General features: G+C 72.8%; 105 protein-coding genes and 1 pseudogene (1 of these 106 running past the window's edge). 56 read left to right on the top strand and 50 right to left on the bottom strand.

Annotated elements, in window-relative coordinates:
• The 5 genes in view from DV20_RS16830 to DV20_RS16810 are tightly spaced (at most 20 nt apart) and all read right to left on the bottom strand, a layout consistent with a single transcriptional unit that may run on beyond the window.
• On the bottom strand, positions 1 to 9 hold the 5' portion of the coding sequence (locus tag DV20_RS16830) for an LLM class F420-dependent oxidoreductase (RefSeq protein ID WP_043781226.1). The gene continues 942 nt to the left of window position 1, outside the view; the window shows 9 of its 951 coding nt (coding positions 1-9); the start codon lies at positions 7 to 9; the stop codon falls past the left edge of the window.
• Positions 6 to 2105 (bottom strand): S9 family peptidase, encoded by a 2100-nt coding sequence (locus DV20_RS16825; RefSeq protein WP_043781273.1) that lies wholly within the window; start codon positions 2103 to 2105, stop codon positions 6 to 8. Before DV20_RS16825 ends, DV20_RS16830 begins: the two co-directional genes overlap by 4 nt.
• Before the next feature lie 20 nt (positions 2106 to 2125).
• Positions 2126 to 2965: a PPK2 family polyphosphate kinase gene (locus tag DV20_RS16820; RefSeq protein ID WP_043781224.1), complete on the bottom strand. Its 840-nt coding sequence runs from the start codon at positions 2963 to 2965 to the stop codon at positions 2126 to 2128.
• Between the two features lie 17 nt (positions 2966 to 2982).
• The gene (locus DV20_RS16815; protein ID WP_043781221.1) at positions 2983 to 3450 is read right to left on the bottom strand and encodes an SRPBCC family protein; all 468 of its coding nucleotides are present in this window, start codon (positions 3448 to 3450) and stop codon (positions 2983 to 2985) included.
• Positions 3447 to 3767 (bottom strand): ArsR/SmtB family transcription factor, encoded by a 321-nt coding sequence (locus tag DV20_RS16810; RefSeq protein ID WP_043781220.1) that lies wholly within the window; start codon positions 3765 to 3767, stop codon positions 3447 to 3449. The genes DV20_RS16815 and DV20_RS16810 overlap by 4 nt, the downstream gene beginning before the upstream one ends.
• A gap of 144 nt (positions 3768 to 3911) precedes the next feature.
• On the opposite strand from DV20_RS16810, the gene rocD reads away from it, so the two are divergent.
• The 4 genes from rocD to DV20_RS16790 all read left to right on the top strand — a co-directional run bounded on the left by rocD (position 3912) and on the right by DV20_RS16790 (position 8750).
• Positions 3912 to 5144 (top strand): ornithine--oxo-acid transaminase, encoded by a 1233-nt coding sequence (rocD, locus tag DV20_RS16805; RefSeq protein ID WP_043781217.1) that lies wholly within the window; start codon positions 3912 to 3914, stop codon positions 5142 to 5144.
• A gap of 81 nt (positions 5145 to 5225) precedes the next feature.
• Entirely contained in the window at positions 5226 to 6584 is a 1359-nt protein-coding gene (locus tag DV20_RS16800) for a DUF2252 domain-containing protein (protein WP_043781215.1), read from the top strand.
• Positions 6585 to 6668: 84 nt separating this feature from the next.
• Positions 6669 to 7973 carry a glycoside hydrolase 5 family protein gene (locus DV20_RS16795; protein ID WP_043781212.1) on the top strand — a complete coding sequence of 435 codons (1305 nt, stop codon included), beginning with the start codon at positions 6669 to 6671 and terminating at the stop codon, positions 7971 to 7973.
• A gap of 210 nt (positions 7974 to 8183) precedes the next feature.
• Complete coding sequence (locus DV20_RS16790; protein WP_235190860.1) at positions 8184 to 8750, top strand: phosphatase PAP2 family protein; 567 nt, start codon at positions 8184 to 8186, stop codon at positions 8748 to 8750.
• Here the strand turns inward: DV20_RS16790 and zapE are convergent.
• On the bottom strand, positions 8704 to 9723 hold the full coding sequence (zapE, locus tag DV20_RS16785; protein WP_043781205.1) for a cell division protein ZapE: 1020 nt from the start codon (positions 9721 to 9723) through the stop codon (positions 8704 to 8706). The genes DV20_RS16790 and zapE overlap by 47 nt on opposite strands.
• 151 nt (positions 9724 to 9874) lie before the next feature.
• On the opposite strand from zapE, the gene DV20_RS16780 reads away from it, so the two are divergent.
• The 11 genes from DV20_RS16780 (at position 9875) to DV20_RS16730 (ending at position 16962) form a co-directional block, all read left to right on the top strand.
• Complete coding sequence (locus tag DV20_RS16780) at positions 9875 to 10615, top strand: pyrimidine reductase family protein (protein WP_043781204.1); 741 nt, start codon at positions 9875 to 9877, stop codon at positions 10613 to 10615.
• Positions 10612 to 11166: an RNA polymerase sigma factor gene (locus tag DV20_RS16775; RefSeq protein WP_043781202.1), complete on the top strand. Its 555-nt coding sequence runs from the start codon at positions 10612 to 10614 to the stop codon at positions 11164 to 11166. Before DV20_RS16780 ends, DV20_RS16775 begins: the two co-directional genes overlap by 4 nt.
• Complete coding sequence (locus tag DV20_RS16770) at positions 11166 to 11567, top strand: hypothetical protein (protein ID WP_043781201.1); 402 nt, start codon at positions 11166 to 11168, stop codon at positions 11565 to 11567. The genes DV20_RS16775 and DV20_RS16770 overlap by 1 nt, the downstream gene beginning before the upstream one ends.
• Before the next feature lie 87 nt (positions 11568 to 11654).
• A complete protein-coding gene (locus tag DV20_RS16765) occupies positions 11655 to 12092 on the top strand; it encodes an Asp23/Gls24 family envelope stress response protein (protein WP_043781199.1) in 438 nt (145 codons plus the stop codon).
• On the top strand, positions 12089 to 12502 hold the full coding sequence (locus DV20_RS16760; RefSeq protein ID WP_043781198.1) for a hypothetical protein: 414 nt from the start codon (positions 12089 to 12091) through the stop codon (positions 12500 to 12502). Before DV20_RS16765 ends, DV20_RS16760 begins: the two co-directional genes overlap by 4 nt.
• Positions 12503 to 12528: 26 nt before the next feature.
• A complete protein-coding gene (locus tag DV20_RS16755) occupies positions 12529 to 12705 on the top strand; it encodes a hypothetical protein (protein ID WP_043781197.1) in 177 nt (58 codons plus the stop codon).
• On the top strand, positions 12702 to 13052 hold the full coding sequence (locus DV20_RS16750) for an Asp23/Gls24 family envelope stress response protein (RefSeq protein ID WP_043781196.1): 351 nt from the start codon (positions 12702 to 12704) through the stop codon (positions 13050 to 13052). Before DV20_RS16755 ends, DV20_RS16750 begins: the two co-directional genes overlap by 4 nt.
• Before the next feature lie 2 nt (positions 13053 to 13054).
• Positions 13055 to 13591, top strand: a complete 537-nt coding sequence (locus tag DV20_RS16745; RefSeq protein ID WP_043781195.1) for a DUF6286 domain-containing protein — start codon at positions 13055 to 13057, stop codon at positions 13589 to 13591.
• Positions 13588 to 14187, top strand: a complete 600-nt coding sequence (locus DV20_RS16740) for a hypothetical protein (RefSeq protein ID WP_043781194.1) — start codon at positions 13588 to 13590, stop codon at positions 14185 to 14187. The genes DV20_RS16745 and DV20_RS16740 overlap by 4 nt, the downstream gene beginning before the upstream one ends.
• Positions 14188 to 14261: 74 nt before the next feature.
• Complete coding sequence (locus DV20_RS16735) at positions 14262 to 15341, top strand: ATP-dependent DNA ligase (protein ID WP_043781192.1); 1080 nt, start codon at positions 14262 to 14264, stop codon at positions 15339 to 15341.
• Positions 15342 to 15411: 70 nt separating this feature from the next.
• Positions 15412 to 16962 (top strand): alpha/beta hydrolase, encoded by a 1551-nt coding sequence (locus tag DV20_RS16730; RefSeq protein ID WP_043781190.1) that lies wholly within the window; start codon positions 15412 to 15414, stop codon positions 16960 to 16962.
• A gap of 148 nt (positions 16963 to 17110) precedes the next feature.
• Here the strand turns inward: DV20_RS16730 and DV20_RS16725 are convergent, their stop codons facing one another.
• From DV20_RS16725 to DV20_RS16715, 3 genes are all read right to left on the bottom strand, one after another.
• Positions 17111 to 18250, bottom strand: a complete 1140-nt coding sequence (locus DV20_RS16725; RefSeq protein ID WP_043781189.1) for an RNA polymerase sigma factor — start codon at positions 18248 to 18250, stop codon at positions 17111 to 17113.
• A gap of 41 nt (positions 18251 to 18291) precedes the next feature.
• Positions 18292 to 18702 carry a YciI family protein gene (locus tag DV20_RS16720; RefSeq protein WP_043781186.1) on the bottom strand — a complete coding sequence of 137 codons (411 nt, stop codon included), beginning with the start codon at positions 18700 to 18702 and terminating at the stop codon, positions 18292 to 18294.
• Positions 18703 to 18838: 136 nt separating this feature from the next.
• A complete protein-coding gene (locus DV20_RS16715; RefSeq protein WP_043781184.1) occupies positions 18839 to 19081 on the bottom strand; it encodes a DUF2630 family protein in 243 nt (80 codons plus the stop codon).
• An 85-nt stretch (positions 19082 to 19166) separates the two neighbouring features.
• Here DV20_RS16715 and DV20_RS16710 point away from each other — a divergent pair, with 85 nt between their 5' ends.
• Positions 19167 to 19538: a thioredoxin family protein gene (locus tag DV20_RS16710; protein WP_043781181.1), complete on the top strand. Its 372-nt coding sequence runs from the start codon at positions 19167 to 19169 to the stop codon at positions 19536 to 19538.
• 55 nt (positions 19539 to 19593) lie between these two features.
• On the opposite strand, the gene DV20_RS16705 is transcribed toward DV20_RS16710, so the two are convergent.
• Together DV20_RS16705 and pruA are read right to left on the bottom strand one after the other, a co-directional pair.
• On the bottom strand, positions 19594 to 20523 hold the full coding sequence (locus DV20_RS16705) for a proline dehydrogenase family protein (RefSeq protein WP_043781179.1): 930 nt from the start codon (positions 20521 to 20523) through the stop codon (positions 19594 to 19596).
• Between the two features lie 13 nt (positions 20524 to 20536).
• The gene (gene pruA, locus DV20_RS16700) at positions 20537 to 22165 is read right to left on the bottom strand and encodes an L-glutamate gamma-semialdehyde dehydrogenase (RefSeq protein WP_043781176.1); all 1629 of its coding nucleotides are present in this window, start codon (positions 22163 to 22165) and stop codon (positions 20537 to 20539) included.
• A 117-nt stretch (positions 22166 to 22282) separates the two neighbouring features.
• Here pruA and DV20_RS16695 point away from each other — a divergent pair, with 117 nt between their 5' ends.
• Genes DV20_RS16695 through DV20_RS16685 form a run of 3 tightly spaced genes read left to right on the top strand, consistent with a single transcriptional unit; the run spans position 22283 to position 25168 of the window.
• Positions 22283 to 23890 (top strand): PucR family transcriptional regulator, encoded by a 1608-nt coding sequence (locus DV20_RS16695; RefSeq protein WP_043781174.1) that lies wholly within the window; start codon positions 22283 to 22285, stop codon positions 23888 to 23890.
• Positions 23891 to 23909: 19 nt separating this feature from the next.
• The gene (locus tag DV20_RS16690; RefSeq protein ID WP_043781172.1) at positions 23910 to 24566 is read left to right on the top strand and encodes a maleylpyruvate isomerase N-terminal domain-containing protein; all 657 of its coding nucleotides are present in this window, start codon (positions 23910 to 23912) and stop codon (positions 24564 to 24566) included.
• Positions 24563 to 25168, top strand: coding sequence for an AAA family ATPase (locus DV20_RS16685; protein WP_063607812.1), 606 nt, complete (start codon positions 24563 to 24565; stop codon positions 25166 to 25168). The genes DV20_RS16690 and DV20_RS16685 overlap by 4 nt, the downstream gene beginning before the upstream one ends.
• Here DV20_RS16685 and DV20_RS16680 read toward each other — a convergent pair.
• The 3 genes from DV20_RS16680 to DV20_RS16670 form a co-directional block, all read right to left on the bottom strand.
• Positions 25099 to 26097, bottom strand: coding sequence for an LLM class flavin-dependent oxidoreductase (locus tag DV20_RS16680; protein WP_043781171.1), 999 nt, complete (start codon positions 26095 to 26097; stop codon positions 25099 to 25101). The two genes, DV20_RS16685 and DV20_RS16680, sit on opposite strands and share 70 nt — an antisense overlap.
• Before the next feature lie 36 nt (positions 26098 to 26133).
• Positions 26134 to 26526 (bottom strand): DUF6221 family protein, encoded by a 393-nt coding sequence (locus DV20_RS16675; protein ID WP_043781168.1) that lies wholly within the window; start codon positions 26524 to 26526, stop codon positions 26134 to 26136.
• Positions 26527 to 26728: 202 nt separating this feature from the next.
• Complete coding sequence (locus tag DV20_RS16670) at positions 26729 to 27745, bottom strand: DNA polymerase domain-containing protein (RefSeq protein ID WP_043781166.1); 1017 nt, start codon at positions 27743 to 27745, stop codon at positions 26729 to 26731.
• Positions 27746 to 27874: 129 nt separating this feature from the next.
• Here DV20_RS16670 and DV20_RS16665 point away from each other — a divergent pair, with 129 nt between their 5' ends.
• The 8 genes from DV20_RS16665 (at position 27875) to DV20_RS16630 (ending at position 34349) form a co-directional block, all read left to right on the top strand.
• Entirely contained in the window at positions 27875 to 28537 is a 663-nt protein-coding gene (locus DV20_RS16665; protein WP_043781165.1) for a TVP38/TMEM64 family protein, read from the top strand.
• 119 nt (positions 28538 to 28656) lie between these two features.
• Positions 28657 to 30318: a serine/threonine-protein kinase gene (locus DV20_RS16660; protein ID WP_200876445.1), complete on the top strand. Its 1662-nt coding sequence runs from the start codon at positions 28657 to 28659 to the stop codon at positions 30316 to 30318.
• 54 nt (positions 30319 to 30372) lie between these two features.
• Positions 30373 to 30678 (top strand): hypothetical protein, encoded by a 306-nt coding sequence (locus DV20_RS16655; protein WP_043781162.1) that lies wholly within the window; start codon positions 30373 to 30375, stop codon positions 30676 to 30678.
• Positions 30679 to 30697: 19 nt separating this feature from the next.
• On the top strand, positions 30698 to 31120 hold the full coding sequence (msrB, locus tag DV20_RS16650; RefSeq protein ID WP_043781159.1) for a peptide-methionine (R)-S-oxide reductase MsrB: 423 nt from the start codon (positions 30698 to 30700) through the stop codon (positions 31118 to 31120).
• Between the two features lie 86 nt (positions 31121 to 31206).
• Complete coding sequence (locus DV20_RS16645) at positions 31207 to 32124, top strand: TIGR04222 domain-containing membrane protein (protein ID WP_043781158.1); 918 nt, start codon at positions 31207 to 31209, stop codon at positions 32122 to 32124.
• Between the two features lie 66 nt (positions 32125 to 32190).
• The gene (locus tag DV20_RS16640; RefSeq protein ID WP_043781157.1) at positions 32191 to 33114 is read left to right on the top strand and encodes a TIGR04222 domain-containing membrane protein; all 924 of its coding nucleotides are present in this window, start codon (positions 32191 to 32193) and stop codon (positions 33112 to 33114) included.
• Positions 33107 to 33907, top strand: coding sequence for a DUF692 domain-containing protein (locus DV20_RS16635; RefSeq protein ID WP_043781156.1), 801 nt, complete (start codon positions 33107 to 33109; stop codon positions 33905 to 33907). The genes DV20_RS16640 and DV20_RS16635 overlap by 8 nt, the downstream gene beginning before the upstream one ends.
• A gap of 103 nt (positions 33908 to 34010) precedes the next feature.
• Positions 34011 to 34349 (top strand): hypothetical protein, encoded by a 339-nt coding sequence (locus tag DV20_RS16630; RefSeq protein ID WP_043781154.1) that lies wholly within the window; start codon positions 34011 to 34013, stop codon positions 34347 to 34349.
• A gap of 107 nt (positions 34350 to 34456) precedes the next feature.
• On the opposite strand, the gene DV20_RS16625 is transcribed toward DV20_RS16630, so the two are convergent.
• The 4 genes from DV20_RS16625 to hemE are packed head-to-tail and all read right to left on the bottom strand — an operon-like array spanning position 34457 to position 39013.
• On the bottom strand, positions 34457 to 35797 hold the full coding sequence (locus DV20_RS16625; RefSeq protein WP_043781151.1) for a CoA transferase: 1341 nt from the start codon (positions 35795 to 35797) through the stop codon (positions 34457 to 34459).
• Entirely contained in the window at positions 35797 to 36489 is a 693-nt protein-coding gene (gene hemQ / locus DV20_RS16620; RefSeq protein WP_043781149.1) for a hydrogen peroxide-dependent heme synthase, read from the bottom strand. Before hemQ ends, DV20_RS16625 begins: the two co-directional genes overlap by 1 nt.
• 56 nt (positions 36490 to 36545) lie before the next feature.
• Positions 36546 to 37946 (bottom strand): protoporphyrinogen oxidase, encoded by a 1401-nt coding sequence (hemG, locus tag DV20_RS16615; RefSeq protein WP_043781148.1) that lies wholly within the window; start codon positions 37944 to 37946, stop codon positions 36546 to 36548.
• Complete coding sequence (hemE, locus tag DV20_RS16610; protein ID WP_084093517.1) at positions 37943 to 39013, bottom strand: uroporphyrinogen decarboxylase; 1071 nt, start codon at positions 39011 to 39013, stop codon at positions 37943 to 37945. The genes hemG and hemE overlap by 4 nt, the downstream gene beginning before the upstream one ends.
• A gap of 88 nt (positions 39014 to 39101) precedes the next feature.
• On the opposite strand from hemE, the gene DV20_RS16605 reads away from it, so the two are divergent.
• The 4 genes and pseudogenes from DV20_RS16605 (at position 39102) to DV20_RS16590 (ending at position 43750) form a co-directional block, all read left to right on the top strand.
• Positions 39102 to 39665, top strand: coding sequence for a DUF3000 domain-containing protein (locus DV20_RS16605; RefSeq protein ID WP_043781145.1), 564 nt, complete (start codon positions 39102 to 39104; stop codon positions 39663 to 39665).
• Between the two features lie 723 nt (positions 39666 to 40388).
• A pseudogene (locus DV20_RS16600) lies at positions 40389 to 41128 on the top strand (response regulator transcription factor).
• Positions 41129 to 41226: 98 nt separating this feature from the next.
• Complete coding sequence (locus DV20_RS16595; RefSeq protein WP_043781141.1) at positions 41227 to 42450, top strand: ribonuclease D; 1224 nt, start codon at positions 41227 to 41229, stop codon at positions 42448 to 42450.
• A 121-nt stretch (positions 42451 to 42571) separates the two neighbouring features.
• On the top strand, positions 42572 to 43750 hold the full coding sequence (locus DV20_RS16590) for a toll/interleukin-1 receptor domain-containing protein (protein WP_043781139.1): 1179 nt from the start codon (positions 42572 to 42574) through the stop codon (positions 43748 to 43750).
• On the opposite strand, the gene DV20_RS45545 is transcribed toward DV20_RS16590, so the two are convergent.
• The 3 genes from DV20_RS45545 to DV20_RS16580 all read right to left on the bottom strand — a co-directional run bounded on the left by DV20_RS45545 (position 43701) and on the right by DV20_RS16580 (position 44999).
• Positions 43701 to 43859 carry a tetratricopeptide repeat protein gene (locus DV20_RS45545; protein ID WP_160169734.1) on the bottom strand — a complete coding sequence of 53 codons (159 nt, stop codon included), beginning with the start codon at positions 43857 to 43859 and terminating at the stop codon, positions 43701 to 43703. The two genes, DV20_RS16590 and DV20_RS45545, sit on opposite strands and share 50 nt — an antisense overlap.
• A gap of 14 nt (positions 43860 to 43873) precedes the next feature.
• Complete coding sequence (locus DV20_RS45540; RefSeq protein ID WP_160169733.1) at positions 43874 to 44191, bottom strand: tetratricopeptide repeat protein; 318 nt, start codon at positions 44189 to 44191, stop codon at positions 43874 to 43876.
• A 142-nt stretch (positions 44192 to 44333) separates the two neighbouring features.
• On the bottom strand, positions 44334 to 44999 hold the full coding sequence (locus DV20_RS16580) for a TetR/AcrR family transcriptional regulator (protein ID WP_043781134.1): 666 nt from the start codon (positions 44997 to 44999) through the stop codon (positions 44334 to 44336).
• 175 nt (positions 45000 to 45174) lie between these two features.
• Here DV20_RS16580 and DV20_RS16575 point away from each other — a divergent pair, with 175 nt between their 5' ends.
• The 9 genes from DV20_RS16575 (at position 45175) to DV20_RS16535 (ending at position 58689) form a co-directional block, all read left to right on the top strand.
• Positions 45175 to 46644 (top strand): amino acid permease, encoded by a 1470-nt coding sequence (locus tag DV20_RS16575; protein ID WP_043781132.1) that lies wholly within the window; start codon positions 45175 to 45177, stop codon positions 46642 to 46644.
• A gap of 12 nt (positions 46645 to 46656) precedes the next feature.
• On the top strand, positions 46657 to 47490 hold the full coding sequence (locus tag DV20_RS16570) for an urea amidolyase associated protein UAAP1 (RefSeq protein WP_043781129.1): 834 nt from the start codon (positions 46657 to 46659) through the stop codon (positions 47488 to 47490).
• A complete protein-coding gene (locus tag DV20_RS16565) occupies positions 47487 to 48122 on the top strand; it encodes an urea amidolyase associated protein UAAP2 (protein WP_043781127.1) in 636 nt (211 codons plus the stop codon). Before DV20_RS16570 ends, DV20_RS16565 begins: the two co-directional genes overlap by 4 nt.
• Positions 48119 to 51652 carry an urea carboxylase gene (gene uca, locus DV20_RS16560; protein ID WP_043781125.1) on the top strand — a complete coding sequence of 1178 codons (3534 nt, stop codon included), beginning with the start codon at positions 48119 to 48121 and terminating at the stop codon, positions 51650 to 51652. Before DV20_RS16565 ends, uca begins: the two co-directional genes overlap by 4 nt.
• Positions 51649 to 53250 carry an allophanate hydrolase gene (locus DV20_RS16555; protein WP_043781124.1) on the top strand — a complete coding sequence of 534 codons (1602 nt, stop codon included), beginning with the start codon at positions 51649 to 51651 and terminating at the stop codon, positions 53248 to 53250. The genes uca and DV20_RS16555 overlap by 4 nt, the downstream gene beginning before the upstream one ends.
• 31 nt (positions 53251 to 53281) lie before the next feature.
• On the top strand, positions 53282 to 54505 hold the full coding sequence (locus DV20_RS46600) for a hypothetical protein (protein ID WP_235190858.1): 1224 nt from the start codon (positions 53282 to 53284) through the stop codon (positions 54503 to 54505).
• Between the two features lie 59 nt (positions 54506 to 54564).
• Entirely contained in the window at positions 54565 to 55194 is a 630-nt protein-coding gene (locus DV20_RS16545; protein ID WP_043781122.1) for a DUF998 domain-containing protein, read from the top strand.
• A 184-nt stretch (positions 55195 to 55378) separates the two neighbouring features.
• Entirely contained in the window at positions 55379 to 56578 is a 1200-nt protein-coding gene (locus DV20_RS16540; RefSeq protein ID WP_043781121.1) for a thiolase family protein, read from the top strand.
• Complete coding sequence (locus tag DV20_RS16535; RefSeq protein ID WP_043781119.1) at positions 56578 to 58689, top strand: 3-hydroxyacyl-CoA dehydrogenase NAD-binding domain-containing protein; 2112 nt, start codon at positions 56578 to 56580, stop codon at positions 58687 to 58689. The genes DV20_RS16540 and DV20_RS16535 overlap by 1 nt, the downstream gene beginning before the upstream one ends.
• Here DV20_RS16535 and DV20_RS16530 read toward each other — a convergent pair whose 3' ends face one another.
• Entirely contained in the window at positions 58690 to 59118 is a 429-nt protein-coding gene (locus tag DV20_RS16530; protein ID WP_235190857.1) for a hypothetical protein, read from the bottom strand.
• 69 nt (positions 59119 to 59187) lie between these two features.
• On the opposite strand from DV20_RS16530, the gene DV20_RS16525 reads away from it, so the two are divergent.
• Positions 59188 to 60747: a PHP domain-containing protein gene (locus DV20_RS16525; RefSeq protein WP_043781116.1), complete on the top strand. Its 1560-nt coding sequence runs from the start codon at positions 59188 to 59190 to the stop codon at positions 60745 to 60747.
• 149 nt (positions 60748 to 60896) lie between these two features.
• Here DV20_RS16525 and DV20_RS16520 read toward each other — a convergent pair whose 3' ends face one another.
• The 3 genes from DV20_RS16520 to DV20_RS16510 are packed head-to-tail and all read right to left on the bottom strand — an operon-like array spanning position 60897 to position 64185.
• Entirely contained in the window at positions 60897 to 62021 is a 1125-nt protein-coding gene (locus tag DV20_RS16520) for a sensor histidine kinase (RefSeq protein WP_043781114.1), read from the bottom strand.
• Entirely contained in the window at positions 62018 to 62698 is a 681-nt protein-coding gene (locus DV20_RS16515) for a response regulator transcription factor (RefSeq protein WP_043781112.1), read from the bottom strand. The genes DV20_RS16520 and DV20_RS16515 overlap by 4 nt, the downstream gene beginning before the upstream one ends.
• Positions 62699 to 62733: 35 nt before the next feature.
• Positions 62734 to 64185 (bottom strand): PucR family transcriptional regulator, encoded by a 1452-nt coding sequence (locus DV20_RS16510; RefSeq protein WP_043781111.1) that lies wholly within the window; start codon positions 64183 to 64185, stop codon positions 62734 to 62736.
• Positions 64186 to 64337: 152 nt separating this feature from the next.
• On the opposite strand from DV20_RS16510, the gene DV20_RS16505 reads away from it, so the two are divergent.
• Genes DV20_RS16505 through DV20_RS16490 form a run of 4 tightly spaced genes read left to right on the top strand, consistent with a single transcriptional unit; the run spans position 64338 to position 69772 of the window.
• Positions 64338 to 65840, top strand: coding sequence for a sodium:solute symporter (locus tag DV20_RS16505; RefSeq protein ID WP_235190856.1), 1503 nt, complete (start codon positions 64338 to 64340; stop codon positions 65838 to 65840).
• Positions 65833 to 66777, top strand: a complete 945-nt coding sequence (gene speB, locus DV20_RS16500; RefSeq protein WP_043781109.1) for an agmatinase — start codon at positions 65833 to 65835, stop codon at positions 66775 to 66777. Before DV20_RS16505 ends, speB begins: the two co-directional genes overlap by 8 nt.
• On the top strand, positions 66774 to 68417 hold the full coding sequence (locus DV20_RS16495; protein ID WP_043781108.1) for a thiamine pyrophosphate-binding protein: 1644 nt from the start codon (positions 66774 to 66776) through the stop codon (positions 68415 to 68417). Before speB ends, DV20_RS16495 begins: the two co-directional genes overlap by 4 nt.
• Entirely contained in the window at positions 68414 to 69772 is a 1359-nt protein-coding gene (locus DV20_RS16490; RefSeq protein WP_043781106.1) for an aminobutyraldehyde dehydrogenase, read from the top strand. Before DV20_RS16495 ends, DV20_RS16490 begins: the two co-directional genes overlap by 4 nt.
• Before the next feature lie 251 nt (positions 69773 to 70023).
• Here the strand turns inward: DV20_RS16490 and DV20_RS44945 are convergent, their stop codons facing one another.
• Positions 70024 to 70185 (bottom strand): tetratricopeptide repeat protein, encoded by a 162-nt coding sequence (locus tag DV20_RS44945; protein WP_152603728.1) that lies wholly within the window; start codon positions 70183 to 70185, stop codon positions 70024 to 70026.
• Positions 70186 to 70266: 81 nt separating this feature from the next.
• Positions 70267 to 72177 carry a 1-deoxy-D-xylulose-5-phosphate synthase gene (dxs, locus tag DV20_RS16485; protein ID WP_043781104.1) on the bottom strand — a complete coding sequence of 637 codons (1911 nt, stop codon included), beginning with the start codon at positions 72175 to 72177 and terminating at the stop codon, positions 70267 to 70269.
• Between the two features lie 175 nt (positions 72178 to 72352).
• Between dxs and DV20_RS16480 the strand changes: the two genes are divergently transcribed.
• Positions 72353 to 73822 (top strand): aldehyde dehydrogenase family protein, encoded by a 1470-nt coding sequence (locus DV20_RS16480; RefSeq protein WP_043781102.1) that lies wholly within the window; start codon positions 72353 to 72355, stop codon positions 73820 to 73822.
• Between the two features lie 395 nt (positions 73823 to 74217).
• On the opposite strand, the gene DV20_RS16475 is transcribed toward DV20_RS16480, so the two are convergent.
• The 3 genes from DV20_RS16475 to DV20_RS16465 are packed head-to-tail and all read right to left on the bottom strand — an operon-like array spanning position 74218 to position 78052.
• Positions 74218 to 74781: a TIGR03086 family metal-binding protein gene (locus DV20_RS16475; RefSeq protein WP_043781101.1), complete on the bottom strand. Its 564-nt coding sequence runs from the start codon at positions 74779 to 74781 to the stop codon at positions 74218 to 74220.
• A 53-nt stretch (positions 74782 to 74834) separates the two neighbouring features.
• Positions 74835 to 76022, bottom strand: coding sequence for a class I SAM-dependent RNA methyltransferase (locus tag DV20_RS16470; protein ID WP_043781099.1), 1188 nt, complete (start codon positions 76020 to 76022; stop codon positions 74835 to 74837).
• Positions 76019 to 78052, bottom strand: a complete 2034-nt coding sequence (locus tag DV20_RS16465) for an APC family permease (protein ID WP_200876442.1) — start codon at positions 78050 to 78052, stop codon at positions 76019 to 76021. The genes DV20_RS16470 and DV20_RS16465 overlap by 4 nt, the downstream gene beginning before the upstream one ends.
• Positions 78053 to 78145: 93 nt before the next feature.
• On the opposite strand from DV20_RS16465, the gene DV20_RS16460 reads away from it, so the two are divergent.
• Positions 78146 to 78811, top strand: coding sequence for a potassium channel family protein (locus tag DV20_RS16460; RefSeq protein WP_043781095.1), 666 nt, complete (start codon positions 78146 to 78148; stop codon positions 78809 to 78811).
• Positions 78808 to 79464: a potassium channel family protein gene (locus tag DV20_RS16455; RefSeq protein ID WP_043781093.1), complete on the top strand. Its 657-nt coding sequence runs from the start codon at positions 78808 to 78810 to the stop codon at positions 79462 to 79464. The genes DV20_RS16460 and DV20_RS16455 overlap by 4 nt, the downstream gene beginning before the upstream one ends.
• Positions 79465 to 79581: 117 nt before the next feature.
• Here DV20_RS16455 and DV20_RS16450 read toward each other — a convergent pair whose 3' ends face one another.
• Together DV20_RS16450 and DV20_RS16445 are read right to left on the bottom strand one after the other, a co-directional pair.
• Positions 79582 to 80301 carry a DUF3159 domain-containing protein gene (locus DV20_RS16450; RefSeq protein WP_043781091.1) on the bottom strand — a complete coding sequence of 240 codons (720 nt, stop codon included), beginning with the start codon at positions 80299 to 80301 and terminating at the stop codon, positions 79582 to 79584.
• Between the two features lie 9 nt (positions 80302 to 80310).
• Positions 80311 to 80691 carry an OB-fold nucleic acid binding domain-containing protein gene (locus DV20_RS16445; protein ID WP_003074944.1) on the bottom strand — a complete coding sequence of 127 codons (381 nt, stop codon included), beginning with the start codon at positions 80689 to 80691 and terminating at the stop codon, positions 80311 to 80313.
• Positions 80692 to 80798: 107 nt separating this feature from the next.
• Between DV20_RS16445 and DV20_RS16440 the strand changes: the two genes are divergently transcribed.
• Complete coding sequence (locus DV20_RS16440) at positions 80799 to 81512, top strand: alpha/beta fold hydrolase (RefSeq protein ID WP_200876441.1); 714 nt, start codon at positions 80799 to 80801, stop codon at positions 81510 to 81512.
• Between the two features lie 48 nt (positions 81513 to 81560).
• On the opposite strand, the gene DV20_RS16435 is transcribed toward DV20_RS16440, so the two are convergent.
• Both DV20_RS16435 and dut read right to left on the bottom strand, forming a co-directional pair.
• Positions 81561 to 82223 (bottom strand): DUF3710 domain-containing protein, encoded by a 663-nt coding sequence (locus DV20_RS16435; RefSeq protein ID WP_043781088.1) that lies wholly within the window; start codon positions 82221 to 82223, stop codon positions 81561 to 81563.
• Positions 82223 to 82726: a dUTP diphosphatase gene (gene dut / locus DV20_RS16430; RefSeq protein ID WP_043781087.1), complete on the bottom strand. Its 504-nt coding sequence runs from the start codon at positions 82724 to 82726 to the stop codon at positions 82223 to 82225. Before dut ends, DV20_RS16435 begins: the two co-directional genes overlap by 1 nt.
• 24 nt (positions 82727 to 82750) lie before the next feature.
• Here dut and DV20_RS16425 point away from each other — a divergent pair, with 24 nt between their 5' ends.
• The gene (locus DV20_RS16425) at positions 82751 to 83233 is read left to right on the top strand and encodes a DUF3093 domain-containing protein (RefSeq protein ID WP_043781085.1); all 483 of its coding nucleotides are present in this window, start codon (positions 82751 to 82753) and stop codon (positions 83231 to 83233) included.
• A gap of 142 nt (positions 83234 to 83375) precedes the next feature.
• Here the strand turns inward: DV20_RS16425 and DV20_RS16420 are convergent, their stop codons facing one another.
• A complete protein-coding gene (locus tag DV20_RS16420; RefSeq protein ID WP_013224476.1) occupies positions 83376 to 83684 on the bottom strand; it encodes a DUF4193 domain-containing protein in 309 nt (102 codons plus the stop codon).
• 513 nt (positions 83685 to 84197) lie between these two features.
• Here DV20_RS16420 and cei point away from each other — a divergent pair.
• The gene (cei, locus tag DV20_RS16415) at positions 84198 to 84881 is read left to right on the top strand and encodes an envelope integrity protein Cei (protein WP_043781083.1); all 684 of its coding nucleotides are present in this window, start codon (positions 84198 to 84200) and stop codon (positions 84879 to 84881) included.
• A gap of 221 nt (positions 84882 to 85102) precedes the next feature.
• On the opposite strand, the gene DV20_RS16410 is transcribed toward cei, so the two are convergent.
• Positions 85103 to 85921 (bottom strand): inositol monophosphatase family protein, encoded by an 819-nt coding sequence (locus DV20_RS16410; RefSeq protein WP_043781080.1) that lies wholly within the window; start codon positions 85919 to 85921, stop codon positions 85103 to 85105.
• Positions 85922 to 85985: 64 nt separating this feature from the next.
• Between DV20_RS16410 and ppgK the strand changes: the two genes are divergently transcribed.
• Both ppgK and DV20_RS16400 read left to right on the top strand, forming a co-directional pair.
• Entirely contained in the window at positions 85986 to 86753 is a 768-nt protein-coding gene (gene ppgK / locus DV20_RS16405) for a polyphosphate--glucose phosphotransferase (protein ID WP_084093512.1), read from the top strand.
• A 173-nt stretch (positions 86754 to 86926) separates the two neighbouring features.
• Positions 86927 to 88327 carry an RNA polymerase sigma factor gene (locus tag DV20_RS16400; protein WP_043781079.1) on the top strand — a complete coding sequence of 467 codons (1401 nt, stop codon included), beginning with the start codon at positions 86927 to 86929 and terminating at the stop codon, positions 88325 to 88327.
• Between the two features lie 57 nt (positions 88328 to 88384).
• On the opposite strand, the gene DV20_RS16395 is transcribed toward DV20_RS16400, so the two are convergent.
• From DV20_RS16395 to DV20_RS16340, 12 genes are all read right to left on the bottom strand, one after another.
• Positions 88385 to 89578, bottom strand: a complete 1194-nt coding sequence (locus DV20_RS16395; protein ID WP_043781077.1) for a hypothetical protein — start codon at positions 89576 to 89578, stop codon at positions 88385 to 88387.
• A gap of 40 nt (positions 89579 to 89618) precedes the next feature.
• A complete protein-coding gene (locus tag DV20_RS16390) occupies positions 89619 to 90011 on the bottom strand; it encodes a hypothetical protein (RefSeq protein ID WP_043781075.1) in 393 nt (130 codons plus the stop codon).
• Positions 90012 to 90177: 166 nt separating this feature from the next.
• Positions 90178 to 92385 carry a 1,4-alpha-glucan branching protein GlgB gene (gene glgB / locus DV20_RS16385; protein WP_043781074.1) on the bottom strand — a complete coding sequence of 736 codons (2208 nt, stop codon included), beginning with the start codon at positions 92383 to 92385 and terminating at the stop codon, positions 90178 to 90180.
• Positions 92382 to 93761 (bottom strand): maltokinase N-terminal cap-like domain-containing protein, encoded by a 1380-nt coding sequence (locus DV20_RS16380; protein ID WP_043781073.1) that lies wholly within the window; start codon positions 93759 to 93761, stop codon positions 92382 to 92384. Before DV20_RS16380 ends, glgB begins: the two co-directional genes overlap by 4 nt.
• Positions 93762 to 93766: 5 nt before the next feature.
• Entirely contained in the window at positions 93767 to 95575 is a 1809-nt protein-coding gene (gene treS, locus DV20_RS16375; protein WP_043781071.1) for a maltose alpha-D-glucosyltransferase, read from the bottom strand.
• Positions 95576 to 95615: 40 nt separating this feature from the next.
• Positions 95616 to 97598: an alpha-1,4-glucan--maltose-1-phosphate maltosyltransferase gene (locus tag DV20_RS16370; protein ID WP_043781070.1), complete on the bottom strand. Its 1983-nt coding sequence runs from the start codon at positions 97596 to 97598 to the stop codon at positions 95616 to 95618.
• A 416-nt stretch (positions 97599 to 98014) separates the two neighbouring features.
• On the bottom strand, positions 98015 to 100162 hold the full coding sequence (glgX, locus tag DV20_RS16365) for a glycogen debranching protein GlgX (protein WP_043781069.1): 2148 nt from the start codon (positions 100160 to 100162) through the stop codon (positions 98015 to 98017).
• Positions 100163 to 100233: 71 nt separating this feature from the next.
• Complete coding sequence (gene treZ, locus DV20_RS16360) at positions 100234 to 101949, bottom strand: malto-oligosyltrehalose trehalohydrolase (RefSeq protein WP_043781067.1); 1716 nt, start codon at positions 101947 to 101949, stop codon at positions 100234 to 100236.
• Positions 101946 to 104222 (bottom strand): malto-oligosyltrehalose synthase, encoded by a 2277-nt coding sequence (gene treY / locus DV20_RS16355; RefSeq protein WP_043781066.1) that lies wholly within the window; start codon positions 104220 to 104222, stop codon positions 101946 to 101948. Before treY ends, treZ begins: the two co-directional genes overlap by 4 nt.
• Positions 104219 to 106345, bottom strand: a complete 2127-nt coding sequence (glgX, locus tag DV20_RS16350) for a glycogen debranching protein GlgX (protein ID WP_043781064.1) — start codon at positions 106343 to 106345, stop codon at positions 104219 to 104221. The genes treY and glgX (DV20_RS16350) overlap by 4 nt, the downstream gene beginning before the upstream one ends.
• Positions 106346 to 106426: 81 nt before the next feature.
• On the bottom strand, positions 106427 to 108409 hold the full coding sequence (gene malQ, locus DV20_RS16345) for a 4-alpha-glucanotransferase (protein ID WP_051736024.1): 1983 nt from the start codon (positions 108407 to 108409) through the stop codon (positions 106427 to 106429).
• A 48-nt stretch (positions 108410 to 108457) separates the two neighbouring features.
• Positions 108458 to 108994 (bottom strand): hypothetical protein, encoded by a 537-nt coding sequence (locus tag DV20_RS16340; RefSeq protein WP_407638342.1) that lies wholly within the window; start codon positions 108992 to 108994, stop codon positions 108458 to 108460.
• A 145-nt stretch (positions 108995 to 109139) separates the two neighbouring features.
• Between DV20_RS16340 and DV20_RS16335 the strand changes: the two genes are divergently transcribed.
• Genes DV20_RS16335 through DV20_RS16325 form a run of 3 tightly spaced genes read left to right on the top strand, consistent with a single transcriptional unit; the run spans position 109140 to position 112494 of the window.
• The gene (locus DV20_RS16335; RefSeq protein WP_043781057.1) at positions 109140 to 110303 is read left to right on the top strand and encodes a sensor histidine kinase; all 1164 of its coding nucleotides are present in this window, start codon (positions 109140 to 109142) and stop codon (positions 110301 to 110303) included.
• A complete protein-coding gene (locus DV20_RS16330; RefSeq protein ID WP_051736022.1) occupies positions 110300 to 111019 on the top strand; it encodes a response regulator in 720 nt (239 codons plus the stop codon). Before DV20_RS16335 ends, DV20_RS16330 begins: the two co-directional genes overlap by 4 nt.
• Before the next feature lie 41 nt (positions 111020 to 111060).
• Complete coding sequence (locus DV20_RS16325; protein ID WP_043781264.1) at positions 111061 to 112494, top strand: amino acid permease; 1434 nt, start codon at positions 111061 to 111063, stop codon at positions 112492 to 112494.
• Here DV20_RS16325 and DV20_RS16320 read toward each other — a convergent pair.
• Together DV20_RS16320 and DV20_RS16315 are read right to left on the bottom strand one after the other, a co-directional pair.
• On the bottom strand, positions 112472 to 113254 hold the full coding sequence (locus DV20_RS16320; protein WP_043781054.1) for a DUF6885 family protein: 783 nt from the start codon (positions 113252 to 113254) through the stop codon (positions 112472 to 112474). The two genes, DV20_RS16325 and DV20_RS16320, sit on opposite strands and share 23 nt — an antisense overlap.
• An 8-nt stretch (positions 113255 to 113262) precedes the next feature.
• A complete protein-coding gene (locus DV20_RS16315) occupies positions 113263 to 114621 on the bottom strand; it encodes a type I glutamate--ammonia ligase (RefSeq protein ID WP_043781050.1) in 1359 nt (452 codons plus the stop codon).
• Positions 114622 to 115343 lie beyond the last annotated feature (722 nt).

The following is a 115343-nucleotide window of genomic DNA, read 5'->3' as shown; positions in this document are numbered from 1 at the left end:
GCGGCTCATGCAGTCTCCTTCTCCACGGCGGACAGTTCACGCAGCAGCCAGTCGACCTGCGTGCGCATCAGGTTCTCCGCGACCTCTTCGGCCTGCGGCGTCATGTGGGTCGCGCCCGCCAGCGGCAGGAAGACGTGCGGCCGGCCCTTGGCCAGCAACGCCGACGACAGCCGCAGCGCGTGCGCGACGAACACGTTGTCGTCGGCCAGGCCGTGCACGATCAGCAGCGCGCGGCTCAGCTCGCCCGCGCTCTCGATGAGCGAGTTGTGCGCGTAGCTTTCCGGTTCGTCCTGCGGCTTCCCGAGGTACCGCTCGGTGTAGTGCGTGTCGTACAGCGACCAGTCGGTCACCGGCGCGCCCGCGACCGCCGCGTGGAAGACGTCCGGACGGCGCAGCACCGCCAGCGCCGACAGGTACCCGCCGTAGGACCAGCCGCGGATCGCGACGCGCTCGGTGTCCAGCTCCGGGAACCGCGAAGCCGCCGCCTGCAGGGCGTCGACCTGGTCCTGCAGCGTGACGTCGGCGAGGCGTCCGGCGATCTCGCGCTCCCACACGGCGCCGCGGCCCGGCGTGCCGCGGCCGTCGGCGACGAGCACCGCGAAGCCCTGGTCGGCCAGCCACTGCGAGGTCAGGAACGCGTTGCGGCTCTGGAGAACGCGCTGCGCGTGCGGCCCGCCGTACGGGTCGAGCAGCACCGGCAGCTTGCCCTCGCTCGGCTCGTAGCCCCGGGGCAGGAGCAGCGCCACGCGCAGGGTGCGCTCCCCCAGCGTCAGCCAGGTCAGGTTGGGCACGATGTCCGGGTCCACGGTGGACGACCCGATCGCCGCCACCGGTGCGCCGTCCCGCAGGACCGAGACGCGCGGGCCGCTGTGCTCCAGGCTCCACGACGAAAGCACGGTGACCGCGGCCGTCCCGGCGCCGACGTGCACGCCGTCCACAGTGGACAGGCGACGCACCGACGGGCCTTCGGTCCGGAAGACGTGGATCTGCGTCGGGTCGTCCTCGGACGCGCTGAACAGGATCTCGGCGCCGACGTCGAGCACGGCCCGCAGCTGCAGCCCGGCCGGCGTGACGGCCTCGCCGCCGACGAACAGCCGGTGGTCGCCGTCGACCATGCCTTCGACGACCAGGCGCCCGTCGGGCGTCCACGCCGGGACCCCGCCGACGATGTCGATCCAGTGCTGGTCGGAAGCGGTGTGCACGACCGACGTCGAGCCGTCGGCGACGTCGAGCGCGAGCACGTCCATCCGCTTCTGGTCGCGCGGCTGCACGGCCAGCAGCGGCGCGCCGCCTGCCGACCAGTGCACCGAGGCCAGGTACTCCCACTCGCCCGGCTCGACGTCCACGCGGGAGCCGTCCAGGCCGAGCACCGCCAGGGAAACGAGGGCGTTCGTGGTGCCCGCGGCCGGGTAGGCGACGACGTTCGCGGGGTGCTGCGGGTTGGCCGGGTCGGCGATGGTCCAGCGCGGGACCGGGCCGCGGTCGGAGCGTTCGGCCAGGATGCTGCGGCCGTCGGGGGCCCACCAGTAGCCGCGGGTGCGGTCCATCTCCTCGGCGGCGATGAACTCGGCGAGGCCCCAGGCGATGTCCTCGCCGTCCTCCTCGACGAGCACGCGGTCGTCGCCGGTGGCCAGTTCCAGCACGTGCAGCCGCCGGTTCTGGACGTAGGCGACGTGCGTGCCTGCCGGGCTGGGCCGCGGGTCGATGACCGCGCCGTCGACGCGCAGCGTCACCTCGCCCGAAGCGAGGTCCAGGGTGTAGAGCTTGCCCGAGAGCGAGAACACCGCGACGGTGAAGGCCGTGTCGACGCCGTAGTGCACGACGCCGCCGCCGGTCTCGCGCGCCCGCTCGCGCCGCGCGCGCTCTTCGGCGGGCAGCTCCTCTTCGCCGGGCAGCAGCTCGGCGGCGTCGACGAGCTTGGTCTCGGCGCCGGTCGCCAGGTCGGCCGACCAGAGGCTGTGCCGGGGGTCGGTACCCGACTCCGCGCGCAGGAACAGCACGCGGGAGCCGTCCGGGGCGACCCGGAACTCCTTCGGCGCGCCGAGGGTGAAGCGCTGGGTCCGGGCCTGTTTGCGGAGGAACGGGAGGTCGTCGACATCGGTCACGCCCGCACTCTTCCAGACGATCACGACCGGACGCCAACACCCTTCAGCTTCGCCAGCTCGGCGTCGACGTCGTAGTCCGGCGCCGGGAACTCGGGCTTCAGCTCGGCGAGGGTCTCGATGAGCAGCTCGGCGACGGCCCAGTTGCGGTACCACTTGTGGTCGGCCGGCACGGCGTACCACTGCGGCGTCTTCTCGAAGATGTCGGCGTAGGCCTTCTGGTAGGCGGCCCAGTGCGAGCGCGCGTCGAGGTCGCCGGGGTTGTACTTCCAGCGCTTCTCGGGTGTGACGAGCCGGGCCTTGAGCCGCTTGAGCTGCTCCTCCGGCGAGATGTGGAGGAACACCTTCACCACGGTCGTGCCCGCCTCGGCCAGCTCCGCCTCGAACGCGGTGATCTCGGCGTAGCGGCGGCGGCGCTCGGCCCCGGTGAGCAGCCCGGACACGCGCGGGACCAGGATGTCCTCGTAGTGCGAGCGGTCGAAGACGCCGATCTGCCCGGGCGCGGGCAGCTGCTTGCGGATCCGCCACAGGTAGTGGTGCCGCTGTTCGGCCGCGGTCGGCTTCTTGAACGCCGCGTACCGGACACCCATCGGGTTCACCAGGCCGAGCACGTGCGAGACCGTGCCGCCCTTCCCGGAGGTGTCCATGCCCTGCAGCACCAGCAGGACACTGCGCCGTCCGCCGCCGACGCCCTCGGCGTAGAGCGCCTCCTGCAGCGCGGACAGCCGCTCGCCCGCGCTGTCGAGCCCGGCGAGCGCCTTCGCCTTCTTGTCCGGCCCGACCGGGGCCGAGCCCGGGTCCGGCAGTGCGCCGCCGACGCGCAGCGCGTCCCGGACCCGGCTTCCGTCGTCCTTCTTGGCCATCCCGGAAAGCTACCCCGTCAGGCGGCGGCTTTCGCGGCGAAGAGGTTCAGCAGGGCTCCGTGACCGCCTTCGCCGGAGACGCCTTCACGGACCTTCGCGCCGGTTTCGCCGTGCCGCGCGAAGTCCCGGTGCTCGAGTTCGACGCGGGTGCTGCGCGGGCCCTCCTCGATGAATCTGACCTCGATCTCGCTCGCCTTCGCCGGGTCGGGGTCGACCTTCCAGTCGCCGTCGATGCGCCAGGACAGCACCACCCGGGCGGGCGGCTCCCAGACGAGCACCTCGCCCCACTCGCACTCGGCGCCGTCGACCGTGCGCTCGTACCAGCGTCCGCCTTCCTTCGGCTCGAGGACGGCTTCGGCGAGGTCGCCCGCCCCGATGTGGTGCTGCCGGGGCCACCAGCTGTCGAAGGCCTCGGTGTAGGTCTTGAACGCGTGCTCCCGCGAGCAGGCGACGGTGACGCTCTTGCGGATCGGTTCCAGGCTCATGACTGCTCCTCTTCGGTGGATTCCGCCAGCTCGGCGAAGGAGTTCAGCGCGTCCGACCACATCCGGTCGAGGTACGCGCGCACGGCGGCGATGCCGTCGGGCTCGAGGCGGTACAGCCGCTTCGTGCCTTCGGCCCGGTCCGCGACCAGGCCGGCCTCCTTGAGCACCTTGAGGTGCTGGGAGACGGCCGGGCGGCTGATCGGCAGGTCCGCGGCCAGCTCGCCGACCGCGCGCGGCCCGGCGCGGAGCGCTTCGACGATCGCGCGCCGCGACGGGTCGGCCAAGGCGGCCAGCTGGTCGCTTCCGTAAGTCGCCACGAACGGTAAGTTACGGCTTACCGATGTTCGCGTCAACGGCCACGCACTGTTTCGGGGGTGTAACGCCCATATTGCGCAACGAAGACCGGGTTAAAGCAACGATTCCCGGCTGAACTCTGCGTGTTCAGCCTCTAATCTGAACGCATGACGACGTTCGCCGGCCGGGAGACCGCCGCCCCCACCGCCGCGAGCTTCATCGAGCTCGACGAGCAATGGAGCACGCACAACTACCACCCGCTGCCCGTCGTGATCGCCGAAGCCGCCGGCGCTTCGGTGACCGACGTCGAGGGCCGGACCTACCTCGACTTCCTGTCCGGCTACTCGGCCCTGAACTTCGGCCACCGCCACCCGGACCTGGTCGCCGCCGCCGTCGAGCAGCTCGGGCGCGTCACGCTGACCTCGCGCGCGTTCCACCACGACCAGCTGGGGCTGTTCTGCCGCGAGCTGGCCGAGCTGACCGGCACCGAGCTCGTGCTGCCGATGAACTCCGGCGCCGAGGCCGTCGAGTCCGCGGTCAAGATCGCCCGCAAGTGGGCGCACCGGGTCAAGGGCGTGCCGGACGGCACCGCGGAGATCATCGTCGCCGGATCGAACTTCCACGGCCGGACGACCACGATCGTGTCGTTCTCGACCGACGAGACCGCCCGCGCCGACTTCGGCCCGTTCACCCCGGGCTTCGTCACGGTGAAGTACGGCGACGCGGCCGCGCTGCGCGACGCGATCACCCCGCGCACCGCCGCGGTGCTGCTGGAGCCGGTGCAGGGCGAGGCCGGCGTCATCGTGCCGCCGGAGGGCTACTTCGCCGACGTCCGCGCCGCCTGCGACGAACACCGCGTGCTGCTCATCGCCGACGAGATCCAGTCCGGGCTGGCCCGCACCGGCACGGTGCTGGCGCTGGACCACGAAGGCGTCCGCGCGGACGTCTACACCCTGGGCAAGGCCCTCGGCGGCGGCATCCTGCCGGTGTCGGCGGTGGCCGGCCGCCGGGACGTCCTCGGCGTGCTGAAGCCGGGCGAGCACGGCTCGACCTTCGGCGGCAACCCGCTGGCCTGCGCGGTCGGGCGGGCGGTCGTCCGGCTGCTGAACACGGGTGAGTTCCAGCAGCGCGCCACCGAGCTGGGCACCCACCTGCACACCCGGCTGAACGAGCTGGTCGGGCGGGGCCTGTCGGAAGTCCGCGGACGCGGGCTGTGGGCGGGCATCGACATCGCCCCCGGCGGCCCCTCGGGCCGGGCGGCGTCGGAGGCGCTGATGGCGCGCGGCGTCCTGTGCAAGGAGACGCACGAGCGCACCCTGCGCGTCGCCCCGCCGCTGGTGATCACCCGCGAGGAGCTGGACCGCGGCATCGACGCGATCGCCGAGGTCGTCCGCCCCTGAAACCACCCGGACGCCGCCGGGTGAGCCTCCCGCCCCGGCGGCGTCCGGGAGCACAACGTCCCCTTCGGACGTTAGGCCGGTATGGGATCCGGGGAGTGGGTGGAACGGCCGCTGGTCGGCACCGGCAGCGTGACGCCGGCCGAGCTGTACGAACAGGGCAAGCGGCTCCGGGAAAAGACCCCGGCCGCCGCGCACGACCACGCGGTGGCCGCGGACGACCGGCCGGCGCCGCGCGAGTACTTCGAAGCGACCAACGCCGGGCGGCTGCCGCAGCTCGTGGAACTGCGGCGGGAGCGGATGCGGGCCTCGCCGTTCACGTTCTTCCGCGGCGCCGCCGGGCTGATGGGCGCCGACCTCGCCGGCACGCCGTCGTCCGGGGTCACCGCGCAGCTGTGCGGCGACGCGCACGCGGCGAACTTCGGGCTCTACGGCACGCCCGAGGGCCGGATCGTGATGGACATCAACGACTTCGACGAGACCGTGCCGGGCCCGTGGGAGTGGGACCTCAAGCGGCTCGCGGCCAGCCTCGTGCTCGCCGGCCGCGAAGGCGGCATCCGCGAGGCGGGCTGCCGCGAGGCCGCCGAAGACGCCGTGAAGTCCTACCGCCGGACCATCCGCGCGCTGGCCGAGCTGCCGTTCCTGCGAAGCTGGAACGCGCTGCCGGACTCGTCGGTGCTGTCGAAGGCCCGGGCCGACGAGCTGATCGACGACTTCGCCGACGCGGCCGAGAAGGCGCGCAAGAACGACCACGCGAAGGTCTCGGCGCGGTGGACCGAGCGCGTCGACGACCACGAGACCGGCCTGGCGCGCCACCGGTTCGTCGCGGACCCGCCGGTGCTGACCCCCGTCGACGCGGCCACCGCCGAGGCCGTCGCCGCCGGCCTGGTGTCCTATGTGGACACGCTACGCGAGTCGCGGCGCACGCTGATCGCGCGGTACCGGCTCGCCGACGTCGCCTTCCGGGTGGTCGGCACGGGCAGCGTGGGCCTGCGCAGCTACGTCGCCCTGTTGCACGGCAACGACGACGAAGACCTGGTGCTGCAGGTGAAGCAGGCCCAGCGGCCGGCCCTGGCGCCGTACCTGGGCCTGCCGCCGGCGGCGCACGAAGGGCAGCGGATCGTCGACGGCGCCCGGCTGGTCCAGGCCGAGACGGACATCCTGCTCGGCTGGACCACGATCGACGGCGTCCCGTTCATCGTCCGCCAGTTCCGCAACCTCAAGGGCGACATCGACCCGGCGAAGCTCGAGAAGGACCACCTCGACGACTACGGCAGGCTGGCCGGGGCCCTGCTCGCCCGCGCCCACACGCGGTCCGTGCACCCGAAGCTCTTGGCGGGCTACTTCGCCGAGGATTCGGAACTGGACGAGGTGATGGGTGCGTACGCCGTGCGGTATGCCGACCGGACGGAGGCCGACCACGCCGCCTTCTCCCGCAGCTGACCGGACAGGTTCCGGGTCAACGCTGGAGAACGACTTACCCGCCGTGCTAGGAGTTTGTGACCGGGTGACGGCGAGGGAGGCGACGTGGCGGATCTGAGGCGGCGGTCGGTGCTCACCGGAGCGGTCGGCGCGGCCCTGGCGGCGACCGCGACAGCGGCGCCCGCTTCGGCGGCGCCCCGGCGACGGGCGTTCCGGCTGGGCGTCAACTACACGCCGTCGACGCGCTGGTTCCACATGTGGGAAGACTGGCGCGAAGCCGACCTGCGCCGCGACCTCGGCGACATCGCCGCACTCGGGCTCGACCACATCCGGATCATGCTGCTGTGGTCGGCTTTCCAGCCGGAACCCGCGCTGGTGAGCGGCGAAAAGCTCGACCGGCTGCACCGCTTCCTCGACCTCGCGGACGCGGCCGGGCTGGACGTCGAGGTCACGGTGTTCAACGGCCACATCTCGGCCCGCTACTGGACGCCGAACTGGCTGCAGACCACGCCGGAACCGGTCAACTGGTTCACCGACCCGGCCGCGCTGGACGCCCAGCGGGCGCTGCTGACGGCCCTCGCCGAGCGGATCGGGCACCACCCGCGCTTCCTCGGCTTCGACCTGTCGAACGAGCCGTACTACTACTGGGACTCGTACGCCGGTCTGTCCGTCACCCGGGCCCAGGCCGACGCGTGGGCCCGCACCCTGTGCGCCACGGCCGAGGAAGTGGCGCCCGGCAAGGCCCACACGGTCGGCTGCGACCGGGCTCCCTGGGACAACGGCACCTACTTCACCCGCACCGGCCTGGCGGACGCGGGCAACGTGGTGGCGATCCACCCGTGGACGTCCTTCTCGGGCATCCTGAAGACGGACCCGCTCGGCGCGCTCGCCACGCACAACGCGGAGCGGCTGATCCAGGTGGCCCAGGCGTACGCGACGGACCCGGCCCGCCGCGTCTGGATCCAGGAGGACGGCGCGGCCCCGTCGATCCATTTCGGCGACGCGACCCGCCCGCAGTACGGCGACTGGCTGGCCCGGTCGATCCGCAACGCGGCTTCCTGCGCCCACACGCTCGGCTTCACGTGGTGGTGCTCGCACGACGTCAACCCGGCGCTGGTGCCGAAGCTGAACCCGCTGGAGTACGACCTGGGGCTGTACACGAACGACCGCCGTCTCAAGCCCGCCGGTCGGGCGTTGAAGGCACTGGCGGCGGAGTTCGACCGGACCCCACCGCGGCCTGCCCCGCGCCCGGCGGCGATCGTGCTCCCGGACCTCTTCCCGACGCGGGGCAACGACCGGTTCTTCGAGCTGGCGGCCGAGGGGAAGCGGGTCGCGTTCGTGCTGCAGAGCCGCGCCGGCGACGTGAACCACCTTCGCGCCCGCGGCATCACCGAGCTCATCCAGCCGTGACCCACACGGCGACGTCCGCCGCGGGCACGACCGGAACCATCGTGGCGTCGCCCGCCGGTGCGCCCGCGCCGGGCGGCCGGCGACGGCCGTCACATCGTGCGCCGCCCGCCGGCCGGTACGCGCCGCTCAGCTCGCTGATCCCGGCCCGGCGACGGTGACCCGCACCCGTCCTGCCCCGCAGGCCCCGGAAGCCCGGCTACCCTCGCGCGGGTGAGGACGATCCGGGTGCCGGCCGCGGTCTGCGGCCTGCTCGCGCTGCTGCTGGGCCTGCCGTTCGCCGGCGGCACCACCCCCGGCGCGGTCGACGGCGCCGTCGCCGGGGCCGTCGCGCACCTGAGTCCCGGCGTGGTGCGGGCGCTGGTCCTGCCGACCGAGCCGTCGGTGGTGCTCGCGCTCGGCCTGCTCGGCGTCTACCTCTGCCTGCGCGCCGGGCGGCGGCTGGAGGCCGGCCTCGCCCTGGCCGCGCCGGTGCTGGCGATCCTGCTGACGGGCTGGGTGCTCAAACCGCTGTACGACCGCTGGAAGAACGGCACCTTGGTCTACCCGAGCGGCCACACGGTGAGCCTGGTGGCGGTGCTCACCGTGCTCGTGCTCGTCACCCGCCGGGTGGTGGTGGCCGTGCTGTCCGCGGTGGCGCTGCTCGCCGCGGCGGCCGGGCTGGTCGGCATGGGCTACCACTACCTGACCGACGTCGTCGGCGGGACGCTGTTCGCCGTCTCGGTCGTGCTGTTCAGCTGGCCGGCACGGCGTCCCGCGCCAGCGCCGTCAACCGGCTGACCGCGCGCAGGTACTTCTTGCGGTAGCCGCCGTTCACCATCTCCTCGGTGAACAGCGACGGCAGCGGCTCGCCCGACACGACCAGCGGGATGGCCCGGTCGTAGAGCCGGTCGGCGAAGGCGACCAGCCGCAGCGCCACGTTCTGGTCCGGCGCCGGGTGGATGCCGCGCAGGTGCACGCGGGTGACGTCGTCGAGCAGCCGGCCGTACCGCGACGGGTGCAGCTCCGCCAGGTGCGCGCACAGCGCGTCGAAGTCGTCCACAGTGGACCCGTCGTGCGCGGCGGCCGACGCCGCCAGCTCCTCCGGCGAAACCGGCGGCGGCGCGTCCGGCAGGCCGCGGTGGCGGTAGTCCGGGCCGTCGACGCGGACCACGCCGAACCGGGCCGACAGCGTCTGGATCTCGCGCAGGAAGTCCTCGGCGGCGAACCGGCCCTCGCCCAGCTTCTCGGGCAGGGTGTTCGACGTCGCCGCGACGAACACCCCGGCGTCCATCAGCTCCTGCAGCAGCCGGGTGACGAGCGTGGTGTCGCCCGGGTCGTCCAGCTCGAACTCGTCGATGGCCAGGATCCGGTGTTCCGACAGCCGCCGGACGGCCTCGGCGAAGCCCAGCGCGCCGACCAGGTGGGTCAGCTCGACGAAGGTGCCGTACGCCTTCGGCGACGGCGCCGCGTGCCACGTCGAGGCGAGCAGGTGGGTCTTGCCGACGCCGAAGCCGCCGTCGAGGTAGAGCCCCATCGGCCCCGACGGCTCGGAGGAGCCGCCGAACAGCTTGAACCGCTTCTTCTCCTTCCGCGCCCCGACCTTGGCGGCGAACGCCGAACACGCCTCGACCGCGGCGGCCTGGCTGGGCTCGTCGGGATTCGGGAGGTACGTCTCGAACCGGACGGCGCCGAAGCGCGGCGGCGGCACCAGCGCGCCGATCAGCTCGTCGGCGGACAGCTCGGGACGGCGGCCGGTCAGGTGCGCGGGCATGGTCGCAGAGCCTATCCGCGCCCCGGGTACCGATGAGCGGGCTGTGTGGTTCCGGGGCTCCGCCCCAGGCCGGGGGCTCCGCCACCCGGCCCCCCGAAAGAGGGATATCCCCCGGTAGCGACGTGTTTCACGTCCGTGCTGGGATGATCGGGTGCGAAGCGTGTGGCCTGGATCGACGGGCGAACTGACCGGCGTCGAGCTCGAGCGGATCTACGCCTACCCCGAAGACCCGGACCGGCCCTGGGTGCAGGTCAACTTCGTGGCGTCCGCCGACGGCGCCGTCGAGATCGACACCACCTCCGCGGGTCTCTCGCACGCCGCCGACCGGAAGGTCTTCCTGCTCGGCCGCGACCTCGCCGACGTCATCCTGGTCGGCGCCGGGACCGTCCGCGCCGAGGACTACCGCGGGGTCGTCGCGGGCGCGAAACGCCTCGAGCGCCGTCGCCGGCTCGGGTTCGGCGGTGTCCCGCCGATCGCCGTCGTGACGCGCACGGCGGACCTGGATCCCGCCTCCCGGCTGTTCACCGAGACCGCCGTTCCCCCGATCGTCGTCACCACGGACACCGCCGACACGCGGGCCCTCGAAGCCGCCGGCGCCGAGATCGTGCGGGCGGGCACCGGCGACGTCGACCTGCGCCGCGCCCTCGACCTGCTCGCGGCCCGCGGCCTGCGCCGGGTCGACTGCGAAGGCGGACCCGGCCTGTTCGCCCGGCTCGTCGCCGCCGACCTCGTCGACCAGCTGTGCCTGACCGTCGCGCCGCTGCTGGTGGCCGGGACCGCGGGCCGGATCGCCGCGGGGGCCGCCCCCGCCGTGCCGCGCCGGCTCGCCTTGGCGTCGATCCTCGTCGAGGACGGCTTCACGCTGCTGCGTTACCGCCGGGACGCCGGGTGAGCGACGACGCCGAGCTGCTCGCCCGGGCCGCGGGCGGCGACGACACGGCCTTCGGCGCGCTGGTGCGGGAGCACACGCCCCGGATGTACCGGGTCGCGCTGCGGATCACCGACAGCGCGGCCGAAGCCGAAGACGTCGTGCAGGAGGCGTGGCTGGCCGCGTGGCGGTCCCTGGACGGCTTCCGGCGGGAGTCGGCGGTGTCGACGTGGCTGTACCGCGTCGTCACCAACAGCGCGCTCGCCGTGCTGCGCCGCCGCCGTCCCACGGTCTCGCTCGACGACCCCGCCCCTCAGTCCACTGTGGACAACGCGTTGCTCGCCGCGGCGGTGCCCGGCCCCGAGGGCGGGGTCGTGCGGGCCGAAGAGGTCGACGCGGTGCTGCGGGCGATCGGCAGGCTGGAGGTGTCCCAGCGCGTGCCGCTCGTCCTGCGCGAGCTGGAGGGGCTGAGTTACGAAGAGGTCGCCGAAGTGCTCGACGTGAACGTCGGCGCCTTGCGTTCGCGGCTGCACCGGGCCAGGGTGGCGCTGCTCGCCGAGTTGAGGGAGCGGTGATGGCCGAGACCCCGGATCCCGAGTCCGACCCCCGCTGGGACGCCGTGCGCGCCGCCGCCCGCAGCCGGGTGCCGACCCCGCCCGGCCTGGTCGAACGCGTGCTGCGGGCCGTCGCGAACAACCGCCGGACGGAACTGGAGGTGCCCGGCGAGGCCGGACGGCTGCGCGTCACCGCCGACGTCGTCGACCGGCTGGCGAGGACGATCGCCGCCGACGGCCTGCTGGTCTCGGCCGTCGCGGTCGAAGACGACGTCGTGCAGGTGCTGGTGTCGGTCCGGTTCGGCGTGGTGGCCGGCGAAGCCGCCGAAGCGTTCCGGCGGGCGCTCACCGCCGAGCTGGCGGGGCAACTGGGGGTCGCCTGGGTGGTGAACGTGCACGTCGTGGACGTCCACCCGGGCTGACATTAACCCGATCGGGGGACATTGCGTGAGGGTGGTGCGCCCCCGGGCATCGTAAGGGCGAGAACCCGCCGAGAGGAGCCCGAACGCATGCACCCGGAACGGACCGAAAGCCCCGGCACGGTCACCCCGCTCAACGAAGAAGGCGCCGCCGGCCGCACCACCATCTCGTCGCTGGTCGTGCAGAAAGTGGCCGGCCTGGCCGCCCGCGAAGTCGCCGGCGTGCACACCCTCGGCGGCGGCGGGGTGTCGCGCGCCATCGGCGCCCTGCGCGAGCGCATCCCCGGCTCCGGCACGGTGACGACCACCGGCGTGTCGGTGGAGGTCGGCGAGAAGCAGACGGCGATCGACCTCGACGTCGTCGTCGAGTACGGCGCCCGCATCACCGACGTCGCCCGCGCGATCCGGCGCAACGTGATCACCGCGGTCGAGCAGATCACCGGGCTCGAGGTGATCGAGGTGAACATCGCGGTCAACGACATCTTCCTGCCGGGCGAGGAAGAACCCGAATCCACGCGCGTGGAATGAGCGACCGCGCGGCCTTCCGGGCGTTCGTCCGCACGCACCACCCCGACGTGGGCGGCGACCCGGCCGTGTTCGCCGCCGGGCTCGCGCGGTTCCGCGAGCCGGACCGCCGCTACGACGCGCCGGTGACGTTCGCGGCCCGCCGGCACGGGGCCCGGCCGGCGGCGGCCCGGACTGGCCGCCGGACCCGCCGCCGGGTGGCAGTGGCTCTCAACCGCCGCCGGGCGGTGAGCTTCTTCGCCCACCGCCGGCCGGCGGCAGCCCGGACCCACCGCCGCCGGGTCGCCGTGGTTCCCCACCGCCGCCGGGTGGTGAGCCTCTTCGCCCGCCGCCGCGGGGTGGCGCCGCTCCCCCGCCGCCGGGTGGCGGCCCTGCTCACCCGCTTCCGCCGCCGCCCGTCGCGCGTGCGGTGACCTTCCGTCCAGTCCAAGGAGGACATGTGAACGCAACGCAGACCGGGCTCCTGGCCGGGTTGATCCTCGGCCTCGCCGCGACCCAGGGGTTCACCGCGTTCCTGGTGACCCTCGCCCTCGGCATCATCGGCCTGGTCGCCGGCCGGGTCCTCGACGGCGAACTCGACCTCGGCGAGCTGTTCGGCAAGGGCCGCGACAAGTGAGCCCCGCCCTGGACGTGCCGCGCGAGCTCGCCGACCCCGCCGAGCGCGGCAGCCTCACCATCGGGCACGCGGTGGTCCGCAAGGTCGCCCAGCACGCGGCCGGCCAGGTGCCCGGCACCGCGCGGGACGGCAAGAAGGGCCCGAAAGCCAAGGTCGGCGGCCACGACAACGACGTCGACCTCGCCCTCGACCTGGCCCTGCGCTACCCGGCGGCGGTCCGCGCGGTGGTCGGCGACGTGCGCGCGAAGGTGGCCGAAGAGGTCGAGGGGATCACCGGCTACCGCGTGCGGACCCTGGCCGTGACGGTGTCCGCGCTGCTGCCCGACGTCCCGCCGCGGGTGCGGTAGCCGTGCGCCCGTTCGTCCGCATCCTCGCCACCCTGCTGGGCCTGGCCTTCGCCGCGGCCGGTGCCCTCCTCGCCCTGGAAGTCGGCTGGTACTGGTGGCGCCCGGGCTCGGCGCCGCTGCTGGTGCCGTGGCCGCGCTGGCAGGCCGAACTGGCGTCACTGGGCTGGGACGCCTACGCGGTCCGCGTCGGCGCCGGCGTGCTGGCCGCCGCCGGCCTGGTCCTGGTGGTGTGCGCCCTCGCCGCCGGCAACCGCGCGGTGCGGCTGACCGACCCGGCCGGCGACGTCAGCGTCTCGACCTCCCCGCGTTCCCTGGCCCGGCTGGTCGGGCTGACCGTGCGCGCGCAGGACAACGTCGCGGGCGCGTCGGTCACCGCGAGCGCCCGCCGCGTCCGCGTCCGCGCGAAGAGCACCCTCGAGACCGAGGCCGAGCTGCGCCCGCGTCTGCTCGCCACGGTGTCGTCGCTGCTGGACGAGCTCCCCCTGGTGCGGCGGCCGAAGGTGACGGTCGTCGTCGACTCGCCGAAGGACCGCCGATGAGCAAGACGATCGCCGCGAAGGCCCTTTCGCGGTCGTACACCGGCGAACGCACGCTGACCTTCCTCGTCGGCCTGCTCGCCTTCCTGGGTGGGGCACTCGCCCTGGTGGTCGGCTTCGGCGCGCTCGGCGAGTTCCGCGGCCGCCGCGCGCTGCTCGACCCGATCGCCGTGGCGTGGCTCGGCTCGCACGCGACGCCGGCGCGCATCGCCGCGATCGTGCTCGGCGTCCTGCTGTTCGTGCTCGGGCTGCGGTGGGCCCTGCGCTCGCTGCGCCCGGAACCCCGCCCCGACCTGGACCTCGACCGCACGGAAGGCGCGGAGCTGGTGGTGACGGCCTCGGCCGTCGCCGACGCGGTCCAGGCCGACGCGGAGCAGCTCGACGGCGTCAGCCGCGCCCGGGTCCGCGCGGTCGGCTCGCGCACTTCTCCGGCGTTGCGCATCACGCTGTGGCTGCGCGAGGGCACGGACCTCAAGGCGGTCTGGTCGGACCTGGACGGCCGCGTGCTCACCCGGGCCCGCGAATCCCTCGGCCTGGACTCACTCCCGGCCGCGATCCGCCTGGAACTCGACACGGCCCCGGCCAAACGCGTCCACTGAAATCCGTCACCGGACCTCGACACGGCCTCGGCCGAACGCGTGCGCCGCGCCGGGCTTTTCCGCAGAATGCGGGCATGCCCCTACCGCTGCGGCCGCCGCTGAAGCCGATGCTCGCCAAGCCCGCGAAAGCCATCCCGGACTCCGGAGGCCTGCTGTTCGAACCGAAGTGGGACGGCTTCCGCTGCATCGTCTTCCGCGACGGCGACGAGCTGTACCTGCAGTCGCGCGCGGAGAAGCCGCTCAACCGGTACTTCCCCGAGGCCGTCGCGCGGCTGCTCGACATCCTCCCGCCGCGGGTCGTGCTCGACGGCGAACTCGTCGTCGCGCGCGAGGGACGGCTCAACTTCGACGCCCTCACCGAGCGCATCCACCCCGCCGAAAGCCGGGTCACGCTGCTGTCCGCCGAACAGCCCGCCGAGTTCGTCGCCTTCGACGTCCTCGCCCTCGGCGACGAGTCCCTGCTCGACGAGCCGACGTCCGTGCGCCGCGAACGGCTCGCCGAGCTGGCCGGCGACCGGTTCCCGCTCACCCCGGCCACCACCGACCCGGACACCGCGCGGCACTGGTTCGAGCTGTTCGAGGGCGCCGGCCTCGACGGCGTCATCGGCAAGCCCCTCGACGAGCCCTACACGCCCGGCAAGCGCGCGATGCTCAAGTACAAGCACCTGCGCACCGCCGACTGCGTCCTCGCCGGGCTGCGCTGGCACGTCGACGGCGGCCCCGGCGAACTCGTCGGCTCCTTCCTGCTCGGCCTGCACGACGACCAGGGCGTGCTGCACCACGTCGGCACCGTCGGGTCGTTCCCCAAGGAACGCCGTCGCGAGCTCGCCGAGGAGCTGGCCCCGCTGGTCACCGACGGCGAGGACCACCCCTGGGGCGGCCGCGCCACCGGCGAGGCCCAGCGCATCCCCGGTGGCATCACCCGCTGGCGCGCCACCGAACACGAATGGGTGCCGTTGCGGCCCGAGCGCGTCGTCGAGGTCGCCTACGAGAACACCGAAGGCGGCATGCCGTCGCGATTCCGGCACAACGCGCGGTTCGTGCGGTGGCGCCCGGACCGCGAGCCCGCGTCGTGCGACTACAGCCAGCTCGACGAGCCGGCCCGCTACGACCTCGACGCCGTCTTCCGCGGTCAGGTCGTGCGGACCCGCTAACCCGCGTCCCACACCGCCCGTGCGAAGCTCGGCGTGCCGTTGATCGACGTCCGACGTGAGGATCCCGCCCGTGCGCCGCCGCCGTACCCGTCTCCTGGCCGGGCTGCTCGCCCTGACCGCCGCCGCGGGCTGCGCCGCCGGGCCGTCGGTCCGCCCGGCGCTGGTCGAGAACGACGGGAAGACGACCGGCGGCGGCACCCCCACCCGGACACCCGGGTTCCCGCTGCCGCCGCTGGGCGAGCCGCAGTCGCCGACGCTGAAGTGGGCCGACTGCGACGACGACACCCGCCAGCGCATCGGCACCCCCGGCGTCCCGGACGGCCTGCACTTCACCTGCGCCCGCGTCACCGCGCCGCTGGACTCCCCCGGTGAGCCGCGGCGCTCGGTGGTGCGGCTGCTCGCGCTGAAGGCCGGCAGCGGGCCGGTGCCGCTGGTCGTGGTCAACGACGTCGACGGCGATCCGGGCACGGTGTACGCCGCCCGGCTGGCCGCGACGCTGCCGCCCGCGTTCCTGGAGAAGTTCTCGCTGATCGGCCTGGACCGGCGCGGCACCGGGCTCTCCGGCGCCGCCCAGTGCGTCCCCGCCGACATCCGGCCCGACCTCGTCGCCGCCGACCCGGCGCAGGGCGGCCTGGGCGACGTGCTGGACGCCGCCCGCAAGGCCGGCCAGCAGTGCGCCATCGAGCTGGACGACACCCAGACCGCGCTCGACAGCTGGCGCAGCGCGGGCGACCTCGACGAGCTGCGCAAGCAGCTGGGGATGGAGCGGCTCGACGCGCTCGGGCACGGCGACGGCTCGAAGGTGCTGGCCGAGTACGCGGTCCGCTTCCCCGGCCAGGTCGGGCGCATGGTCCTCGACGGCGTGCCCGACCCGGGCGCCGACACGGCCGCGGTCCTCGACGCGGTGGCCGCCGCCGCACAGTCCACATGGGACGCTTTCGCCGCCGACTGCGCGGCCCGGCACTGCGCGCTGGGCGATCCGAAGGCCGCACTGCCCGCGCTCACCGACCAGCTGCGGCGCACTCCGGCGTCGGCCGGCGAAGGCGTCGCGTTCGGCCCGGGCATCGCGATGTTCGCCGTCTACACGGGACTCTCGCAGCGCGCGCGGTGGCCGGAGCTGGCCGACGCGATCGGCGCGGCCCGGGCCGGGGACGTCGCGCCGCTGGCCGCGTTCGCGGCGCCGGTGCTGGAGGATTCGCGCGCCCGGCCGTCGCGGATCGACGCCACGATCGCCACCCGCTGCAACGACAGCCAGACCCGGCTCTCGGCCGACCAGCTCGACCAGGTCGTGGCCGGGATGCGCGGCAAGTACCCGCAGTTCGGCTCGGTCGTCGCCCAGCAGCTGGCCTGGTGCGGCCCGTGGCCGGTGCGCACCGAGCCGCTGCCGGCGCCGGGCGCGCCCGGGGTCCCGCCGATCCTGGTCGCGGCCACCGCGGCCGACCCGGTCACACCGCAGGTCGGCAGCACCCGCGCGGCCGACCAGATGCCGTCCGCGGTCACCATCACCTGGCAGGGCGCGGGCCACGGCGCCCTCGGGCTCTCCCCCTGCGTCACCGACGCGGCCCGCGCCTTCCTGATCGACGGCAGGATCCCCGCCGACGGCACCCTCTGCCCCGCCTGACCCCGTAACCCGCGTGATCAGAGCCGTAACCGGCGTGACTGGAACCGGAACTCGCGTGATCGGGGCCGGAACTCGCGAGATCCGGTTTCGATCACGCGAGTTCCGGGCTCGGTCACGCGGGATACGGGCTTGATCACGCGGGTCCGGGTTACCGGCGGGTGTTGAGGCGGGCGGCCTGGCGGGTGAGGTGGTCCACCTCCGCGAGGCTGGTCGCCTTCGCGGCCGCCTCGGCGTACAGCCGAGCCGCCGTCTCGAGGTCGCCGTCGCGCTCGTGGAGGTAGGCCGACGCCGCCGTGTAGCGCGGGATCGTGTCGTCGAGTTCCGCCAGTGCCGCCAGGCCGGCTCGCGGGCCGTCCGCCTCGCCGACGGCGACCGCGCGGTTGAGCCGCACGACCGGGCTGCCGGTCAGGCGCACGAGCTCGTCGTACCACTCGACGATCTGGACCCAGTCCGTCTCCGCGGCGTCCCGGGCGTCGGCGTGCAGGGCCGCGATGGCGGCCTGGGCCTGGAACTCGCCCAGCCGGTCGCGGGACAACGCCCGCTGCAGGATCGCCACCCCCTCGGCGATCAGCGCGGTGTCCCACCGGGACCGGTCCTGCTCGGCCAGCGGGACCAGGCTGCCGGACGCGGTCGTCCGGGAGGCCCGCCGGGCCTGGTGCAGCAGCATCAGCGCGAGCAGCCCGGCCACCTCCGGGTGGTCGATCGCCGCCGCGAGCTGCCGGGTCAGCCGGATGGCCTCGGCCGCGAGGTCGACGTCCCCGGAGTAGCCCTCGTTGAAGACCAGGTAGAGGACGCGCAGCACGGTGGCGACGTCGCCGGGCTGGTCGAACCGCACCCCCGACACGGTCCGCTTGGCGCGGCTGATGCGCTGCGCCATGGTCGCCTCGGGCACCAGGTACGCCCGCGCGATCTGCTTCGTGGTCAGCCCGCCGACCGCCCGCAGGGTGAGCGCGACCGCCGACGACGGCGTCAGCGACGGGTGGGCGCACAGGAAGTACAGCTGGAGCGTGTCGTCCACGGCCGCCGCGGGCTCGGGCGCCACCTCGCCGTCGACGACGTTCTCGCGCTTGCGGCGCGCGGCGTCCGCCCGGGTGGCGTCGAGGAACTTGCGCCACCCCACGGTGACCAGCCAGCCCTTCGGGTCCCGTGGCGGGTCGGCCGGCCAGGCGCGCAGCGCCTCGACCAGGGCCTCCTGGACGGCGTCCTCGGCCGCCGCGAAGCCGGCTCCGCGGCGGACGAGGACCGTCAGGACCCCCGGGGTGAGGCTCCGGAGCAGGGCTTCGTCCACGGCTCAGCCGATCCGCTCCGCCGGGACCGCGGGCCACGGCGTCATTCCGTGATGGCCGGCGGCGCGGCCAGGAAGGGGCGCAGCTCGAGCCACTCGTGGATCGGCTCGCCCTTCGGGCCGGGCGCGGCCGACAGCTCCGCGGCCAGTTCGAGGGCGCGCTCGTAGCTGTCGACGTCGATCACCGTCCAGCCGGCGATGAGATCCTTGGTCTCGGGGAACGGGCCGTCGGTGACCGGCGGGCGGCCCTCGCCGTCGTAGCGGACGAACGTCCCCTCCGGGGCGAGCGCCTGGTGCTCGACGAACTCGCCGGTGGCGACGAGCTTCTCCCCGAAGTCCCGCATGTACTGCACGTGCGCGGAGATCTCCTCCGGCGTCCACTGGTCGATGGCGGTGTCGCAGTTCGCCGGGGCCGGGGCGCCGCGGTAGTGCTTCAGCAGCAGGTACTTGGCCATGATCGTGCTCCTCGGTGTCCGGCGGCCCATTCTGGCCGCTTCCACCCCGGGGACGCAGCCGGTTCCCGGTTCTCGACATCGCCGCCGGAAGTTTTTCGCGGCCGCTCCTGGAAGGGGAGCGGCCGCGAAGCCGGGCTCACTGGCGGTAGGACTCCACCTCGGACACCGGGCGGGCTTCGGCGTCGTCCGGGTTCTCGTGGAACTCCGCCTTCGCGCGCCGCTGGCGCAGCAGGTCCCAGCACTGGTCGAGCTGCTGCTCGACCACGGTGAGCCGGTCGCGGTCGCCGCCGCTCAGTCCCACGCCGACCGAGCGCGACCGGAGCTCGTGCTCCTCCGCGATCAGCTCGTCGATCCGGCCCAGGATCTCGCCGTCGGCCATCTGTTCCTCCTCTTCACGGGTACTCGCGGAACGACGCTACCCCGGCCGCGGGAATTCCCGCCGGGCTCGCGTCGTTGACCAGGACATGAGCACCGTTGAGCTGACCGCCGAGAACTTCGACCAGACGCTGACCGACAACGAGTTCGTCCTGATCGACTTCTGGGCGAGCTGGTGCGGGCCGTGCCGCCAGTTCGCGCCGGTCTACGAGAAGGCCTCCGAAAAGCACGAGGACATCGTCTTCGCGAGCGTCGACACGGAGGCGCAGCAGCAGCTCGCGGCCGCCTTCGACGTCCGCTCGATCCCGACGCTGGCCATCATCCGGGACAAGACGCTGATCTACGCCCAGCCCGGCGCGCTGCCCGCGCCCGCCCTCGAAGAGCTCATCAAGCAGGCTCGCGAGGTCGACATGGACGAGGTCAAGCGCAAGGCCGCCGAAGCCGAGGCCGAACAGGCCTGACCACCACCACACGCCGAAGGCCGCCCCAGCTCAGCGGGGCGGCCTTCGGCGTGTCTCAGGACCGGGTGGCGAGCCCGCGCAGGAAGAACGCCAGGTTCGCCGGGCGCTCGGCCAGCCGCCGCATGAAGTAGCCGTACCACTCGTCGCCGTAGGGCACGTAGACGCGCATGCGCGCGCCCGAGGCCGCGATCCGCGCCTGCTCCTCCGGGCGAATGCCGTAGAGCATCTGGAACTCGTGGTCGTCGTCGGTCCGCCCGTTCTCCTCGGCCAGCGCGGCGGCGATCTCGATCATCCGCGGGTCGTGCGAAGCCACCATCGGGTAGCCCTGGCCCGCCATCAGGACGCGCAGGCAGCGGACGTAGGACTTGTCCACTGCGGACTTGTCCGCGAACGCCACGGACTCCGGCTCGGCGTACGCGCCCTTGCACAGCCGCACCCGCGAGCCGGGCCCCGACAGCTCGCGGCAGTCCTGCTCGGTCCGCCGCAGGTAGGCCTGCAGCACCGCGCCGACCCACGGGTACTCGCCGCGCAGCTCGCGCAGGATGCCGAGCGTCGAGTCCGTGGTGGTGTGGTCCTCCATGTCGAGCGTCACGGTGGCGCCGACCGCCTCGGCCGCGGCGCAGATCTTCCGCGCGTTCTCCAGCGCGACGTCCTCGCCGTCCGACGGCAGGAACTGCCCGACCGCCGACAGCTTCACCGACACGTCCGCGCCCTCGGCCAGTCCTTCCGCGGCCAGCGCGGTCAGCACGGCCTCGTAGGCGCGGACGATCGCCGCCGCCTGCGCGGCGTCGGTGGTGTCCTCGCCCAGGTGGTCGAGGGTGATCCGGCGGCCGTCCGCGGCCAGTTCCCGGGCCACGCGCACGGCGTCGGCGGTCCCGGACCCGGCGACGAACCGGCGCACCACGGACCGCGTGGCGGGCACGGCTTCCACCAGCCGCCGGATGCCCTTCGACCGGGCGGCGGCGAGCAACGGGGCACGCAGCATGACGGTCTCCTTCTCAGCCCTGGTGCGGGTAGCGCACGGAGGTCGGCGGCACGAAGGTCTCCTTGACCGAGCGCGGGCTCGTCCAGCGGAGCAGGTTGAAGATCGAGCCGGCCTTGTCGTTGGTGCCCGAAGCCCGCGCCCCGCCGAACGGCTGCTGGCCGACGACGGCACCGGTCGGCTTGTCGTTGACGTAGAAGTTGCCCGCGGAGAACTTCAGCGCTTCGGACGCCTTCGCCACGGCGACGCGGTCGTTGGCGATGACCGCGCCGGTCAGCGCGTACGCGGCGGAGGAGTCGATCAGCTTCAGGACGTCGTCGAAGCCGCCGTCCTCGTAGACGTACACCGACAGGATCGGGCCGAAGTACTCGGTCGAGAAGATCTCGTGCTTCGGGTTGTCCGACACCAGGATCGTCGGCTGCACGAAGTAGCCGACGCTGTCGTCGGCGGTCCCGCCGGTGAGCACCTCCACCGAGGCGTCGTTGCGCACCCGGTCGAACAGGTCCGAGTGCTTCGTGAACGCGCGCCGGTCGATGACCGCGCCGCCGAAGTGCGACAGGTCGGTGACGTCGCCGTAGGACAGCGCCTCGGTCTCGGCGACCAGGCCGTCCTTCAGCTCGTTCCAGACGCTACGCGGGATGTACGCACGCGAAGCGGCCGAGCACTTCTGGCCCTGGTACTCGAAGGCGCCGCGGACCAGCGCGGTGCGCAGGACGTCGACGTCGGCGGAGGCGTGCGCGAGCACGAAGTCCTTGCCGCCGGTCTCGCCGACCAGCCGCGGGTAGCCGCGGTAGCCCGCGATGTTCGCGCCGACCGTGCCCCACAGGTGCTGGAAGGTCGCGGTCGAGCCGGTGAAGTGGATGCCGGCCAGGTCGCGGTGGGTCAGGGCGACCTCGGAGACGGCCTTGCCGTCGCCCGGCAGCAGGTTGATCACGCCCGGCGGCATCCCGGCCTCTTCGAGCAGCCGCATGGTCAGGTGCGCGGCGAACGACTGCGTCGGCGACGGCTTCCACAGCACGGTGTTGCCCATCAGCGCGGGCGCGGTCGGCAGGTTGCCGGCGATCGCGGTGAAGTTGAACGGCGTGATCGCGTAGACGAAGCCCTCGAGGGGCCGGTGCTCCATCCGGTTCCACACGCCCGGCGAGCTGATCGGCTGCTCGGCGAGGATGCGGCGGCCGAACTCGACGTTGAAGCGCCAGAAGTCGGCCAGCTCGCAGGCCGAGTCGATCTCGGCCTGGGTCGCGGTCTTGGACTGGCCGAGCATGGTGGCGGCGTTCAGCGTGGCCCGCCACTTGCCGGTGAGCAGGTCGGCGGCGCGCAGCAGGATCGCGGCGCGGTCGTCGTAGGACAGCGCGCGCCATTCCGGCGCGGCCTTCGCGGCGGCCGCGATGGCGTCGGTCGCGTCCTGCCGGCTCGCGCTGTGGATGGTGCCCAGCACGTGCTTGTGGTTGTGCGGCTGGACGACGTCGATCTGCTCGCCGCCGCCGGGACGCTGCTCGCCGCCGATGGTGACGGTCAGATCGACCGGTTCCGCCTGGCCCAGCCGCTTGAGCGCACCCTCGAGTTCCGCGCGCTCGGCGCTGCCCGGCGCGTAGGTCAGCACCGGCTCGTTCGTCGGGGCGGGGGTCTGGGTCACGGCGTCCACGGCGGCTCCTCTGCTTACTGTCCAGATGCCCCGAACGGTAACTCCGGACACGTTCCGGAGGCTTGTCCGATCGGCTAAAATCGCCCGGGTGATCTTGGCCGATCGGATAACGTTGCCGTGACGTCGCTGCGCCACGTCCTGGCGACCTTGGGAGAGCCGCTCGTCGAGGTCGTCGTGGCCCCGCACGGCCTCGGCGTTCCCGTCACCGACGTCGTGATCCTCGATCCCGAGGACCCCCTGGAGGCCTCGCCCGGCGACCTCGTGCTGGTGATCGGCGCCCGCGGCCGGGCGGCGGCCCCGGCCATCCGCGCGGCCGGGCGCGGCGGCGCGGCGGCGGTGGCGGTCAAGGGCGCGACCGGCGCCGACGTCGCCGCCGATGCGGGCGTCGCCCTGCTCACGGTCGGCGCGGAGGCGCGCTGGGAACAGGTGGAAGCCCTGGCCCGCGGGGTCGTCGAGGCGGCCCGCGCGGGCGGGGAAGCGGCCAGCGGCGAGGTGCTCGGCGACCTGTTCGCCCTGGCCCAGACGATCGCGACGCTCACCGGCGGCCTGGTCAGCATCGAGGACACGGCGAACCGCGTGCTCGCCTACTCCCGCGCCGGCGACGAAGTCGACGAGCTGCGGCGGCTGTCGATCCTCGGCCGCGAAGGGCCGGAGCGCTACCTCGCGATGCTGCGCGAATGGGGCGTCTACCAGCGGTTGCGGGCCGGGGAAGGGATCGTCCGGATCGACGAGCGGCCGGAGCTGGGCATCCGGCGGCGCATCGCGGCGGGCATCCACGCGGGCAAGCAGCCGCTCGGCACGATCTGGGTCCAGGAGGGCGCCCAGCCGCTCACCGAAGGGGCGGAGACGGCGCTGCTGGGGGCGAGCCGCGCGCTGGCGCCGCAGCTGATCCGGGCGCGCACGCTGCCGAGCCCGGAATTGCGGCTGCGCGAAGACCTCCTGGCCAGCCTGCTGGAAGGCCGGCTGGACGCGGAGTCCGTCGCCGACGACATCGGCGCGGACCCGGCGCGGCCGGCACAGGTGCTGGCGTTCTCCCTGGGGCCGCCGGGGCCGAGCCCCCGGCTCCAGCCCGGGACCCCCCAGAAGCCCATCGTGCGCTCGGACAACCGGCAGCTGCGGCGCGCCGAGCTGGTGCACCTGATCGCCGTCCACACGGCGGCCTACCGGCGCAGCGCGCTGGTGAGCGTGATCGGCGGCCGCGTCTACGCCCTGCTGCCGGACCTGCCCGAGCACTCCGACGCGGCGGTGCTGGCCCTGGCCCGCGAGATCGCCGCGACGGCCCGCCGTCACCTGGACGCCCCGGTCCGCGCGGCCCTGGGCGGCGTCGTACCCCGGCTCTCGGAGGCGGCGGCCTCGCGGGGCGACGCCGACCGCGTCCTGGCGGCGATGACGCGCGGGCACTGGGCCGCCGACGTCGCCTCGCTGGCCGACGTCCGCGCCGAAGTGCTGCTCTCGGAGGTGCTGGCGTACCTGGGGTCCCAGCCGCGGATCCGCGACCCGAGGCTGACGGCACTGGCCGAGCACGACACCGAGCACGGCGGCATCCTCGTCCCGGCGGTCCTGGCCTGGCTGAACGCGTTCGGCGACGTCCGCGCGGCGGCCCGGGAGCTGAACATCCACCCGAACACGGTGCGATACCGGGTCCGCCGGGCGGCCGAGGTGTCCGGAGTGGACTTCGACGACCCCGCGCAGCGCCTGCTTACTCAGCTGCAGCTACGGCTGTGACCCTGCTAGCTTCGCGCGCGTGGATCTCTTTTCGCGCACGTGGGCGGCGTTGCGTTCGGCGGTCGAGTCCCTTCCCGACGCGGAGTTCGCGAAACCGTCGGGCTGCCGGGGGTGGCTGGTCCGGGACCTGGTCTGCCACCTGGTGATCGACGCGCAGGACGTGCTGATCACCCTCGCCACCCCCGCGACCTCGCCGGTCACCCACGACGCGATCACGTACTGGGCGGTGTCGGACGCGCCGCCCACGGGTGAAGACCCGCTTTCGGCGCTGATCGTCCGCCTGGCGGCGGCGTACGAGGACCCGGCGCTGCTGAAGTTCCACCTGGACGACGTGGGATCGGCGGCGGGCCGGGCGGCCGTCCTGGCGGACCCGGGAACGCGCGTGTCGACGCAGGACATGGTCCTCACGACGGGCGACTACCTGGCGGCCTACGTGCTGGAGTGGACGCTGCACCACCTGGACCTGGTGGCGCACGTGCCGTCGATCGCCGGGCCGCCGTCCGAAGGCCTGGCGCGAACGCGGGCGATGGTGGAGCGCATCGCGGGGGCGGAGTTCCCGGCGTCGTTCCCGGACGAGGACGTCCTGCTGGTGGCGACGGGCCGGCGAGCGCCGACCGAGGCGGAGACGGCCGCGCTGGGCGAGCTGGCCGCGCGGCTGCCGCTGGTCCTCGGATGATCGTCTGGCTGAACGGCACGTTCGGCGCGGGCAAGACGACAACCGCACGCGAACTGGCGGACCTGCTGGGCGCCCGGACGTTCGACACGGAGTTCGTCGGCTATCTGCTGCGCACGGCGTTCCCCGAGCACGAAGGCGACTTCCAGCACCTGCCGCTGTGGCGACCGCTCGTGGTCGAAAACACGGCACGGGTGCACGAACACGCCGGCACGCTGGTCATCCCGCAGACCATCCTGGTCGAGGCGTACGCGCGGGAGATCTTCGACGGCCTCGCCGAACGAGGCGTCCCGGTCGCGCACTTCGTGCTGCACGCGGAGCCGGCCGAACTGCGCCGCCGGATCGAGGAGTCCGCCGACACCCTCGCCCGGCAGTGGCGGCTCGACCACGTCGACCGCTACGGCGAGGCCCTGCCGTGGCTGCGCCGGTCGGCAACGCTGGTGCCCACGGACGGGCGGACGCCGGCCGAGGTGGCCCGCCGCATCGCCGAGCGAGTCCGGAAACCGACACGATTGCCGCGCGATTCGCCGACAATTCACGACGTGGAGACGCGCAATCCCGCCAGTTCGGCCAGTGCCGCGAAAGACCCGAAACGAGCCGATTGATCGTAAGCGGCGGTCGTCGCCAGAATCTCGTCGGCGCCGGTGGCCGCGACCAACCGCCCCAGCCGCTCTTCCACTTCGGCCGGTGTCCCGGAGATCTGACCGTCCAAAGTCTCCTCGAGCCGGCCGCGCTCGCGGCCGGTCATCGGCGCCGCCAGGATCTCGTCCGGCGGGTCCAGCGGCGGGAAGACGCCGTGGGAGCGGGAGTACACCGTCGCCCAGGCCTCGGACACGAGCAGGCGCCGTGCCTCCGCCGCCGAGTCCGCCACGGCGATCGCGGTCGACACCACCACGTACGGGTCGCGGGCCCACTCGGACGGGCGGAATCCGTCCCGGTAGCGCGACACCGCCTCGGCCAGGGCACGTTCACCGCGGACCGGGGCGATCACCAGGGACAGCCCGAGCTCCGCGGCGAGGTCCGCGCCGGACCCGGTGGCCAGCAGGAACGGCGGCACGCGCAGGCCCTCCGCGGGGTAGGCGTGCACCCCCGGGTACGCGTGCGAGCCGGTGAAGAACCCGAGCAGTTCGCGGACCTGCGCGCCGAAGTCGTCGGCGGCCTCCTTGCCGTGGCCCAGCGCCGACCGGACGCCGCCGGTGAAGCCGACGGACCGGCCGAGGCCCATGTCGATCCGGCCCGGGTGAAGCGCTTCCAGGACGCCGAACTGCTCCGCCACCACCAGCGGCCGGTGGTTCGGCAGCATGACGCCCCCGGTACCGACCCGGATCCGCGTGGTCGCGCCGGCGACGGCGGCGGCCAGCACGGTCGGCGCGGACCCGGCGACGCCCGGCACGCCGTGGTGCTCGGACACCCAGAACCGGTGGTAGCCCAGCCGTTCGATGCCCGTGGCGAAGGCGACGGTGTCCCGCAGCGCCTGCGCGGGCCCGCGGTGCCGCCGCACGGGCGAGCGGTCGAGCACGGAGAACAGCGTCACCCCGGGTGCAACGCCGCGCGGGCGGCGGGATTCCCGTCAGGGGCGCCAGCGTTCGCTGTACTCCGGGTGGTCGGCGTAGGGCAGGGCCAGCAGGCGCAGCGTGAGGCACCAGTTGGAGCCGGCCTCGTCGGCGGGCACGTGGCAGGTTTCACACCAGTATTCGCTGCCGTAGAGCGGAAACCCGGGCACCTTCTCCGACACGGTGGTGCGGTGGGCGAGCAGGATCCGCCGGGTCGCCTCGATCTCGTTGATCATCTGGTTGACCACGTCGAGCTCGAGATCGGTGAGTCCCCGGATCTTCTGCTCCACGGCGACCTTCGTCTCGCCGCGGTTCATCGCCTCGCCGGTCTTGGCCTTGTTGACGGCCTGCATGATCAACGCCTGCCGCGCGCCGACACGCGCCGCGAGGAAAGCGATCAGGTCGTCCACGAACGGCCTCCTTCCCCGGACCCGCCCCCCGATGGCCCCGGGGAGTCGTCGATCCGGGACCGCACGTTACGCCGTCGGAGACCAAGATCGTGACATCGTGCTGGGCCGTGCAACATTTGTGACCCGAAAGGCGACAGCGGGCGTCGGCGTGATCACGGGCCGTTCCGCTTTGGTTCCTTTGGCCGAGCGCCATTTCCCGGCGTCACTCGGGACGCGCCTTGCTCGGCTGCACCCGCTTCGGCTCCCCCGGCATCTTCGGGTAGTCCGGCGGGTAGGGCAGATCTCCCAGCCCGTGGTCGCGCACATCCCGCTCGTACCACTCCAGCGCCGTCTCCAGCCCGAACGGGGACTCGTCCATCCCCGCGTGCGGGTCGCCGTACTCCGCCAGGAACGCCGGGATCGTCAGGACATCGAAGTCGTCGGCGTCCACCTCCCCCAGCAGGTCCCACGTCAGCGGGGTCGACACCGTCGCCCGCGGGGTGCCGCGGACCGACCAGGCCGAGGCCACCGTCCGGTCGCGGGCCGCCTGGTTGTAGTCGAGGAACACCCGGCCGCCGCGCTCCTCCTTCCACCAGGAGATCGTCGCCTTGTCCGGGATGCGGCGGGCGACCTCGCGGCCCAGCGCGATCACCGCGTGCCGGACCGCCACGAAGTCCCACTCCGGCCGGATCCGGACCAGCACGTGGACCCCGCGGCCGCCCGAGGTCTTCGGCCAGCCCGTCAGGCCCGCGTCGGCCAGGACCTCGCGGACCACCAGCGCCACCTCGACCGCGTCCGCGAAGCCCGCCCGGTCCGGCGGGTCGACGTCGATCCGGAGCTCGTCCGGGTGGTCGACGTCCGGGCGGCGGACCGGCCACGGGTGGAAGTCGAACGTGCCCAGGTTGGCCGCCCAGGCGAACACCGCCGGCTCGGTCGGGCACACCTCGGCCGCCTTGCGGCCCGACGGGAACGTGATCTCGGCGGTGGATACCCACGAAGGCGCCCCCTTGGGCAGGCGCTTGGCGTAGAACCAGTCGCCCTCGACGCCGTCGACGTAGCGCTTCAGCGTCGTCGGGCGCTCGCCGATCGCGCGCAGCAGCGGCCCGCCGACCGTGATGTAGTGCTCCACGACCTGCCGCTTCGTGATGCCGCGCTGGGGGAAGTACACCTTGTCCGGGCTCGAGACGCGGACCGTGCGGCCGCCCACCTCGTACTCGACCGGGTCACCGTTCTTGGGCATGCGGCCACGCTAGCGGCCACCGACGGCCTTGACTGACTCATCCAGGACCTTCGAACGTGCTGAATGAATCGTTCGAGACGCGCGGGACCGGGCCCGGGAGCAGGCCGGCCCGGCCGGTAGGCTCGAACGGTGTCCGGCCGCACCAAACTGATCGTCGCGCTCGCCGTGCTCGCCGCCTTCGCGGCGGCCGCGGTGCTGCTGCCGATCCCCGGTCCGGCCGAGCTGCGGGCCTGGGCCGGCACCACCGGCCCCGCCACCCCGCTCGTGCTGCTCGCCGCGTACTCGCTGCTCACCGTCGCGCCCATCCCGCGGACGGTGTTCAACCTCGCCGCCGGCCTGCTCGTCGGCACCGCGGCCGGGATCGCGATCGGCCTGGTCGCCACCACCATCGCGGCCGGCCTCTCCTTCGGGCTGGCCCGCCTGCTGGGCCGGGACCTGGTCACCCGCCACCTGCACCGGTCCGCGGTGAAGACGGTCAACGACCGGCTCTCCGGCGGCGGCGTCCTGGCGATCACGTCCCTGCGGCTGATCCCGGTGGTGCCGTTCGCGCCGTTCAGCTACCTCTGCGGGGTGTCCTCGGTGCGGCTCGTCCCGTACCTGACCGGTACGCTGCTCGGGAGCGTGCCCGGCACGGTCGCCGTGGTCGTCCTCGGCGACGCCCTGACCGGCGACACGCCGCCCGCGCTGCTCGCCTGTTACGGCGTGTTCGCGCTGGCCGGAGCGATCGGCCTGGTCAAGGTGTTCAAGAAGCGGGCACCGGCCGAACCGCGGCCCGCCGGACCGGCTGGCTGACGCGAACTGCGGCGTGGCCGACCGCTACACTCGATCGGGTGCGCGAAGCGGTAACGCGCTGAGCAGGGACACCACCACCGGGAATTTCGTCAGGAGCAGTCGCCATCGACACCGGTCAGCTGATCGCGGGGCACTACCGCCTCGTCGAGCACATTGGTAGCGGTGCCATGGGTGTCGTGTGGCGCGCGACCGACGTGCGCCTCGAACGCACCGTCGCGATCAAGCAGATCCTCCCGCAGCCGGGTGTCTCCGAGACCGAACGCGACAACATGCGCCAGCGCGCCATGCGCGAGGCGAAGAACGCGGCCCGCTTCCAGCACCCGAACGCCATCGTCGTGTTCGACATCGCCGAGCACAACGGCGACCCGTGCCTGGTGATGGAGTACCTGAACGGGCCCAGCCTCTCCACGATCCTCGCCGAGGAGGGCACCCTGCCGCTCGGCCGGGTCGCCCGGATCGGCGAGCAGGTCGCGTCCGCGCTGGTGGCCGCCCACCGCGCCGGCATCGTGCACCGCGACGTCAAGCCGGGCAACATCCTCATCGACGAGACCGGCACCGCGAAGATCACCGACTTCGGCATCTCCCGCGCGGCCGGCGACATGACGCTGACGGCGACCGGCCTGATCGGCGGTACCCCCGCGTACCTGGCGCCCGAGCTGGCCCGCGGCGCCGACCCGGTGCCCAGCTCCGACGTCTTCGCCCTCGGCGCGACCCTCTACCAGGCGATCGAGGGCACCACGCCGTACGGCAACACGACCAACCAGCTCGCGCTGCTCTACGCGGCGGCGAACGGCCAGATCAACCCGCCGGTGCAGGCCGGGGCGGCCACCGCGCTGCTGATGAGCCTGCTGCGCAGCGAGCCGGGCGAGCGGCCGAGCATGGCCGAGGCCCGCGAGCGGCTGGCCGCGCTGGCCCGCACCGAGCCGGGCGGCATGACGGCGTCGCCGCCGCTGCTCTCCGGCGGCGCGGGCCGCAAGCCGGCCGCCCCCGCGTCGGCGGACGACGGCGAGCGGCCGCCGTGGCAGCGGACCGCGAACAAGGCGCCCTCGTCCCCGCCGGTCGGCACGCCCGTGCCGGCGAACAAGGCGTCGTCCACCCCGCCGCGCCCGACGGCGGCGTTCATGCCGATGCGGTCCCCGGCCGCCCCGCCGAACACCCCGCCCAGACCGATGCCCGCGGCCGCGCCGACGGCCAGGGCGCCCCAGTACTCGTCGAACACGGGCAAGCCGGACCACAAGCGCAAGTACGCGCTGTTCGCCGGGGCGGGCGCCGCGGTCGTGGTGGTCGCGGTGGTCGTGTTCCTGGTGCTGAACTCGGGCAACGGCGGTTCGGGCGGCAACAACCAGATCGGCCAGTCGCCGGGCAAGCAGCCCACGACGGGCCAGAGCCTGCCCAGCACGGGCAAGACCAGCGGGACGAACGTGCCCGCGAACCTCGGCCGTACGCCGACCGACTCGCCGGTCACCAACTTCAGCAGCGCCGGTCAGGTGGTCATCAACTACTTCAGCGACCCGGCGGCCCATTGGGACATGCTCACCCCGGCCGCCCAGCAGGTGTACGGCAGCCAGGACAAGTACCAGGAGTACTGGGCCGAAAACAAGAAGAACATCGACGGGCCGACCGTTGCGCGCGCCGACTCGGGTGGCAACGAATCCGACGGCTCGCTCGTCATGAACGTCAACATCGCCGGTGACAGGCCGGGCTTCCGGCTGGTCAACGTGGGCGGCCGGATCCTGATCGACGCCGACACGCGGCTCAAGCACTCCGGCTCGAACAACTGAGACGTAACGCGCGTCCGGTGGGCTGAGCGGCCCCGATGGCCTACCGTGGGTGGCATGGCCGACGACGGAGCTTCGCTGCCGGGCCAGAATCCTCGCTTCCACGAGGACCTGGTCGGCCTGGACCCGTACGACCCGGAGGCGCGCGCGTTCGCCGAGCACCTCGACCGCATCGAGCGGTGCGGGCCCAACTTCACGATCGAAGCCGCCCTCGACGGGGTGGCCGACTTCGCCGACTCCAGCAACCGGCTCGGCGGGCTGCGCTACTGGGTGGCCGCCCTGATCGTCGTCCTCATCGTGCTCGGCGTGATCGTGGCCGCATGGGACATCGTCGTGCACGCCCTCGCCTGGCTCGCGGCGTAACGTGGATCGGGTGAAAGGTATGAAACCCGTTGTCGGCGCGACCCCGCGCGTCGTGAAGTCCGAGCAGGAATGGCGGGAGCAGCTCAGCCCCGACGAGTTCGCCGTGCTCCGCCAGGCGGGGACCGAACGGCCGTTCACCGGTGAGTACACCGACACCAAGACCACCGGCGTCTACGAGTGCCGCGCGTGCGGTGCCGAGCTGTTCCGCAGCGACACGAAGTTCGACAGCCACTGCGGCTGGCCGTCGTTCTACGACCCGGCCGACTCCGACGCCGTGCTGCTGCGCGAAGACCGGTCCATGGGCATGAAGCGGATCGAGGTGCTCTGCGGCTCCTGCCACAGCCACCTCGGGCACGTCTTCGAGGGCGAGGGCTACCCGACCCCGACCGACCAGCGCTACTGCATCAACTCGATCTCGCTGAAGCTGGTCCCCGAGTCGTAACAGCCGGCCTAAATCCTCCTTAAGCGAGCAACCCGCCGCCCTTCCTCGAACGTAGTCTCCGCACACGGACGAGGGAGGGCGGACTCATGACCGACACCTGGGGCATTCCCGGAACGGTGTTCGCGCAGCTCTACCTGGGGTCGCTGCTGCTGCCGGCACTGGCCGCGTCGGCGGCCCACGGGCTCCTACGGCGCGGCCGCGACGGCGGCGTGCCGGACCGGGCCGAAGAACTCGCCCTGCTCACCGGCGGCCGCACCCGGGCGGCCGAGTTCGTCGTCGCCCGGCTGCTGGAGCGCCGGATCATCCGGATGGACGGCACCGGCCGCGTGCACCGCGTCCGCGGGTCGGCGCCGGACGACCTGGGCCGCGCCGCGCTCGTCCGGATCGGCAAGACCGGCACCGTGGTCGACTCGGTGCGCCGCGAGGTGGGGCACCACCCGGCGCTGGTCGCCCTGGAGAACCGGCTGATCGCGCGCGGCCTGCTCCTCGACACCCGGAAGGCCCGCGCGACCTGGGCCGGCGCCGCCGTCGCGTACTGGGCGCTGGTCGTGCTCGGCGTGGTCCGGCTGATCGCCGGGAGCTCCACCGGGCACCCGGTCGGCTACCTGCTGGGCCTGCTGCTGCTCGGCACGGTCGCGGCCGTCTTCGTGACGACCCGCGCCGTGCACCCCCCGGAGGTCACGGCCACCGCCGCCGGCCGGGCCGCGGCCGGTGCCGCCGAGCGCGCCGGCGTGCTGACGGCCGGTCCGGCGGGCGCGGTGGCGGCCGGCGGGTTCGGCAACCACCCCGACAAGGACGTCCGGCTGGCCGTCAGCCGCTCCACGGTGGTCCCGGCCACCCGCGCCGCCGCCCGCCGGAGCCGGTCGGTGGCGGCCGGTAGCGGCGGTTTCGCCGGCTACTACGGCGGCAGTTCTTGCGGCGGCGGCAGCTCCTGCGGCGGCGGCAGCTCGTGCGGCGGCGGGGGCGGGGGCTGCGGAGGAGGCGGCGGGGGCTGCGGCGGTTGAAACGCCGACGCGTGCACGTACGTCTCACAGCTACGGTAACCGCGACACACTGAGGGGAGACGGGCGATGGCCGACCCGTGGGGCATTTCCGGACCGGATTTCGTGGTCCTCTACATCGCGTTGCTCGGCGCGGTCCTGCTGGTCAGGGTCGTCGTGTCCGGCATCGTCGCCAGCCGGGCGATGCGGGCGGAGGCCGTCGCGTCCGGCCCGCCGCCGACGGTCTACCAGCTCGCCTTCCTCGCCGGCGGCCCCGATCGGGCCGTCGACGCGGCGATCGCGGCCCTGGTCGAGCGCGGGCAGCTGCGCGTCAACAGCTACAAGCAGGTCAGCAAGACCGGGGCCCAGCCGGCGGAGCCGCTGGAGCGGGCCGTCTTCGACGTCGCGAAGCTGAAGACGACCGCGATCATCCGGGGCAAGGTCCGCGGCTCCGCGGCGATGCGGGCCCTGGAAGAAGGCCTCGACCGGCGCGGGCTGCTGGCGTCGGCGGCCGCCAAGCGGCGGGCGCGGACGATCGGGCTCGTGCTGCAGCTGGCCGTGCTGGCCTTCGGCGTGGCCCGGCTGGTCAACGGCATCTCCCTCGGCCGGCCGGTCGGGATCCTGGCCGTCTTGGTCCTCGTCGCGGCGGTGCTGGCGATCGTGGCGGCGGTCCGCCGGTCGAAGACGGGCGCCCGGCAGCCGTCGGCCGCGGGCCACCGCCTGCTCGGCCAGGCCAGGGCCGCGGCGAGCGGGCCGGTCCCGGCCGGCATGCTGGCCGGCGGCGTGCTGCTCGGCGGCGCGGCGGCGGCGGTCGCGCTGGGCGGCTGGGCGATGTACCCCGACGAGGAGCTGAGCGCGGCGCTCGCCCCGCCGGTGACGTACGGCGGCGGCTCGTCCGGGTCGTCCGGCTCGTCCGGGTCGTCCTGCAGCAGCGGGTCGTCGTGCTCGAGCTCGTCGTGCAGCAGCGGGTCTTCGTGCGGTTCGTCGTGCGGCGGAGGGGGTTGCGGTGGGTGAGCTGGGCATCGGCATCGGCTGGCGGCACGAGCTCGACCTGTCCATCGCGCGGCTGCCGGGCGTGGACTGGGTCGAGGTCGTCGCCGAGAACCTGCACGCCGACCACCTGCCGGAGACGCTCGTGGCGCTGCGCGAGCGCGGCTTGCCGGTGCTGCCGCACGCGGTCTCGCTGTCATTGGGCGGCGCCGAGCCGCTGGACACCGGCCGGGTCCAGCACCTCGCCGAGGTCGCGCGGGCCCTGGACGCGCCCCTGGTCAGCGACCACGTGTGCTTCGTCCGCGCGGGCGGCCTCGATTCGGGTCACCTGATGCCGCTCCCCCGCACCCGCGAGGCACTGGACGTGCTGGTGGCGAACGTGCGGCTCGCCCAGTCCATCGTGGACGTGCCATTGGCGCTGGAGAACATCGCCGCGGTGCTCGACTGGCCGGACGCCGAGCTGACCGAGGAGCAGTTCCTCACCGAGCTGACCGAGCGCACGGACTGCCGGCTGATCATCGACGTGGCCAACCTGTACGCCAACGCCCGCAACATCGGCACGGACCCGGTGGCGTTCCTGGACGGCATCCCGTGGGAGCGGCTGGCGTACGTCCACATGGCGGGCGGCATCGAGCGCGACGGCGTCTACCACGACACGCACGCCCACCCGGTGCTGCCGGAGGTCCTGTCGCTGTTGACGGAGCTCCGCCGCCGGACGGACCCACCGGGCGTCCTGCTGGAACGCGACGACGACTACCCGGCGGACGACGAACTGGCGGCGGAGCTGGCTGCCCTCCGCACGGCGGTGACGGCATGAGCCGCGCGAACCTGGCGCGGCGCCAGGCGGAGCTGGCGCGGCGCCCGGCGAACCTCCCACGACCCCAGGCCAACCTGGCACCCCTCCACACGGCGGTGACAGCATGAGCCGCGCGGACCTCGCTCGGCGCCAGGCGGAGCTGCTGGCGGCGTTGCTGGCCGGCGGCCCGGCACCGGAGGGGTTCGACCCGGCTCGGCTCCGGGTGGAGGCCACCGTGCTGCGGCGCAAGCACGGGCGGGTGCTGGCTTACCAGCGGCCGGAGCTGGTGGAGGCGCTGGGCGAGCGGTACGGGCCCCTGTTCGCGGAGTTCACCGCGGCCAGGCCGAAGAAGGCGGCCGAGCGGTCCGGGGCGTACGCGGACGCGTTCGTGACGTGGCTGATCGAGGGCGGCCACCTGCCGAAACCGAAGCTGCGGCTGGTGGACCGCCTCCGGCGCCGCTGATCCACATTCGGCGGGCAGGGTGGACAACCCGGTCTGACCAGGCTTTTTGTCGGCCCTCTCCGGTAGACTGGAACCGGGACCGGCCCCCAGGGTGGGTGGGCGCTGCGTCAGGGCGTCCAGGTCGGTTTGTCGACTCCCGGCTTCCGCGTCCCGAACTCCCAGTACGGCTGCGCGCCCGGCAGGCCACCGGCCATCCGGACCCGCGTCAGGCGCCCGTAACCGCTGTCCGCCTCCTCCAGCAGGCCGCTGTAGTCGACGTCGGCCGGGACAACGTCTTCCTTGCGGCCCAGCGAATCCAGCCAGTGGCCCGTCCCCGCCAGCGACAGCCGGGCCCGCCAGGTGCCGCCGTCCGCCACCTGGCGTCGGAGCGCCGTCATCACCGCGGCCGCCGTGAGCCAGCCCGTCGCGTGGTCCAGTGCCTGGACCGGCAGCGGCGACGGCGGGTCGCCCCAGGCCAGGCCGCTCGACATCTGGACCAGGCTGTCGAACCCGCGCCGCCGGGCCCACGGGCCTTCCCAGCCGTACGCGCTCAGCTCCGCGATCACCAGGCCCGGCCGCAGCTCGGCCAGCTCCGACGGCCCGAAGCCGATGCGCTCCAACGCCCCCGGGCGGAACGACTGCACCAGCACGTCGGCCCGGCTGATCAGCTTCTTCAGCCGCGCGCGGCCGCCTTCGGTGTCGAGGGCGACGAACGCCGAGCGCTTGCCCTGGTTCGTGTCGCGCACCAGCGTCTCGATCCGCGGCAGGTGCGCCGCCCCGATGTGCAGGACGTCGGCGCCGTGCGCGGCCAGCACGCGACCGGCCACCGGGCCGGCCAGGACGTGCGTCAGCTCCAGGACCCTGATCCCGCCCAGCGGCCGGTCCGAGTAGAACAACGTCCGCTTCGGCGCGTCGGCGACCGGAGACAGGTCCACCAGCGGCAGCGAAGCCACCGCCGCACCCTGCGGATGCGCGGCCCACTGCTCGGGCGACCGCAGCTCGGCGGCCGCTCCTCCGGCCGAGACGACGGCGTGCTCCACCTCGCGCGCGCTCCGCCCGGCGACCGCCTTCTCCACGGCCTCGCGGGACCCGGGCACCCCCAGGCCCCAGCAGATCGCCGCTTCGTGCCGCGGGTAGTTCGCGTGCAGGCGGACCCAGCCGTCGGCCGTGCGGTAGTCGCCCGACAGCGGGGCCCAGCCGGACTCCGCGCCGACGCCGTCCACCCGCAGCAGCTGCTCGCTGCGGAACGCCGCCGCCGCGTGGCGGGTGTCCGCCGTGACCACACCCGGCTCGATGCCCCGGACCCGGAGCATCTCGCCCGCCGCCAGGGTGGCCGCCGCGATCGAGGCCGTGGCCGCCGCCGCCACCCGGTACGGGCCCGGCAGGACGTCTTCGGCTCCGGTCAGCTCGAACGGTCCCGGCCGGGACCGCGCGAGGGCGTCCCAGACGCCCTCCACGATGTCGCGCACTACGGGAGCGCCGCGACGAGCTCGGCGGGCGGCACGCGCGTGCCGGTGTAGAACGGGATCTCTTCGCGCACGTGCAGCCGCGCCTCGGTGCCGCGCAGGTGGCGCATGAGGTCGACGATCCGGTGCAGCTCGTCGGCTTCGAAGGCGAGGATCCACTCGTAGTCGCCGAGGGCGAACGACGCGACGGTGTTCGCGCGCACGTCCGGGTAGTCGCGGGCTTCCTTGCCGTGGTCGGCGAGCATCTTGCGGCGCTCGGCGTCCGGCAGCAGGTACCACTCGTAGGACCGCACGAACGGGTAGACGCAGATGTACTTGCGAGCCTCTTCGCCGGCCAGGAAGGCCGGGATGTGGCTCTTGTTGAACTCGGCGGGCCGGTGCAGCGCGGTCTGGCTCCAGACCGGCGTCGACGCGCGGCCCAGCGGCGTCCGCCGGAACCCGGCGTAGGCGGCCTGGACCTGCTCGATCTCCTCGGCGTGCCACCAGATCATGAAGTCGGCGTCGGCGCGCAGCGCGGACAGGTCGTAGACACCCCGGACGGTGACGCCCTTGGCCTCGAGGCCGTCGAGGTACTCGGCGGTCTCCCGGCCGGCGGTCCCGCGGTCCTCGCCCAGCCTGCCCGGCTCGATCCGGAAGACCGACCAGGTGGTGTAGCGGATGGTGTCGTTGAGCTCGTTGTAGTTGACCCGCGCCATGGGTCCATCCTGTCACCGCGGCGGCGGCGTCGCCGCCACGGGTCAGGTGAGAGCACTCACGCGGTCAGGTGGGCCGCGATCCGCTGTGCCGCGGCTTCCGCGGTGGCCACGCACGCCGGAAGCCCGACGCCGTGCAGGGTCGCCCCGGCGATCGCCAGGCCCGGGACCGCCGCGACGGCCTTCTCGATCCGCTCCACGCGCTCGAGGTGGCCGGCGCCGTACTGCGGCAGCCCGCCGCCCCACCGCGTCACCAGCGTCTCGACCGGCGCCGCCGTGACGCCGGTCAGCCGGGCGAGGTCGTCGCGGACCACGCGGACCAGCTCGACGTCGTCGGCCCGCAGCGCGCCCGGCTCGCCGAACCGGCCGACCGAGCCGCGGACGAGCACCGGGCCCGAGCCGAGGTGCGCCCACTTCCGCGAAGAGAACGTGAACGCCTTCGACGCGTACGGCACGCCCGAGGCGTCCCGCTCGCCGTGGCCGATCAGGATCCCCGACGCCTCGGGCAGCGCGGTGCCGGGCGGCAGCGCCAGGGCGACCACGGCCATCGACGCCAGCTCGACCTCGCCGAAGGCCGCCGAAGCCGCCGGGACGACGTCGGTCAGCAGGCGGCGGGCCGACGGCGCGGGCACCGCGAGCACCACCGCGTCGGCTTCGAAGGCGTTGTCGGCCGGGGCGTGCGCGGTCGGCGCCGCGCCGACGCGCAGCCGCCAGCCGGCGCCGTGCCGCCCGATCTCGCACACGGGCAGGCCGGTCCGCAGTTCGGCGCCGGACGCCGTGGTGAGCCGGTCGATCACCGTGCCGAGGCCACCCGGGACGGTGCCGAACACCGGCGCCGTCGACGGGTTCGCCGGCAGCTGGGCCGCGGCCGCCGCGGTCAGCGAGCCCGCCCCCGCCGCCAGCGCGGCGGCCAGTCCGGGCATGGTCGCGCGCAGGCCGAGGCCGTCGGCGCCGCCCGCGTAGACGCCGCCGAGCAGCGGGTCGACCAGCCGGTCCACCAGTTCGTCGCCGAAGCGCTCGCGCAGCAGCGGCCCCAGCGGCACGTCCCCGCCGGGCAGCCGCAGCTCGGGCAGCGACGGTTCGGCCTCGACGGCCTTCCGCCCTGCCTCGGAGAGCACCCCGGCCACGGACTCCGCCGACGCGGGCACGCCCATGACCGTGCCGGGCGGCAGCCCGGTGACGGCGCCGCCCGCGTGGATCTTCGCGCGGGCCTTCGTGGGGTGCATGACGTCGAGCCCGAGTTCGCGGACCAGCGCCAGCATCTCGGGGCGGCGGACGAGGAACGCCTCGGCGCCGACGTCGTAGGGCACCCCGGCGAGCTCGGCGGTGCGCAGCTTGCCGCCCGGCGTCGTCGTCTTCTCGAAGACCGTGATCCCGGCCTCGGGACCGAGCAGCCGGCGCAGCCGGTACGCCGCGGTCAGCCCGGAAACGCCGCCTCCGACGACCGCGACGCGCTTCACAGGTCGTGCACCAGCTCGACCACGCGGGTCAGCACGTCGGGGTCGACCCCCGGCAGCACGCCGTGGCCCAGGTTGAAGATGTGGCCGTCAGCCGCCTTGCCCTCGGCGACGATCCGCCGGACCTCGGTCTCGAGCACCGGCCAGGACGCGTGCAGCAGCGCCGGGTCGAGGTTGCCCTGCACGACGGCGTGGCCGCCCAGCCGCCGCACGGCCTCGTCCAGGGGGATCCGCCAGTCGACGCCGACGACGTCGGCGCCCGCGTCGCGCATCGCGGCCAGGAGCTCGCCGGTGCCGACGCCGAAGTGGATGCGCGGTACGCCGTACTCCGCGACACCCGCGAGCACCTTCGCCGAGTGCGGCAGGACGAACTCGCGGTAGTCCCGCTCGGACAGCGCCCCGGCCCAGGAGTCGAACAGCTGGACCGCGTCGACGCCGGCGTCGAGCTGCGCGCGCAGGAAGGTCAGTGCGACGTCGGCCAGCCGCCCGGCCAGGTCGTGCCACAGCGCCGGCTCGGAGTGCATCAGCGCCTTGGTGTGCTCGTGGTTGCGGCTCGGGCCGCCCTCGATGAGGTAGCTGGCCAGCGTGAACGGCGCACCCGCGAACCCGATCAGCGGCGTCTGGCCGAGCCGCTCGACCAGCAGCCGGACGCCGTCGGCGACCTTCGAGACCTGCTCCGGCTCGAGCTCCGGCAGCGCCTTCACGGCGGCGAGGTCGCGCACCGGCGCGGCGGCCACCGGGCCGGTGCCGGGCACGATGTCGATGTCGACGCCGGCGGCCTTGAGCGGGACCACGATGTCGCTGAAGAGGATCGCCGCGTCGACGCCGTGGCGGCGGACCGGCTGCAGCGTGATCTCGGCGAGCATCTCCGGGTCGAAACAGGCGTCGAGCATCGGGACGCCCTCGCGCAGCGCGCGGTACTCGGGCAGCGAGCGGCCGGCCTGGCGCATGAACCAGACGGGCGTGCGGGCCGGGCGTTCGCCGCGCGCGGCGGCCAGCAACGGGGCTTCGGGCAGCTCGCGGCGGGCGGCCGGGGCGGCCGGGCGCGGCAGGGGCGTGGTCGGAGACATCGCCGTCAATCGTGCCACGAGCCCGGGCAGGCCGTTCCCTCGGCGCGCCTGCGCCCGCAACCGGGCGTGCCCGCCCTAAAGTCGGTGGGTGACCGCGATGACGCCAGTGCCCGAACTCTTCCGCGAAGCAGTCGCGGCGCTGCAGTCCGTCCGGCCCCGCCGGGAGGTGCTGCTGGAGCCGATGCGCCCCCCGCAGCGGCTCGCGCCGTGGTCGTACGCGGTCAGCTGCGAAGTGGCCGGACCCGCCGATGTGCTCGCCTCGGGGCGGCTGGTCCTGCTGCACGACCCGGACGGCCAGGACGGCTGGGACGGCGTGCTGCGCCTCGTCTTGTACGTGCGCGCGGAGCTGGACCGGGAACTGGCGACCGACCCGTTCCTGCCGGCGGTCGGCTGGTCGTGGCTGACCGACGCCCTGGAGGTGTCCGGGGCGAGCTGGAAGGCCCTCGGCGGCACGGTGACCGAGACGTCGTCGGCCCGCTTCGGCGACATCTCCGGCCCCGCCCGGACCGACGACCTGGAACTGCGGGCGTCGTGGACGCCGTCGGACGCCGATCTGCTGCCGCACGGGCAGGCCTTCTGCCAGGTGATGGCGAGCGTCGTCGGCCTGCCGCCGGTCGGCGTGACCCTCTTCGGGCAGCGTCAAGGCTCCTGACCCGGGCCGTCCGGGCGATCTTCGGCAACGAATCGGTCACGGCCGGTCGACGCGGGCCCGCCCGGCGCCGCCCGCCTGTACGAATGTGAGCAAAATTCACATCCCCTGAACGCCGTTCACCCCGGCCGCGGGCCCTGAGTGGCCGCCTGACGGCCGAACGGGACCGGATGACCATGAAACAACCCCCGGCGCCCCGCCGGTCCCTGAGGCCGTTTCACGTCTCCTCGATCGTGACTCCGAGCGGTCACGCAACGCGACATGATCGCAACGCCGGCCGGGCGCCGCCGGCGGGCCGCGCCGGACACGCACGGTCACGGATCGCGGCCTCGGCAGGCAAGGGGGGCGCCACACGCGCGAGTCGATCAAGCCCCGGCCGAAGCCACATTCCGAGGCTTGGGGGAGCCCATCCGGCCCCTCGCCACTAGGCGCACCGGAAGCTGCACGGCTCATCTGCACGGCCATTTGGCCGCCGGTAACTCCTTAGCATCGTGTTCACTGGGCTATCCGTTAGCAACCGGCCGTGTACTAGCCCGATCGTGTTACTACGAACCCACTGAGTGACTGTTCGTTTGAGATAGATACCCATTCGATCCCCCCGCAACGGCCTCAGGACGGCTACAGTGCCTTCGACGACACCACTTTCGGTCTAAAGCTGGCGCGGCTGAACGGCCGAAGGTCCCGGTGCCGGTCGGGGGGCACGACCGACTCCAGGGAGGTAGTGACGTGGCTACCGTCGGCTTATCTCAGGCCGTCCGATCCACGCCAGCCGGTGCATTGCCGGCGAGCATGGTTCCGCACCCGCGGGAAGAGCTTTTTTCCGTGTTGGTGGTCGATGACCACCCGTGTTGGTGGTCGATGACCACCCGCTGTTGAGGGAGGCAATCGCAGCAAGACTCGCACAGATGGGTGCGGGTACCGTCCACGAAGCCGCCACGGTGGCCGAGGCGAGGGCGCGAGCACAGGCCACCGGGCCTTGTGACCTGGCGATCCTCGATCTCGGACTGCCGGACGGCAGCGGCATCGAGCTGGTCACGGAACTCCGTAGCCACGGCTGGCCGCGCGTGGTGGTCCTCGCATCCTCGGACGACCCGTACGCGGTCCGCTCGGCCTTCCAGGCCGGGGCCCAGGCGTACCTGCTGAAGTCCGCGTCGCCGGTCGTGGTGACCGACGGCGTGCGGCGTGTGCTCGAGGGCGGCGTCTACGCCGACCCGAGCGTGGCTCCGGTGCTGGCCACCGGAACCCGCGTCGCCGGCACCGACAACACCCCGCGCGAGCTGTCCGCTCGTGAGGTCGAGGTGCTGCAGCTGGTCGCCGACGGGCAGTCCAACAAGGAGATCGGCGAGGAGCTTTCGCTCTCCGCCCTCACCGTCAAGTCCCACCTGTCCCGGATCGGGCGCAAGCTCGGCACGGGCGACCGGGCCCAGATGGTGGCGCTGGCCATGCGAGCCGGCGTGATCCGCTGACGCAAGCAAACAGCCCTGCGGGGCGGGCAGACCAGGCGCGGTATGCCCGTCCCGTAGGGTCGTCAACCATGGGAAGTGCAGAGGCCGAGGACACCGGGATGGAGATCGACTCCACGGGCGGCCCTGTGCTGCTACGCGAACCCGCCGAGGGCACGCCCCCGGTGATCACCGAACCCGCCGCGCTGGCCGAGGCCTGCGCGAAGCTCGCCGCGGGCAGCGGCGCGGTCGCCGTCGACACCGAACGCGCGTCCGGCTACCGCTACTGGCCCAAGGCCTACCTCGTGCAGCTGCGCCGCGAGGGTTCCGGCACGGTGCTGATCGACCCGATCGCGCTGGCCGACGACCTCGCCCCGCTGCGCGAAGTCCTGAACAACCTGGAGTGGGTGCTGCACGCGGCCTCCCAGGACCTCCCCTGTCTCGCCGAGCTGGGCCTGCACCCGGCGGCGCTGTTCGACACCGAGCTGGCCGGACGGCTGGCGGGCTACGAACGCGTCGCGCTGGGCACGCTGGTCGAGCTGCTGCTGGGGTACACCCTCGAGAAGGGCCACAGCGCGGCCGACTGGTCGAAGCGGCCACTGCCGGTCGACTGGCTGAACTACGCCGCTCTCGACGTCGAGCTGCTCGTCCAGCTGCGCGAAAAGCTGGAAGCGGAGCTGGGCGCCCAGGGCAAGCTGGAGTGGGCGCGCCAGGAGTTCGAGAACGTGCGGACGGCCCCGCCGCCGCCCCCGCGCGCCGAGCCGTGGCGCCGGACGTCCGGCGTCCACAAGATCCGCAGTCCCCGCGGCCTCGCGGCGGTCCGCGAGCTGTGGCAGGCCCGCGACGAGCTGGCCCGCAAACGCGACCGCGCGCCGAGCCGCATCCTCCCGGACAGCGCGATCATCAACGCCGTGACGGCCGACCCGAAGACGGTCGAGGAGCTGCAGGCGCTGCCGGTGTTCAGCGGCCGCGTCCAGCGCAAGTACACGGCGAGCTGGCTGCGCCACCTGCAGGCGGCCCGCGCGCTGCCGGCCTCGGAGCTGCCGTCCCCGTCCCAGCCGACGGACGGCCCGCCCCCGGTGAACCGCTGGGCGGACAAGGACCCGGACGCGGCGGCCCGCTTGTCGGCGGCCCGCGCGGCCCTGACGGCGATCGCGGAGGACCGCCGGCTCCCGGTGGAGAACCTGCTGCTGCCGGATCTGGTCCGCCGCACCTGCTGGCGCCCGCCGGCCGAGACGGACGAGGACACGGTGGCGGAAGTCCTGCGCGCGGGCGGCGCCCGACCCTGGCAGGTCGAGCTGACCGCGGCGGCGCTGAGCAAGGCGTTGCAGACCACGGCTTCCTGACGGACCCGGGCACCGCCTTCCCGAACGGACAGATCCGGGACAGTTCACGGAACCGTCCGGTCCCGGTCATCGGCTGCCCCTAGGCTGCGCCGGAAACGCCGCGTCGCCCGAAGGTCTCCCGATGCCCGATTTCATGTCCGAGCAGCCCGCCGTGCAATGCTTTCTCAGCTTCACCCACGAAGATGACAGTTTCCTGAATTTCGTCACACCGCTCAAGAATTCGCTGGAAAAGTTCTGCGCGTCCGCGCACGGGCGCAAGATCGAAGTGTTCGTCGACCGCGAGAGCATCGGCTGGGGCGAGGACTGGCGGACGAAGATCCAGGACGGGCTGAACGCCGCGATGGTGTTCATCCCGGTCATTTCGATGAACTACTTCTACGAAAGCGGTGCCTGCCGGGAAGAGCTGAGCGCCTTCTACGCCAAGGCGAACGAACTCGGCCTCACCCAGCTGATCCTGCCGCTGCTCGTGCTGGGGCACGAGCTCGTCACCGGCCAGAGCGACGACGCCAACATCCGGATCATCGAGAAACTCCAATACGTCGACATCAAGGACGCGGTGCTGGCCGGGGCCGGCACGCCGGAATGGCGACGCACGATGGACGTGGTGGCGGACAAGCTGATCAAGGCGATCCGCTCGGCGGAGGCGGCGCTCGAGAAGTGCAAGAAGGGAGATCGGCTCGCCCCGGCGAAAGACGGCCCGGGACTGCAGGAATACAAGGAAAACCTGACGAAGATCGGCGAACTGCTGGAGCGGCAGTTCGACGCGATCAGCCACTCGCTGGACGAACTGGCGGAGGAAATGCGCCAGCTGACCGGCGACGTCGCCGGGCTGCGCCCCGAAGCGATCAAGGCGCGGGTGGTGCGCGCGGCCGACACGATCAAGCCGATGGCGGTCAACATCCAGCAGGTCGGCACCGCGTTCGAAACCACGGTCGCGGAAACCGATTCGACGATCCGCTCCTACATGCGCCTGATGGACTCGCACATGACGCCGGACCTGGTGGACCGCGCGCGCCGCGAATACGACGAATTCGTCGAAATGCTGGCCGGGCTGATGGACCTCGAAGCCAGGATCACGGAATTCCTGACGCAGATCCGCCCCCTGGAAGCCATCAACGCGCCCTTGCGCGCGGCGATCCGCCCGGTGCGAGTCGGCGCCCAGTCGATGCAGCTGGGCATGCGCACGATGCGCGAGCTGTCCCGGATCATCAGCAACCTGCTGGACGGCCGGGAGGGCCGCGTCCCGGAAGTCAGCCGTCCGCGGCCGCCCGGGCTTCGGTCAGTGCCGCGGCCGACTTGACCGTCCCCGCATGCTCCGGGCCCAGCACGGCCTCGTAGCCCTCCACCGCGAACTCGTACGCCGCCACCGCCTCCGCCCACTCACCGCGCCGGAAGTGGACGCGGGCCACCGTGGCCAGTGCGGTCAGCAGGTCCGGGTGCCCCGGCGGCAGCGGTGCCGCGGTGGGACCGCGCGCAACGTCTGCTCGGCTTCGTCGAACCTCGCCGGCTTCACCTGGGCGCGGGCGATGTCGACCGTGAACTCCGGGCCGCCCAGCGCCCGGAAGGCGTCGATCGCCTGGGCATACCGGCCCGCGTCGAACAGCGCCGTCGCGATCGCGTACCCGCAGTGCACCACCGCATCGTGGTCCGGTCCGCGCACGTACGCGTACGCCGCGCGGACCGACGAAAACAGCTCCCGTGCTTCGTCCACCCGGCCGGTCCGCGACCAGCGCGCAGCCACGCCTCCGCTCCCGGGCCGCGCAACTCCGCGAGCCGCTTCGCGATCCCGGCCCGCAGCTCGAGCGCTTTCAGGTCGTCCTGGCGGCGACGGCGGTGCAGCTTCGCGCTCAGCCAGGCGATTTCGCCGCGGAGCCGCTCGACGCTCACTCCGCGAGTCTGGCCAGCAACTCGTGTGCCTCGGCGCGCAGGGCATCCGACGGCTCGCCCGTGCCCAGCAGCCGGACCACGCCGTCGGCCCCCTCCCGCACATGCGCTTCGACGTCCAGGGAAGGGTCGTCGCGGCGGATCACCGCGATGCTCTCCACCAGCCCGAAGACCAGATCCGTCCGGATCCCGGCCGCCGCGGGTGGCACGCCCGCGGCCGCCACCAAGCGGCCGTAAGCCGCCTTCAGTTCGGCTCGCTCGGTGCGGAACCGGGCCAGGTTGGGCGAGCTGACCTCCGGGAGCAGGTACAACGCGCCGAGGTTGTGCCGGGCCCCGCCCAGCAGGCCGATGTCCGCGTACGCCAGCGCCCACAGCCGGACCGCGGCCGGGGCCTCGCCGGCCACGAGCCGGGCCGCCAGGGCCAGTGACGGGCGGACCGTCTCCGCCAGCAGCGCCGCGAGGATGTCTTCCTTCGCCGGGAAGTGGTAGTAGAGCGACGCCTGGCGCAGGCCGGCTCGTTCGGCGATCGCCCGGGTCGTGGTGGCCGCGTAGCCCGCCCCGGTGAACAGCTCGCCCGCCGCGTCGAGCACCGCTTGGCGCGCGTCCGGGCGGCTCGCCGCCGCTCCGCTCGCCCTCGGCCTGCCGACCCCCGACCCGTTGCCCACGGACGTGATCTTGCCAGGTCTCCGGCCCCGGCACGCGCACGGACGCGCGGTTACGCCCGGGTGTCGTCATTGACGCCGGGTCGATTCCCCCGTTAACGCACCCCTAACACGGCGGAGATCATCGCGTCGCCGCGGAAACCTAATTTCTGTCAAGCGACCGAAACAAGGAGCCCGCATGACGCCACCCGACGAACTCGCCGCCTTCGGCTACCGCCAGGAACTCCGCCGGTCGCTGGGCGGGTTCTCCGCCTTCGCCGCCGGCTTCTCCTTCGTCTCCATCCTCACCACCGTTTTCCAGCTCTTCGGGTTCGGCTACACCTTCGGCGGCCCGCTCTTCTTCTGGACCTGGCCGGTCGTCCTGGCCGGCCAGCTGCTGGTGGCCCTCAACTTCGCCGAGCTCGCGGCGCGCTACCCGCTGGCCGGCTCGGTGTACCAGTGGGCGAAACAGCTGACCCGGGGCTTTCTCGGCTGGCTCGCCGGCTGGATGATGCTGCTCGGCTGCGTCGTCGCCCTGGCCGCGGCCGCGATCGCGCTGCAGGTCGTGCTGCCGTCGGTGTGGGACGGCTTCCAGGTCGTCGGCGGCGACCCGTCGGTGACGTCGCCCTCCGGCGCGGCCAACGCCGTGCTGCTCGGCACCGTGCTGCTCGTCTTCACCACCGCCGTCAACGCCGGCGGGGTCCGGCTGATGGCGCGGATCAACGACGTCGGCGTCGCGGCCGAACTGCTCGGCGTCGTCGTCCTCATCACCGGGCTGGCCCTGTTCGCCGTCCGCGGTCCGCAGGTCGTGCTGCACGACGCGCCCGGCACCAGCGCCGGGATCGGCGGCGTGCTCGCGTCGGCGCTCATGGCGGCGTACGTCCTCTACGGCTTCGACACCGCCGCCTCGGTCGCGGAGGAGACGAAGGACGCGCGCCGGACGGCTCCGCGGGCGGTGCTGCGTGCCGTGCTCGTCTCCGGGATCGGCGGCCTCGCGGTGGTCGTCACCGCCCTGATGGCCGCACCGAGCCTCACCGACGGGCAGCTCGCCGGCCGGGGCCTGCCGTACGTGATCACCGCCGTCTTCGGCGACACGCTCGGCCGGGTCTTCCTCGCCGACGTCGCGGTCGCCGTCGTCGTCTGCACGCTCACCATCCAGACCGGGACGATCCGGCTGATCTACGCCATGGCCCGCGACGGCGCCCTGCCCGCGTCCGCCCGCCTCGCCGGGGTGAGCCCGCGCACCGGGACGCCGGTCGCGCCCGCGCTGCTGTCCGGTGCGCTGGCCATCGGGCTGCTGCTGCTCAACGTCGGCAACCCGACGCTGTTCAGCACGATCACCGGGACGTCGGTGGTCGTCGTCTACCTGGCGTACCTGCTGGTCACCGGCCCGCTGCTGGTCAACCGGCTGCGCGGGGACTTCCCGCCGGAGCCGGGCCGGTTCTCCCTCGGGCGCTGGGGTGTTGCGCTGAACGGCGCAGCGGTTCTGTACGGAATCGGCATGATCGTGAACATCGCCTGGCCGCGTGCGGAGATCTACGACCTCGCGGGTTCGGGCTCCCCCTGGATGCTCTTGTTCCCGATAGAGTTCGTCGGCGGCGCACTGGTGATCGGCTGGCTCTGCTGGCTGCGGCTGCGCCCCGCTCCCGCCCTCGAACCCGCGACCTGAGAGAGGACGACCATGAGCACCACCGCGACGACCCACGGAGCGCGCGACCACGCCCGCGCCCAGGCCGGCACCGTGGTCGACACGATGCCGTCGATCCCGGCGAGCACCTGGCCCGCTCCGCCGGCCGGCGTCGCCCCCGAGGCGCTGACCTGGGCCGAAACCGTGGCCGGCGGCGGGTACACGCACAAGGTGCTGGCCCGGGGCACGCGGCTGCGGCTGACCGACGTCGACGGCGACGCCTGCGCGCACCTGCTGCTGTTCAACGCCGAGGCGCCGTGGGAGCGGCTGAACGTCGCCGACACGGTCAAGGTGCAGTGGAACGCCTACCTCGGGCCGTCGGTGGCGCTGCTGTCGGACCAGGCGCGGGTGCTGGCCACGATCGTCGCGGACTCCAGCGGCCACCACGACGCACTGTGCGGGACGTCCACTGTGGACGGAAACGCGGAGCGGTACGGCGACGGCTCCCCGCAGGGCCCCTCCCCCGCCGGGACGGGCCTGTTCACCCTCGCCGCGGCGAAGAACGGCCTGGAGCCGCGGGACCTGCCGCCGAGCCTGTCGTTCTTCCAGGGCGTGCGGGTCCAGCCGGAGGGCGAGCTGGAATTCACCGGCTCCGCGGGCGCGGGCCAGGCCGTCGACCTCCGGATCGAGATCCCCTCGATCGTCCTGATCGCCAACGTCGCCCACCCCGTCGACCCGCGCCCGGACTACACCGTGTCCAACCTGGAAGTCCTCGCCTGGCGCGACCGGCCATCCACTCCGGACAGTCCGGAGTGGACGCACACGCCGGAGGCGCAGCGCGCGTTCGAGAACACCGCCGACTACCTGACCGCACGGGGGATCGCATGAGCACGGCCTACGAGTCCCAGCTGGAAGTGAGCGTCGACGTGCCCGCGCGGGCGCCGTATTCGACGGTGCTGCAGCAGGGCCAGGAGCTGGCGATCATCGACCTCGGCGGCAACCAGGCCGTCGACTTCCTCTGCTACGACGCGAACGACACGTCGAAGCGCTACAGCGCGGCCGCGACGATCGCCGCGCAGGGCAACATCTTCCTCACCACCGGCAGCGTCCTGCGCACCCAGGAAGGCGCTCCGCTGCTGACCGTCGTCGCCGACACCTGCGGCCGCCACGACACCATCGGCGGGGCGTGCAGCAAGGAGTCCAACAGCCTCCGCTACGGCCAGCACACCCGCCACCAGCACGCCTGCGTGGAGAACTTCCTCATCGAGGGCGCCAAGTGGGGCCTGGGCAAGCGCGACCTGGTCAGCAACGTCAACTGGTACATGAACGTGCCGGTCGAGGAAGACGGCACGCTCGGCATCGTCGACGGCATCTCCGCGCCGGGCCTCGAGGTCCGGCTGCGCGCGGAGACCGACGTGCTGGTGCTCGTCTCGAACTGCCCGCAGATCAACAACCCGTGCAACGGCTTCGACCCGACGCCGGTGCGGATGGTCGTCATCTCCCCGGGAGTCGGCGCGTGAGGCTGCTCGTCGCCAACCGCGGCGAGATCGCGGTCCGGATCTTGCGCAGCGCGAAGGAACTGGGCCTCGAAACCGTCGCGGTGTACTCCGACGCCGACCGCCTGGCCCCGCACGTGCGGCTCGCCGACCGGGCCGTGCGGCTCGGCCCGGCGCCCGCGGCGGAGAGCTACCTGCGGTCCGGCGCGATCATCGAGGCCGCTCTCGACACCAGTTGCGACGCCGTCCACCCCGGCTACGGCTTCCTGTCGGAGGACGCGGCGTTCGCGCGGGCCTGCGAGGACGTCGGGATCGCGTTCGCCGGGCCCGCCCCCGAGCACCTGGAGGTGTTCGGCAGCAAGCACACCGCCCGCGAGGCGGCGATCGCCGCGGGGGTGCCGCTGCTGGCCGGCACCGGTCTGCTGTCCGATGTGGACGAAGCACTCGCGCGTGCGGCGGAAATCGGCTACCCGGTGATGCTCAAGGCGACCGGCGGCGGGGGCGGGATCGGGATGCGCGCCTGCGCGTCGCCCGGCGAGCTGCGCGCCGCCTGGGACACCGTGCGCAGCGTCGCGGCCAAGAGCTTCGCCAGCTCCGGCGTCTTCCTCGAACGCCTGGTGACCCACGCGCGGCACGTCGAGGTCCAGGTGTTCGGCGACGGCTTCGGCGAGGTCATGGCCCTGGGCACGCGTGACTGCTCGCTGCAGCGGCGCAACCAGAAGGTCGTGGAGGAGTGCCCGGCGCCGGATCTGCCCGACGCCGTCCGCAAGCAGCTCGTCGGCTCGGCCGTCGCGCTGTGCTCGTCGGTGCGGTACCGCTCCGCGGGCACGGTCGAGTACGTCTACGACCCCGAACGCGGTGAAGCGGCGTTCCTCGAGGTCAACACCCGGTTGCAGGTCGAGCACCCGGTCACCGAGGCGGTCTACGGCGTCGACCTGGTCGCCTGGATGCTGCGGCTCGCCCAGGGCGACCGCGGGATGTTCCGCGCGGTCCCGGTCGCGCGCGGGCACGCCGTCGAAGCGCGCGTGTACGCCGAGGACCCGGGTGCCGGCCACCGGCCGAGCGCGGGCCTCGTCACCCGGGTCGCGCTGCCCACCGGCACCCGCGTCGACACGTGGGTCGAGCCGGGCACGACCGTCACCACGCACTACGACCCGTTGCTGGCCAAGGTGATCTGCACCGGCACCGACCGCGCCGAAGCGCTGGCGAACCTGCGGGAAGCGCTCGCCGCGACCCGCTTCGACGGCGTGCAGACCAACCTGGGACAGCTGCGGGCGGCGGCCGCCGACGCGGCCTTCGGCACCGCCACCCACGACACGTCCACCCTGGACGACGTCACGGACGCGGACCCGCGGATCGACGTCCTGCGCGGCGGGACGATGACGACCGTGCAGGACTGGCCGGGCCGGACCGGGTTCTGGGCCGTCGGCGTGCCGCCGAGCGGGCCGATGGACGACCGTTCGCTGCGGCTGGGCAACCTCGCGCTCGGCAACCCGGAAGGCGCGCCGGGCCTGGAGTGCACTGTGGACGGTGTCGCCCTGCGCTTCTCGCACACCACTGAGGTGTGCGTGACCGGGGCACCGGCGACCGTGCTGGTCGACGGCACCGAGGCTCCCCTGTGGACACCGGTCGAGGTCCCCGCGGGGGCGGCACTGGAGGTCCGGGCGTGCACGGCCGGGCTGCGCAGCTACGTCCTCGTGCGCGGCGGCGTCGACGTGCCGGAGTTCCTCGGCAGCGCGGCGACGTTCACACTGGGGAAGTTCGGCGGGCACGGCGGCCGCGCACTGGCCGCCGGGGACGTCCTGCGGCCCGGACCGGCTCCCGCGGACCCGGTCGTCGGGCCGGTTCCGGCCGCCGACCGGCCGGAGTTCGCTCCGCGGTGGACGATCGGCGCTCTGGAAGGCCCGCACGCGGCGCCGGAGTTCTTCACCCCGGAGGACGTCGACACGTTCTACGCCACGGACTGGCAGGTGCACTTCAACTCGGCGCGCACCGGCGTCCGGCTCGTCGGGCCGCGGCCGCGGTGGGCGCGGCCGGACGGCGGCGAGGCCGGCCTGCACCCGTCGAACATCCACGACACGCCGTACGCGATCGGTGCCGTCGACTACACCGGCGACCTGCCGATCCTGCTCGGCCCGGACGGCCCCAGCCTGGGCGGGTTCGTCTGCCCGGCCACGGTCGCGACCGGCGAGCGGTGGAAGCTCGGGCAGCTGCGACCGGGCGACACCGTGCGGTTCGTGCCGATCGGCACCGACCACGCGGCGGACCTGCGGACGCGGCCCGCGTCGGTGGTCGAGCCGAGCCGGGCCGCCCGCGACGACGGGGGCGTGCTCGCGCGACTGTCCTCATCGGATGACGAGCCGTCGGTCACCTACCGCCGCAGCGGCGACGACAACCTGCTCGTCGAGTACGGCGAGATGAAGCTCGACCTCGCCCTGCGGATGCGGGTGCACGCGCTGGCCGAGCGGCTGGCGGCCGAGGGCGTGCCGGGGATCGTGGACCTGACGCCGGGCATCCGGTCGCTGCAGGTGCACGTCGACCCGGACGCGCTGCCGGTCGGCAAGGCGCTCGGGCTGGTGCGCGAGCTGGAGCGCGACCTGCCGCCGACGCACGACCTGGTGGTGCCGAGCCGCCGCGTCCGGCTGCCGCTGTCGTGGGACGACCCGGCCACCCGCGAGGCGATCGAGCGGTACATGACCGGCGTCCGCGACGACGCGCCTTGGTGCCCGTGGAACATCGAGTTCATCCGCCGGGTGAACGGCCTGTCCAGTGTGGACGACGTGTACCGGACGGTGTTCGACGCCGAGTACCTGGTGCTCGGCCTCGGCGACGTCTACCTCGGCGCGCCGGTCGCCACGCCGCTGGACCCGCGCCACCGCCTGGTGACGACGAAGTACAACCCGGCCCGGACGTGGACGGCGGAAAACTCCGTCGGCATCGGCGGCGCCTACCTGTGCGTCTACGGCATGGAGGGCCCGGGCGGCTACCAGTTCGTCGGGCGCACGGTCCAGGTGTGGAACAGCTGGCACGGCGGGGCCCGGCCGTGGAACCTCCGGTTCTTCGACCGGATCTCCTGGTACCCCGTGTCGGCCGAGGAGCTGCTGGACCTGCGGGCGCGGAGCGCGTCCGGGCAGCTGGACCTCGACACCACCGAAGGCACCTTCGCGCTCGCCGACTACCAGAAGTTCCTCACGGACAACGCCGAGAGCATCGCCGGGTTCCGGGCGACGCAGGCGGCGGCGTTCGAGGCGGAGCGGCGGGCGTGGGCCGCCGCGGGCGAGTTCGACCCGAAGCCCGAGCCGGTCACCCGGCCGCCGGCGCGGGTCGAGGCGCCGCCGGGCGGGCACGTCGTGGAGGCGCCGTTCGCGGCGACCGTGTGGCGGGTCGACGTCACCGCGGGCGAACGCGTCGAGAACGCGCAGTCGCTGGTGACGCTGGAAGCGATGAAGACGGAGGCGCGGATCCCCGCGCCGGCGAACGGTGAGGTGGTCGACGTGCTCGTGTCCCCCGGTGACCAGGTGGCCCCCGGCACGCCCCTGGTGGTACTGGCGTGAGCGCGGTGGAACGGGTCCGGGCCGCGTACCGGCGGATCGAGCGGGTGGACCGGCCGGAGATCTGGATCGACCTCCGGCCGGAAGCCGACGTCGTGGCCGAGGCGGCGGCGCTGGAGGAACACGGGCTGCCGCTGTACGGGAAGCTCGTGGCGGTCAAGGGCAACATCGACGTGGCGGGCCTGCCGACGACGGCGGGCTGCCCCGACTACGCGTACAAGCCGGAGGCCGACGCGCCGGTGGTGGCGCGGCTGCGGGCGGCCGGAGCGCTGGTGCTCGGCACGACCAACCTGGACCAGTTCGCGACGGGCCTGGTCGGGACGCGCAGCCCCTATGGCGCGGTGCGGAACGCCGTGGACCCGGTCTACGTCTCCGGCGGATCCAGCTCGGGGTCGGCCGTGGCGGTCGCTCTCGGAATCGTGGACCTGGCTCTCGGCACCGACACCGCAGGCTCCGGCCGGGTGCCCGCGGCGTTCAACGGGATCGTCGGGCTCAAGCCGACTCCGGGCCTCCTGCCGACGGAGGGCGTGGTGCCCGCCTGCGCGAGCATCGACTGCGTGTCGCTGTTCGCGCGGACGGTCGAGGAAGCGGCGTTCGCGCTGACGTGCCTGGCCGAGCCCGCGCAGGTCCAGACGGGACGGTTCCGGCTCGGCGTCCCGTCCCCCGACCAGCTGGGCCCGCTGGCTCCCGGCTGGGCCGAGGCGTTCGAGACGACCGTCGCGGAGTACGCGGCGGCGGGCGCCGAAGTGACCACTGTGGACATCGCGGCGTTCCTGGAGGCGGCGCAGCTGTTGTACGGTGGCGCGTTCGTCGCCGAGCGGTACACCGCGGTCGGCGAGTTCATCGACGCCCACCCGGACACGGTCGACCCGGTCGTGCGCTCGATCATCGGCCCGGCCCGCGACATCCCCGCGCACCGGCTGTTCGCCGACCAGGCCACCCTGGCGGGCCTGCGCGCGGAAGCACTGGTGGCGCTGGCCGGCGTCGACGCGATCCTGCTCCCGACGACGACCGAGCACCCGACCCTCGCCGAAGTCGCGGCGGACCCGGTGGCGGTCAACGCCCGCCTGGGCCGGTTCACCAACGCGACCAACCTGTTCGGTCTCTCGGCGTTGGCGGTCCCGGCGGGCACGGTGGCCGGGCGGCCGTTCGGCGTGATGTTCCTCGGCGCCCCGCACGACGACCTGAAGCTGGCGGCGCTGGCCGGACTGCGCCGCGAGCGCATCCCGATCGTGGTGGTCGGCGCCCACCTGCGCGGCCAGCCGCTGAACCACGAGCTCACCTCCCGCGGCGGCCGGTTCGTGTCCGCGGTCTCGACGGCGGCTTCGTACCGGCTGTACGCGCTGGACACGGCGCCACCGAAGCCGGGCCTGGTGCGGGTCGCGTCCGGAGGTGTGTCCGTGGCGGCCGAGGTCTGGGAGCTGCCGGCGAAGGGCTTCGGCGAGTTCGTCGCCGGAATCCCCGCTCCCCTGGCGATCGGCAAGCTGGAACTGGCCGACGGCAGGCGGGTACCGGGCTTCCTCTGCGAGCCGGAGGCGACGGAGGGAGCGGAGGACATCTCGGCGAAGGGCGGCTGGCTGGCGCACCTCGGCGCCGGGTAAACCGGTTGCGCGGCGGGGTGACACTGAGGTGGTGAACACCCTGCCCTGCGGCCATCCCGGCCGCGCCGGCAGCTTGCGCCTCTGTCCGCACCTGGCTGTCGAAGAACCGCCCCCGTCCACCCGCCACCTGACCGGCGTGGGCACTCGCTACGACCTCGTCTGTGCCGAGTGCACCCCGGCCGCGCTGGTCGACGTCTGCGAAGCGTGCGCCGATCGGGCCGACCAGCAGAGCTTCCCCTCGGGCTGGCACGGCGAACCCGAAGTCCTGGTGCGGGACCGGGACCTCGGCGGTGCCTGGTCCACCCGCGCCTGCCCGGTCCGCCCGCTGAACGACGACTGCCTGGCACCCATGCCCGGCCACTGGCTCGCCCTCACCGCAGAAGGCTTCGTCCGGATCACCGACGACGACCAATGGCTCGTCGGCCCGGTCGAGCTGCCCGAAGAAACCTACGAAGACATCCGCGACATCCCGGACCGCCCGCGCCGCGGCCTGCACACCTCGCGCGACGGACGCTTCGCCGCGGTCGTCTCCGACTACGGCCAGTTCGCCACCGTCGTCGACCTCGACGACTGGCTCACCGTCCTCGACCTCGACCGGGACTGGATGGACAACGAACTCACCCGGTACCCGCTGGCCTTCCTCGGCGACGGCGAGACAGCCAAGGTCGTCGCGGCCACCGACTGGAACCGGCTCGACGTGTTCGCCCTGCCCGGCGGAGAGCTACTGACCGACCGGGAAACCGCGGCACCGCAGAAGGACGAGCCGGAACCCGAGCACTACCTCGACTACTTCCAGGGCGCGCTCCACCCGAGCCCGTCCGAGCGGTGGCTCGTCACCGACGGCTGGGCCTGGCACCCCGTCGGCATCCCGCTGGCCGTCGACCTCGCCGCCTGGCTGGACGGCGACCGGCACGCGGCCGAACACGCGCGCCACCTCGCCGACCGCGACGACACCTGGGACACCCCGATCGCCTGGCTGGACGACAACACCGTGGCCCTGCAGGACACCGACGGCGTCGAGCTCTACGACGCCGGGACCGGACGCCGCACCGGGATGTTCGCCGGGCCCGCCGGGCGCATGTGGGGCCACGGCGGCTTGCTCTACGTGGCCGCCGAAGCCGGGCTCGAGGTCTGGGACCCGGCCGAGGGGGTCCGCGTCGGGTTCCTCGAAGGCTTCACGCCGATCGCCCACCGCGAGGGCACCTTCGCCGAACTCCGTAACGATCAGCTGAGAACTTGGACAACTCCGCGGTAACGCCCCTCACGGGTGGGCACCTCCAGGCCGATTCACCTGACTGACCCCCGGAGGCGGCCATGACCACGGCGACCAGATCCCCGCAGAACACCCTCGTCCACTCGTACCTGTTCCTCCGGCGCGCCATCGGGCTCATCGGCCTGGCCCTGCCGGTGGTCCTCATCCTCGGCAAGCAGCTCGTCCAGGGCGGCGACGTCGCCGGCTCGCTCAGCAGCTACTACTACACCGACCTGCGGGACGTCCTGGTCGGCTCGATGTGCGCGGCCGGGGTGTTCCTGCTCGCCTACTACGGCCACGACTACGTCGACAACGTCGCCAGCACCGTCGCCGGGCTCGGCGCGATCGGGCTCGCGCTGTTCCCCACCACCCCCGACCACGACGTGACGGCGTGGGACCGGACCACCGGCGTGCTGCATCTCGCCTTCGCGGCCGTGTTCTTCCTCTCCCTCGCCTACTTCTGCCTGCGGTTGTTCCCCCACGACGGCGAACAGCCCGAGAGGTTCGGCGCGCTCTACCGCGTCTGCGGGGGCGTGATCCTCGCCTGCCTGGTGCTCATCGCGTTCTCGAAATACCTCGGGCTCACGCCGGAGCTGCACCCGGCGCTGTGGCTGGAGGCCGTCGCCGTGGAGGCGTTCGGCGTCGCCTGGCTCGTGAAAGGACGGACGCTGGAGCCCAAGAGTGTGCCGTAGCCCACTCGACCGGGCCACACCACTGGTTACCGGTGGGTAACAAGGGCTATCGTGCGGACAGTGACAACCGGGGCTCCGCCCCGGACCGGGGGCTCCGCCACCCGGACCCCCGAAGAACAGCTGTCTACTTCATGGAGCATTCGTGGCCGCACCAGCAACGCCGCTCGCGCCGACCGCGCGAGGCGTGCGCACCGTCGCCTTCGTCGAGGGGGTCCGCACCCCCTTCGGCAAGGCCGGCGACAAGGGCATGTACGCCGGGACCCGGGCCGACGACCTCGTCGTCAACGCCATCCGCGAACTGCTGCGGCGGCACCCCGAACTGCCGCCCGAGCGCGTCGACGAGGTGGCCATCGCCGCCACCACCCAGACCGGCGACCAGGGCCTGACCATCGGCCGCACCGCCGCGCTGCTGGCCGGGCTGCCCAAGTCGGTGCCCGGCTTCGCCATCGACCGCATGTGCGCCGGCGCCATGACGGCCGTCACCACCGCCGCGTCCGGCATCGGCTTCGGCGCCTACGACATCGCCATCGCCGGCGGCGTCGAGCACATGGGCCGGCACCCGATGGGCGAAGGCGTCGACCCGAACCCGCGGATCATCGCCGACAAGCTCGTCGACCCGACCGCCCTGGTCATGGGCCAGACCGCCGAGAACCTGCACGACCGGTTCCCCGCGATCACCAAGCAGCGCACCGACGCCTACGCCGCGCGCAGCCAGGAGCGCTACGCCGAAGCCGTCAAGACCGGCAAGATCGGGCCCGAGCTGGTCCCGGTCGCCACCCGGTCGAAGGAACTCGGCTGGGGCCTGGCCACCGAAGACGAGCCGCCGCGGCCGGGCACCACCGTCGAGCAGCTGGCGAACCTCAAGACGCCGTTCCGCCCGTTCGGCCGGGTCACCGCGGGCAACGCCGCGGGCCTCAACGACGGCGCGACCGCGTCGATCCTGGCCGACGAAGAGACCGCCCGCGAGCTGGGCCTGCCGGTCGCGATGCGGCTGGTCGGCTACTCCTTCGCCGGTGTCGAGCCGGAGGTCATGGGCATCGGCCCGGTGCCGGCCACCGAGAAGCTGTTCAAGCGCACCGGCCTGACCATCGACGACATCGGCCTGTTCGAGATCAACGAGGCCTTCGCCGTGCAGGTGCTGGCCTTCCTCGACCACTTCGGCATCGACGACGAAGACCCGCGCGTCAACCAGTGGGGCGGCGCGATCGCCTGCGGCCACCCGCTGGCCTCGTCCGGCGTCCGGCTCATGACGCAGCTGGCCCGCCAGTTCGCCGAGCGGCCCGACGTGCGCTACGGCATGACCACGATGTGCATCGGTATCGGCATGGGCGGCACCGTGATCTGGGAGAACCCGGCCTACAACGGTCTCCAGGGGGCGAAGTAATGACTTTCACCGCTGAAGCAGCGAAGGCCGCGTTCCCGGACGAGGTCGTCACAGTGGCCAAGACCCGCCTGATCAAGGTGCCCGGCCTGGCCAAGCAGGTCGCGCTGATCACGCTCGACAACGGCCACGACCACACCCGGCCGAACACCTTCGGCCCCCAGGGCCTGGTGTCCCTGAACGCCGCGCTGGACGAGGCGTTCGCCGCCGAGCCGGCCGCGATCGCCGTCACCGGGAAGCCGTTCATCTTCGCCGTCGGCGCCGATCTGTCCGGTGTCGAGGCCGTCAGCGACCCGGAGCTGGCGCGCGAAATCGCCCAGACCGGGCACGACGTGTTCCGCCGCCTCACCGAGTCCGAGATCCCGACGTTCGGCTTCGTGAACGGCGCGGTCATGGGCGGCGGCCTGGAACTGGCGCTGTCCTGCCACTACCGGACGCTGTCGGAGAACACCGCGGCCATCGCGTTCCCCGAGGTCTTCCTCGGCCTGTTCCCGGGCTGGGGCGGCACGCAGCTGCTGCCGAACCTGATCGGCGCGGACGCCGCCGTCACGGTGATCATCGAGAACGCACTGGCGCAGAACAAGATGCTCAACGTCAAACAGGCGGCCGAGCTCGGCATCGTCGACGCGGTCTTCGGGTCCGCCGACTACCTCGAGCAGTCGCTGCTGTGGCTGGCGCGCGTGGTCAACGGCGAAATCAAGCCGGCGCGCCGCGAGATCGACCGCGGGGCGGCGTGGGACGCGGCCATCGCCCGCGCGAAGTCCATTGTGGACGGGCGCACGCACGGCGCGTCCCCGGGCGCGACCAAGGCCGTCGAGCTGCTGGAGCTGGCCCGCGAGAACGACCTCGACCGCGGCTACGCGGCCGAGACCGACGGCCTCGCCGAGCTGCTCATGTCCGACGTCCTGCGCGCCGGGCTGTACTCGTTCAACCTGGTCAACAAGCGCGCCAAGCGCCCGGCCGGCGCGCCGGACAAGTCACTGGCCCGCAAGGTGAACAAGGTCGGCATCGTCGGCGCCGGCCTGATGGCCAGCCAGCTCGCGCTGCTGTTCGTGCGCCGCCTGAAGGTGCCGGTCGTGCTCACCGACGTCGACCAGGAACGCGTCGACAAGGGCGTCGGGTACGTCCACGCCGAGATCGACAAGCTGCTGGGCAAGAAGCGCCTCTCCCCGGACGCCGCGAACCGGCTCAAGGCCCTGGTGACCGGCTCGCTCGACAAGGCCGCGTTCGCCGACGCCGACTTCGTCATCGAAGCCGTCTTCGAGGAGCTGGGCGTCAAGCAGCAGGTGTTCGCCGAGCTGGAGCAGCACGTCAAGCCCGAGGCGATCCTGGCGACGAACACCTCGTCGCTGTCGATCACCGCGATGGCGTCGAAGCTGCAGCACCCCGAGCGCGTGGTCGGCTTCCACTTCTTCAACCCGGTCGCTGTGCTGCCCCTGCTGGAGATCGTCCGCGGCGAGCAGACCGACGACGCTTCGCTGGCGACGGCCTTCTCGGTCGGCAAGCAGCTGAAGAAGTCCAGCGTGCTGGTGAAGGACGCTTCGGCGTTCGTCGTCAACCGGCTGCTGCTGCGCTTCCTCGGCGAGGTGCTGGTCACCGTCGACGAGGGCACGCCGTTCGACGTCGCGGACAAGGCCCTCGAGCCGCTGGGCCTGCCGATGACGCCGCTGACGCTGATGCAGCTCGTCGGCCCGGCCATCGCGCTGCACGTCGGCGAGACGCTGCACGAGGCCTTCCCGGACCGGTTCACCGTGTCCGAGAACCTCGCCAAGTTCGTCAAGGCGGGCAAGAAGGGCGTCTGGATCTGGGACGCCCAGGGCAACGCCTCGGTCGACCCGGAGGTCGCCGAGCTGTGGACGCAGGGCGACCGGCCGTCCACCTCGGAGCAGGTGCGCGAGCGGGCGCTGTCGGCCATCGCCGAGGAGATCCGGATCATGCTCGACGAGGGCGTGGTCGCCGAGGCGCAGGACATCGACCTGTGCCTCATCCTCGGCGCGGGCTGGCCGTTCTGGAACGGCGGCATCACGCCGTACCTGGACCGCTCCGGCGTGTCCGAGCGCGTGAACGGCAAGCCGTTCCTCGCCCCGGGCGTGGCTTCGGTCCCGGCGGCGTAGCTAGTACTCGCCCTCTCTCGGGCACTTCGGCGGCGGCGCGGTGAGGTTCAGCTGCGCCGCCGTCGTGTCGGAGTCGATCACCGTGACGCGTTCGGCGGTCCGGTAGCGGGCGTGCAGCTGGAACGCCCACGCCTTCAGGTCGGTGCCCGGGACGGCGAGCAGCGACACCGACGGCGGGTCCACGAACACCCGCCGGGCCTTCGGGTCGTCGCGGAGCACCGGCACCGCGGCCCGCATGTCCTCTTCGGACGCAAACGTCACCACGACCGCCGCGCACAGCGTGTGCCCGGCCAGCGGGGCCGGGTTCGTGTCCACCGGCAGCTCGGGCGGCCGGACGAGCGCGGCGATGAAGAACGCGAGCCCCACCCCGGCGGCCAGTGCCAGCGCGATCACCGGCAGCAGCATCCGGGCCAGGGGTTTCTCCGCCACACCGAAGATCACAGCACACGTTGGCCGCCGGGACACCGCCCGTTCACCCCGGCGGCTTAGCGTCCCGCCGTGACCACCGATCGACGCCGCTTCCTCAAGGGTGCCGGACTCGCGGCCGCCGCCGCGGGCGTGCCCCTCGCGGCTCCCACCGCCGCCTCCGCTTCCGCGTTCGCCGATTCCGACCTCGACCTGGGCCGGCTGTGCGGCCGCTACCAGTGGCTGGTCGGCGACCACCACACGCACAGCCAGTACTCCTACGACGCGATGTACCGGATCGACGACATCGCGCGCGGCGGGCGGGCGCACGGCGCCGACTGGATCGTCTTCACCGACCACGGCCACGCCGAGCACGAGAAGGTGTCGGTCGAGCCCACCGAAGCCGACTTCCTCGCCGCCCGGCGGAAGTACCCGGACCTGCTGCTGTGGCACGGCATGGAGTGGAACGTCCCGGGCGCGGAGCACGCCACCGTGTTCTTCCAGGCCGGAGCGGACCAGGCGGCGAAGCTGCGCGAGTTCGAGCGGGCCTTCGACTGGCGGCTGACGAACTCGGAGGCGTCGAGCCCGGCGAACGAGGCCCTCGCGCTCCGGGCGCTGCGCTGGCTCGCCGACGAAGAACGGGCGCGGCGGATCCACGCGCCGGTCGTGCTCGTCAACCACCCGCTGCGCAACGGCCGCGTCGCCCCGCACGAGCTGCGGGCCTACCGCGACGCCGCGCCGGGCATCGTCATCGGCATGGAGGGCGCGCCCGGCGCGCAGGCGGACGGCTTCCCGAAGCCGCTCGGCAACGGCGGCGCGCGGGGCGGCTACGTCAACAACCCCGGCGCGAACTCGTGGCCGGGCTACCCGGCCGAGGCGTACCGGACGCACGGCGGCTGGGACTGGGCGACGGCGAAGGTCGGCGGGCTGTGGGACTCGCTGCTCGCCGAGGGCAAGCCGTGGTGGATCACCACGAACTCCGACTCGCACTACAACCGCGGCGACACGCTGGTGCGCCCGGACGTGCCGGGCGACTGGTACGACACGCACGGCAAGTTCCCCGACCCCCTCGACTCCGGCACGCCGCAGCTGCTCGCGCCGTACGCCGACTTCTACCCCGGCGAGTTCAGCCGCACCTACGTCGGCGTCACGCGGCGAAGCCTCGAAGGCGTCCTCGACGGCCTGCGGGCCGGGCGGATCTGGCTGACACACGGCGGCCTGGTCTCCGAGCTCGAGGTCGGCGCGTACGGCGGCGGTTCCGCGGCGACGCTGGGCGGGCGCCTGCGGGTGCGGCGCGGGTCGGACGTCACGGTCGTCGTGCGGGCGCGGCTGGCGTCGCGGCCGAACGGCGGCGGCTCGGTGCCACGGCTCGCCCGGCTGGACGTCGTCGCGGGCCCGGTCACCGGCCCGGCCGCCGACCGCGACACGATGACCGCGCCGGGCACGCGCGTCGCCGAGTCGTTCGAGCCGCGCTGGGCGCCGGGGCGGCAGGTCGTGTTCCGGCACACCTTCCGGAACGTCCGGGACCCGTTCTACCTGCGGGTGCGCGGGTCGAACGGCGACGGGGAGCCGACGCCGGACGTCGTCGGCCAGGCGAACCCGTTCGAGGACTTGTGGTTGTACGCGAACCCGATTTTCGTGGACCTGCGCTGAACGAATAGTCCCGGCTGCTGCTCGTGATCAGGGAGACGACACGCGTGATCAGAGGGTCGACACGGCGAATCGAGCGAGCTCCGGCGTGTCGTCCCGCCACTCACGTGAGTTGACCCGTCAATCACGTGAGTTGACCCTTCGATCACGGGTCAGCGGACGGGGAGGTGGACCGTGACGCCGAGGCCGCCGCCCACGATGGGCTCGGCCGTCACCGTTCCGCCGTGCGCGGCCACCGCCGCGCGGACGATCGACAGGCCCAGGCCCGCGCCGTGGCGGGCCGTGCGGGCCACCCCGGCCCGGCGGAACGGCTCGAACAGCTCCGGCACCGCCGCCGGGTCGACCAGGCCGCCCGAGGAGCGGACCCGCAGCATCGACCACCGTGGCCCCGGCTGGGTCACCACCTCCAGCCAGCCGCCGTCGACGTTGTGGCGGACCGCGTTCTCCAGCAGGTTCCCCGCGATCCGCTCCAGCAGCGCCGGGTCGCCGAACGCGGACGCCGGCGGCGTCGTGAACGACGCCCGGATGCCGCGGTGCTCGGCTTCGCGGTGCACCGCGCGCCACGCCCGGTCGACGACCACCGCCAGGTCCACCGGCTCGTGCACCCCGAGGCCGGCGCCGTCGGTGCGGGCCAGCAGCAGCAGGGAATTGACCAGCTGCCCGGCACGCTCGGTCGCGTCGCGGACCACGCCGGCCATCCGGCGCAGCTCGGCTTCGTCGGCGGCGTCGTCGGCGAGGGTGACGTCGAGTTCCGTGCGGATCACCGACAACGGCGTCCGCAGCTCGTGACTCGCGTTCGCGACGAAGTGGCGTTGCGCGTCGAACGCGGCCTGGAGCCGGTCGAGCATGTCGTCGAACGTGCTCGCCAGCTCGGCCAGCTCGTCGCGGGAGCGGATCTCGCCGATCCGCTCCCCCAGCGACTCGACCGACAGCCGCCGCGCGGTTCCGGTGATCTCGCGCAGCGGCAGCAGCACGCGGGAGGTGAACGTCCAGGCGAGGATCGCCGCGGCCGCCACCACCAGCAGGAACGCCAGCGAGCCGAACAGCAGCATCCGGTCGCGGGCGTGCACGCGCAGGTGCTCGGCGAGCGTCGAGGCGTCGACCTCGACGCCGTCGACGACGACCACGCTGCCCGGCGGCATCCGCGGGACGGCGTCGAGCGAGTCCCGCACCAGCGTCCAGGCCAGCCAGAGCAGCAGCAGGCTGACCGCGGCGACCAGCACGGTCGCCAGCAGGGTGATCCGGGCGCGGAGGGTGCGGGTGCCCGGCAGGTTCACGCGCGCTGCGGTGTGCCGGGCTCCGGCACCCGGTACCCGGAGCCGACGACGGTCTCGATGATCCCCGGCTCGCCGAGCTTCTTGCGCAGCGTCATGACGGTGACCCGGACGGTCGTGGTGAAGGGGTCGGCGTTCTCGTCCCAGACGCGCTCGAGCAGCTCCTCGCTGCTGACGACGGATCCGGCGGCCTGCAGCAGCACCTCGAGGACGCCGAACTCCTTGCGCGTCAGCTCGACCGGCCCGCTCGCGCGGCGGACGGTCCGCTTCGCCGGGTCGAGCTCGACGTCGCCGGCGGTGAGCAGCGGCGGCGCGGCCGGCGTGGCCCGGCGGCCCAGCGCCCGCACCCGCGCGACCAGCTCGGGGAAGGCGAACGGCTTGGCGAGGTAGTCGTCGGCGCCGAGCGAAAGCCCGTCGACGCGGTCGGACACCGAGCTGCTCGCGGTGAGCATCAGCACCCGGGTCAGCTCCCCGGAGGCGACGATCTCCCGGCACAGCTCGTCCCCGGACATCCCGGGCAGGTCCCGGTCCAGCAGCACGACGTCGTACCGGGTGACGGCGGCCTTCTCGTGCCCGTCGTCCCCGGTGAGCGCGACGTCCACCGCCATCCCCTCACGGCGCAGCCCGCGGGCGATCGCGTCGGCCAGGGGTTCTTCGTCCTCGACTACCAAAACTCGCACGAACCCACAATCCCATATTTTCCTGAGAGGGCCCTTTAAGGACCGGGCGTCACCCAGCGCAGCGCGAACCACAGCCGCATCCGGGTCTCCGGATCCGCCAGATCCACGCCCAGCACCCGTTCCACCTGGGCGATCCGGTGCCGGACGCTGTTGCGGTGCACGCCCAGCTCCGCCGCCGTCGGTTCCCAGCCGCCGTGGTGGGCCAGCCACGTCCGCAACGTCGGCACCAGGTGCCGATCCTGGGAGCGGTCCAGCGCGGCCAACGGCGCCAGGGCCTTCTCCGCGAACTCGCGGGAGGCGCCCGGGTCCAGCAGCGCGTCGAAGTCGAGCGGCTCGCGGCCCGCCACGACCGGACGGCCCAGCGCGCGGGCCCGTGCCAGCAGCAGCTCGGCCTCCGCCACGGAATCGGCCAGCCGCCCGGCGGGCACCGGCGAACCGACGGCCGCCAGCCAGCCGTGCTCGCGCAGGTCCGCCAGCACCGCCGGCGCCGGGCCGGCCCCGGCGACGGCGGTGAACCGCGGACCGGCGCCGACCTCGACCAGCGGCGTGTCCAGCCGGGCCCGCAGCCAGTCCGGGCGCCGGGCCACCTCGTCCGGGCCACGCCGGTACGCCGCCCCGGCGACCAGCCGGACGGCCTCCGACCCCAGCAGGGACCGGGCCAGCTCGCCGGGGGACGTCCGGCCGAGCAGCAGGCCGGTGGCCGCCGCGCCCAGCTCGGCCGCGTCCGAGCCCGCGCGGCCGACCAGGCCGAGCAGGGCCGCGCCGACGGCGAGGATCGTCCGCTCGGCGCCGTCGAGCCGCCGGGACCGGCCGACGACCACCAGGTGCGACGCCGTGGCCTGCGGGTACACCGGCTGGACGACGACGAACCCGCCGCCGGCCTCGGTGGTCGCGCTCCGGATGCCGCTGCCCGCCCGCACGGTCGCCATCAGCTCCCGCACCTGCGGCGGCAGCGGCACGGGCGCGTCGTGCGCCGAGGCCAGCACGTCCCCGGCGCCGACCAGGGCGACCCACGACCGCAGCACCGCCGCCAGCGACGACGTCAGCTCGCCGAGGCCGCCACCGGCCGCCCGCGTCAGGGTCTCGCGCGCCGCCGTGATCCGCCGCTGGTCCCGCTGCCCGGCCTCGGTCAGCGCGACCGAGACCGCCCGGTTGACCGCCAGGAACGGCGTCCTCGGCGGCACCACCAGCAGCGGCAGCCCGCGCCGCGCGCAGGCCCGGCGCAGGGACTCCGGCAGGGTTTCGTGCACCGCCGGGGTAAGGCCGAAGCCGAGCGCCGTCACGCCGGCGTCGCGCAACCCGCGCACGTACCGGTCGATCCGCTCCGGCAGGTTCACGCCCGCGGTGAGGATCAGCTCGCCGCCCAGCAGGTAGGGCGCCGGGTCCTGCAGCTCGCTCACGTGGGCCCAGCGCACGGGCAGGTCCAGCGCGCCCGGCCGCAGCGTCTCGGGGACGACGTCGAGGGCGAGCTCCCGGTTGCCGACCACGTCCCGTAACGGGACATTCACCTCTGTGGGCACCGCATCCGGGTTCGTGGCCATTTCGTCCTCACCGATGTCGATTCGGAGACGAATCATCCCATGCCACCGGGGTGGCGGCCGACCCTACGGTGACCCGAAACCGACGTGAGGAGGACACCGTGACCGGCGACTACGCGGTGATCGCGCTGTACATCGCGGGCATGCTCGGGGTCGGCTGGTACGGCCTGAAGCTCGCGAAGACGAAGTCCGACTACCTGGTGGCCGGACGGCGGCTGGGCTGGTTCATGTACTCCGGCACGATGTCGGCCGTCGTCCTCGGCGGCGCGTCGACCGTCGGCGGCGTGAAGCTCGGCTACACCTACGGCATCTCCGGCATGTGGCTGGTGGTCAGCATCGGCGTCGGCATCCTGGTGCTGCACGCGCTGTTCGCGCGGCGGCTGGTGCGGCTGAAGGTCTACACCGTCGGCGAGATGCTCGACCTGCGCTACGGCGGCCGCACCAGCGCGGTGTCCGGCGTCGTCATGTGGGGCTACACCCTGATGCTCACGGTGACCTCCACGCTGGCGTTCGCGACCATCTTCAAGGTGCTGTTCGACCTGCCGAGCTGGGCCGGCATCGCGATCGGCGGCTCGATCGTGGTGCTCTACTCGGTGCTCGGCGGCATGTGGTCGATCACGCTCACCGACATCGCCCAGTTCGTCATCAAGACCATCGGCATCCTGGCCATCCTGCTGCCGGTCGCGATCACCTCCGCCGGCGGCTTCTCCGGCATGAGCGCCAAGCTCGACGCGAGCTTCTTCAGCTTCACCTCGATCGGCACCGACACGATCATCACCTACTTCGTGATCTACACCTTCGGCCTGCTGATCGGCCAGGACATCTGGCAGCGCGTCTTCACCGCCCGCACGCCCGCCATCGCGACCTCCGGCGGCCTCACCTCCGGGGTCTACTGCCTGGTCTACGGCCTGGCCGGGGCGTTGATCGGCACCGCCGCCCACACGCTCTACCCGGACATCGCCAGCGCGCAGGACGCCTTCGCGACGATCGTCGAACGGCTGCTGCCGACCGGGGTCCGCGGCCTGGTGCTGGCCGCCGCGCTCTCGGCGATGATGTCGACGGCCAGCGGCGCGCTGATCGCCTGCTCCACCACGACGACGTCGGACCTGCTGACCAAGCTGGGCCTGAAGAAGGGCGGTGAGGTCGGCCGCAACCGGATCGCCACGTTCCTGCTCGGCCTGCTGGCCATCGGCATCGCGATGGTGGTCGACGACGTCGTCGACGCGCTCACCATCGCCTACGACATCCTGGTCGGCGGCCTGCTGGTGGCGATCGTCGGCGCGCTGTTCTGGAAGCGCGGCACCCGCCAGGGCGCGTACGCCTCGATGGTGGCCGGCACGCTCTCGGTGATCGCCTTCATGATCATCGACGGCGTCGACGCCAACACCCCGATCTACTGGGGCCTCGGCGCGAGCCTGGTCGTCTACCTGGCGGTCAGCTTCGCCACGCCCCGCACCCCCGAAACCGTTCTGTCCGTCTGGACCCGCCGCCTCGCCGGCGAAGACGCGCCACTTTCACGTGAAAGTGATCCGGAGGGGGAACCTCCGTGGCACTTTCACGTGAAAGTGGCGCCTTTCGAGAAGCAGGAGCCCACCAGTGCCTAACATCGGACCCCTCGACTCGTCGCGCATCCCCCGGTTCGCCGGCTTCGCGACCTTCGCGCGGCTGCCACGGATCGACCAGGTCGAGCGCGCCGACGTCGCCGTCGTCGGGGTGCCCTTCGACTCCGGCGTGTCCTACCGGCCCGGCGCGCGCTTCGGCCCGGCGGCCGTCCGCGAGGCGAGCCGGCTGCTGCGGCCGTACCACCCGGAGCTGGACGTCTCGCCGTTCGCCGAAAAGCAGGTCGTCGACGCCGGTGACATCGCCGTCAACCCGTTCGCCATCGGCGAGGCGATCGAGACGCTGCAGCAGGAAGCCGACGCGCTGCAGGCGACCGGCACGCGGCTGGTGACCGTCGGCGGCGACCACACCATTGCGCTGCCGCTGCTGCGCGCGGCGGCCAGGCAGCACGGCCCCGTCGCCCTGCTGCACTTCGACGCCCACCTCGACACCTGGGACACCTACTTCGGTGAGCCCTACACCCACGGCACCCCGTTCCGGCGGGCGTCGGAGGAAGGCCTCCTCGACACGAGCGCGCTGTCGCACGTCGGCACCCGCGGGCCGCTGTACGGCAAGCGCGACCTCGAAGAGGACCGGCGGCTCGGCTTCGGCATCGTCACCTCCGGCGACGTCATGCGCCGCGGCGTCGCCGAGACCGTCGACGCGTTGCGGCAGCGCATCGGCGACCGGCCGCTGTACGTCTCGGTCGACATCGACGTGCTCGACCCGGCCCACGCCCCCGGCACCGGCACGCCCGAGGCGGGCGGGCTGACCAGCCGCGAGCTGCTGGAGATCCTGCGCGGGCTGCGCGACCTCAACCTGGTCGGCGCGGACGTCGTCGAGCTCGCCCCGGCCTACGACCACGCCGAAATCACCGCCATCGCGGCCTCCCACGTCGCCTACGACCTGGTGAGCCTGCTGGCCCTCGGGAAGAGCGCATGACCCGCATCGGCGGTGACGTCGTGGTCGAGACCCTGCGGGCGCTGGGCGCCGACACGGTGTTCGGCCTGCCGGGCCAGCACGCGCTGGGCCTGTTCGAGGCGCTGCGGCGGGCCGGCGACCTGCGCGTGATCAGCGGGCGCGTCGAGAACAACCTGGCCTTCGCCGCCGACGGGTACGCCCGGGCCCGGCTCGCCGCGGACCCGGACGGGCCGGTGCCGGTGACGCCGCTGATCGTCTCGACCGGCCCGGGCGCGCTGCTGACACTGGCTTCGCTGCAGGAATCCCGCGCGGCTTCAGTGCCGGTGCTGGGCATCTCCAGCCAGGTCCCGGTCGCCGGGCTGGGCGGCGGACGGCACGGCTACCTGCACGAACTGCCCGACCAGCAGGCCAGCTTCCGGGACGTGGTGAAGTCGGTGCACGTCGTCCGCCGGGCGAGCCAGCTCCCGACAGCGCTGCGGGAGGCGTGGACGTCGGCCGCGACCGCGCCCTACGGCCCGGTGTGGGTGGAAATCCCCCAGGACGTGCTGCTCGGGCCGGCCGGGATCCCGCCGATCACGGCGGTGTCAGCGGCTCCTCCCGCGCTGGAACCGTTGCCGGAGCTGGTCACCGCGGTGGCCGAGCTGCTCGCGGCGGCGGCGAACCCGGTGATCCTCGCCGGCGGCGGCGCGCTGCGATCGGGCGCGCACGCCGAACTGCTGGCGCTGGCCGAGGCGGTGCGTGCGCCGGTGGTGTCGACCTTCGGCGGCAAGGGCGTGTTCCCCTGGGACCACGAGCTGTCCGGGCGGTCGTGGCTGGAGGACTGGCACACCACGGAGTTCCTCGCCGCCGCCGACGTGCTGCTCGTGCTCGGCTCCGGCCTCGGCGAACTGTCCAGCAACTACCGCGGGTTCGCGCCGCGCGGCCGCGTGATCCAGGTCGAGGCCGATCTGGGGAAGCTGGAGTCGAACTACCCGGGCCTGGGCATCCACGCCGACGTCCGGCTGACGCTGCAGGCGTTGCTGGAGTGGGTGCCGATGCGGGCGTCCGACGGCCGGGCCGAAACGGCGGTCGCGGGGTTGCTCTCGCGGGTGGAGTCCCGGTTGGCCGGGCAGGACCTCGCCGTCGAGCGGAAGCTGATCGACGACATCCGGGCGGCGCTGCCCGACGGCACGCAGACGTTCTGGGACATGACGATCGCGGCGTACTGGGCCTGGTCGGCGTGGAACCCCGAGGGGGCGCCGATCCACACCGCCCAAGGCGCGGGCGGCCTGGGCTACGGGCTGCCGGGCGCGCTCGGCGGCGCGGTCACCGGACGTCCCACGCTCGCCGTGTCCGGGGACGGCGGCGCGATGTACGGCGTCGCCGAGCTGGCCACCGCGGTGCAGCACGGCCTCGACGTCACCTGGCTGATCATCGACGACGGCGGCTACGGCGTCCTGCGCGAGTACCTCACCGACGCCTTCGGCCACACGACGGCGACCGAGCTGGCCCGGCCCGACTTCGTGGCGCTGGCCCGGTCGTTCGGGGTCGCGGCCCGCTTGTCCTCTCCGGACACCGTGGGCACGGACCTGGCCGAAGCGCTGCGCACGCCGGGGCCCTCCGTCGTCGTCCTCCCCGCGCTGCTGAAGCTGTTCGCGCCGACCCACCTGGAGCAGGCATGACCCGCACGCTCGACCTGACCGACCCGGCCACCGGCGAAGTGTTCGGCACGAGCCCGGTGGCCGGGCCGTCCGAGGTGGCCGCCGCACTCGAAACGGCCGCGCAAGCGTTTGCGATCTGGCGACGCAGCACCCCCGCCCAGCGGCAGCTGGCCCTGCTGAAGATCGCCGACACGCTCGAGACCCGGGCGGCCGAGTTCGCCGGCCTGGAGGTGCGCGAGACCGGCAAGATCCGGTCGGTGGTGCTGGCCGAGGAGATCCCGGAGTGCGTGAGCGCGCTGCGCTTCTTCGCCGGCGCCGCACGGCACCTGGAGGGCACCGCGGCCGCGGAGTACGCGCCCGGCCACACGTCGGTGATCCGCCGTGAGCCGGTGGGCGTCTGCGCGCAGATCGCCCCGTGGAACTACCCGCTGATGATGGCGGTCTGGAAGATCGCTCCGGCCCTGGCGGCGGGCAACACGGTGGTGCTGAAGCCGGCCGAGACCACCCCGTCGACGGCCGTGCTGCTGGCCGAGGTGGCCGCGCAGTTCCTGCCGCCGGGGACGTTCACCGTGCTGACCGGCGACCGCGACACGGGCCGCGCACTGGTGCGCCACCCGATCACGGCCCTGGTCTCGATCACCGGCTCCACCCGCGCGGGCATCGACGTCGCCACCGCGGCGGCCGCCGACCTCAAGCGCACCCACCTGGAACTGGGCGGCAACGCACCGCTGCTGGTCTTCCCGGACGCCGACCTGGCGACGGCGGTCGAGGGCATCGTGGGCGCGGCGTTCTACAACGCGGGCCAGGACTGCACGGCGGGCAGCCGGGTACTGGTCCACGAGTCGATCCACGACGACTTCGTGGCTTCTCTGACGAAGGCCGCTTCGGCGCAGACGCCGGGCGTCGACTTCGGGCCGTTGAACAGCGCGGCGCAGCTCTCACGCGTCGAGGGGCTGATCTCGCGGCTGCCGTCGCACGCGCGGATCGAGACCGGCGGCACGCGGTTCGGCTCACGGGGTTTCTTCTTCTCCCCCACGGTGATCTCGGGGGTGCGCCAGGACGACGAAATCGTCCAGGAGGAGATCTTCGCCCCCGTGATCACGACCCAGTCCTTTTCGGACGAAGCGTCGGGCATCGCGCTGGCCAACGGCGTGCCGTACGGGCTGGCGTCCTCGGTGTGGACGAAGGACCTCGGCGTCGCCGCGCGCGTGTCGGCCGAGCTGGACTTCGGCTGCGTGTGGGTCAACACGCACGGCCCGCTGGTCGCCGAGATGCCGCACGGCGGCTTCGGCCACTCCGGCCACGGCAAGGATCTCTCGGCGTACTCCTTCGCCGAGTACACCCGCGTCAAGCACGTGATGACGAGGTTCGCATGAGCGCCCGGAGCACGCCGCTGCCGACGGCCGACGCAGCGCTCGCCGGAGGTCTTCGCCTCGGCTCAGCTCACGGCGACCGGCACTTTCCCCGCGGCGGCCTGAGACCCCGTGACCACTCACGGCGAACGAACGGCTGGTGGATGAGCAGCAGCTTCGGGGTGTTTATCGGCTTGGACGTCGGTCGATCGTGGCCGGTTGATCGACCACGACCAGCAGCGGACCACGCCCGGCGAGCTTGTCGAACAGGGCCTTCAACTTGGGTTCGGTGTTGGGCAGGTGCCCAGGTGCGCGACGGCGTCGTCGCGCGCCCCGCGGTCGAGGAGCAGACCGGCCAGGTGCAGCCGGAGCGGAACGTCCTCGGGGGCCGCGGTGACCGCGGCGCGCAAGCTGTCGAGCAGGGGATCGGGGTTCACCCCGCCGAGGCTACCGACGCCCTTCGCCGTGCGTAGCCGGTTCGGGCGGCTGTTTCCCGGCGGTGATCGAACCGTCCGCGATCAGCTGCGGTTCGCGTCCTTGCGCGCCGGCTCCTCCGAGCCCAGCCGCCCCGACGCCCACTCCGTCACCCGGCGGGCGACGTCCTGCGCCGTCAGGCCGATCCGGCCCAGCACCTCGTCGCGGCTGCCGTGGTCGTGGAACGACTGCGGCACGGCCAGGTCCCGCAACGGGACGTCGCACTCGGCGTCCCGGAACAGGGCGGCCAAAGCCGACCCGAACCCACCGTGCCGTCCGCTGTCCTCCACGGTCACCACGAGCTTGTGCTGCGAAGCCAGCGCGACGAGCTCCGCCGGCACCGGCAGCACCCAGCGCGGGTCCACCACCGTCACGCCGATGCCCTGGTCGGCCAGCCGGTCCGCGGCCGCCAGCCCGAGGGTCGCGAACGCGCCGACCGTCACCAGGAGCACGTCCGCGCCTTCGGCCGGGCGGCGCAGCACGTCGACGGTGCCGATCCGCTCGACCGCGGTCACGTCCGTGCCGACCTTGCCCTTCGAGAACCGCAGCGCCGTCGGCCCGTCGGCCACGTCGACGGCCTCGTTCAGCTCTTCGCGCAGCGTGGCCGGGTCACGCGGCGCCGCCACCCGCATGCCCGGGACCATGCCGAGCAGCGAGAGGTCCCACATGCCGTGGTGGCTCGGCCCGTCCGGCCCGGTGATGCCGGCCCGGTCGAGCACCAGCGTCACCGGCAGGCGGTGCAGCGCCACGTCCATCAGCACCTGGTCGAACGCGCGGTTGAGGAACGTCGAGTAGATCGCCACGACCGGGTGCAGCCCGCCCATCGCGAGCCCCGCGGCCGAGGTGACCGCGTGCTGTTCGGCGATGCCGACGTCGTACCAGCGGTCCGGGAACGACTCGGCGAACTTGTCCAGCCCGGTCGAGCGCAGCATCGCCGCGGTGATCGCGACGACGTCCTCGCGCTCGGCGCCGATCTTCGCCAGCTCGTCGCCGAACACGCCGGTCCAGCTCGGGCCCTTCACCGGCGGCAGGCCGGTCTCCGGGTCGATCGGGTCGGTCTGGTGCATCTGGTCGTGCTGGTTGTTGACCGCCGGCGCGTAGCCGTGGCCCTTCTCGGTGACGACGTGCACGATCACCGCGCCGCCGAAGGAGCGCGCGCTGTGCAGGGCCTTCTCCAGCGCCACCTGGTCGTGGCCGTCGACCGGGCCGAGGTACTTCAGGCCAAGGTCGGAGAACATCGCCTGCGGGCTGAGCGCGTCCTTCAGGCCGGCCTTCGCGGCGTGCAGCGCGGCGTAGATCGGCTTGCCGACGACCGGGGTGTGCTTGAGGATCTCGCGGCCGCCGTCGAGGAGCCGCTCGTAGCCGGGCTGCAGGCGCAGCGCCGCGAGGTGGTCGGCCAGGCCGCCGATGGTGGGCGAGTACGAGCGGCCGTTGTCGTTGATCACGATGACGACCGGGCGCTCCTTGTGCGCGGCGATGTTGTTGAGCGCCTCCCAGCACATGCCGCCGGTGAGCGCGCCGTCGCCGACGACGGCGATCGCGTGCCGCCCGCCGCCGGCCAGCTCGAACGCCTTCGCCAGGCCGTCCACATAGGACAAGCCGGACGACGCGTGGCTGCTCTCCACCCAGTCGTGCTCGCTCTCCGCACGCGACGGGTAGCCGGTGACCCCGCCGGTCTGGCGCAGCAGGTCGAACCCGGCCGCCCGGCCGGTGACGAGCTTGTGCACGTACGCCTGGTGACCGACGTCCCACACGATCGCGTCGCGCGGCGAGTCGAACACGCGGTGCAGGGCCAGGGTCAGCTCGACGACGCCGAGGTTCGGCCCCAGGTGGCCGCCCGCCCGGCGGACCTTGTCGACGAGGAAGTCCCGGATCTCGGCGGCCAGTTCGCCGAGGTCCTCGACACTCATGCGCTTCAGGTCCGCCGGTCCGCTCACGGACTCCAGCATCGTCACTCGTCTCCACCTCACTCGCTCGGTTCCGGCCAGTCTACGGAGACCCGCCAGAGCGGGGCCGCAGGCCGCGTCCGGCGTCACAACCGGAGCGCGACCGCCGGTCAGCACCCGGGGTGAACCTCGTCTCCCCGCGTCGCTGTGGCGGTCACACCGCGTGGCCACGAGAATGGAAGGCATGGCGGATTTCTTCATCGGCGGCGAATGGGTGGACGCGGTGGACGGCGCCCGGCGGGAGATCCGCTGCCCGGCCGACGGCTCCCTGGTCGCGACGGTCGCCGAGGGCACCGCCAAGGACACCGAGGCCGCCATCGCGGCGGCGCGCCGGGCGTTCGACACCGGCCCGTGGCCGGGTACGCCCGCCCACGTGCGCGGCGACCTGCTGCTGCGGGCGGCGGAGCTGCTGGACCGCGACGCGGAGGCGTTCGCCCGCGCCGAGTCGCTCGACACCGGCAAACGCCTGGTCGAGAGCCGGTACGACATGGCCGACATCGCGGCCTGCCTGCGCTACTTCGGCAAGCTCGCGGCGCAGGACGCGGGGCGCGTCGTCGACACCGGCAACCCGGACGCGTTCAGCCGGATCGTGCACGAGCCGGTCGGCGTCTGCGCGCTGATTACGCCGTGGAACTACCCGCTGCTGCAGACCGTGTGGAAGATCGCGCCGGCGCTGGCCGCGGGCAACACGTTCGTGCTCAAGCCCAGCGAGCTGACCCCGCACACCGCGATCCTGTTCCTGAAGCTGCTCACCGAAGCCGGCCTGCCGCCGGGCGTGGGCAACCTGGTGCTCGGCGCGGGCGCCGAGGTGGGGGCGCCGCTGGCGGCGCACCCGGACGTCGACCTCGTGTCGTTCACCGGCGGCCTGGCGACCGGGAGGACCATCGCCGCCGCGGCGGCCGCCACGGTCAAGAAGGTGGCGCTGGAGCTGGGCGGGAAGAACCCGAACGTGGTATTCGCCGACGCCGACTTCGAGACGGCGGTCGACTACGCGCTGACGGCGGTGTTCCTGCACTCCGGCCAGGTGTGCTCGGCGGGCGCGCGGCTGATCGTGCAGCGGGAGTGGCACGACGAGTTCGTCGCCGAGCTGGTGCGCCGCGCCGAGCGGATCCGCCTGGGCGGCCCGTTCGACCCGCGGGCGGAAACCGGCCCGCTGATCTCGGCGGCGCACCGGGCGAAGGTGGAGGCGTACGTGGCGGCGGCGCTGGCCGAAGGCGCGGTGCTGCGCACGGGCGGCCGCCGTCCGGACGACGCGGCACTGGCCGACGGCTTCTACTACCTGCCGACCATCCTCGACCAGGTGAAACAGGGTTCGTCGGCGGTGGTCGACGAGTCGTTCGGCCCGGTGCTGACGGTCGAGACGTTCACCGACGAGGACGACGCGGTCCGCATCGCCAACGACACCTGCTACGGCCTGGCCGGCGCGGTGTTCACGCAGGACGCGGGCCGGGCCCAGCGCGTGGCGGGGCGGCTGCGCCACGGAACGGTGTGGATCAACGACTTCCACCCGTACCTGCCCCAGGCCGAGTGGGGCGGCTACAAGCAGTCCGGATCCGGCCGCGAGCTGGGCCCGACGGGGCTGGCGGAGTACACCGAGGTCAAGCACATCTACCAGAACCTGCGGCCGTCGCCCCAGCGCTGGTTTTCGGGCTGAACGCCTTGCGCTGCCTCCTGGGGCCGGTGGTGACGCTGCCGGGAGCAGCCCGCCTCCGGCCGGCGGCGCGGCGGGTGGCGCCAGGGGGCGCCGGGCACGCTGAGGCCAGCGACGGCAACCCGCGCGGCTGAGGAGCGCACCGCCGAGCGTCGGCAAACTGAACGCCATCTCGCCACCCGGTTCCGCCGTACCGGCCGAGCGGCAGGCATCCCTCAGCCGCCAGCGGCCAGCCGCGCAGGCTGAGCCGCCACTTCGCCGCCCGGATCCGCCAGCAGAGCCACCGCCGCCGTGGCAGGAGAGGCGGCGGTGCCGAAACCCGCGGCCTACCGGCGTGCCGAAGCGCCCGGCGAACTCACCCCACGCCGCCGGTCAACCGAAGCAACGCCCCACCCGTCTTACCCGTTCACCGCCTTCCGCCCCAGGAACGCCGCCAGCCTGTCCGCCGGCGTCGCGTCCGGTCGTGGCTCGACCTCCGGGCCGAACGGTCCGCCCGGCCGGCGAGGGGCCGCGCCGAAGCGGGACTGCCACTGCCGCAGCGCCCGCTCCGCCAGGTCCGGCAGGAAATCCGTCGGCCGGCCCGTCGCGTCGGCGATGTCCCAGCCGTGGGCGAGGTACTCGTTCACCCTCATGTGCACCAGGAACACCCCCGGTACCTCGCCGAGCGGCGTCGTCACCTGGCGGGTGAACAGGCCGGGCTCGGCCAGCACCGCCCGAGCCGCCGTCACCGACTCGGCGAACGCTTCCGCCGGCGAGGCACCCAGGTAGTCGCCGTCCGGGGCCGGTGGGGCCGTGCCCGCCCAGAACGCCACCTTCGCGTTGCCGTGCGCCAGGTGGTTCACCACGGCGCGCACGTCCCAGTCCGCGCACGCCGTCGGGAGGGCCCACTGGTCCGCGCGGACCGCCGTGACCAGGCCGGTCACCGTCGAAGCCGCCCGGTCGAAGTCGTCGAGTCCGGTCATGGGCCCAGTGTGCCGACCACCACCGACAATTCCGGCGAGGCGGGGAAGACGGGTCAGGAGAGCAGCGCCACGCACTCCACGTGGTGGGTCATCGGGAACGCGTCGAACGCCCGCAGGTCGGTCAGCGAATACCCGTGGGCGGCGAAGGTCGCCACATCGCGCGCCAGCGCCGCCGGGTCGCAGGCGACGTACACGATCCGGTCCGGGGCGCCCGCCACGATCGACTCCACGACCGCCTTGCCCGCGCCCTTGCGGGGCGGGTCCAGCACCACCACGTCGACCGGCTTGTCCGCCGACGCCAGCGCGTGCTCCACCCGCCCGGCGCGCCACGAGACCTGCGGCAGGTCCGCGAGGTTGCGCTCGCCGTCCGCGACCGCGCGCCGCCCCGACTCGACCGCCAGGACGCGGCCCGCGGTGCCGACCTGGGCCGCCAGCACCGAGGCGAACAGCCCGACCCCGGCGTACAGGTCCCAGGCGGACCCACCCGCCGGTGCCTCCGCCCACTCCCCCACGACCGCCGCCAGCGTCGACGCCGCCGCCGGGTGGACCTGCCAGAAACCGTGGGCGTCGAGGCGCCAGTCGCGGCCCGCCGCGTGCTGGACCGCGACGCCGCCGGTCAGCTGCCGCGCCCGGACCTTGCCGCGCACCGTCGACAGTTCCCGGACGTGCACGCTGCCGTCGCCGTCCTGGGTGACCTCCAGCTCGCTGCCCGGCCGCCAGCGCCGCGCCAGGACGTCGTCGAGCTCGCCGGGGACGGCGATCGGGCAGTCGTCCAGGGCCACCACGCGGTGGCTGTGGTGGGCGCGCAGCCCGGCGCGGCCGTCACGCCCCGCGACCAGCCGGACGCGGCTGCGCCAGTCCAGCGGCCCGCCGTCGAGGGCCTCCACCACGACGTCCCGCTCGATCCCGGCCAGCCGCCGCAGCTGCTCGGCCACCACCGCGGCCTTGAGGGAGCGCTGGTAGTCCGGTTCGGCGTGCTGCCAGTCGCAGCCGCCGCAGCCGCCGGGCACGGCCAGCGGGCACGGCGGCGGGACCCGGTGCGGCGACGGGACGAGCACCTCGACGGCGTCGCCGCGGCAGAACGAGCCGCCGTTGTCCTCGGTGATCTCGACGCGGACCTGCTCGCCCGGCAGCGCGTGCCGGACGAACACGACCCGTCCCTCCGCACGCGCGACGCAGTGGCCGCCGTGGGCGACCGCGCCGACCTCGACCTCGAGGACGCGGCCCAGCCAGCCGGTCATTCGGCGGGCTCCTTGGGCTTCGGGGCGACGGGCGCCTTCGCGTCGGGCGAGAACCCGCGGCGGACGTCCCCGGCCGCCGGCCACTCGTTCCGGACGCGGGCGGCCGCCTTCGCCGACGACTCCAGCTGCCACGGCACGCTCGCCACGATCACGCCGGACTGGAACAGCAGGCGGCCCTTGAGCCGCAGGGCGCTCTGGTTGTGCAGCACCTGCTCCCACCAATGACCGACGACGTACTCCGGGATGAACACGGTGACCACGTTGCGCGGATTGTCACCGCGCACGCGCTTCACGTAGTCGAGCACCGGTTTCGTGATTTCGCGGTACGGCGACTCGACGACCTTCAGCGGCACCTTGAAGTTGTGCGCGTCCCACTCCTGGGTCAGGCGCCGCGTGTCCGCATCGTCCACATTGACCGTCACGGCTTCGAGGACGTCCGGGCGCATCGCCTTGGCGTAGGCCAGCGCCCGCAGTGTCGGACGGTGCAGTTTGGACACCAGGACGATGGCGTGGTTGCGCGAGGGCAGCACGGTCGGGGTGTCGCCGAGGTCCTTCAGCTCGTCGGCCACCCGGTCGTAGTGCCGCCGGATCGCCGTCATCAGCACGTAGATCGCCACCATGGCGGCGATCGCGATCCACGCGCCGAGCAGGAACTTGGTGATGAGCACGATCACCAGCACGGTCGCGGTCATGGTCAGGCCGATGGCGTTCACCGTCTGCGAGCGCCGCATCCGGCGCCGCACGCCCGGGTCGGTTTCCCTGGCCAGCAACCGGTTCCAGTGCCGGATCATGCCGGCCTGGCTCACCGTGAACGACACGAACACGCCCACGATGTAGAGCTGGATGAGCCGGGTGACCTCGGCGTCGAAGGCGATGATGAGGACCAGCGCGAAGGCGGCCAGGAAGATGATGCCGTTGGAGAACGCCAGCCGGTCGCCGCGGGTGTGCAGCTGCCGCGGCAGGTAGCGGTCCTGCGCCAGGATCGAGCCGAGCACCGGGAAGCCGTTGAACGCGGTGTTCGCGGCCAGCAGCAGGATGATGCCGGTGGAGAACGAGATGTAGTAGAACGCCGGCGGGAAGTCGGCGAACACCGCGTGCGCGATCTGCGCGACGATCGTCTTCTGCTCGTAGCCCGCGGGCGCGCCGGCCAGCTGCGTCGCCGGGTCTTCGGCGAACTTGACGTCGGTGACCGTGGCCAGCGTGATGATGCCGACCAGCATGGTGACCGCGAGCACACCCATCATGAGCAGCGTGGTCGCCGCGTTCTTCGACTTCGGCTTCTGGAACGCCGGGACGCCGTTGCTGATCGCCTCGACGCCGGTCAGCGCCGCCGCGCCGGAGGAGAACGCCCGCAGCACCAGGAACGCGTACGCCACGCCGGCGAAGGTGCCCTCCGCGTTCAGGGTGAAGCCGGCGCTTTCGGCCTTCATCTCGGTGCCGGTGGCCGCCTGCACCAGGCCCCAGACCACCATGATCAGGATGCCCACGATGAACCCGTAGGTCGGGATCGCGAAGGCCTTGCCGGACTCGCGGATGCCGCGCAGGTTCAGCGAAGTCAGCACGACCACGATGACGATCGACGCGAGCACCTTGTGCTGCGCCACCCACGGGATCGCCGAGCCGATGTTGGCCACACCGGACGAAGTGGACACCGCGACGGTGAGCACGTAGTCGACCAGCAGTGCGCTGGCCACGGTGAGGCCGAACTTGCCGCCCAGGTTGGTGTTGGCGACCTCGTAGTCGCCGCCGCCGCTCGGGTAGGCGTGCACGTTCTGCCGGTAGGAGGCGACGACGACGAGCATGACGACGGCGACCGCGATACCGATCCAGGGCGCCAGCGCGTACGCGGACAGGCCCGCCACGCTCAGCGTCAGGAAGATTTCTTCGGGCGCGTACGCCACGCTCGAGAGCGCGTCGGAGGCGAAGATCGGCAGCGCGATGCGCTTGGGCAGCAGCGTGTGGGACAGCCGGTCACTGCGGAACGGACGTCCGAGGACCAGGCGTTTCAGCACGGTCGGGAACTTCGACACCACGGAAGCCTAACCGGAGGCAGGCACGGTAGGTTCGGCGCTGGCATGTCGGGGTAGGTACGGACGGGTGAACCGCCGAGGAGGAGGCAGGGCGTGCACGTGGTGATCATGGGATGCGGCCGGGTCGGCGCGTCCCTGGCCGCTGCGCTGGAGCGGCTCGGCCACGAGGTGGCCGTCATCGACAAGAACCAGCAGGCGTTCCGCCGGCTCGGCAGCGACTTCCACGGCCAGCAGGTCGTCGGCGTCGGCTTCGACCGCCGGGTGCTGGTCGAGGCCGGTATCGAGCGGGCCGGCGCGTTCGCGGCGGTGTCCAGCGGCGACAACTCGAACATCATTTCGGCGCGGGTCGCGCGCGAGAACTTCGGCATCGAGCACGTCGTCGCGCGGATCTACGACCACAAGCGTGCGGCCGTGTACGAGCGGCTGGGCATCCCGACGGTCGCGACCGTGCCGTGGACCACCGACCGGTTCCTGCGCAGCCTGCTGCCGGACGGCGTGGCGTCGGCGTGGCGGGACCCGTCGGGCAACGTCGCGCTGCTGCAGCTGCCGCTGCACGAGGGCTGGGTCGGGCACTCGGTGCAGTCGCTGCAGGAGGCGACCGGCGCCCGGGTGGCGTTCATCATGCGCTTCGGTACCGCCGTGCTGCCCGACACCAAGACGGTGCTGCAGGCCGACGACGTCGTGTGGGTGGCCGCGCGGTCCGGCACCGTCACCGACGTGACCAGTGTGGCCCACCGCGAACCGGAGGACGAGGCATGAGGGTCGCGATTGCCGGGGCCGGGGCGGTCGGCCGCTCCATCGCCGCCGAGCTGATCGACGGCAGGCACCAGGTGATGCTGATCGAGCGCGAGGCCGACCAGTTCGAGCCGCACGCGGTCGAGCAGGCCGACTGGGTGCTCGGCGACGCGTGCGAGGTGTCGATCCTGGAGGAGTCCGGGATCGAGCAGTGCGACGTCGTCATCGCCGCGACGGGCGACGACAAGGCGAACCTGGTGGTCTCCTTGCTGGCCAAGACGGAGTTCGCGGTGCGGCGCGTGGTGGCCCGGGTGAACAACCCGGCCAACGAGTGGCTGTTCACCGACGCCTGGGGCGTCGACGTCGCGGTCTCGACCCCCCGGATGCTGGCGGCGATGGTCGAGGAGGCGGTGAGCGTCGGCGACCTGGTGCGGCTGATGACGTTCCGGCAGAGCAACGCGAACCTGGTCGAGCTGACGCTGCCGGCGGAGACGCCCCTGGCGGGCAAGCCGGTGAGCGACCTGACGATCCCGCGGGACGCGGCGCTGGTGACCATCCTCCGGGGCGACCGGGTGATTGTGCCGCAGCCGGAGGACCCGCTGGAGCCGGGGGACGAGCTGCTGTTCGTCGCGACCGCGGACGTGGAGCCGGAGATCCGGACGGCGCTCGGGTACTGAGACCGGCGAGAAGGCCCCTGGCGTGTTCGCCGGGGGCCTTCTTCGCGGGTTGGCTCGGCGACCGGAACTGTCGGTGCTCGCCGGTAGAGTCGAGAACGGGGGGCGCCCCCGCGCGGGTCAGGCTTCCGGAGCCGCGTACTTCTCGCGCAGCCGGGCTTCGACCTCCGCGTCGGTCTCCGGCTCCGGTGCCGCCTCGGCCATGGCCTTCAGGCGCTTGTCCGACCGCCGCACCGCCCATACGACCACCAGCAGGCCCAGCGCGTACAGCGGGTACCCCATCGCGATCTTCGCGAAGGCCAGCCAGCCGGTGTAGTCCTCCTGGTAGAGCCACCGCTGCACGATGAACCGGGCGGCGAAGATCGCCGCCATGGCCAGCGTCGCGATGTCGTAGCCGTAGCGGGACGGCTTGTCCCTGCGCCAGGCCTGGCCGGTGCCGTTGAGCATGTTCCAGACCACGCCCGCGATCGGCCAGCGCACCACCACCGACAGCACGAAGATGCCGCAGTAGATCAGGCTCGCGTAGATCCCGAACAGGAAGAACCCCTTCGCCGACCCCGTCCGGTAGGCGATGAACGCCGCGATCGCGACGCCGAAGAAGCCCGAGATGGCCGGCTGCAGCGGCTCCTTGCGGACCACGCGCAGCACCGTGATGGCCACCGCGCTGCCGATGGACGTCCAGATGGCCGCGGTCAGCCCGAAGAACGAGTTGGCCAGGACGAAGACGATCACCGGCACCGAGGAGTAGATCAGGCCGGACACGCCGCCCATCTGCTCCAGCAGGGTCGGCTGCGGCTCTTCGCCGTCGGTCTTCTTCTCGCTCGGGGCGGGTTCAGTCACGATGGGTGATCAACTCACTGGGCTCTGGAGCTCGTAATAGGGGTTGTACAGCACCTTCTGGCCATCACGCTCGGCCATCCGGCCGCGCACCTTGATCGTCCGGCCAGGCTCGATGCCCGGGATCCGGCGGCGGCCGAGCCAGATTAGCGTCACGCCCTGTGTTCCGTCGAACAACTCGGCCTCCAGCGTGGCGGCCTCGTTGGTCGGGCAGAGCTCGACGCTGCGGAGCCGCCCCATCACGGTGACCTCTTCGCCGGAGCGGCAGTCACAGGCCCGCTGCGCCCCTTCGGCGCCCGACCTCATCGACATTTCGTCGGCGTCGAGATCCTCGACGTCGCTGGTCAGCTTGCGAACCAACCGGCTGAAGTAGCCGCCGTCTTTGGCGGACATAGGTACTCCTGTGCTCCGGGGCCCCCGACGTGGTGCATGCGGCCCGTGCGATTTCCAGCGTAGCTGCGGTCCCCGCCAGGGAAACGCCTTTGCGCAAGGATTGCAACGTGACGTCCGCAATCAGAGTTCCCGCCGCGGTACTGCTGCCCGGCACCGGCTCGGACGAGGTGTTCGTCCGGGCCGTCTTCGAACGGCCGCTGCGCGCCCTCGGTGTCCCGCTCATCGCGCCACCGCCACCTCCGGGCGCGGCGCTGGCCGACGGCTACCTGGCGATGCTGGACGCCCTCGCGGACGAGCACGGCGAACTCCTCGTGGGCGGCATCTCCTTCGGCGCCCACCTCGCCGCGGAGTGGGCGGTCCGCCACCCGGGCCGTTGCGGGGGCCTGCTGGCCGCCCTCCCGGCCTGGAACGGCGTCCCGGGCCCGGCACCCGCATCGCTGGCCGCGACGCTGACGGCGGATCTGGTGGCCGGTTCCGGGGTCGACGCCGCCTTGGCGCAGACCGCGGGCAGCCCGGACTGGCTGCGGGCCGAACTGGACCGGGCGTGGCGCCGCCACGGCGACGGCCTCGCCGGCGGCCTGCGCGCGGCGGCGAGCCGTCCCTCCCCCACCCTCGCCGAACTCGCGGGCCTCGCCGTCCCGGCCGGGATCGGCACGTGCACCGACGACCCGATCCACCCGGCGAAGGTCGCCTCGGAATGGGCGGGCGCCCTCCCCCGCGCGGCCCTCGGCGAGACGACGCTCACGGCGCTGGGCGCGGACCGCGAGTCCCTCGGCCGGGCGACCGTCCTCGCCTTCCTCCGGGCCCGAAAAAGGCCGTGAACGACCCGTTCCGGGACTGAAGGGGTCGTTCACGGCTTTCGGGTGGTGTCAGCCTTGCTGCTGCTGGGCCGCGATGTGCTCGGCGACCGCGTCGGGCAGCGTGATGGTCAGCGGCGTGCGGACCGGCATGGGCGCGTCGCCGCGGTCGACGATGGTCCGCCGGACGATCTCGCGCAGCACCTCGACGGCCGCCGCGGCCTCCGACTGGGGGCCCGCGATGACGCCGCGCAGCATCCAGCGGGGCCGGTCGACGCCGACGAAGCGCAGGGCGACGTCGCCGATGATGGCCGAGATCTCCAGGCCCCACACGCCGCGGCCGAGGGTGACCTTGGCGCCGTCGGACCGCAGCTGGTCGGCCAGCTCGGAGCTGACCTCCCGCCACAGCCCGCCCGAGCGCGGCGCGGCGTACGCGCTGACCGTGATCTGGCCCTGCTCGGTGACGACGTGCACGGCGCGCACGCCCCCGGCCTCCGGGTCCATTTCGACCTGGACCTGGGACCCGTCCGGCACCGGCACCTTCACCGAGCCGAGGTCGATCCGCGGGATGCCGTCGTCTTCGAAGTCGGCCACGTCGAACGGGCCGTCGGAGACGTCCGAAAGCTCCGATTCCTCGTCGTACGCCTCGTCCTCGAAAGTGTCATCGGCCTCGGGCGCGGCGTGCCGTCCGGCGGACCCGCCCTCGGTCCGCCGCTTGCGTCCGAAAATCCCCACTACTTCTCCGTTCCTTCCCCCGTGGCGGCGCTCGCGGCGAGCGCCGGTGCTCCCAGTGTGGCGTGTCCGCCCGTCGAGCCGTAGCCTCCGTCGCCCCGCTCGGTGGCGTCGAGCCGATCGACCTCGACGAACTCGGCGTGCTCGACCCGCTGCACGACCAGCTGGGCGATGCGGTCGCCGCGCGTCAGCTCCAGCGGGTGCACCGGGTCGTGGTTGATCAGGCAGACCTTGATCTCGCCGCGGTAGCCCGAGTCGATCGTGCCCGGGGTGTTCACCACCGAGAGGCCGGCCCGGGCGGCGAGGCCGGACCGCGGGTGGACGAACCCCGCGTACCCGGGCGGGAGCGCGATCGCGACGCCGGTGCCGACGACGCCGCGTTCCCCGGGTCCGAGCACGATATCCGAGGTGGTGACGAGATCGGCGCCCGCGTCGCCCGGTCGGGCGTAGGCGGGCGGCGGGACATCCGGGTCGAGCCGGGAGAGGAGTACCTGAACGCTGGACACGGGCGGCGAGATTACTCTCTACTCGTGGGTGAATCAGCGAAGACGGCCGCGAACGCCGCGGTCCGGCACTCCGAGCGGCTGTACGTCCCGTGGTGGGGCTGGCCGCTGCCGGTGCTGGGGGCGGTCCTGCTCGCGGCCGAGGTCGACCTCGGGTACCCGGGGATCCGGGCGTGGCTGCCGTACGTGATCGCGCTGCCGGTCGTCGTGGCGCTGCTGCTGTCGCTGGGCCGGTCGAAGGTCCGGATCACCGGCGGCGCCGAGCCGGAACTGTGGGTGGGCGACGCCCACCTGCCGCTGCGCTACGCCGGCGAGGTGGAGATCTTCGACAAGGAGGCCAAGCGCAAGGCGCTGGGGCGCGACGGCGACCCGGCCGCCTACGTGCTGCACCGCGGCTGGGTCGGCCCGGTCGTGAAGGTGCACCTCACCGACGCGAACGACCCGACGCCGTACTGGCTGTTCAGCACCCGGCACCCCGGGCGCGTCGCCGAGCTGCTCAAAAGCTCCTGACCGGACACGGTCCGGACATGGAAGGGGGCCGGCCTGCCGGCCGGCCCCCTTGTCCCCAGCGCGCTTCGAGCCTTCCCCGTGTCCCTCGAGGCTCTCCGTCGCGTCTGTTCGTCCCCTGTGTCCGAGAACCCCTCTGCGCGGCTCAGGCGCAGTCGCGGCAGATCAGGCGTCCGCCGTTGTCCTCGGCCAGCCGGCTCCGGTGGTGCACCAGGAAGCACACGGAACAGGTGAACTCGTCCGCCTGCTTCGGCACCACCTTGACGGTCATGTCCTCACCGGAAAGCCCGGAAAGGTCGGCACCCGGCAGCTCGAAGTTCTCGGCGGTCGCGTCCTCGTCGACGTCGACGACGCCGGACTGGTTCTCGTTCCGCCGGGCCTTGAGCTCCTCCAACGAGTCTTCGGCCAGCTCGTCGGCTTCGCTGCGGCGCGGAGCGTCGTAGTCGGTAGCCATGTGTCCCTCACCCCTGCGATCAGCTTGTGTAGTCGTTTTCCCGGACTCCCGGATGCGCCGGGAGTCCGCCGTGCCGCTGGTCAACGTTCCAGGGCCCCTGTTTGTGCCCGACGGCCGAAGTGACCGAGGTCTCTTCTTTTTGGGCCTCTTCCTGCGGCCGGAGCCCGGGAAGGGTAGCTCACCGCTGTGCGGGTTCTGCAACGAGTCAGACATTGCCGGGGAATCGTCACCCGACAGGGGGAACCCGCAGGTAAGACGCGTTGTCGTCCGTTCGGGTTGCGCGCGGGTGGAGAACTTCACGCGCGACCCGTGTCCGCTTGCCCCGGCCGGCCCCGGCGTGGTGCGATCGCTGCACGGGGATCGGTCCGGCTGGGGCCCGGTACCGCAGGAACAGCCGGGGGACCCGAGCGGGTGACCCCCGACCAGGTGCGCCGGCCGCAGCGCCTAGGCTGAGCGGCCTCGACGGTGCCCGGTACGCACGGTCGGTTTTCGTGTTCGGGAAGGGACGGGCGGGTGGCGTCGGGGAACGGCATCGGGGACCGTGGGGCGCGGCCGTATCGCAAGCACAAGCCGCTGCCGGCGCTGATCGTCATCGGCGTGCTCGCCCTCGGCGCGATCATCGTCTGGGTGAACGCCGCCATCGGCAAGGGCGACGTCGACGAGGCCGTCAAGTGCGACCCGCCCCCGAGCCCGCCGCCGGGCGTCACGTTCAGCAGCCTGCCCCACAACGCGCTCGACGACCGCGCCCCGGTCCCGCCGGACAAGGTCGCCTACCGGGTCCTCAACGCCTCGGGCAGCCGCGGCCAGGGCGGCATCACGACGACCGCGCTGCGCGAGCTCGGCTTCACGGGCGCCGCCGACCCGGCCAACGACCCGGCGTACGAGAACCGCGAGGCCAAGTGCCGCGGCCAGATCCGCTTCGGCGAGAACGGCGTCACCGCGGCCCGGACGCTCAGCCTCGTGGTGCCCTGCGCCGAACTGGTCCAGGACAACCGCAAGGACGCGAGCGTCGACGTGGTGACGGGCACCCTCTTCGGCGACCTCCGGCCGCGCGCCGAGGCGCGCCAGATCATCACGCAGCTCGCCGACTGGTCCCGGACCCACCAGGGCGGCGGCGGCAACGAGCAGTCCGCGGGAGCGAAGGCGCCGGTGGTCGACCAGACCCTGCTGGCCTCGGCCCGCGACGTGGCCTGCTGACCCGCGGCGAACGCCTCGCTGGACTCCGCCGATCAGTGGATTCCGCGCGCCACACGGGACCGGCCCACGCCCGCTGAACTCGGCCGCCCCGCTGAACTCCGCCGCTCCGGAACGGTCGGACCGCGAGTCGACCCTCCACTCACGCGAGTCGACCCGCCAAGGACGCGAATCGACGCTCCGGGGACGCGAACGAACCGACCGCCCCGGTCAGCGGGACCCGCTCAGACCTCCGCCGCGCCGCAGTCCGCCAACACCTTCCGCAGTGGGGCCGCGATCGAAGGCGCCGCCGCGTACGTCGCGTCCGCGCCCAGCTCCGGCGCCGTGCCCGGCAGGGCGACCTCCGCGCCCGCCTCCGCGGCGATCAGTGCTCCCGCCGCCCAGTCCCAGCGGTTGAGACCGTGCTCCACGTACGCGTCCAGCCAGCCCGCCGCCACCGCGCACAGGTCCAGCGACGCCGCTCCGTTGCGGCGGATGTCCCGCACCTGCCCGAGCAGCGAGGCCGCGAAGCGCGACTGCCGCGTCCGCCGGGACGGCGAGTACGCGAAACCGGTTCCGACCAGCGTCACCTCCAGGGCTTCCGGGGCCGACACCGCCAGCCGCCGTCCGTCCAGGAACGCTCCCTGACCGCGGGCCGCCGACCAGACGCGGCCGGTCGCCGGCTCGACCACCGCGCCGGCCACCGACACCCCGCCGACCTGCGCGGCCACCGAGACCGCGAACCACGGCAGGCCGTAGAGGAAGTTGACCGTCCCGTCGATCGGGTCGACCACCCACGTGACGCCGTCGCCGGCGGCACCGCCGCCTTCCTCGCCCAGCACCGGCTCGCCCGGCCGCAGCGCGGCCAGCCGGTCCCGCACCAGGCGCTCGGACTCGTGGTCCACCGCGGTCACCACGTCGGTGGCCCCGGACTTGGTCCCGACGGCGACCGCACGACCGGACGCCATGCCCTCCCAGGCCTCGCGGACCAGCTCGGCGGCGTCCGTCGCGACCTGCACCGCGACGCTTTTCAGCAACGACTCGTCAACTCCCACGTCCGACATGTCACCACATCCGGTTAAAGTCTCCGAGGCAGGCTTCTGAATCGTGCGAGAAGGGACCACGTCCGTGGTGGAGGCGACCCGCCGAGGTTTCGGCATCGACATCGGCGGCAGCGGGATCAAGGGCGCCTTGGTCGACCTGGAGAAGGGGCAGCTCATCGGCGACCGGATCCGGATCGAGACGCCGAAGCCGTCCACGCCGTCGGCGGTGGCGGACGTCGTGCACGACATCGTCACGCAGGCGGGCTGGGACGGCCCGGTCGGCGTCACGCTCCCCGCGGTGGTCAAGAAGGGCGTCGCGCACACCGCCGCCAACATCGACAAGCAGTGGATCGGCACGGACGCCGACGCGCTGTTCGCCAAGCGGCTCGGCCGCAGCGTCGACCAGATCGCGATGCTCAACGACGCCGACGCGGCGGGCATGGCCGAGATCCGCTTCGGCGACCCGGTCGCGCGCAAGGGCGTCACCGCGCTGCTCACCTTCGGCACCGGCATCGGCAGCGCGGTGTTCCAGGACGGCAAGCTCGTCCCCAACACCGAATTCGGCCACCTCGAGATCGACGGCCACGACGCCGAGAAGCGCGCGGCCGCTTCGGTGAAGGACAACGAGGGGCTCTCCTACCCCGAATGGGCCAAGCGCGTGCACCGTTATCTGACCGTGCTGGAGAACCTGATCTGGCCCGACCTGTTCATCGTCGGCGGCGGGGTCAGCAAGAAGGCCGAGAAATGGGTGCCGCTGCTGGACATCCGCACTCCGGTGCTGGTGGCGAGCCTGCAGAACAACGCCGGCATCGTGGGCGCCGCGGCCGCCGCGGCGGAGGGCATCGAGCACTGATTCGGCTCTGAGGGTGATCGCTTCGCACCGCATGCGCGTACCGTCGTTACAATGGAACACGGCCCACGGCTGCGGAGGGCAAAACCGCAGGCCGAGGCGTGATCCCCGAATGTGATGCAGCAGTGGCACCCGTGCCGTTGCTCGTCGTGATCGACCGCTGCGAAAGGGCGTAAGTGGCAGCCGCAAGAACCGCAACCCGAGGCGGGACGAAGACAGCGACCGCAGCCGGCGAGCCGGCCGAAGAGGCAGCCACCGGGACGGCGAAGCCGGCGGCCCGCAAGACCACCACCACCGCCAAGAAGGCCCCGGCCAAGAAGGCGCCGGCGAAGAAGCCCGCGACCAAGGGCGCGAAGACCGAAGACGGCGAGCCGGACGGTCCCGTCGACCTCGAGGACGACGTCGAACTGGACACCCCCGACCTGTCGGACCTGGAAGAGGTCGAGGTCGACGTCGTCGACGAAACGGTCAACGACGAGCCGGACACGGCCGACGACGACGATGACGACGAGGAGTCGGACGAGGAGACCCCGGCGCAGCGGCGCCGCGGTGCCGCGGCCGACAAGGCGGCCAAGAGCTCCGACAACCCGGACTTCGTCTGGGACGAGGAGGAGTCCGAGGCGCTGCGCCAGGCGCGCAAGGACGCCGAGCTCACCGCGTCCGCCGACTCCGTGCGGGCCTACCTCAAGCAGATCGGCAAGGTCGCGCTGCTGAACGCCGAGGAGGAGGTGGAGCTCGCCAAGCGGATCGAGGCCGGGCTCTACGCCGCCGAGCGCGTGCGCACCGCCGAGGAGGAAGGCGAGAAGCTCGTCACGCAGATGCGCCGCGATCTCAAGTGGATCGTGCGCGACGGCGAGCGCGCCAAGAACCACCTGCTCGAGGCGAACCTCCGCCTGGTCGTTTCGCTGGCCAAGCGCTACACCGGCCGCGGCATGGCGTTCCTGGACCTGATCCAGGAAGGCAACCTCGGCCTGATCCGCGCGGTGGAGAAGTTCGACTACACCAAGGGCTACAAGTTCTCGACGTACGCCACGTGGTGGATCCGCCAGGCGATCACCCGCGCGATGGCCGACCAGGCCCGCACCATCCGCATCCCGGTGCACATGGTCGAGGTCATCAACAAGCTGGGCCGCATCCAGCGCGAGCTGCTCCAGGACCTCGGCCGCGAGCCGACCCCGGAAGAGCTCGCGAAGGAAATGGACATCTCCCCGGAGAAGGTCCTGGAGATCCAGCAGTACGCGCGCGAGCCGATCTCGCTGGACCAGACGATCGGCGACGAGGGCGACAGCCAGCTCGGCGACTTCATCGAGGACTCCGAAGCGGTCGTCGCGGTCGACGCGGTGTCGTTCACGCTGCTGCAGGACCAGCTCCAGTCGGTGCTGCAGACGCTGTCCGAGCGCGAGGCGGGCGTGGTCCGGTTGCGCTTCGGCCTCACCGACGGCCAGCCGCGCACGCTCGACGAGATCGGCCAGGTGTACGGGGTCACCCGGGAGCGCATCCGGCAGATCGAGTCGAAGACGATGTCGAAGCTGCGTCACCCGTCGCGGTCCCAGGTCCTGCGGGACTACCTGGACTGAGCGGCAGTTCGTCACGGAAACCCCGCCACCGGCTCACGGTGGCGGGGTTTCCGCAGTTCAGGGGCGTCCCGTGAGCGTCGTCCACGGGACGTGCACGACCACGCGTTCCCGCAGCTGCTCGTTGAGCAGCCACAGCTCGCCCGTGGCCGGCCAAGAGGACAGGTTCTGGCTGTTCACCGGCGCCTGCCCGGCCAGCCTCGACGTCGACGTGCCGCCGACGCCGCCGTGCAGGCACGACGGGTGGTCGCCCGCCACGCCCGCGTACTCCGGGCACACACCCGTCACCACGAAGTAGCCGTTGCGCGACACCGCGCCCTGCATGCCCCACACCGGGGACGAGAAGCCCTCGGCCGCGTGCACCTGCCCGTCGGACGCCGTCTTGAGCCCGCCCGAGGCCGCGTCGAACGGCCAGCGCAGGATCCGGCCGCCCGCCGCCGCGGGGACGTGTTCCGCGGTCACGAACGTCGAATCGGTGTGGTCGAACGACAACGTCGACAGGCAGGGGTGCGTGTCGATCGCCGTCGTGCACGCGCCGCCGCCCGGGTACCAGTACGCGCCGATCTGCGGCATCGCGTAGTCGTAGAACGCCGCGTGGTACCGGCCGTCGGCGCCCAGGCCGACCGTCCCCGCGCCGGCGTCGACCGGCCAGAAGTGCGTGGTGTCGAAGACGCGGATCAGGCCGCCGGTGGTCGCCACGAACAGCCGGTTGCCGGCCCACGTCATGCCGTGCCCGTGACCGGTGACGACCCGGAAGTCGGTGCCGGAAGTCGGTTCCACCAGCAGGACGTGCCGGTAACCGAGGCCGGTGGCGTCCACAAAGGACAAGCGGACCATGGTGTCGCCCGGGGTGTGCCACGACGTCGCGACGACGCGCTTGCCGCCGGCGGTCCCGGTCGCCGGGTCCGCGTCGCCGGAGCCGGTGAGGCCCTGCGGGATCCAGTCGTTGGTCTTGTCGTCGTTGGCGTCTTCCCAGCAGAAGCCGGCGGGCTTCAAGGCCGTCGCCAGGTACGTGCCGTGACAGAGCGGCCGGGCCTTCCGGTTGGTGTCGGCGAGCAGCGAGGTGAGCCCGCGCGGCGGGAGTTTCGCGTCCAGCGCGGTGATCCGGGAGCCGTAGGTGGCGAAGCTGTCGCCGGCGGTGAGCCGGAAGCCGTCGACGGTCGCCGCGTCCAGCCGCGGGAAGTTCGCCGCCGCCTGGGCCGACGGCGCGAGGCCGAGCAGGAGCAGCGCCACGAAGCCGATCAGGAGTCGCATGCCGGCAGCGTGCCCGGCGCGCGTACACGGCCCGTACAACTCAGGGCACGGCCAGCCCGCGTTCCCGCAGCGACTGCTCGACGCGCAGGCGTTCGATCTCGCGGTCCATCCCCTCGGGCAGCTCCCCGAGCCGGTGCGGGACGCCGACCTGGCGGCAGGCCACGGTGAGGAGCTCGTCGTAGGCCTGCCGGGTGCCCAGCCGCCGCGCGGCCGGCGTCCCGGCCGGGTAACCGGCGAGCAGCCGGTGCACCCGCCGCAGGTCCGCGACGACGCGTTCGATCGGCGGGCTTTCCGGTTGCGGTTCCGCACGCTTCTCGCGGATCCAGGCGATCAGCCGGGGGACGTGCAGGGCGCACCAGAACAGCACCGTGGGCGCGAGACAGACCACGGCGAAGAGGATCAGGTTCGCGAGGACGCCACCGGAGCCGCCCATCCCCCGATGGTAAGCCCGCCACACCCGCCCAGCCGAGACCTTTCGCGTGACCGGACGGGCATCACCTGTGCTGGGAGGGGCATCTCGCGTGATTGGAGGGGCATCGCGTGTGATGCCCCTCCAAGCACGCGTGATGCCCCTCGGGACACGCGTGATGCCTCTTTCGTTACGGGAGTTCGGGGGTCTCCGGGGTCTCTTCCACCAGCCAGAGGACGCCGGCGGGTGGGAGCTGGAGGATCGCGGAGGCCGGCTGGCCGTGCCAGGGCTCCTCCGTCGCCTCCACCGCGCCGAGGTTGCCGACGCCGGAGCCGCCGTAGGCCTCCGCGTCGGTGTTGACGACCTCCACCCAGCGGCCTGCGGAAGGCAGGCCGACGCGGTAGTCGTGGTGCGGGACGCCGGCGAAGTTCGCGACGCAGGCCAGGCGCGAGCCGTCGGCGCCGATGCGCAGGAAGCTCAGCACGTTGCCGCTCGAATCGTTCGCGTCGATCCAGCGGAAGCCGTCCGGCGAGGTGTCCTGGCTGTAGAGCGCCGGGCAGGTCCGGTAGACCGTGTTCAGCGACCGCAGCAGCTCCCACACGCCCAGGTGCAGCGGCTCCTCCATGAGGTGCCAGTCGAGCGAGCGCTGCTCCGACCACTCCCCCGGCTGGCCGAACTCGCCGCCCATGAACAGCAGCTGCTTGCCCGGGTGCGCCCACATGAACGCCAGCAGCGACCGGAGCCCGGCCGCCTTGTTCCAGGCGTCGCCCGGCATCCGGCCCCACAGGGAGCCCTTGCCGTGCACCACTTCGTCGTGCGAGAGCGGCAGCACGAAGTTCTCGCTCCACGCGTACACGAGCGAGAACGTCATCTCGTTGTGGTGGTACGCCCGGTGGATCGGCTCGTGCGACAGGTACCGGAGCGTGTCGTGCATCCAGCCCATGTTCCACTTGAAGCCGAACCCGAGCCCGCCCAGGTGCGTCGGGCGCGTGACGCCCGGCCAGGCCGTCGACTCCTCGGCCACCATCACGATGCCCGGGTGTCGCTTGTAGACGGTCGCGTTCAGCTCCTGCAGGAACCGCACCGCGTCGAGGTTCTCCCGCCCGCCGTACTGGTTGGGCAGCCACTCCCCTTCCTTGCGGGAGTAGTCGAGGTACAGCATCGACGCCACCGCGTCGACGCGCAGGCCGTCGAGGTGGAACTCCTCGATCCAGTACAGGGCGTTGGCGACCAGGAAGTTGCGGACCTCGTTGCGGCCGAAGTCGAACACGAGCGTGCCCCAGTCGGGCTGCTCGCCGCGGCGCGGGTCCGCGTGCTCGTACAGCGCGGTGCCGTCGAACTTCGCCAGCGCCCAGGCGTCCCGCGGGAAGTGCGCGGGCACCCAGTCGACCAGCACGCCGATCCCCCGCTGGTGCAGGCGGTCGACGAAGTAGCGGAAGTCGTCCGGCGAGCCGAAGCGGGACGTCGGCGCGTAGTACGACGTCACCTGGTAGCCCCACGAGCCGCCGAACGGGTGCTCCGACACCGGCAGCAGCTCGACGTGCGTGAAACCGGTTTCGACGAGGTAGTCGCCCAGCTGCTCGGCCAGCTCGCGGTAGTCGAGACCGGGCCGCCACGAACCGAGGTGGACCTCGTAGACGCTCATCGGCGCCGCGGCCCACTGCGTGGCTTCGCGCTGCGCGACCCACTCGTCGTCTTGCCACAGGTACGCCGACTGCGTCACGACCGAAGCCGTCGCGGGGGGCTGCTCCGTGCCGAACGCCATCGGGTCGGCCTTCTCGCGCCAGTTCCCGTCGGCGCCGAGGATCCGGAACTTGTAGCAGGTGCCCGCGCCGACCCCGGGCACGAACAGCTCCCAGACGCCGGACGAGCCGAGCGAGCGCATCGGGTGCCCGCGCCCGTCCCAGCCGTTGAAGTCGCCGATCACGCGGATGCCGCGCGCGTTCGGCGCCCACACCGCGAACGACGTCCCCTCGACGACCCCGTTCGGCGTCTCGTACGAGCGGACGTGCGCCCCGAGCGCCTCCCAGAGCCGCTCGTGCCGTCCCTCGCCGATCAGGTGCAGGTCCAGCTCGCCGACCGTGGGCAGCCAGCGGTACGGGTCGTCGGCGGTGGCGGTGTGCCCGTCGTACTCGACCTCGAGGCGGTAGTCGCCGGGGTGCTCGGGCACGGCGACGGCGAACAGCGCGTCGATCACCGGGTCCATCGGGTACCGCTGCTCGCCCGCGCACAGCGTGACGGCTTTCGCGCCGGGCAGCAGCGCCCGGGCCGCGAAGCCCTTGCCCACCGCGTGCACGCCCAGCACCGAGTGCGGGTCGTGGTGGGAGCCGGCGAGCAGCCGGTCGATGTCCGCGGCCGGCGGGGCCGCGGCCGGGAGGCCTTCGGGAGCCGCGTTCACGGTGTCGTCCCTCCGCTAGTGATCCGGGCGATCGAGGCGAGCGGCACGCCCAGCCAGTCCGGCCGGTTCGCGTGCTCGTAACCCACCTCGTAGACCGCCTTGTCCAGTTCGAAGGCGCGCAGCAGCTCGCCCTGCTCGCGCGGGTCGGCCGCGATCGCGGCGTAGCCCTCGCAGAACGCCGCCCGGTTGCGCTCCGACCATTCGTGGGCGCGCTCGGCCAGCGCCGGCTCGTCCGGCTGGCCGACCAGCATCTGCTGGGCCGCGTAGTCGAACGACCTCAGCATGCCCGCGACGTCGCGCAACGGCGACCTGAGCGCGTGGCGTTCCTCGACCGGGGCCGCGGGCTCGCCCTCGAAGTCGATGAGCAGCCAGCCGCCGACCGTCCGCAGCACCTGGCCGAGGTGCAGGTCGCCGTGGATGTACTGCATGGCCACCGAGCCGGTGGGCAGCGTGCGCATCTTCTCGAACGCCGCCCGCAGCTTCGGCGCGTGCGGGGCCAGCTCCGGCACCCGCCCGGCGATCGTGTCGAGCCGGTCGAGCATCGCCTTCGTCGAGCGTTCGAGCTCGTCGGCGTCGACGGCCTCCGTGCCGAGCGCCTCGGCCAGGTCCGCGTGCACCTCGGCGACCGCCCGTCCGAGCCGCTCCGCCTCGCCGGCGAAGTCGCCGCCGACCTCCGCGGGGTGCAGTTCGGGCGCGGCCATCAGGTCGCGGACGCTGGTGGTGGCCATCGCCCAGCCGTCGACCGCGTCGGACACGAACTGCTGGAGCATGCCGACCGTGGTGGGCTCGCCGTCCAGGTCGCCGGTGACCGACCCGAGCACCGGGGCGATGTGCTTGCTGCCGACGCCCTGCAGCGCGCGGTGCAGCAGCAGGTCCTTGTTCTTGCCCGGCGTCAGCTTCCGGAACAGCTTGAGGATGTACTGCCCGCCGTAGACCAGGGACGTGTTGCTCTGCTCCGACGTGATCGGCCGCGCCCGCAGGCCGGTGTCCAGCTCGACACCGGGCTCGTGCTCGAAGACCAGCGAGCCGACCCGCTCCTCGCGGGCCATCAGGTCCAGCAGCACGCCGGTGACGTCCAGGTCGCCGGACGCCTCGTAGGCGTTGAGGTCGCCGGCGGCCCCGATCCAGCTGGTCGAGGCGATCTCCGGCGGGTGCGTCCGCCGGCCCACCAGCAGCTGGTAGGGCTCGCGCCGGTCGTCCTGGGCGACCTCGATCACGACGTGCAGCAGCTGCGGATCGCCGGACACCAGCTCGGTCACGCCGAGCGTGCGGACGCCGGTCACCGGCCGGTCCTTGCCGGCGAACCACCGCTGTTCCGGCAGCCAGCGCTTCAGGTCGCCGGTCAGGTTGTCGACCAGCTCGCGCGGGTCGGACAAGGGACTCACCTCGCTTCGCCTTCGTCTCCCGGGTTCGTCAGCTGGAACCAGTAGAAGCCGTGCCCGGGCAGCGTCAGCAGGTACGACAGGTCCCCGATGCTGGGGAACCGCACGCCACCGGTGAGCTCCACCGGCGTGCACCCGCGGTGCGCGGACAGGTCCAGCTCCACCGGCTGCGGGAACCGGGAGAGGTTGTTCACGCAGAGCACGACGTCTTCGCCGCCGTCCGGGCGCCGCCACTGCCGCTTGTAGGCCAGCACGCTCGGGTTGGACCCGCCGAGGTCGACGAACTCGCCCTCGGCGAACGCGTGGTGCTGCTTGCGCACCTCGATCATCCGGCGGGTCCAGTTCAGCAGCGAGGACGCGTTGTTCGACTGCGCCTCGACATTGAGGCCCTGGTAGCCGTACACCGGGTCCATGATCACCGGCAGGTAGATCCGGCCCGGGTCGCAGGAGGAGAACCCGGCGTTGCGGTCCGGGGTCCACTGCATGGGGGTGCGCACCGCGTCGCGGTCGCCGAGCCAGATGTTGTCTCCCATGCCGATCTCGTCACCGTAGTACAGAACGGGCGAACCGGGGAGGGACAGCAGCATCGCTGTGAACAGCTCCTGCTGGTTCCGGTCGTTGTCCAGCAGCGGCGCCAGCCTGCGCCGGATGCCGATGTTGGCCTTCATGCGCGGGTCCTTGGCGTACTCCGCGTACATGTAGTCGCGCTCTTCGTCGGTGACCATCTCGAGGGTCAGCTCGTCGTGGTTGCGCAGGAAGATCCCCCACTGCGTGCCGCTGGGGATCTCCGGGGTCTGGGTGAGGATCTCCGAGATGGGGAACCGGGATTCGCGGCGCACGGCCATGAAGATCCGCGGCATCAGCGGGAAGTGGAACGCCATGTGGCACTCGTCGCCGCCGACCGCCGGGTCGCCGAAGTACTCGACGACGTCCGAGGGCCACTGGTTGGCCTCGGCCAGCAGGATCCGGCCCGGGTACTCGTCGTCGACGACCTTGCGGCAGCGCTTGAGGAACTCGTGCGTGCGCGGCAGGTTCTCGCAGTTGGTGCCCTCCTGCTCGAACAGGTACGGCACGGCGTCCAGGCGGAACCCGTCGATGCCCAGGTCCAGCCAGAACCGCAGGACGTCGATCATCGCGTTCTGGACGTCGACGTTCTCGTAGTTCAGGTCGGGCTGGTGGGAGAAGAACCGGTGCCAGTAGAACTGGCCGCGGACCGGGTCGTAGGTCCAGTTCGACGTCTCGGTGTCGACGAAGATGATCCGCGCGTCGGCGTAGCGGGAGTCGTCGTCGCTCCACACGTAGTAGTCGCCGTACGGGCCGTCGGGCTCGCTGCGGGACTGCTGGAACCACGGGTGCGCGTCCGAGGTGTGGTTGAGCACCAGGTCGGTGATCACCCGGATGCCGCGCCGGTGCGCCTCGTTGAGCAGGAAGACGAAGTCCTCGACGCTGCCGAACTCCGGCAGCACCGCGCGGAAGTCGCTGATGTCGTACCCGCCGTCGCGCAGCGGCGAGGCGTAGAACGGCGGCAGCCACAGGCAGTCGATGCCCAGCCAGGCCAGGTAGTCCAAGCGCCCGGCCAGGCCGCGCAGGTCGCCGGTGCCGTCGCCGTTGGAGTCGGCGAACGCGCGCACCAGCACTTCGTAGAACACCGCCCCCTTGAACCACTCCGGGTTGCTCGGCGCCTGCTGCGCCGACCGGAAGTCCCCGGCCTGCGGTTCCACCAGCATGCCGTCGGCGGTCATCGCCTCGCCGGTGTGCGGCACGCCCTCCAGCCCCAGTGCCGCGTCGGGCCGGGCCTCATCCGCCATGTGCTCCACCTCAGTCCCTCGGATTCCTGTCCTTCCGTTCTCAGCCGGCCAGCCGTCGTCTCACCGACACCACGTGCGCCACCGCCCGCCACGGTTCGAGCCGGACGTAGTTCGCCGGACCCCAGTCCCACGTGTCGCCGGTGACCTCGTCGTGGGCGATCAGCCGTTCGTGCGCCTCGAAACCGAGGGCGCCGGTGTCGAGCCAGAGCGTGCCCTCCTGGGGCCCGTACGGGTCGAGGGTGACGACCGTGACCACGGTGTCGCCGGTGGCCGGGTCCTGTTTGGAGTAGGCCAGCAGCGCGTCGTTGTCGATGTGGTGGAAGTGCAGGGTGCGCATCTGCTGCAGCGCCGGGTGGGCGCGGCGGACGGCGTTCAGCTTCGCCAGCCACGGCTCCAGCGAACGCCCCTCGGCGAGTGCGCCCTCGAAGTCGCGCGGGCGCAGCTGGTACTTCTCGGAGTCGAGGTACTCCTCGCTGCCTTCGCGGACCGCGACGTGCTCGAACAGCTCGTACCCCGAGTAGACGCCCCACGTCGGCGAGATCGTCGCCGCGAGGGCGGCCCGCAACGCGAACATGCCGGGGCCGCCGCGCTGCAGCGACTCGTGGAGGATGTCCGGCGTGTTGACGAACAGGTTCGGCCGACCCTCGTTCCAGTGTTCCCGCAGGTCGATGGCGAAGTCGATCAGTTCCTGCTTGCTCGTGCGCCAGGTGAAGTAGGTGTAGCTCTGGGTGAAGCCGAGCCGGGCCAGGCCCCACAGGCGCGCCGGGCGGGTGAACGCCTCGGCCAGGAACAGCACGTCCGGGTGGGCGTCCTTGACCGACTGGATCAGCCAGGCCCAGAAGTCCGGTGGCTTGGTGTGCGGGTTGTCGACCCGGAAGATCTTCACCCCGTGGTCGATCCACACGGTGATGACCCGCAGCATCTCTTCGTAGACGGCCTTGGGGTCGTTGTCGAAGTTGATCGGGTAGATGTCCTGGTACTTCTTCGGCGGGTTCTCCGCGTAGGCGATCGAGCCGTCGGGGCGCGTCGTGAAGAACTCGGGGTGCTTGAGCACCCACGGGTGGTCGGGCGCGGCCTGCAGCGCGAAGTCGAGCGCCACCTCCATGCCGAGCTCCTCCGCCCGCGCGACGAAGGCGTCGAAGTCCTCGAAGGTGCCCAGCTCGGGGTGGATGGCGTCGTGGCCGCCCTCGTCCGCGCCGATCGCCCACGGCGAGCCGACGTCCTCCGGCTTGGCGTCGAGGGTGTTGTTGGGACCCTTGCGGTTCACTCGCCCGATCGGGTGAATCGGCGGGAGGTAAACGACGTCGAAGCCCATTTTCGCGACCCGGTCGAGCGCGTTCGCGGCGGTGGCGAAGGTGCCGTGCACCGGCTTGCCCTCGGCGTCGAGTCCGCCGGTCGAGCGGGGGAACAGCTCGTACCAGGAGCCGTACGCGGCGCGGCGGCGGTCGACCCAGATCTTCTGCGGCTTGCCCTTGGTGATCAGTTCCCGCACCGGGAACTCGTGCATCACCTGGCGGACCTCGGGCGACAGCGCGGGACCGACGCGCTCGGCGAGGCTGCGCTCTTCGTCGCGCAGGGCCTTCACCGCACCGGTCAGCAGCGCCTTCTCGCCCCGGCGGTCGGGGCGGCGGGAGACGCGCTCGATGAGCCGGGCGCCGTTCTCGAGGTCGTTGGCGAGGTCTTCGGGCCCCTGCCCGGCGGCGACCTTCACCTCGACGGCGTGCTCCCACGTCGCCCAGGGGTCGCCCCACGCGTCGACCCGGAACGTCCACAGCCCGGTGGTGTCCGGGGCGATCACCGCGGAGAACTCGTCGGGGTGGTCGGGGCCGCGCGGCACCATCCGCGTCTGGCGCGTCAGCCGGTCTTCCGGACCGCGCCACGCGACTGTCGCCGCGACGGCGTCGTGGCCCTCGCGCCAGACGGTCGCGAAGACCGGGATGTGTTCCCCCACAACGGCTTTGGCCGGATACCGGCCGCAGCTCACGCTGGGGGAGACGTCGTCGATGCCGAGCCGGCCGGTCATGGGCAACGCCCTTCACTGTTTCGGTTGGACGCAGACGGCGACAGTCTGCCTGACTCGATCAAGCGCCCACGAGGCAGGGTTCTCTATCCCTGTACCCAAACGGGATCATCCGAAACGCTTCCGGCGCAACGAGTTCCGCCCACGTGTCCGGCAGGTTACGCCCGGGCGGTCCCCACCCCACGTTCCCACCCGCCCGACACGCGAACCCGAACGGCCGAGACCCGTACCCGAACGGACGACTCACCTGTGTCCGAAGGGTCGACACGCGTGATTGAACAGCCGACTCGCGTGATTGAGGGGTCGACACGGCGGCTGGCTCGTGTCGACCCTCCAAGCACGCGTGTCGACCCTCTGATCACGCGTGTCGACCGTCCAGACACGGGTGTTGACCTTTTGGTCGCGTGGGTGGGTACGGGTCAGTAGGGTTCGGGGTGGGGTTCGGCGGCCAGGCGGGGGGCGCGGAGCAGGAGCAGGGACCGGGACTGGACGGTCACGCGGCTCTTGGCTTCGAGGGGGCCCGGGTTGGCCGGGCTGCCGTCGGCGGTGCTCGTGTCGAGGGTCGGCTTGAACGTCTCGCCGTACTCGCGCCCCGGCAGGACCACCTCGGCCGGGCCGTCGCCGGCGTGCAGCCACAGCAGCCACGAGTGGTCGGGGACCAGCTCGCCCTCGCGGTTGCGGGCCTGGCTGTTCGAGCCGTCGATCCACATGCCGAGCGTGTGGCGGTCCTCGAACCAGTCGCTTTCGCCGAACTCCTCGCCGTCCGGGCGGAACCAGACCAGGTCCGGCTTGCCGGTCGGCGTGGTCCGGCCTTCGAAGAACTCCGGCTGCCGCAGCGCCGGGCTGTTCGCCCGCAGCCGGACGACCCGGCGGGCGAACGCCAGCATGGACTCGGCCTCGGAGTCGTCCGGGGTCCAGTCGAACCAGGACGTCTCGTCGTCGAGGCAGTACGCGTTGTTGTTGCCCCGCTGGGTCCGCCAGAACTCGTCGCCCATGGTCAGCATCGGGGTGCCGGTGGACAGCAGCAGCGTCGCGAACATGTTCCGGGCCTGCCGGGCCCGCAGCGCCCGGATCCCCGGGTCGGCCGTGTCGCCCTCGGCGCCGTGGTTCCACGAGCGGTTGTCGTTGGTGCCGTCGCGGTTGTCCTCGCCGTTGGCCTCGTTGTGCTTTTCGTTGTAGGACACCAGGTCCCGCAGCGTGAAGCCGTCGTGCGCGGTGACGAAGTTGATCGACTGCCAGGGCCGCCGCAGGTTGTGGTCGTACAGGTCCGACGAACCGGACAGCCGGTAGGCGAGGTCGCGGACGCCGGTCGCGCCGCGCCAGAAGTCGCGGATCGTGTCGCGGTAGCGGCCGTTCCACTCCGCCCACTGGGCGCCGAAGCCGCCGACGCGGTAGCCCTCGCCGGTCGCGTCCCACGGCTCGGCGATCAGCTTGCAGCGCGAGAGCACCGGGTCCGTGGTGATCGCCGTCAGCAGCGTCGACGCCGGGTCGAACGCGCCGCCGCGCGGCCGCCCGAGCGTGCTGGCGAGGTCGAACCGGAAGCCGTCGACGCCCATCTCCTGCGTCCAGTACCGCAGCGAGTCGGTCACCAGCCGGACCACGGTCGGCGAGCCGGCTTCGAGGGTGTTGCCGCAGCCGGTGATGTCGGCCATGTGCCCGCGGTCGGTGTGCAGGTAGTACACCGGCGCGTTCAGCCCGCGGAAGCTCAGCGTCGGCCCGTCCGGCCCGCCCTCGCAGGTGTGGTTGAACACGACGTCGAGGATCACCTCGATGCCGGCCGCGTGCAGGGCGGCCACCATCAGCCGGAACTCCTCGACCTCGTGGCCGGGCTCGCTGGCGTAGGCGGCGTGCGGGGCGAAGAACCCGAGCGGCGAGTACCCCCAGTAGTTGTGCCGCCCGGCCCGGATCAGCGACGGCTCGTCGAGGAACGCGTGCACCGGCAGCAGCTCGACCGAGGTGACGCCGAGGCGGGTCAGGTACTCGATCGCCACCGGGTGGGCCAAGCCGAGGTAGGTGCCGCGCAGAGCCTCGGGGATGAAGGGGTGCTGCTGGGTGAAGCCCTTGACGTGCAGCTCGTAGACCACCGCCTCCTCGAACGGCACCTCCGGCTTGATCCCGGTGTCCGGGCCGCCGGGCGAGGTGACCACCGACAGCGGCACGCTGCCCAGGGAGTCCACAGTGGACATCGGCCCGCGTTCGGGGTCGCCGGTGAAGCCCTGGGCCGCGGTCAGGTCGGTCAGGCCGCCGGTGATCTGCCGGGCGTACGGGTCGACCAGCAGCTTGTGCGGGTTGCACCGCAGGCCGCGGGCCGGGTCGTACGGGCCGTGGATGCGGTAGCCGTAGCGCTGCCCCGGCGTCACCCCGGGGACCAGGCCGTGCCAGACGCCGAAGGTGCGCTCGGTGAGCGCGATCCGGCGTTCCGACCCGTCGGCGTCGATCAGGCACAGGTCGACGGCGTCCGCGACGGCGGACGTGATCGCGAACCGCACCCCGCCTGCCTCGGGGTGGGCCCCGAGCGGGAAGGGTCGGCCGGCGAGGACGTGGTCGGCGGAGGGTCGTGTGGCCATTCCTGAATCGTCCCAGATAAGCGGTGTTCCGTGCGCGCTGTGCCAGAGGAGTTGCCGGGCTGCAACCGCCGTCAGGGTGTCGTGCCGGCGATGACGAAGGTGTCCGGGGGCAGGTGCGCGGCCCCACCGTCCACGGTGGCCTCTCCCCAGGTCAGCAGCGACGTCGTCGCCCCGAGCGGCAGGGTCACCGGTCCGGCGCCGAAGTTGACGGCCAGGCGCAGCCCGCCGCGGTGCAGCACCAGCCAGGAGCCGTCCGGCGCGGAGTCGATCCGCAGGTCCGCGACCCACGGGTCGGCCAGCTCGGGCCGCTCGCGGCGCAGCCGGATCAACGCACGGTAAAGCTGGAGCATCTCCCGGTGACCGGGCCGCCCGGGCTCGGTCCAGTCCAGCCGCGACCGTTCGACGGTGGCCGGGTCCATCGGGTCGGGCACGTCGGACTCGCCCCAGCCGTGCCGGGAGAACTCGCGACGGCGGCCCGTGCGGACGGCCTCGGCCAGCTCCGGGTCCGGGAAGGACGCGAAGAACTGCCACGGCGTGCTCGCCGCCCACTCCTCCCCCATGAACACCATCGGCGTGTACGGGGAGCAGAACAGGATCGCCGCCCCGCAGGCCAGCCGGCCCGGGGAGACCGTCGCCGACAGCCGGTCGCCGGTGGCGCGGTTGCCGATCTGGTCGTGGTTCTGCAGGTAGCCGAGGAAGCGGTGGCCGGGCACGGTCCGCGTGTCCACCGGGCGGCCGTGCGTCCGCTCCCGGAACGACGACCAGGTGCCGGCGTGGAAGAACACCTCGCGCAGCACCCGCTCCAGGGCCTCCGGCGCGGCGAAGTCGGTGTAGTACCCGGTCGCCTCGCCGGTGAGCTTGACGTGCAGGGCGTGGTGCAGGTCGTCCGACCACTGGGCGTGCAGGCCGAAGCCGCCGCGCTCGCGGGGCGTGACGAGCCGCGGGTCGTTGAGGTCGGACTCGGCGATCAGGGTCAGCGGCCGGTTCAGCGCCGCGGACAGGGCGTCGACCTCGGTGGCGAGCTGTTCGAGCAGGTGGACCGCGCGCCGGTCGAGCAGGGCGTGCACGGCGTCGAGGCGCAGCGCGTCGATGTGGAAGTCGCGCAGCCAGCTCAGCGCGTTGTCGATCACGTACCGGCGGACCTCGTCGGAGCCGGCGCCGTCGAGGTTGAGGCCCGGGCCCCAGTCGTTCTGCCCGGCGAAGTACGGCCCGAACCGGTCGAGGTAGGCCCCCGAGGGCCCGAGGTGGTTGTAGACGACGTCGAGCACGACGGCCAAGCCGCGCGCGTGGGCCGCGTCCACGAACCGCTTGAGCCCGTCCGGCCCACCGTAGGGCTCGTGGACCGCGCCCCAGAGAACGCCGTCGTAGCCCCAGCCCGCGGTGCCGTCGAAGGCGTTGACCGGCAGCAGCTCGACGTGCGTGATCCCGAGGTCGACGAGGTGGTCGAGCCGGTCGATGGCCGCGTCGAAGGTGCCGCCATCGGTGAAGGTGCCGATGTGCAGCTCGTAGAGCACCGCGCCGGGCAGCTGGCGCCCGGTCCAGGCGTCGTCGGTCCAGGCGAACTCGCCGTGGTCGTAGACGCGCGACTCCGCGTGGACGCCGTGCGGCTGCCACCGCGATCGCGGGTCGGGCAGCGGCTTCTCGTCGTCGTCCAGGAGGAAGGCGTAGTTGATGCCTTCGGCCTCGGCGTGCCACCAGCCGCCGTCGCCCTCGGTCATCTCGTGCACGCCTTCGTCGACGCTCACCCGGACCCGGCGGGCCGCCGGGGCCCACACGCTGAACTTCATGCGTCTCCTCGCACCAGCAACGCGACGGGGTAACGGTCGAACAGGGTGGCCAGGTCGCCGGTGACCTCGCGGCCGGTCAGCACGTCGGTCCAGACGCCGGCGGGCAGCGGCAGGACGGTGTCGCGCCAGCCGCCGCCGGCCTCGAGGCCGACGGGCAGCCGGGTCACCGCGACGGCGAGGTCCGCGCTGCGCAGGTAGGCCAGGCAGTGGGCCGCCGCGGCCCCTTCGGCGCGCAGCGGGCGGTAGCCGCGGAACAGCGCCGGGTGCTCCCGCCGCAGCCGCAGCGCCTTGTGCACGACCAGCAGCTTCGCCGCGCCCGAGGCGTCGATCTCCGGCAGCTCGCCGTCGGTGATCCGGGCGAGGATCTCCCGGCGGGCCACGTAGTCGACCGGGCGGCGGTTGTCCGGGTCGACCAGGGAGAAGTCCCACAGCTCGGTGCCCTGGTAGACGTCCGGGACGCCGGGCGCGGTCAGCTGGACGAGCTTCTGGCCGAGCGAGTTCGCGTACCCGGGCCCCTCGACGCGCTTGACGAACGCCTCGATGTCGGCCGCCAGCCCGGCGTCGTTCACGACGTCTTCGGGCCAGGCGGCGACGTCGGCCTCGAACGCCTCGTCGTGGTCGGTCCAGCTGGTGCGGAGCTTGGCCTCCTTGGCCGCCTTGTCCAGGTAGTCCCGCAGGCGGGCCGGCTCGATCGGCCAGGTCGACACCAGCGTCTGCCAGGCCAGCAGGTTCAGCGACGGCTCGTCGATCCCCCGCCGCGCGGTCCACCGCCGGACCGCCTCGGCGAACTCGCCGGGCACTTCGGCGAGCACCGCCATCCGGGCGCGGGTGTCCTCCGAGCGCTTGGTGTCGTGCGTGGTCAGCGTCGTCATCGCCGCGGGGTAGCCGGCTTCGCGCTCGGCGGCCAGCCGGTGGAACTCCTCGACCTCCAGGCCGAAGCGGTCCGGGTTGCCGCCGACCTCGTTGAGCGCGGCGAAGCGGGTGTAGCGGTAGAACGTCGTGTCCTCGGTGCCCTTGGCCACGACCATGCCGGACGTCTGCTGGAGCCGGGTGGCCAGCTCGCCGCCGGGCTCGGCGCGGACCTGCGCGTCGAGGGCTTCGAGCGCTTCCGCGAGGTCGGGCCGGGCTTGGCGGGCGCCGGCGATCGCGGCGGCCCAGTGGGCCGCGCCTTCGGGCAGGTACGAGCGGTAGACGGGGAAGGCGATCATGGTCTCGGCCACCGCCTGCCGGGCCTGCTCGGGGTCGGCGTCCCGCAGCAGCGCGGCGATCCGCCGGACCTCGGCGACCAGGATGCGGTCGGTGACCAGGCGCCGGGCCTCGGCCTCGACGCGGTGGTAGCCGGTCTTCACGCCCAGCTCGTTCGCCAGCGCGGTGAAGCCGGGCTCGCCCGCCGGGTCGACGAAGACGCCGGCGATCTCGCGCAGGGCGTCGTAGCCGGTGGTGCCGTCGACCGGCCAGCTCTGCGGCAGCGGCTCGCCCGGGTGCAGGATCTTCTCGGCCACGATCCACGCGTCCGGCGCGTTCTCCCGCAGCCGCCGGAAGTAGCCGCCCGGGTCGGCGAGGCCGTCCGGGTGGTCGACGCGCAGGCCGGTGACGTCGCCGTCGGCGACCCAGCGCAGCACCTCGCCGTGCGTCGCCGCGAACACGTGGGGGTCTTCGACGCGGACCGCCGCCAGGTTCGTGATGTCGAAGAACCGGCGGTAGCCGAGTTCGGCGTTGCCGCGGCGCCAGCCGATCAGGCGGTAGTGCTGGCGCTCGTGGATCTCCTGCGGCGTCCCGCTTTCCGTGCCCGGGGCGATCGGGAACCGGTGGTCGTAGTAGACCAGTTCGTCACCGTCAGCCGACAGCTCGGCCACGGCGTCGTCGTCGCCGAGGACCGGCAGCAGGAGCGGGCCCCGCTCCCAGTCGATGTCGAAGTAGGACGCGTACTCCGAGTCACGGCCGTGCTTCAGCACGTCCCACCACCAGCGGTTCGCCTTCGGCACCTCGACCGACATGTGGTTCGGCACGATGTCGACCACCAGGCCCAGCCCGAGCTCCTTGAGCAGTGCGGAGAGCTCTTGGCGCGCCCCCTCACCGCCGAGCGCGGGCCGCGCGCGCGTCGGGTCGACGACGTCGTAGCCGTGCGTCGAGCCGGGCGCCGCGTCCAGCACCGGCGACGCGTACAGCGCGCCGATGCCGAGGTCGCGCAGGTAGCCGGCGATGCCGGCCGCGTCGGCGAAGGTGAACTCCGGGCGCAGCTGCACCCGGTAGGTCGACTCCGGGACCGTCATGCGGATTCCGTCTCCGTCCGTTGCAGCACGATCAGGGACCGGGCGGGCAGGGTCAGCCGGCCGCCGCCGTCGATCGGTTTCGCGTCGGCGGGTTCCACCTCGCCGGTCGCGGTGTCGACCACGACGGTCCAGCTGTCCCCGTAGCCGTTGCCCGGCAGTGTCGCGTCGATGTCTTCGTAGTGGGCGTTGAAGGCGAGCAGGAACGAGTCGTCTTCGACGTTCATGCCGCGCTGGTCGAGGTCGGGGATCGCCTTGCCGTTGAGGAAGACGACGACCGCCTTGCCGAAGCCGTCGTCCCAGTTCTGCTCGGTCATCTCCTCGCCGGCCGGGGTGAACCAGGCGATGTCGCCGAGCTTCTCCCCCGTGCCGACCGGGCCGCCCTGGAAGAAGCGGCGGCGGCGGAACACCGGGTGCCGCTGCCGGAGCGCGGTCAGCCCGCCGGTGAACTTGACCAGGCCGGCGTTCTCCTTCGCCAGTTCCCAGTCCATCCAGGACAGCTCGGAGTCCTGGCAGTAGACGTTGTTGTTGCCCTGCTGGGTGCGGCCGAACTCGTCGCCGTGCAGGATCATCGGCACGCCCTGGGACAGCAGCAGGGTGGCCAGCATGTTCCGCTGCTGCCGGACACGCAGGGCGAGTACCTCGGGGTCGTCGGTCTCGCCCTCGACACCGCAGTTCCACGAGCGGTTGTCGTCGGCGCCGTCGCGGCCGTCCTCGCCGTTGGCCTCGTTGTGCTTTTCGTTGTAGGACACCAGGTCCCGCAGCGTGAAGCCGTCGTGCGCGGTGACGAAGTTGATCGACGCGAACGGGCGGCGGCCGTCGTCCTGGTAGAGGTCCGACGAGCCGGTGATCCGGGAGGCGAACTCGCCCAGCGTCGAGGGCTCGCCGCGCCAGAAGTCGCGGACGGTGTCGCGGTACTGCCCGTTCCACTCCGTCCACAACGGCGGGAAGTTGCCGACCTGGTAGCCACCGGGGCCGACGTCCCACGGCTCGGCGATCAGCTTCACCTGGCTGACGATCGGGTCCTGCTGCACGAGGTCGAAGAACGTCGACAGCCGGTCGACGTCGTAGAACTCGCGCGCCAGCGCCGAGGCGAGGTCGAAGCGGAAGCCGTCGACGTGCATCTCGGTCACCCAGTAGCGCAGCGAATCCATGATCAGCTGCAGGGTGTGCGGGTTGCGGACGTTCAGGGAGTTCCCGGTGCCGGTGTAGTCCATGTAGTACTCGGGCTCCCCCTCCACCAGCCGGTAGTAGGCCTCGTTGTCGATGCCCCGCATCGACAGCGTCGGCCCGAGGTGGTTTCCCTCGGCGGTGTGGTTGTAAACCACGTCGAGGATGACTTCGATCCCGGCTTCGTGGAAGGCCTTGACCATGCCCTTGAACTCCTGGACCTGGCCGCCCTCGCCGGGCATCGCCGCGTAGGAGTCGTGGGGCGCGAAGTACCCGATCGTGTTGTAGCCCCAGTAGTTCGTCAGGCCCTTCTCGGCCAGGCCGTGGTCGGTGACGAACTGGTGCACCGGCAGCAGCTCCACCGCGGTCACGCCGAGTTTCTGCAGGTGCTCCACGACGGCGGGGTGCGCGAGACCGGCGTACGTGCCGCGCAGCGCTTCGGGCACGAACGGGTGATGCACGGTCATGCCCTTGACGTGGGCCTCGTAGATGACCGTCTCGTTGTACGGCCGCTTCGGCTGCCGGTCGTTGCCCCAGTCGAAGAACGGGTTCGCCACCAGCGAATACGGCACGTGGCCTGCGGAGTCGTCGTCGTTGCGCTCGTCGGGGTTGTCGAACTGGTAGCCGAACAGCGACTCGTCCCAGTTCACACCGTGCGAGACGGCCTTCGCGTACGGGTCGATGAGCAGCTTGTTCGGGTTGCAGCGCTGGCCGCGCTTCGGGTCGTACGGCCCGTGGACGCGGAACCCGTAGCGCTGCCCCGGGCCGACGTTGAGCAGGTAGCCGTGGTGGACGAAGCCGTCGACCTCTTCGAGCGCGTAGCGCGTCTCTTTGCCCTCGGCGTCGAACAGGCACAGTTCGACGCGCTCGGCCACCTCGGAGAACAGGGCGAAGTTCGTCCCGACTCCGTCGTAGGTGGCGCCGAGCGGGTAGGGCGTTCCGGGCCAGGGCCGCACTGGGTCTCTCCTCGAGCTTGGTTCGTGCCGGTGGCGTCCGCGGACGCGTACCACCGGGGGTCGTGCTCCGCGAGGTGGCCGTTACCGGGGCAGCGGCCGGGCCGCCGCCAGCGGGGCGACCGCGGCGCGAACCCCCTTCGCGGTGAAGAAGCCGTCTACGCTGACGGGAAGGCGAATCCGCCAGTTAGGGTACTGGTCGACGGTTCCGGGCAGATTCGGCTGCCGCACCTGGCCCGCGACGTCGGCCGGCGAGGTCAGCACCAGCCGTGACGCGGCCTTCGCGAGCAAGGTGTGCAGCGCGACGACCGGGTCGTCGTCCGGGATTCCTTCCCGCGCAACGAGTTCCATCAGGGCCCGGTGCTCCCCGGCGGCGGCTTCTTCCTCGGCTTCGACCCCGCGGTCCAGCAGCCCGAGCTCGGCGCGGACCCGGACGTGCTCGCTCTTCAGCCAGCCCGGAACCGTCGGCAGGTCGTGCGTGGAGATGCTGGCCATCGCGTCCGGGTCCCAGCTGTCCGGGCGGGTGAACGGCTGGCCGGGCGCGTCCCAGTCGCGTTCGAACCACAGCACGGCCGAGCTGAGCATCCCCCGTTCGTGCATGGTGTCGGTGACGACCTCCTCGACGGTGCCGAGATCCTCCCCCACGACGACGGCGCCGGCGCGGTGCGCTTCGAGCGCGAGCACGCCGACCATCGCTTCGGCGTCGTAGTGGACGTACGTGCCGCGGTGCGCGGGCTCGCCCGGCGGGATCCACCACAGCCGCCACAGCCCGGCGATGTGGTCGACGCGGATGCCGTCGGCGAAGCGCAGGACGCCCCGGATGACGTCCCGGAAGGGCGCGTACCCGGCCTCGGCCAGCTTGTCCGGCCGCCACGGCGGCAGGTTCCAGTCCTGTCCCTGCTGGTTGAAGGCGTCGGGCGGCGCGCCGACCCGCACCTCGGCGGCGAAGACGTCCTTGAGCGCCCAGGTGTCGGCCCCACCGGGGTGCACCCCGACCGGCAGGTCGTGCACGATCCCGACGGTCATCCCGGCCTCGCGCGCGGCCGTCCGCGCGGCTTCCAGCTGGGTCCGGCACAGGTGCTGGAGCCACGCGTGGAAGGCGACGCGGTCCTCGAGCTCGTCGCGCGCCTTCGCGACCGCGGGCCCGGCCGGGTCCCGCAGGTCCTCGGGCCAGTCCCGCCAGTCCCCGCCGTGCCGCTCGGCGAGGGCGCAGAAGAGGGCGAAGCCGCGCAGGTCGTCGTCTTCGGGCACGTCTTCGACCCGGTGCGGCCACAGCAGCTCGAGGGCGGCGCGCTTGGCCGTCCAGACGGCGTCGTAGTCGATCAGTTCGCCTTCGCGGTCCGGGGCCAGGGACTCGACGGCGGCCTGGGTGGCGGCGTCGGCCTGGTCGAACGTCTCGGTGGCGGTGACCCGCAAGTAGACGGGGTTGGCGAACCGACGGCTGGCGGGCGAGTACGGCGACCGTTCGATCGGGTGGGCGGGGCTGATCGCCTGCACCGGGTTGACCAGCAGGACGCCGGCGTCCAGTTCGGAGGCCGACCGGGCGGCGAAGGTGGCGAGGTCGGCGTAGTCGCCGATGCCCCAGGAGCCGGCCGAGTGCAGGGCGTAGAGCTGCAGCATCCACCCCCAGGCGGGCCGCACCCGCGGCAGCTTCGCCGGCACGACCGCGAGCACGACGTCCTGGTCGGCGGTGACCACCCGGTGCCAGCCGAGCGGCAGGTCGGCGGGCAGTTCGCCGTCGGCTCGCCGCCGCGTCCCGTCTTCGAGGACGACTTCGGCGTCGACGCCCAGCGGCCGCCCGGTGCCTTCCCGGACGACGATCGTCGGCGGCAGGGCGGCCGGGGCTTCGCGCGCGGCGGCCAGCGCGGCGGCGATGGCCTGGTCACTGGTCGCATCGACACCGAACTGGCCGAGGACGGCGACGACGACGTCGTCGTCCACGTCGACCCAGACCCGGTCGGCGTTCTCGTACCGGGTGGCGACGCCGTACTGGGCGGCGAGCTCGTGCAGGGCGGGGATCTGTTCGGGCACGGCACCAGCATTCCGGTGCCGGGCGGTTCCCGCCATCTGCGCGGCCGACGTCACCCCCGGCGCGCCGGGGGTGACGTCGGCCGGTCACGGCCGGGCCGCCTCCTTCCCGCCGAACAGCTCCTCCCACACCGGCCCGGCGAACAGCCAGATCGCCGTCACCGTGCCCAGCCGCGGGAACCAGCCCCACAGCGGCGCCACCCGCGTCGGCTCGCCGATCGCGAAGATCGCCGCCAGCAGCGCCACCGCGGCGAGCGCGCAGGCCAGCACGCACTTGCCCCACTCACGCCACTCGTGCCGCGCCCGTTCGCGCCCCTGGCGCTTCGGCGGTGGCGGCCCGCCGGCGAACCGGTGGGCGAAGCGCTCGTCGGCCCACCGGACCAGGCTCGGCCCGAACACGACGCTGAAGCCGAGGTAGACGGCCGCCAGGCCGTGGGCGAACCCCGGCTCGCCCCCGGCGGACAGGTCGAACACGGTCGCCACCAGCACCACGACGTCGACCAGCGGCACCATGGCGAGCAGCACCGCCGACGTCCGCCGGGCCCGCAGCACGTACCGCACGCCGAGCCCCGCCGCGAGGAACACCCAGAACCCGATCTCGCCCGCCGCGATGACGGCGGCCATCGGGTTCTCCGCGAAGAACTTCCCGATCTCTTCCACCTCCCCACGCTCTCCCGCCCGCGGCCGCGGGCGCGTCGGCGGCCGGGAGGACCGGGCGTCATCACTTCGTAGGACGCGGGTCCGGCACGCCGTGTGCTGGGATGACCGGGTGCCTCTCCCCCGCCCGCGCGCGCTCCCGGTGTGGCAGCAGGACGGCCTGATCGCGCTGGTCACCTGGCTGATCGGGTTCCTCGTCTACGCGACCGGCGTCCACCGGCTGGTGACCGGTGACGACCACGTGCCGCTGGGGGTGCGGCTGCTGGAGCTGGCCGCGTTGTGCGGGCTCGAGCTGCTGCGCCGGCGGGTGCCCCTCGCGCTCGCGCTGGCCACGGCGGTGCTCGCGGTGGACGTCCGGCTCGGCCCGTCGCTGCCCATGCTGGTCATCTACACCGACTTCCTGTACGCGGCGACGCTCTACGGCTCCCGCCGCGTGAACCGGGTGATGATCGGGCTCGCGGCGTCCTCCGTGGTGGGCGTGCTCGCCGCGGTGCTGCTCCTCGCGCCGGAGTGGCGGACGGCGGTGCTGGCCGCGGTGGGCCTGCTGCCCTTCGTCATCACGCCGGTGTGGTGGGCGGCGAACGTCCGCCAGCAGCGCGACGTCGCCGAAACCGAGCGCGCCAACGCCAGGCAGCTGGCGAAGATCGCGGAACTGGACCGGCGGGCGGCGGTCGCCGCCGAACGCGGGCGGATGGCCCGCGACCTGCACGACGTCATCGCCGGGCACCTCTCGGCGATCGCCATCCAGTCGGAGGCGGCGCTGTCGCTGCCGGACCCGAAACTGGCGAAGGCGGTGCTGGCGTCGGTGCGGGAGAACAGCGTCAGCGCCCTGGAGGAGATGCGCGCGATGATCGGGCTGCTCAAGGCCGACGGCGGGGACGCGGAGACGACCGCGCCCGCCCGGCTGGCGGACCTGGCCAAGCTGGCGGAGTCGGCCAGGGCCAGCGGGCTGGAGGTGCACGTCGAGTCCACTGTGGACTCCGCGCTGCCGGCGGCGGTCGACCTGACGGCGTACCGGATCGCGCAGGAGGCGCTGACCAACGCCGTGAAGCACGCTCCCGGCGGGCGGGTGGACGTCGCCGTCCACTGCCTCGACGGCGTCCTGGCGGTGGAGGTCCGCAACGACGTCCGCGGCCCGCTGCCCGCCACCGGCGGCGGGACCGGCCTGCTGAACATGCGCGAACGCGCCGGCGCGGTGGGTGGCGAGCTCACCGCGGGCCCGGCGGGCGACGGCTGGCTGGTCCGCGCGGAACTCCCGGTGGGCGGGCCGCGGTGACGACCGGCGCTTCGCCCCGCGCCGGGGACTTCGCCACCCGAGACCCCCGAACCGTCCGGGTCCTGGTCGCCGACGACCACAGCGCCATCCGGTTCGGCCTCACGACCATCCTCGGCCACGCCGAGGGCATCGAGGTCGTCGGCGAGGCCGCCGACGGTGCCGCCGCCGTCCGGCAGGCCAGGGCCCTGCGGCCGGACGTCACGCTGATGGACGTCCGGATGCCGGGCACCGACGGCATCGCCGCCACCCGGGAACTGGTGTCCGCGGGGCTCACGCAGGTGCTCGTGCTGACCACCTTCGACCTCGACGAGTACGTCCACGGCGCCCTGCGGGCCGGGGCCGCCGGATTCCTGCTCAAATCGGTCGAAGCGCCCCGGCTGATCGAAGCCGTGAAGCTCGTCGCGGCCGGCGACGGCGTGCTGGCCCCGCAGGTCACGCGGCGGCTGATCGCCGCCTTCGCCGCGTCGGGCCGGGACCCGGCGCCGACGCCCCGGGGCCTCGGCGACCTGACCGACCGCGAACGGGAAGTGCTCGGCTGCCTGGGCGAGGGCCTGTCCAACGCCCAGATCGGCACCCGGCTGCACATCGGCGAGACGACCGTGAAGACCCACGTCTCCCGCGTGCTGGCCAAGCTGGACCTGCGCTCGCGCGTGCAGGCCGCGATCCTCGCGCAGGAGAGCGGCCTGACCGCGCCCGATCTGCGGAAGGGGCCGTGAGCTTCTAACTTCTCCTCATGGGTGAGCGGCGAACGCTGAACGTGGACGAGGTCCTGCGGCGCCAGGACTCCGGGGACCTCAAGCGCCGGCTGCGCGGGCGCGACCTGGTCGGGATGGGCGTCGGGATCATCATCGGCACCGGCATCTTCACTCTGGCCGGCGTCGAGGCGAAGACCCACGCGGGGCCGGCCGTGACGCTGTCGTTCGTGCTCGGCGCGGTCGTCGCCGGGCTCGCGGCGCTGTGTTACGCCGAGCTCGCCTCCAGCGTCCCGACGGCGGGAAGCGCTTACACCTACGCCTTCGCCACCCTCGGCGAGGTGTTCGCCTGGATCATCGGGTGGGACCTGCTGCTGGAGTTCGCGCTCGGCGCCGCCGTGGTGTCCCGCGGCTGGTCGGGGTACCTGGCGAACCTGCTGGGGCTGTCGCCGGAGTGGTTCGGCGAAGACGCCACGGTCAACATCGGCGCGGTGCTGATCATCGCCGTGCTGACCGTGGTCGCCGTGCTGGGCATCAAGGAGTCGGCCTGGCTGACCAACCTGCTGGTGTGCGTGAAGGTCGCGGTCTGCGTGCTGGTGCTCGCGGTCGGGCTGTTCTTCGTCAAGGGCGCGAACCTGACGCCGTTCATCCCGCCGGCGCGGGCGCCCGAAGCCGGCACGACGGTGCTGGAGCAACCCGCGGTCCAGGCGGTGCTGGGGCTGGAGCAGTCGGTCTACGGCATCGCCGGGATGATCACCGCGGCCGCCGTGGTCTTCTTCGCCTACACCGGGTTCGAAGCGCTCGCGAACCTCGGCGAGGAGACGCTGAACCCGCGCAAGGACCTGCGCGTCGGCATCCTCGGCGCGCTGGGCGTGTGCGCGCTGCTCTACATCGGCGTCTCGATCGTGCTGACCGGCATGATCCCGTTCACCGACATCGACACCGGCGCACCGCTGGCCGACGCGTTCGACCGGGTCGGCCAGCACTGGGTGGGCGCGCTGATCTCCCTCGGCGCCGTGACCGGGCTGACGTCGGTGATGATGGTCGAACTGGTCACGATCGGGCGGATCGGCTTCGCGATGGGCCGCGACGGCCTGCTGCCGAAGGCGCTCGGCACCGCGCACCCGCGCTGGGGCACCCCGCACCGGATGACCGTCGGCGGCGCCGTCCTGATCGCCGTCCTGGCGGCCTTCATCCCGATCTCGGAGCTGGCCGACATGGTGAGCATCGGCGCGCTGTCGGCGATGATCATCGTGGCCGTGGCGGTCCCGGTGCTGCGCCGCCGCCGTCCCGACCTCGACCGGCCGTTCCGGGTGCCGTTCTCCCCCGTGATCCCGGTCGTGGCCGCGCTGGCGTGCCTGTACCTGATGCTCAACCTCAACGTGCTGACGTGGATCCGGTTCGCCGTGTGGCTGGCGATCGGGCTGGTGATCTACTTCGCCTACGGCCGCCGCCACTCCCGTTTCGCGGCGCCGGTCAGTCCCAGCGGGACGGACTGAGGCCGGCGGCGCGGGCCGCCGCGCGGACCACGCCGTCCTGCTCGGCGTCGACGACCACGAGGACGCCGAGCCCGGTCAGCGCCGCCGTCACCCATTCGACCGGCTGGTCGTGGCGGCCGTGGTCGCCGAGGGACGGATAAGTGTCCACAACGGACAGCAGGGTGCCCTCGGCGCCGATGCGGATGCCCGCCAGGAGCACGAAGTGGCCGCCGGGCGGGCGCCAGCGGGACGTCCACAGTGGCGGGAGCCCGGTGTCGAGGTAGTCGAGCAGCGCGCGTTCCGGGGTGTCGTGCGCGCCGAGCTCGGCGCCGTCGATCCGGGCGAGCACCGCCACGCGCGGGACGTCCCAGAGCCCGACGAGCAGGTCGAACAGCGCCCCGGTGGTCCACTCCCCCGTCACCGGCACCGCCGCGAGGGCGCCGCGCGACAGCGTCTCGACGGCCGCCGCGAGCCCGGAAGCCCGCGTGCCGGCCGCGGCCGGGTCGTCGACGACCGGCAGCGGCAACCGGAAGTCCCGGCGGCCCGGCTCGCCCGGCGGTCGCACGGCCGGCCCCCGCACCGTGCCCGCGGCCGCGGCGACGGCGTCCTGATCGGCCACGTCGAGCCCGGCCGCCCGCAGCGCGGCGAGCCCGCAGAACGCCGCGGCCAGGCCGTCCTTCTGGGGCAGCTCCGCCTGGGCCACCGCGGCCAGCCGCGCCCCGCCCGGCAGCCACCGCACCCCGGACAGGTCGAGCTGCCCGCCGTCGATCCCCGAAGTCATCGATCCCCTCAATACCGCCAAAGGTGGGCGGCGACGATCTCGTCGGCCGTGCGGTCGGCCGCCCACGCCGCGTCGGAGGCCCGCACGGCGCGGAAGGCACCCAGCAGCTCCTCCCCGAGCACCCCGGCGATCCGCGGCGACGCCCCGAGCGCGGCGTCCTGTTCGGCGGGGTTCGCCGGCAGCCGGCGCACCCCGCGGGCCGCGCGCTCTTCGTCCGTCCAGCCGCCGGGGTCTTCGCCGATCGGCTCGGGCAGCGCGGCGGCGTCCTCGATGCCGGCCATCCCGGCGGCGAGCACGACGGCCAGCGCGAGGTACGGGTTGGCCGAGGCGTCGGAGGTTTTGAGCTCGACGTTCGCGTGGCCGTCGCCCAGCAGCGCCGAGCCGGGGACGTACCGCAGCGGCGCTTCCCGGTTCTCGACGCCCCAGAAGGCGTACGCGCCCGCGAAGTAGCCGGGCCGCAGCCGCAGCGTCGAAGGGACGCTCGGCGCGGTGACCGCGGTCAGGGCGGGCAGGTCGCGCAGCAGCCCGGCGAGGTAGCCGGCCCCTTCACCGCCCGGCAAGCCGGTTTCGCCGCTGTGGAGCAGGTTGCGCCCCTCGCGGTGGACGGAGGTGTGCAGGTGCCACCCGTTCCCGGCGGCGCCGAGGCCGACGAGCGGAGCGAAGCTGACGGCAAGCCCGTGCACCCGCGCGGCGGCGTGGATGGTCTGCCGCGCGAGCAGCTGGTCATCGGCGGCGGAGACGGGATCGGTGGCGGCCAGCGAGAGTTCGAGCTGCGCGACGCCGTACTCGGCGTGGAGCTGCCCGATCCGCAGGCCGTTGGCCGCGAAGTCGTGCAGGAGGGCACCGACGAACCCGTCGAGCCCGACGAGGGCGTGCGGGCTGTAGGCGGGCCCGGGGTGCCCGGGGGCGGCCAGCACATCGGCACTCCCGGCGGGGGCGACGGCGAACTCGAGTTCGTAGCCGGCCCGGAACTCCAGCCCCCTCCTCGCCCCTTCGGCGACCTGCGCTTCGAGGACGGCACGCTGGCAGTAGGGCCAGGGGTCACCGTCCCGGGTGAGCTGCCGCACGGGCGCCCAGGCGAGAGCGGGCTGCCCGGCCAGCCGCCGCAGCCGCTCGACGACGGGCACGAGCCGGATGTCCCCGGAGGGTGTCCCGAGGCCGGAGTGCGCGTAGGTGATGGAGTCGTGGCTGTCGAAGACGGCGAAGAGCGAGGTGGCGCCCACCCCCCGCGTGGCGGCATCGGCCAGCCCGGCGACGGGCACGATCCGCGAGCGCGGAATGCCGTTGTTGTCCGCCCAAGCCAGGTGAACCCCACCCACTCCGCCCGCGGCGAGGTCCTTCGCCGCGGCCGACGCCGCCTTGGTCATGGCCACCCGCTTCCTGCCGCCCGGGGTGATTATCCCGGGCTTGTGTGGCGCGGGCCATCACGATCCGGGCTTGGCGCTTGATCTGGCCCTGGTTCCGTCCTGGTTCGGCCCTGATCCCGTCCTGTTCGCGCCGGGGGTGGTTGCTGGCGGTGCGCGGTCGCCTTGCCGCACGGCCTGCCTGGCCACGCGGGCTGCCTGGCCGCAGGGTCGCCCCCCACACACGACCCACCCTCCCGGGGGATCCGCCCCGCTTCAGCGTATCGGGGGCGACTGACGAAAACCGCCGGAAAGCGGCCGTCGAGGGCCGGTTGTCCACACCCCAGCCCACTTGTGGGCAAGTCGCCTCGGGGAGGCCGGCTGGACGAGGCTGCTGGGCCGGCTTCATCGGCGAGCCGCGGTCACCACACACGACCCACCCTCCCGGGGGATCCGCCCCGCTTCAGCCTATCGAGGGCGACCGACGAAAACCGCCGGAAAGCCGCCGCCGAAGGCCGGTTGTCCACACCGCAGCCCATTTGTGGGCAACTCGCCGGAAGGCGGAAGCGGAAGGCGGAAGGCGGAAGGCGACGAGCGGGCCTGCCTGCGCAAGCCCAACCAGCAAGCCCCAACCGCCGCCCACGGAGGCGTCCAGCGCAGCCGCCCAGCACCCACGCAACAGGCCCCCACAGGCCCCCAAGGGCCCCAGAACCCTCACCCCGGCGGTTCCCCACCCCCCGCCCCCT

The sequence above is a fragment of the Amycolatopsis rifamycinica genome (genome assembly GCF_000695625.1).
In the GTDB taxonomy this organism is placed as follows: Bacteria; Actinomycetota; Actinomycetes; order Mycobacteriales; family Pseudonocardiaceae; genus Amycolatopsis; species Amycolatopsis rifamycinica.
Note: the sequence above shows the minus strand (reverse complement) of the source record. Positions and strands in the feature narration are given on the sequence as shown.

Bases quoted from the DNA above. Each gene is read 5' to 3' on its own strand.
- DV20_RS16645 (WP_043781158.1), top strand. From the start codon at position 31,207: ATGACCGACACCTGGGGCATTCCCGGAACGGTGTTCGCGCAGCTCTAC.
- DV20_RS16410 (WP_043781080.1), bottom strand. From the start codon at position 85,921: ATGTCGGACGTGGGAGTTGACGAGTCGTTGCTGAAAAGCGTCGCGGTG.
- DV20_RS16765 (WP_043781199.1), top strand. From the start codon at position 11,655: ATGCACCCGGAACGGACCGAAAGCCCCGGCACGGTCACCCCGCTCAAC.
- DV20_RS16670 (WP_043781166.1), bottom strand. From the start codon at position 27,745: ATGCCCAAGAACGGTGACCCGGTCGAGTACGAGGTGGGCGGCCGCACG.
- DV20_RS16740 (WP_043781194.1), top strand. From the start codon at position 13,588: ATGAGCAAGACGATCGCCGCGAAGGCCCTTTCGCGGTCGTACACCGGC.
- hemE (WP_084093517.1), bottom strand. From the start codon at position 39,013: ATGTCTCCGACCACGCCCCTGCCGCGCCCGGCCGCCCCGGCCGCCCGC.
- DV20_RS16705 (WP_043781179.1), bottom strand. From the start codon at position 20,523: ATGCTGCGTGCCCCGTTGCTCGCCGCCGCCCGGTCGAAGGGCATCCGG.
- DV20_RS16630 (WP_043781154.1), top strand. From the start codon at position 34,011: ATGAGCCGCGCGGACCTCGCTCGGCGCCAGGCGGAGCTGCTGGCGGCG.
- DV20_RS16655 (WP_043781162.1), top strand. From the start codon at position 30,373: ATGGCCGACGACGGAGCTTCGCTGCCGGGCCAGAATCCTCGCTTCCAC.
- rocD (WP_043781217.1), top strand. From the start codon at position 3,912: ATGACGACGTTCGCCGGCCGGGAGACCGCCGCCCCCACCGCCGCGAGC.
- DV20_RS16340 (WP_407638342.1), bottom strand. From the start codon at position 108,994: ATGGCCGCCGTCATCGCGGCGGGCGAGATCGGGTTCTGGGTGTTCCTC.
- DV20_RS16800 (WP_043781215.1), top strand. From the start codon at position 5,226: ATGGGATCCGGGGAGTGGGTGGAACGGCCGCTGGTCGGCACCGGCAGC.
- treZ (WP_043781067.1), bottom strand. From the start codon at position 101,949: ATGAAGTTCAGCGTGTGGGCCCCGGCGGCCCGCCGGGTCCGGGTGAGC.
- treY (WP_043781066.1), bottom strand. From the start codon at position 104,222: ATGACGGTCCCGGAGTCGACCTACCGGGTGCAGCTGCGCCCGGAGTTC.
- DV20_RS16720 (WP_043781186.1), bottom strand. From the start codon at position 18,702: ATGGCCAAGTACCTGCTGCTGAAGCACTACCGCGGCGCCCCGGCCCCG.
- DV20_RS16480 (WP_043781102.1), top strand. From the start codon at position 72,353: ATGGCGGATTTCTTCATCGGCGGCGAATGGGTGGACGCGGTGGACGGC.
- DV20_RS16535 (WP_043781119.1), top strand. From the start codon at position 56,578: ATGACTTTCACCGCTGAAGCAGCGAAGGCCGCGTTCCCGGACGAGGTC.
- DV20_RS16320 (WP_043781054.1), bottom strand. From the start codon at position 113,254: ATGACTTCGGGGATCGACGGCGGGCAGCTCGACCTGTCCGGGGTGCGG.
- DV20_RS16545 (WP_043781122.1), top strand. From the start codon at position 54,565: ATGACCACGGCGACCAGATCCCCGCAGAACACCCTCGTCCACTCGTAC.
- DV20_RS16370 (WP_043781070.1), bottom strand. From the start codon at position 97,598: ATGACCGGCCGGCTCGGCATCGACGACGTCTCCCCCAGCGTGAGCTGC.
- DV20_RS16760 (WP_043781198.1), top strand. From the start codon at position 12,089: ATGAGCGACCGCGCGGCCTTCCGGGCGTTCGTCCGCACGCACCACCCC.
- DV20_RS16475 (WP_043781101.1), bottom strand. From the start codon at position 74,781: ATGACCGGACTCGACGACTTCGACCGGGCGGCTTCGACGGTGACCGGC.
- DV20_RS16490 (WP_043781106.1), top strand. From the start codon at position 68,414: ATGACCCGCACGCTCGACCTGACCGACCCGGCCACCGGCGAAGTGTTC.
- zapE (WP_043781205.1), bottom strand. From the start codon at position 9,723: ATGCCCGCGCACCTGACCGGCCGCCGTCCCGAGCTGTCCGCCGACGAG.
- DV20_RS16420 (WP_013224476.1), bottom strand. From the start codon at position 83,684: ATGGCTACCGACTACGACGCTCCGCGCCGCAGCGAAGCCGACGAGCTG.
- DV20_RS16445 (WP_003074944.1), bottom strand. From the start codon at position 80,691: ATGTCCGCCAAAGACGGCGGCTACTTCAGCCGGTTGGTTCGCAAGCTG.
- glgX (WP_043781069.1), bottom strand. From the start codon at position 100,162: ATGGCCACACGACCCTCCGCCGACCACGTCCTCGCCGGCCGACCCTTC.
- DV20_RS16570 (WP_043781129.1), top strand. From the start codon at position 46,657: ATGAGCACCACCGCGACGACCCACGGAGCGCGCGACCACGCCCGCGCC.
- DV20_RS16820 (WP_043781224.1), bottom strand. From the start codon at position 2,965: ATGGCCAAGAAGGACGACGGAAGCCGGGTCCGGGACGCGCTGCGCGTC.
- DV20_RS16455 (WP_043781093.1), top strand. From the start codon at position 78,808: ATGAGGGTCGCGATTGCCGGGGCCGGGGCGGTCGGCCGCTCCATCGCC.
- DV20_RS16565 (WP_043781127.1), top strand. From the start codon at position 47,487: ATGAGCACGGCCTACGAGTCCCAGCTGGAAGTGAGCGTCGACGTGCCC.
- malQ (WP_051736024.1), bottom strand. From the start codon at position 108,409: ATGGCGGGAACCGCCCGGCACCGGAATGCTGGTGCCGTGCCCGAACAG.
- msrB (WP_043781159.1), top strand. From the start codon at position 30,698: ATGAAACCCGTTGTCGGCGCGACCCCGCGCGTCGTGAAGTCCGAGCAG.
- DV20_RS16390 (WP_043781075.1), bottom strand. From the start codon at position 90,011: ATGGGCGGCTCCGGTGGCGTCCTCGCGAACCTGATCCTCTTCGCCGTG.
- DV20_RS16685 (WP_063607812.1), top strand. From the start codon at position 24,563: ATGATCGTCTGGCTGAACGGCACGTTCGGCGCGGGCAAGACGACAACC.
- DV20_RS16590 (WP_043781139.1), top strand. From the start codon at position 42,572: ATGCCCGATTTCATGTCCGAGCAGCCCGCCGTGCAATGCTTTCTCAGC.
- DV20_RS16710 (WP_043781181.1), top strand. From the start codon at position 19,167: ATGAGCACCGTTGAGCTGACCGCCGAGAACTTCGACCAGACGCTGACC.
- DV20_RS16470 (WP_043781099.1), bottom strand. From the start codon at position 76,022: ATGACCGGCTGGCTGGGCCGCGTCCTCGAGGTCGAGGTCGGCGCGGTC.
- DV20_RS16575 (WP_043781132.1), top strand. From the start codon at position 45,175: ATGACGCCACCCGACGAACTCGCCGCCTTCGGCTACCGCCAGGAACTC.
- DV20_RS16715 (WP_043781184.1), bottom strand. From the start codon at position 19,081: ATGGCCGACGGCGAGATCCTGGGCCGGATCGACGAGCTGATCGCGGAG.
- DV20_RS16395 (WP_043781077.1), bottom strand. From the start codon at position 89,578: ATGCGACTCCTGATCGGCTTCGTGGCGCTGCTCCTGCTCGGCCTCGCG.
- DV20_RS16595 (WP_043781141.1), top strand. From the start codon at position 41,227: ATGGAGATCGACTCCACGGGCGGCCCTGTGCTGCTACGCGAACCCGCC.
- DV20_RS16315 (WP_043781050.1), bottom strand. From the start codon at position 114,621: ATGACCAAGGCGGCGTCGGCCGCGGCGAAGGACCTCGCCGCGGGCGGA.
- hemQ (WP_043781149.1), bottom strand. From the start codon at position 36,489: ATGGCGCGGGTCAACTACAACGAGCTCAACGACACCATCCGCTACACC.
- DV20_RS16815 (WP_043781221.1), bottom strand. From the start codon at position 3,450: ATGAGCCTGGAACCGATCCGCAAGAGCGTCACCGTCGCCTGCTCGCGG.
- DV20_RS16640 (WP_043781157.1), top strand. From the start codon at position 32,191: ATGGCCGACCCGTGGGGCATTTCCGGACCGGATTTCGTGGTCCTCTAC.
- DV20_RS16735 (WP_043781192.1), top strand. From the start codon at position 14,262: ATGCCCCTACCGCTGCGGCCGCCGCTGAAGCCGATGCTCGCCAAGCCC.
- treS (WP_043781071.1), bottom strand. From the start codon at position 95,575: ATGGCGGATGAGGCCCGGCCCGACGCGGCACTGGGGCTGGAGGGCGTG.
- DV20_RS16770 (WP_043781201.1), top strand. From the start codon at position 11,166: ATGGCCGAGACCCCGGATCCCGAGTCCGACCCCCGCTGGGACGCCGTG.
- DV20_RS16495 (WP_043781108.1), top strand. From the start codon at position 66,774: ATGACCCGCATCGGCGGTGACGTCGTGGTCGAGACCCTGCGGGCGCTG.